Annotated in this window: 121 protein-coding genes and 2 pseudogenes (2 of these 123 only partly in view); 35 read left to right on the top strand and 88 right to left on the bottom strand. The window is 47.0% G+C overall.

Translation table 11 applies throughout. The features are described from left to right. Positions 1 to 529, top strand: partial view of a UV DNA damage repair endonuclease UvsE gene (gene uvsE / locus NYE50_RS19925; RefSeq protein WP_159353544.1) — the 3' portion only. It extends 434 nt beyond the left edge of the window; 529 of the gene's 963 nt are visible here — the last part of the coding sequence; its start codon lies off the left edge, out of view; the stop codon is at positions 527 to 529. A gap of 68 nt (positions 530 to 597) precedes the next feature. After that, positions 598 to 870 carry a hypothetical protein gene (locus NYE50_RS19930; protein ID WP_007407620.1) on the top strand — a complete coding sequence of 91 codons (273 nt, stop codon included), beginning with the start codon at positions 598 to 600 and terminating at the stop codon, positions 868 to 870. Positions 871 to 936: 66 nt separating this feature from the next. Here the strand turns inward: NYE50_RS19930 and NYE50_RS19935 are convergent, their stop codons facing one another. From NYE50_RS19935 to NYE50_RS19970, 8 genes are all read right to left on the bottom strand, one after another. Beyond that, positions 937 to 2664 carry an ABC transporter ATP-binding protein gene (locus tag NYE50_RS19935; protein WP_014419118.1) on the bottom strand — a complete coding sequence of 576 codons (1728 nt, stop codon included), beginning with the start codon at positions 2662 to 2664 and terminating at the stop codon, positions 937 to 939. 80 nt (positions 2665 to 2744) lie between these two features. Beyond that, positions 2745 to 4247: a cardiolipin synthase gene (gene cls, locus NYE50_RS19940; RefSeq protein WP_159353545.1), complete on the bottom strand. Its 1503-nt coding sequence runs from the start codon at positions 4245 to 4247 to the stop codon at positions 2745 to 2747. 95 nt (positions 4248 to 4342) lie between these two features. Next, complete coding sequence (locus NYE50_RS19945; protein WP_159353546.1) at positions 4343 to 4972, bottom strand: YitT family protein; 630 nt, start codon at positions 4970 to 4972, stop codon at positions 4343 to 4345. Positions 4973 to 5110: 138 nt separating this feature from the next. Beyond that, positions 5111 to 5782 (bottom strand): respiratory nitrate reductase subunit gamma, encoded by a 672-nt coding sequence (gene narI / locus NYE50_RS19950; RefSeq protein ID WP_021494797.1) that lies wholly within the window; start codon positions 5780 to 5782, stop codon positions 5111 to 5113. Beyond that, positions 5779 to 6336, bottom strand: a complete 558-nt coding sequence (narJ, locus tag NYE50_RS19955) for a nitrate reductase molybdenum cofactor assembly chaperone (protein ID WP_159353547.1) — start codon at positions 6334 to 6336, stop codon at positions 5779 to 5781. The genes narI and narJ overlap by 4 nt, the downstream gene beginning before the upstream one ends. A gap of 25 nt (positions 6337 to 6361) precedes the next feature. Further along, positions 6362 to 7825, bottom strand: coding sequence for a nitrate reductase subunit beta (gene narH / locus NYE50_RS19960; RefSeq protein WP_159353548.1), 1464 nt, complete (start codon positions 7823 to 7825; stop codon positions 6362 to 6364). Next, positions 7815 to 11501: a nitrate reductase subunit alpha gene (locus NYE50_RS19965; protein WP_159353549.1), complete on the bottom strand. Its 3687-nt coding sequence runs from the start codon at positions 11499 to 11501 to the stop codon at positions 7815 to 7817. The genes narH and NYE50_RS19965 overlap by 11 nt, the downstream gene beginning before the upstream one ends. Before the next feature lie 176 nt (positions 11502 to 11677). Next, positions 11678 to 12154 carry a Crp/Fnr family transcriptional regulator gene (locus NYE50_RS19970; RefSeq protein ID WP_159353550.1) on the bottom strand — a complete coding sequence of 159 codons (477 nt, stop codon included), beginning with the start codon at positions 12152 to 12154 and terminating at the stop codon, positions 11678 to 11680. Positions 12155 to 12296: 142 nt separating this feature from the next. Here NYE50_RS19970 and NYE50_RS19975 point away from each other — a divergent pair, with 142 nt between their 5' ends. Next, positions 12297 to 13016, top strand: a complete 720-nt coding sequence (locus NYE50_RS19975; protein WP_159353551.1) for a YwiC-like family protein — start codon at positions 12297 to 12299, stop codon at positions 13014 to 13016. A 30-nt stretch (positions 13017 to 13046) separates the two neighbouring features. Here NYE50_RS19975 and NYE50_RS19980 read toward each other — a convergent pair whose 3' ends face one another. From NYE50_RS19980 to NYE50_RS19995, 4 genes are all read right to left on the bottom strand, one after another. Beyond that, a complete protein-coding gene (locus NYE50_RS19980) occupies positions 13047 to 13763 on the bottom strand; it encodes a Crp/Fnr family transcriptional regulator (protein ID WP_007407631.1) in 717 nt (238 codons plus the stop codon). Positions 13764 to 13860: 97 nt separating this feature from the next. Then, complete coding sequence (gene narK, locus NYE50_RS19985; protein WP_159353553.1) at positions 13861 to 15051, bottom strand: nitrate transporter NarK; 1191 nt, start codon at positions 15049 to 15051, stop codon at positions 13861 to 13863. Positions 15052 to 15184: 133 nt separating this feature from the next. Beyond that, positions 15185 to 16855, bottom strand: a complete 1671-nt coding sequence (gene argS / locus NYE50_RS19990) for an arginine--tRNA ligase (protein WP_014419127.1) — start codon at positions 16853 to 16855, stop codon at positions 15185 to 15187. Beyond that, positions 16852 to 17280, bottom strand: coding sequence for a DUF1934 domain-containing protein (locus NYE50_RS19995; RefSeq protein ID WP_014419128.1), 429 nt, complete (start codon positions 17278 to 17280; stop codon positions 16852 to 16854). Before NYE50_RS19995 ends, argS begins: the two co-directional genes overlap by 4 nt. Positions 17281 to 17571: 291 nt before the next feature. Between NYE50_RS19995 and NYE50_RS20000 the strand changes: the two genes are divergently transcribed. Beyond that, the gene (locus NYE50_RS20000; protein ID WP_159353554.1) at positions 17572 to 18717 is read left to right on the top strand and encodes a response regulator aspartate phosphatase; all 1146 of its coding nucleotides are present in this window, start codon (positions 17572 to 17574) and stop codon (positions 18715 to 18717) included. After that, complete coding sequence (locus NYE50_RS20005) at positions 18701 to 18820, top strand: PhrC/PhrF family phosphatase-inhibitory pheromone (protein ID WP_129091332.1); 120 nt, start codon at positions 18701 to 18703, stop codon at positions 18818 to 18820. The genes NYE50_RS20000 and NYE50_RS20005 overlap by 17 nt, the downstream gene beginning before the upstream one ends. 122 nt (positions 18821 to 18942) lie before the next feature. Here NYE50_RS20005 and speB read toward each other — a convergent pair whose 3' ends face one another. Continuing rightward, positions 18943 to 19815, bottom strand: coding sequence for an agmatinase (speB, locus tag NYE50_RS20010; protein ID WP_007614448.1), 873 nt, complete (start codon positions 19813 to 19815; stop codon positions 18943 to 18945). 58 nt (positions 19816 to 19873) lie between these two features. After that, complete coding sequence (gene speE / locus NYE50_RS20015; RefSeq protein WP_003151052.1) at positions 19874 to 20704, bottom strand: spermidine synthase; 831 nt, start codon at positions 20702 to 20704, stop codon at positions 19874 to 19876. A gap of 199 nt (positions 20705 to 20903) precedes the next feature. Here speE and NYE50_RS20020 point away from each other — a divergent pair, with 199 nt between their 5' ends. Next, on the top strand, positions 20904 to 22976 hold the full coding sequence (locus NYE50_RS20020) for a transglycosylase domain-containing protein (RefSeq protein ID WP_022553937.1): 2073 nt from the start codon (positions 20904 to 20906) through the stop codon (positions 22974 to 22976). Positions 22977 to 23000: 24 nt separating this feature from the next. Here NYE50_RS20020 and NYE50_RS20025 read toward each other — a convergent pair whose 3' ends face one another. The 3 genes from NYE50_RS20025 to NYE50_RS20035 all read right to left on the bottom strand — a co-directional run bounded on the left by NYE50_RS20025 (position 23001) and on the right by NYE50_RS20035 (position 24766). Further along, positions 23001 to 23432 (bottom strand): hypothetical protein, encoded by a 432-nt coding sequence (locus NYE50_RS20025; RefSeq protein ID WP_022553938.1) that lies wholly within the window; start codon positions 23430 to 23432, stop codon positions 23001 to 23003. 143 nt (positions 23433 to 23575) lie between these two features. After that, positions 23576 to 24094, bottom strand: a complete 519-nt coding sequence (locus NYE50_RS20030) for a YwhD family protein (protein ID WP_021494785.1) — start codon at positions 24092 to 24094, stop codon at positions 23576 to 23578. 12 nt (positions 24095 to 24106) lie between these two features. Next, positions 24107 to 24766 (bottom strand): site-2 protease family protein, encoded by a 660-nt coding sequence (locus NYE50_RS20035; RefSeq protein ID WP_003151043.1) that lies wholly within the window; start codon positions 24764 to 24766, stop codon positions 24107 to 24109. Between the two features lie 105 nt (positions 24767 to 24871). On the opposite strand from NYE50_RS20035, the gene NYE50_RS20040 reads away from it, so the two are divergent. Further along, positions 24872 to 25060: a 2-hydroxymuconate tautomerase gene (locus NYE50_RS20040; protein ID WP_003151042.1), complete on the top strand. Its 189-nt coding sequence runs from the start codon at positions 24872 to 24874 to the stop codon at positions 25058 to 25060. 37 nt (positions 25061 to 25097) lie between these two features. Here NYE50_RS20040 and NYE50_RS20045 read toward each other — a convergent pair whose 3' ends face one another. Beyond that, positions 25098 to 25517 (bottom strand): MarR family winged helix-turn-helix transcriptional regulator, encoded by a 420-nt coding sequence (locus NYE50_RS20045; protein ID WP_007407650.1) that lies wholly within the window; start codon positions 25515 to 25517, stop codon positions 25098 to 25100. 368 nt (positions 25518 to 25885) lie between these two features. Here NYE50_RS20045 and NYE50_RS20050 point away from each other — a divergent pair, with 368 nt between their 5' ends. Next, complete coding sequence (locus NYE50_RS20050) at positions 25886 to 27280, top strand: amino acid permease (protein ID WP_050496158.1); 1395 nt, start codon at positions 25886 to 25888, stop codon at positions 27278 to 27280. Positions 27281 to 27344: 64 nt separating this feature from the next. Here the strand turns inward: NYE50_RS20050 and NYE50_RS20055 are convergent, their stop codons facing one another. The 3 genes from NYE50_RS20055 to NYE50_RS20065 all read right to left on the bottom strand — a co-directional run bounded on the left by NYE50_RS20055 (position 27345) and on the right by NYE50_RS20065 (position 29570). After that, positions 27345 to 27845, bottom strand: a complete 501-nt coding sequence (locus NYE50_RS20055; RefSeq protein ID WP_007407653.1) for a YwgA family protein — start codon at positions 27843 to 27845, stop codon at positions 27345 to 27347. Between the two features lie 39 nt (positions 27846 to 27884). Further along, positions 27885 to 29186: an HD domain-containing protein gene (locus NYE50_RS20060; protein WP_159353555.1), complete on the bottom strand. Its 1302-nt coding sequence runs from the start codon at positions 29184 to 29186 to the stop codon at positions 27885 to 27887. 159 nt (positions 29187 to 29345) lie between these two features. After that, positions 29346 to 29570: a DUF1450 domain-containing protein gene (locus tag NYE50_RS20065; protein ID WP_003151034.1), complete on the bottom strand. Its 225-nt coding sequence runs from the start codon at positions 29568 to 29570 to the stop codon at positions 29346 to 29348. A 202-nt stretch (positions 29571 to 29772) separates the two neighbouring features. On the opposite strand from NYE50_RS20065, the gene NYE50_RS20070 reads away from it, so the two are divergent. The 5 genes from NYE50_RS20070 (at position 29773) to NYE50_RS20090 (ending at position 33644) form a co-directional block, all read left to right on the top strand. Continuing rightward, a complete protein-coding gene (locus tag NYE50_RS20070) occupies positions 29773 to 30546 on the top strand; it encodes an RsfA family transcriptional regulator (RefSeq protein ID WP_159353556.1) in 774 nt (257 codons plus the stop codon). Between the two features lie 260 nt (positions 30547 to 30806). Further along, on the top strand, positions 30807 to 31121 hold the full coding sequence (locus NYE50_RS20075; RefSeq protein ID WP_026092292.1) for a PadR family transcriptional regulator: 315 nt from the start codon (positions 30807 to 30809) through the stop codon (positions 31119 to 31121). Beyond that, positions 31122 to 31676: an HAAS signaling domain-containing protein gene (locus NYE50_RS20080; protein WP_021494781.1), complete on the top strand. Its 555-nt coding sequence runs from the start codon at positions 31122 to 31124 to the stop codon at positions 31674 to 31676. Between the two features lie 97 nt (positions 31677 to 31773). Continuing rightward, positions 31774 to 32694: an ATP-binding cassette domain-containing protein gene (locus NYE50_RS20085; RefSeq protein ID WP_021494779.1), complete on the top strand. Its 921-nt coding sequence runs from the start codon at positions 31774 to 31776 to the stop codon at positions 32692 to 32694. After that, the gene (locus NYE50_RS20090) at positions 32691 to 33644 is read left to right on the top strand and encodes an ABC transporter permease (protein WP_025649389.1); all 954 of its coding nucleotides are present in this window, start codon (positions 32691 to 32693) and stop codon (positions 33642 to 33644) included. Before NYE50_RS20085 ends, NYE50_RS20090 begins: the two co-directional genes overlap by 4 nt. Here the strand turns inward: NYE50_RS20090 and NYE50_RS20095 are convergent. The 6 genes from NYE50_RS20095 to NYE50_RS20120 all read right to left on the bottom strand — a co-directional run bounded on the left by NYE50_RS20095 (position 33634) and on the right by NYE50_RS20120 (position 38338). Then, positions 33634 to 34470, bottom strand: a complete 837-nt coding sequence (locus tag NYE50_RS20095) for a hypothetical protein (protein ID WP_159353557.1) — start codon at positions 34468 to 34470, stop codon at positions 33634 to 33636. The two genes, NYE50_RS20090 and NYE50_RS20095, sit on opposite strands and share 11 nt — an antisense overlap. Then, entirely contained in the window at positions 34461 to 35258 is a 798-nt protein-coding gene (locus NYE50_RS20100; protein WP_159353558.1) for a hypothetical protein, read from the bottom strand. Before NYE50_RS20100 ends, NYE50_RS20095 begins: the two co-directional genes overlap by 10 nt. Continuing rightward, a complete protein-coding gene (locus tag NYE50_RS20105; RefSeq protein ID WP_224988331.1) occupies positions 35227 to 36150 on the bottom strand; it encodes a DUF6895 family protein in 924 nt (307 codons plus the stop codon). Before NYE50_RS20105 ends, NYE50_RS20100 begins: the two co-directional genes overlap by 32 nt. Before the next feature lie 46 nt (positions 36151 to 36196). Beyond that, positions 36197 to 36376: a hypothetical protein gene (locus tag NYE50_RS20110; protein WP_016937575.1), complete on the bottom strand. Its 180-nt coding sequence runs from the start codon at positions 36374 to 36376 to the stop codon at positions 36197 to 36199. 152 nt (positions 36377 to 36528) lie between these two features. Next, positions 36529 to 37392, bottom strand: coding sequence for a lipoate--protein ligase family protein (locus tag NYE50_RS20115; protein ID WP_159353559.1), 864 nt, complete (start codon positions 37390 to 37392; stop codon positions 36529 to 36531). A gap of 55 nt (positions 37393 to 37447) precedes the next feature. Further along, positions 37448 to 38338, bottom strand: a complete 891-nt coding sequence (locus NYE50_RS20120; RefSeq protein ID WP_016937573.1) for a LysR family transcriptional regulator — start codon at positions 38336 to 38338, stop codon at positions 37448 to 37450. Between the two features lie 115 nt (positions 38339 to 38453). On the opposite strand from NYE50_RS20120, the gene NYE50_RS20125 reads away from it, so the two are divergent. Further along, complete coding sequence (locus tag NYE50_RS20125; RefSeq protein WP_159353560.1) at positions 38454 to 39431, top strand: YeiH family protein; 978 nt, start codon at positions 38454 to 38456, stop codon at positions 39429 to 39431. 37 nt (positions 39432 to 39468) lie between these two features. Here NYE50_RS20125 and pta read toward each other — a convergent pair whose 3' ends face one another. Then, positions 39469 to 40440: a phosphate acetyltransferase gene (gene pta / locus NYE50_RS20130; RefSeq protein ID WP_003151012.1), complete on the bottom strand. Its 972-nt coding sequence runs from the start codon at positions 40438 to 40440 to the stop codon at positions 39469 to 39471. Positions 40441 to 40702: 262 nt separating this feature from the next. Between pta and hemQ the strand changes: the two genes are divergently transcribed. The 3 genes from hemQ to NYE50_RS20145 all read left to right on the top strand — a co-directional run bounded on the left by hemQ (position 40703) and on the right by NYE50_RS20145 (position 43612). Beyond that, positions 40703 to 41467: a hydrogen peroxide-dependent heme synthase gene (hemQ, locus tag NYE50_RS20135; protein WP_014419145.1), complete on the top strand. Its 765-nt coding sequence runs from the start codon at positions 40703 to 40705 to the stop codon at positions 41465 to 41467. Positions 41468 to 41636: 169 nt separating this feature from the next. Then, positions 41637 to 43205, top strand: coding sequence for an IS1182 family transposase (locus NYE50_RS20140; protein WP_340762868.1), 1569 nt, complete (start codon positions 41637 to 41639; stop codon positions 43203 to 43205). Positions 43206 to 43414: 209 nt separating this feature from the next. After that, entirely contained in the window at positions 43415 to 43612 is a 198-nt protein-coding gene (locus NYE50_RS20145; RefSeq protein ID WP_017418693.1) for a helix-turn-helix transcriptional regulator, read from the top strand. Between the two features lie 397 nt (positions 43613 to 44009). On the opposite strand, the gene NYE50_RS20150 is transcribed toward NYE50_RS20145, so the two are convergent. The 4 genes from NYE50_RS20150 to NYE50_RS20160 form a co-directional block, all read right to left on the bottom strand. Then, positions 44010 to 44204, bottom strand: coding sequence for a response regulator transcription factor (locus NYE50_RS20150; protein ID WP_017418691.1), 195 nt, complete (start codon positions 44202 to 44204; stop codon positions 44010 to 44012). A 151-nt stretch (positions 44205 to 44355) separates the two neighbouring features. Further along, a complete protein-coding gene (locus NYE50_RS20155) occupies positions 44356 to 45114 on the bottom strand; it encodes a hypothetical protein (RefSeq protein ID WP_098081862.1) in 759 nt (252 codons plus the stop codon). Positions 45115 to 45186: 72 nt separating this feature from the next. Continuing rightward, entirely contained in the window at positions 45187 to 45654 is a 468-nt protein-coding gene (locus tag NYE50_RS22020) for a MauE/DoxX family redox-associated membrane protein (protein ID WP_445661852.1), read from the bottom strand. After that, positions 45578 to 45988: a thioredoxin family protein gene (locus NYE50_RS20160; RefSeq protein ID WP_098081863.1), complete on the bottom strand. Its 411-nt coding sequence runs from the start codon at positions 45986 to 45988 to the stop codon at positions 45578 to 45580. The genes NYE50_RS22020 and NYE50_RS20160 overlap by 77 nt, the downstream gene beginning before the upstream one ends. Positions 45989 to 46268: 280 nt before the next feature. Between NYE50_RS20160 and NYE50_RS20165 the strand changes: the two genes are divergently transcribed. Beyond that, positions 46269 to 47048: an SDR family oxidoreductase gene (locus NYE50_RS20165; protein WP_063093971.1), complete on the top strand. Its 780-nt coding sequence runs from the start codon at positions 46269 to 46271 to the stop codon at positions 47046 to 47048. A gap of 16 nt (positions 47049 to 47064) precedes the next feature. Here NYE50_RS20165 and NYE50_RS20170 read toward each other — a convergent pair whose 3' ends face one another. From NYE50_RS20170 to NYE50_RS20200, 7 genes are all read right to left on the bottom strand, one after another. After that, entirely contained in the window at positions 47065 to 48264 is a 1200-nt protein-coding gene (locus NYE50_RS20170) for a pyridoxal phosphate-dependent aminotransferase (RefSeq protein WP_020957988.1), read from the bottom strand. A gap of 12 nt (positions 48265 to 48276) precedes the next feature. Further along, entirely contained in the window at positions 48277 to 49458 is a 1182-nt protein-coding gene (locus tag NYE50_RS20175; RefSeq protein ID WP_007407671.1) for an MFS transporter, read from the bottom strand. Further along, a complete protein-coding gene (locus NYE50_RS20180) occupies positions 49455 to 50873 on the bottom strand; it encodes an ATP-grasp domain-containing protein (protein WP_014419149.1) in 1419 nt (472 codons plus the stop codon). Before NYE50_RS20180 ends, NYE50_RS20175 begins: the two co-directional genes overlap by 4 nt. Positions 50874 to 50890: 17 nt before the next feature. After that, positions 50891 to 51652, bottom strand: coding sequence for a dihydroanticapsin 7-dehydrogenase (bacC, locus tag NYE50_RS20185; RefSeq protein WP_017418684.1), 762 nt, complete (start codon positions 51650 to 51652; stop codon positions 50891 to 50893). Further along, positions 51649 to 52359: a cupin domain-containing protein gene (locus NYE50_RS20190; protein WP_003151000.1), complete on the bottom strand. Its 711-nt coding sequence runs from the start codon at positions 52357 to 52359 to the stop codon at positions 51649 to 51651. Before NYE50_RS20190 ends, bacC begins: the two co-directional genes overlap by 4 nt. After that, positions 52349 to 52963 (bottom strand): bacilysin biosynthesis protein BacA, encoded by a 615-nt coding sequence (locus NYE50_RS20195; RefSeq protein WP_017418682.1) that lies wholly within the window; start codon positions 52961 to 52963, stop codon positions 52349 to 52351. The genes NYE50_RS20190 and NYE50_RS20195 overlap by 11 nt, the downstream gene beginning before the upstream one ends. Before the next feature lie 161 nt (positions 52964 to 53124). Next, entirely contained in the window at positions 53125 to 54363 is a 1239-nt protein-coding gene (locus tag NYE50_RS20200) for an MFS transporter (protein ID WP_159353562.1), read from the bottom strand. Positions 54364 to 54585: 222 nt separating this feature from the next. On the opposite strand from NYE50_RS20200, the gene NYE50_RS20205 reads away from it, so the two are divergent. After that, positions 54586 to 55788 (top strand): multidrug effflux MFS transporter, encoded by a 1203-nt coding sequence (locus NYE50_RS20205; protein ID WP_014419153.1) that lies wholly within the window; start codon positions 54586 to 54588, stop codon positions 55786 to 55788. Positions 55789 to 55820: 32 nt separating this feature from the next. Here NYE50_RS20205 and NYE50_RS20210 read toward each other — a convergent pair whose 3' ends face one another. From NYE50_RS20210 to NYE50_RS20285, 16 genes are all read right to left on the bottom strand, one after another. Continuing rightward, complete coding sequence (locus NYE50_RS20210) at positions 55821 to 57239, bottom strand: amino acid permease (protein WP_159353563.1); 1419 nt, start codon at positions 57237 to 57239, stop codon at positions 55821 to 55823. Positions 57240 to 57263: 24 nt separating this feature from the next. Next, positions 57264 to 58946: a M20 family metallopeptidase gene (locus NYE50_RS20215; protein ID WP_159353564.1), complete on the bottom strand. Its 1683-nt coding sequence runs from the start codon at positions 58944 to 58946 to the stop codon at positions 57264 to 57266. Positions 58947 to 59017: 71 nt separating this feature from the next. Continuing rightward, positions 59018 to 60565, bottom strand: coding sequence for an L-glutamate gamma-semialdehyde dehydrogenase (gene pruA / locus NYE50_RS20220; protein WP_022553947.1), 1548 nt, complete (start codon positions 60563 to 60565; stop codon positions 59018 to 59020). A 207-nt stretch (positions 60566 to 60772) separates the two neighbouring features. After that, entirely contained in the window at positions 60773 to 62059 is a 1287-nt protein-coding gene (locus NYE50_RS20225; RefSeq protein ID WP_014419156.1) for a Glu/Leu/Phe/Val family dehydrogenase, read from the bottom strand. 185 nt (positions 62060 to 62244) lie between these two features. Then, positions 62245 to 62706 (bottom strand): biofilm surface layer hydrophobin BslB, encoded by a 462-nt coding sequence (gene bslB, locus NYE50_RS20230; protein WP_060562400.1) that lies wholly within the window; start codon positions 62704 to 62706, stop codon positions 62245 to 62247. Positions 62707 to 62921: 215 nt separating this feature from the next. Further along, complete coding sequence (locus NYE50_RS20235; protein WP_172869794.1) at positions 62922 to 63377, bottom strand: dTDP-4-dehydrorhamnose 3,5-epimerase family protein; 456 nt, start codon at positions 63375 to 63377, stop codon at positions 62922 to 62924. Beyond that, on the bottom strand, positions 63374 to 64222 hold the full coding sequence (rfbD, locus tag NYE50_RS20240; protein ID WP_061860984.1) for a dTDP-4-dehydrorhamnose reductase: 849 nt from the start codon (positions 64220 to 64222) through the stop codon (positions 63374 to 63376). Before rfbD ends, NYE50_RS20235 begins: the two co-directional genes overlap by 4 nt. Positions 64223 to 64242: 20 nt before the next feature. Next, positions 64243 to 65190, bottom strand: coding sequence for a dTDP-glucose 4,6-dehydratase (gene rfbB, locus NYE50_RS20245; RefSeq protein ID WP_061860985.1), 948 nt, complete (start codon positions 65188 to 65190; stop codon positions 64243 to 64245). 2 nt (positions 65191 to 65192) lie between these two features. Further along, entirely contained in the window at positions 65193 to 65930 is a 738-nt protein-coding gene (locus tag NYE50_RS20250) for a sugar phosphate nucleotidyltransferase (RefSeq protein WP_003150981.1), read from the bottom strand. 27 nt (positions 65931 to 65957) lie between these two features. Further along, complete coding sequence (locus tag NYE50_RS20255; RefSeq protein ID WP_172869747.1) at positions 65958 to 66962, bottom strand: PseG/SpsG family protein; 1005 nt, start codon at positions 66960 to 66962, stop codon at positions 65958 to 65960. Between the two features lies 1 nt (position 66963). Further along, the gene (locus NYE50_RS20260; RefSeq protein WP_060963989.1) at positions 66964 to 67704 is read right to left on the bottom strand and encodes a cytidylyltransferase domain-containing protein; all 741 of its coding nucleotides are present in this window, start codon (positions 67702 to 67704) and stop codon (positions 66964 to 66966) included. Then, the gene (locus tag NYE50_RS20265; RefSeq protein WP_172869746.1) at positions 67697 to 68818 is read right to left on the bottom strand and encodes an N-acetylneuraminate synthase family protein; all 1122 of its coding nucleotides are present in this window, start codon (positions 68816 to 68818) and stop codon (positions 67697 to 67699) included. The genes NYE50_RS20260 and NYE50_RS20265 overlap by 8 nt, the downstream gene beginning before the upstream one ends. After that, positions 68818 to 69681 (bottom strand): GNAT family N-acetyltransferase, encoded by an 864-nt coding sequence (locus NYE50_RS20270; protein ID WP_172869744.1) that lies wholly within the window; start codon positions 69679 to 69681, stop codon positions 68818 to 68820. Before NYE50_RS20270 ends, NYE50_RS20265 begins: the two co-directional genes overlap by 1 nt. After that, positions 69682 to 70851 carry a DegT/DnrJ/EryC1/StrS family aminotransferase gene (locus NYE50_RS20275; protein ID WP_060963986.1) on the bottom strand — a complete coding sequence of 390 codons (1170 nt, stop codon included), beginning with the start codon at positions 70849 to 70851 and terminating at the stop codon, positions 69682 to 69684. A 21-nt stretch (positions 70852 to 70872) separates the two neighbouring features. Continuing rightward, positions 70873 to 72297 carry a capsular polysaccharide export protein, LipB/KpsS family gene (locus tag NYE50_RS20280; RefSeq protein WP_172869742.1) on the bottom strand — a complete coding sequence of 475 codons (1425 nt, stop codon included), beginning with the start codon at positions 72295 to 72297 and terminating at the stop codon, positions 70873 to 70875. Between the two features lie 4 nt (positions 72298 to 72301). After that, positions 72302 to 73072 (bottom strand): glycosyltransferase family 2 protein, encoded by a 771-nt coding sequence (locus NYE50_RS20285; RefSeq protein WP_146283959.1) that lies wholly within the window; start codon positions 73070 to 73072, stop codon positions 72302 to 72304. A gap of 280 nt (positions 73073 to 73352) precedes the next feature. Here NYE50_RS20285 and gerQ point away from each other — a divergent pair, with 280 nt between their 5' ends. Next, positions 73353 to 73898, top strand: a complete 546-nt coding sequence (gene gerQ / locus NYE50_RS20290; RefSeq protein WP_146283958.1) for a spore coat protein GerQ — start codon at positions 73353 to 73355, stop codon at positions 73896 to 73898. 46 nt (positions 73899 to 73944) lie between these two features. Here the strand turns inward: gerQ and NYE50_RS20295 are convergent, their stop codons facing one another. The 8 genes from NYE50_RS20295 to NYE50_RS20330 all read right to left on the bottom strand — a co-directional run bounded on the left by NYE50_RS20295 (position 73945) and on the right by NYE50_RS20330 (position 79326). After that, the gene (locus NYE50_RS20295; RefSeq protein ID WP_003150969.1) at positions 73945 to 74316 is read right to left on the bottom strand and encodes a DUF423 domain-containing protein; all 372 of its coding nucleotides are present in this window, start codon (positions 74314 to 74316) and stop codon (positions 73945 to 73947) included. 63 nt (positions 74317 to 74379) lie between these two features. After that, positions 74380 to 75699 (bottom strand): purine/pyrimidine permease, encoded by a 1320-nt coding sequence (locus NYE50_RS20300; protein WP_003150968.1) that lies wholly within the window; start codon positions 75697 to 75699, stop codon positions 74380 to 74382. Positions 75700 to 75717: 18 nt separating this feature from the next. Then, complete coding sequence (locus NYE50_RS20305) at positions 75718 to 76140, bottom strand: YwdI family protein (RefSeq protein ID WP_172869737.1); 423 nt, start codon at positions 76138 to 76140, stop codon at positions 75718 to 75720. Positions 76141 to 76198: 58 nt separating this feature from the next. Then, on the bottom strand, positions 76199 to 76882 hold the full coding sequence (locus NYE50_RS20310; RefSeq protein WP_173612936.1) for a uracil-DNA glycosylase: 684 nt from the start codon (positions 76880 to 76882) through the stop codon (positions 76199 to 76201). 14 nt (positions 76883 to 76896) lie between these two features. Further along, entirely contained in the window at positions 76897 to 77703 is an 807-nt protein-coding gene (locus NYE50_RS20315) for a glycosyltransferase family 2 protein (RefSeq protein WP_224988574.1), read from the bottom strand. Between the two features lie 84 nt (positions 77704 to 77787). Continuing rightward, positions 77788 to 78315 carry a hypothetical protein gene (locus NYE50_RS20320; RefSeq protein ID WP_017418661.1) on the bottom strand — a complete coding sequence of 176 codons (528 nt, stop codon included), beginning with the start codon at positions 78313 to 78315 and terminating at the stop codon, positions 77788 to 77790. A gap of 44 nt (positions 78316 to 78359) precedes the next feature. Next, on the bottom strand, positions 78360 to 78995 hold the full coding sequence (locus NYE50_RS20325; protein WP_021494753.1) for a permease prefix domain 1-containing protein: 636 nt from the start codon (positions 78993 to 78995) through the stop codon (positions 78360 to 78362). Continuing rightward, positions 78988 to 79326 (bottom strand): PadR family transcriptional regulator, encoded by a 339-nt coding sequence (locus tag NYE50_RS20330; protein WP_159353572.1) that lies wholly within the window; start codon positions 79324 to 79326, stop codon positions 78988 to 78990. Before NYE50_RS20330 ends, NYE50_RS20325 begins: the two co-directional genes overlap by 8 nt. A 149-nt stretch (positions 79327 to 79475) precedes the next feature. Between NYE50_RS20330 and NYE50_RS20335 the strand changes: the two genes are divergently transcribed. Next, positions 79476 to 80288 (top strand): bifunctional hydroxymethylpyrimidine kinase/phosphomethylpyrimidine kinase, encoded by an 813-nt coding sequence (locus tag NYE50_RS20335; RefSeq protein ID WP_021494752.1) that lies wholly within the window; start codon positions 79476 to 79478, stop codon positions 80286 to 80288. Positions 80289 to 80318: 30 nt separating this feature from the next. Here NYE50_RS20335 and NYE50_RS20340 read toward each other — a convergent pair whose 3' ends face one another. The 5 genes from NYE50_RS20340 to NYE50_RS20360 form a co-directional block, all read right to left on the bottom strand. Further along, on the bottom strand, positions 80319 to 80594 hold the full coding sequence (locus NYE50_RS20340; RefSeq protein ID WP_042635591.1) for a hypothetical protein: 276 nt from the start codon (positions 80592 to 80594) through the stop codon (positions 80319 to 80321). Between the two features lie 63 nt (positions 80595 to 80657). After that, the gene (locus NYE50_RS20345; RefSeq protein ID WP_159353573.1) at positions 80658 to 82097 is read right to left on the bottom strand and encodes a sucrose-6-phosphate hydrolase; all 1440 of its coding nucleotides are present in this window, start codon (positions 82095 to 82097) and stop codon (positions 80658 to 80660) included. Then, on the bottom strand, positions 82094 to 83476 hold the full coding sequence (locus NYE50_RS20350; RefSeq protein ID WP_007614557.1) for a sucrose-specific PTS transporter subunit IIBC: 1383 nt from the start codon (positions 83474 to 83476) through the stop codon (positions 82094 to 82096). Before NYE50_RS20350 ends, NYE50_RS20345 begins: the two co-directional genes overlap by 4 nt. Before the next feature lie 219 nt (positions 83477 to 83695). Then, complete coding sequence (locus NYE50_RS20355) at positions 83696 to 84526, bottom strand: PRD domain-containing protein (RefSeq protein WP_007407705.1); 831 nt, start codon at positions 84524 to 84526, stop codon at positions 83696 to 83698. Positions 84527 to 84549: 23 nt separating this feature from the next. Next, positions 84550 to 84864: a hypothetical protein gene (locus NYE50_RS20360; RefSeq protein WP_003150952.1), complete on the bottom strand. Its 315-nt coding sequence runs from the start codon at positions 84862 to 84864 to the stop codon at positions 84550 to 84552. 525 nt (positions 84865 to 85389) lie between these two features. Here NYE50_RS20360 and NYE50_RS20365 point away from each other — a divergent pair. Then, positions 85390 to 87801, top strand: coding sequence for a S8 family peptidase (locus NYE50_RS20365; protein ID WP_172869735.1), 2412 nt, complete (start codon positions 85390 to 85392; stop codon positions 87799 to 87801). Positions 87802 to 87842: 41 nt separating this feature from the next. Here the strand turns inward: NYE50_RS20365 and NYE50_RS20370 are convergent, their stop codons facing one another. From NYE50_RS20370 to NYE50_RS20380, 3 genes are all read right to left on the bottom strand, one after another. Next, positions 87843 to 88844 (bottom strand): LLM class flavin-dependent oxidoreductase, encoded by a 1002-nt coding sequence (locus NYE50_RS20370; protein WP_172869733.1) that lies wholly within the window; start codon positions 88842 to 88844, stop codon positions 87843 to 87845. Positions 88845 to 89005: 161 nt separating this feature from the next. Continuing rightward, on the bottom strand, positions 89006 to 89755 hold the full coding sequence (gene nfsA / locus NYE50_RS20375) for an oxygen-insensitive NADPH nitroreductase (RefSeq protein ID WP_007407708.1): 750 nt from the start codon (positions 89753 to 89755) through the stop codon (positions 89006 to 89008). A 102-nt stretch (positions 89756 to 89857) separates the two neighbouring features. Then, entirely contained in the window at positions 89858 to 91057 is a 1200-nt protein-coding gene (locus tag NYE50_RS20380; RefSeq protein ID WP_138093248.1) for an FtsW/RodA/SpoVE family cell cycle protein, read from the bottom strand. 233 nt (positions 91058 to 91290) lie between these two features. Between NYE50_RS20380 and NYE50_RS20385 the strand changes: the two genes are divergently transcribed. Beyond that, complete coding sequence (locus tag NYE50_RS20385; protein WP_039253392.1) at positions 91291 to 91668, top strand: hypothetical protein; 378 nt, start codon at positions 91291 to 91293, stop codon at positions 91666 to 91668. Between the two features lie 291 nt (positions 91669 to 91959). On the opposite strand, the gene NYE50_RS20390 is transcribed toward NYE50_RS20385, so the two are convergent. Then, the gene (locus NYE50_RS20390; RefSeq protein ID WP_159353575.1) at positions 91960 to 92430 is read right to left on the bottom strand and encodes a GNAT family N-acetyltransferase; all 471 of its coding nucleotides are present in this window, start codon (positions 92428 to 92430) and stop codon (positions 91960 to 91962) included. A 291-nt stretch (positions 92431 to 92721) separates the two neighbouring features. Here NYE50_RS20390 and ywcE point away from each other — a divergent pair, with 291 nt between their 5' ends. Then, on the top strand, positions 92722 to 92982 hold the full coding sequence (gene ywcE / locus NYE50_RS20395) for a spore morphogenesis/germination protein YwcE (protein ID WP_007614574.1): 261 nt from the start codon (positions 92722 to 92724) through the stop codon (positions 92980 to 92982). Positions 92983 to 93026: 44 nt separating this feature from the next. On the opposite strand, the gene qoxD is transcribed toward ywcE, so the two are convergent. The 4 genes from qoxD to qoxA are packed head-to-tail and all read right to left on the bottom strand — an operon-like array spanning position 93027 to position 96968. Further along, positions 93027 to 93395 carry a cytochrome aa3 quinol oxidase subunit IV gene (gene qoxD / locus NYE50_RS20400; RefSeq protein WP_014419185.1) on the bottom strand — a complete coding sequence of 123 codons (369 nt, stop codon included), beginning with the start codon at positions 93393 to 93395 and terminating at the stop codon, positions 93027 to 93029. Between the two features lies 1 nt (position 93396). Further along, a complete protein-coding gene (qoxC, locus tag NYE50_RS20405; RefSeq protein WP_003150930.1) occupies positions 93397 to 94011 on the bottom strand; it encodes a cytochrome aa3 quinol oxidase subunit III in 615 nt (204 codons plus the stop codon). Positions 94012 to 94025: 14 nt separating this feature from the next. Continuing rightward, positions 94026 to 95975 carry a cytochrome aa3 quinol oxidase subunit I gene (gene qoxB / locus NYE50_RS20410; RefSeq protein ID WP_014419186.1) on the bottom strand — a complete coding sequence of 650 codons (1950 nt, stop codon included), beginning with the start codon at positions 95973 to 95975 and terminating at the stop codon, positions 94026 to 94028. A 27-nt stretch (positions 95976 to 96002) separates the two neighbouring features. Further along, complete coding sequence (gene qoxA / locus NYE50_RS20415; protein WP_012118744.1) at positions 96003 to 96968, bottom strand: cytochrome aa3 quinol oxidase subunit II; 966 nt, start codon at positions 96966 to 96968, stop codon at positions 96003 to 96005. A gap of 502 nt (positions 96969 to 97470) precedes the next feature. Between qoxA and NYE50_RS20420 the strand changes: the two genes are divergently transcribed. Then, positions 97471 to 97716, top strand: a complete 246-nt coding sequence (locus NYE50_RS20420; RefSeq protein ID WP_003150926.1) for a GlsB/YeaQ/YmgE family stress response membrane protein — start codon at positions 97471 to 97473, stop codon at positions 97714 to 97716. A gap of 16 nt (positions 97717 to 97732) precedes the next feature. Here the strand turns inward: NYE50_RS20420 and galT are convergent, their stop codons facing one another. The 4 genes and pseudogenes from galT to NYE50_RS20440 form a co-directional block, all read right to left on the bottom strand. Beyond that, on the bottom strand, positions 97733 to 99232 hold the full coding sequence (gene galT, locus NYE50_RS20425) for a UDP-glucose--hexose-1-phosphate uridylyltransferase (RefSeq protein WP_159353576.1): 1500 nt from the start codon (positions 99230 to 99232) through the stop codon (positions 97733 to 97735). Further along, positions 99222 to 100404: pseudogene (locus NYE50_RS20430) on the bottom strand (galactokinase). Before NYE50_RS20430 ends, galT begins: the two are co-directional and overlap by 11 nt. Positions 100405 to 100455: 51 nt before the next feature. Then, the gene (locus NYE50_RS20435; RefSeq protein ID WP_032863872.1) at positions 100456 to 100842 is read right to left on the bottom strand and encodes a GtrA family protein; all 387 of its coding nucleotides are present in this window, start codon (positions 100840 to 100842) and stop codon (positions 100456 to 100458) included. A gap of 79 nt (positions 100843 to 100921) precedes the next feature. Continuing rightward, complete coding sequence (locus NYE50_RS20440) at positions 100922 to 101545, bottom strand: TetR/AcrR family transcriptional regulator (RefSeq protein ID WP_014419191.1); 624 nt, start codon at positions 101543 to 101545, stop codon at positions 100922 to 100924. Positions 101546 to 101880: 335 nt separating this feature from the next. Between NYE50_RS20440 and NYE50_RS20445 the strand changes: the two genes are divergently transcribed. The 3 genes from NYE50_RS20445 (at position 101881) to NYE50_RS20455 (ending at position 103613) form a co-directional block, all read left to right on the top strand. After that, positions 101881 to 102042: an anti-repressor SinI family protein gene (locus NYE50_RS20445; RefSeq protein ID WP_003150917.1), complete on the top strand. Its 162-nt coding sequence runs from the start codon at positions 101881 to 101883 to the stop codon at positions 102040 to 102042. Positions 102043 to 102258: 216 nt separating this feature from the next. Continuing rightward, complete coding sequence (locus NYE50_RS20450) at positions 102259 to 102939, top strand: class I SAM-dependent methyltransferase (RefSeq protein ID WP_159353577.1); 681 nt, start codon at positions 102259 to 102261, stop codon at positions 102937 to 102939. Beyond that, on the top strand, positions 102939 to 103613 hold the full coding sequence (locus tag NYE50_RS20455) for a glycosyltransferase family protein (RefSeq protein ID WP_159353578.1): 675 nt from the start codon (positions 102939 to 102941) through the stop codon (positions 103611 to 103613). Before NYE50_RS20450 ends, NYE50_RS20455 begins: the two co-directional genes overlap by 1 nt. 20 nt (positions 103614 to 103633) lie before the next feature. Here NYE50_RS20455 and NYE50_RS20460 read toward each other — a convergent pair whose 3' ends face one another. The 6 genes and pseudogenes from NYE50_RS20460 to cidR form a co-directional block, all read right to left on the bottom strand. Next, entirely contained in the window at positions 103634 to 104236 is a 603-nt protein-coding gene (locus NYE50_RS20460; RefSeq protein ID WP_014419194.1) for a DsbA family oxidoreductase, read from the bottom strand. Positions 104237 to 104321: 85 nt separating this feature from the next. Further along, positions 104322 to 105578 carry an iron uptake transporter deferrochelatase/peroxidase subunit gene (gene efeB, locus NYE50_RS20465; protein WP_159353579.1) on the bottom strand — a complete coding sequence of 419 codons (1257 nt, stop codon included), beginning with the start codon at positions 105576 to 105578 and terminating at the stop codon, positions 104322 to 104324. 18 nt (positions 105579 to 105596) lie between these two features. Further along, positions 105597 to 105916: pseudogene (locus tag NYE50_RS20470) on the bottom strand (Efem/EfeO family lipoprotein); the annotation flags it as partial. 76 nt (positions 105917 to 105992) lie between these two features. Further along, the gene (gene thiE, locus NYE50_RS20475; RefSeq protein ID WP_159353580.1) at positions 105993 to 106667 is read right to left on the bottom strand and encodes a thiamine phosphate synthase; all 675 of its coding nucleotides are present in this window, start codon (positions 106665 to 106667) and stop codon (positions 105993 to 105995) included. Then, positions 106664 to 107482 carry a hydroxyethylthiazole kinase gene (gene thiM / locus NYE50_RS20480; protein WP_021494736.1) on the bottom strand — a complete coding sequence of 273 codons (819 nt, stop codon included), beginning with the start codon at positions 107480 to 107482 and terminating at the stop codon, positions 106664 to 106666. Before thiM ends, thiE begins: the two co-directional genes overlap by 4 nt. Positions 107483 to 107484: 2 nt before the next feature. Then, on the bottom strand, positions 107485 to 108393 hold the full coding sequence (cidR, locus tag NYE50_RS20485) for a cidABC operon transcriptional activator CidR (protein ID WP_003150908.1): 909 nt from the start codon (positions 108391 to 108393) through the stop codon (positions 107485 to 107487). Positions 108394 to 108499: 106 nt separating this feature from the next. Here cidR and NYE50_RS20490 point away from each other — a divergent pair, with 106 nt between their 5' ends. The 5 genes from NYE50_RS20490 (at position 108500) to NYE50_RS20510 (ending at position 111677) form a co-directional block, all read left to right on the top strand. After that, positions 108500 to 108886: a CidA/LrgA family holin-like protein gene (locus NYE50_RS20490; RefSeq protein ID WP_007407725.1), complete on the top strand. Its 387-nt coding sequence runs from the start codon at positions 108500 to 108502 to the stop codon at positions 108884 to 108886. Further along, a complete protein-coding gene (locus tag NYE50_RS20495) occupies positions 108868 to 109548 on the top strand; it encodes a CidB/LrgB family autolysis modulator (protein ID WP_007407726.1) in 681 nt (226 codons plus the stop codon). Before NYE50_RS20490 ends, NYE50_RS20495 begins: the two co-directional genes overlap by 19 nt. 128 nt (positions 109549 to 109676) lie before the next feature. Continuing rightward, positions 109677 to 109871, top strand: coding sequence for a YwbE family protein (locus NYE50_RS20500; protein WP_003150901.1), 195 nt, complete (start codon positions 109677 to 109679; stop codon positions 109869 to 109871). Between the two features lie 155 nt (positions 109872 to 110026). Then, positions 110027 to 110788: a MerR family transcriptional regulator gene (locus tag NYE50_RS20505; RefSeq protein WP_012118755.1), complete on the top strand. Its 762-nt coding sequence runs from the start codon at positions 110027 to 110029 to the stop codon at positions 110786 to 110788. A 46-nt stretch (positions 110789 to 110834) separates the two neighbouring features. Then, positions 110835 to 111677, top strand: a complete 843-nt coding sequence (locus NYE50_RS20510; RefSeq protein WP_241158071.1) for a DUF2268 domain-containing protein — start codon at positions 110835 to 110837, stop codon at positions 111675 to 111677. An 82-nt stretch (positions 111678 to 111759) separates the two neighbouring features. Here NYE50_RS20510 and NYE50_RS20515 read toward each other — a convergent pair whose 3' ends face one another. After that, positions 111760 to 112947: a class I SAM-dependent rRNA methyltransferase gene (locus tag NYE50_RS20515; protein WP_159353581.1), complete on the bottom strand. Its 1188-nt coding sequence runs from the start codon at positions 112945 to 112947 to the stop codon at positions 111760 to 111762. 94 nt (positions 112948 to 113041) lie between these two features. Between NYE50_RS20515 and NYE50_RS20520 the strand changes: the two genes are divergently transcribed. Then, on the top strand, positions 113042 to 113425 hold the full coding sequence (locus NYE50_RS20520) for a VOC family protein (protein ID WP_012118757.1): 384 nt from the start codon (positions 113042 to 113044) through the stop codon (positions 113423 to 113425). A gap of 27 nt (positions 113426 to 113452) precedes the next feature. Here NYE50_RS20520 and celB read toward each other — a convergent pair whose 3' ends face one another. Beyond that, complete coding sequence (gene celB, locus NYE50_RS20525) at positions 113453 to 114787, bottom strand: PTS cellobiose transporter subunit IIC (RefSeq protein ID WP_007407728.1); 1335 nt, start codon at positions 114785 to 114787, stop codon at positions 113453 to 113455. Positions 114788 to 114948: 161 nt separating this feature from the next. On the opposite strand from celB, the gene NYE50_RS20530 reads away from it, so the two are divergent. Next, positions 114949 to 115343, top strand: partial view of a S8 family peptidase gene (locus NYE50_RS20530; RefSeq protein WP_159353582.1) — the beginning only. The gene runs 1351 nt beyond the window's last position; 395 of the gene's 1746 nt are visible here — the first part of the coding sequence; the start codon lies at positions 114949 to 114951; its stop codon lies off the right edge, out of view.

Consider the following 115343-nt stretch of genomic DNA (forward strand, 5'->3'; position numbering starts at 1 on the left):
GGACCGCTCCGTCATTAATATCCATGTCGGAGGCGCTTACGGTGACAAACAAAGCGCGCTTGACCGTTTCAGCATGAATCTGAAAGAACTCCCCGATGTCATCAAACAGCGGATGACTTTGGAAAACGATGATAAAACGTATACATCTGAAGAAACACTCAGTGTATGTGAACAAGAGGGCATTCCGTTTGTGTTTGATTATCATCATTTTTACGCCAATCCGGCCGATGACGCTGATTTAGATGACATTCTCCCGCGGATGATGAAAACGTGGCAGCGGATCGGCTTAAAGCCGAAGGTCCACCTCTCTTCGCCAAAATCAGAAGCAGCCGTACGCAGTCATGCGGACTATGTGGATGCGAATTTTATCCTGCCGGTGCTGGAGCGGTTCAGACAATGGGAGACGGACATCGACTTTATGATTGAGGCGAAAGAGAAAGACCGGGCGCTGCTCCGGCTCGTCGAAGAATTAAGCGCCATCCGCGGAGTCAAACGCCTGGCGGGCGGCGTGCTGAGGTGGAAAGCATAACCAGGTTTATCACCGGTTTATATGGGGAATTTCCGAAATAACAGATCATCAGACGGAGGAGAAAACATATGAAAAATATAACATCTTTGAAAATAGCCGCTAAGAAGTTCACTTTACGAAACATGCTTCAGCTTTATCAGCTTTGCCACACGGGAGGCCACGAGCTGTATATCTACTCTAAAAAAACGATGTGCAAAATCAAAGACATCATCGAACTGGAAACGTTCAGAATGGCGCATAAAGAACAAGAATATTTAATTGTAGTGGAAGGAAAGAAAGCGGTGCAGCTCATTGACCGTTTCAAACATATCATCGAACCTGCGCAAAAAGAAGCCCATTAAATACGGACTACATAAAAAAAGGATAGACAGGAGGCTGCTCGGCCCCTTTTGTCTATCCTTTTTCTTTTATTGATGTATCAGCTCGCCGAATTGCGCCTGATGAAGTCTCTGGTACATGCCGCCGGATTCCAGCAGTTCCTTATGATGACCTTGTTCAGCGATGCCTTCTTTCGTGACGACGACGATCCGGTCCGCATCCTTAATCGTAGCCAGCCGATGGGCGATCACAAGCGTTGTGCGTCCTTCAGACAGCTCTTGCAGCGATTTTTGAATGGCGGCTTCCGTTTCTGTATCGAGGGCTGATGTAGCCTCGTCTAAAATTAAGATCGACGGGTTTTTCAAAAACATTCTGGCGATGGAAAGCCGCTGCTTCTGCCCGCCTGACAGTTTCACGCCGCGCTCGCCGATCACCGTGTTTAAACCGTCGGGATACCCGTTTACCAAGTCCTCTAAATGCGCCTGGCGGACGGCCTGCCAGATTTCTTCCTCAGACGCATCGAGCCGCCCGTAAGCAATGTTTTCCCGCAATGTGCCGGAAAACAGAAAGACATCCTGCTGGACGACGCCGATTTGTCCGCGCAATGATGACAGCGTCATGTCCTTAATATCGATGCCGTCGATGGAAATCACGCCTTCAGACGGCTCATAAAAGCGCGGCAGCAGACTTGTCAGCGTTGATTTTCCCGCTCCCGAAGGCCCGACGAATGCGACTGTCTCCCCGGCATGAATGGACAAATTGATTCCCGACAGAACCGGACTGTTTTCTTCGTAACCGAACGACACCTGTTCATAGCGGATATTCCCTTTTAAACCGGACACATGTCTCGCGTTCGGGGCGTCCTTGATATCAGGCTCCGTTTTCAGTATCTCCATAAAGCTTTTAAAACCGGCAATGCCTCTCGGATACATCTCAATAATCGCATTGATTTTATCAATCGGACGGAACAGAACGTTCGTCAGCAGCACAAAAGCGACAAATTCCCCGTAAGATAGCGATCCGCGGATCACGAACCATGTCCCGCACAACAGGACGAACAGCGTGACGAATCTTGTCAGCATGTAACTGATCGAGCCGTTTTTCGCCATGATTTTATAAGACGTCAGCTTTGTTTTGCGGAAACGCTGATTGTTCACATCAAACCGCTGCGTTTCAAACGCTTCATTGCTGAAAGCCTGAACAAGACGGATGCCGCCGATATTGTTTTCAACCCTCGCGCTGAAGTCTCCGACGTCTTTGTTCAGTTTTGTAAACGCAGAGGTCATTTTTTTATTAAAATACAAAGCAAGCCAAATGACGACCGGCATAATGATAAAGGTCAACAGAGCGAGCTGCCAGTTAATGAACAGCATCACACCGAACGCGCCCAAAATCGTCATGATCGCGATAAACAGGTCTTCAGGCCCGTGGTGGGCGGTTTCTCCGATATACATCAAATCATTGGTGAGCTTGGACATTAAACTGCCCGTTTTGTTGTTATCGTAAAATTTGAACGAAAGCTTTTGCAGATGGTCAAAAAGCTTTTTCCGCATATCGGTTTCAATGTTAATGCCGAGCATATGGCCCCAATATGTCACAACATACTGAAGCGCCGAGCTGAGGGCGTACACCCCGAATAAAGCAGCGGAAGTCAAAATAATCAGACTCCAATCCCGCCCCGGGAGCAATGTATCGATAAAGTAATTGACAATCAGAGGAAAACTCAGCTCCATCAATCCGCCGGCGATGGCAGAAAAGAAGTCGAGAAAAAACAGCTTCTTGTACGGTTTATAATAAGAAAAAAATTGTCGCAGCACGATTCCGTCCTCCTTGTGCCTCGTTCTTAATGATAATATTTCTCAATTATACTATACACAAGGAGTTTTAAAAGCGTTTTTTATAAAACGCCGGAAAATAACCGTGCGAAGGATTCCTTCGTTCTTTCCCATAATGTGCGCTTATAGAAACGGACGGGGCTGATTTTTTCAGACTCCTTCATATCCTCCAGATAATGCGCTTCAAGATCTTTGACCGCCTCTTGATCTGTAAAAAAGACATTGACTTCAAAGTTCAGCTGAAAGCTTCTCATGTCCATATTCGCCGTCCCGACAGAGGCGAGGTTTCCGTCAGTGATGAGCACCTTTTGATGCATAAAGCCTTTTTGATAGGAATAGACTTCGATTCCTTCGCGAAGAAGCTCGGGGAAATACGATCTCGTCGCGTACTGGGTTAAAAATCCGTCATTGGTTTCCGGCACCATGACACGCACCCGGACGCCCCTGGCAGCAGCCTCCTTTAGCGCTGTGCGGATCGGCTCATTCGGCACGAAATAAGGCGTCGCGATCCATACAGACGATTCGGCCGCCGCTATCATGGCATAATACAGATCGCTCATCCGCTCCTTCATATCGGGGCCTGTCGGAACGACTTGATAGACGCCGCCGCTTTCTGCCGCAACCGGGCGGGTATATGCTTTCTGATCAATCAGCACCTCATCTGAAACGTATTCCCAATCAAGCATAAAAATGCTGTGAAGCGTCTGAACGATTTCTCCTTCGACTTTCATATGGGTGTCCCGCCAAAAGCCGACATCTTGGTCTTTGCCGATATACTCCTTGCCGACATTCAGCCCGCCGACAAAACCGACTTTCCCGTCAACGATGACGATCTTGCGGTGATTTCTGAAATTGAATTTTTGGTTGAAAAAACCGTATTTCAGCGGCAGAAACGGGACGATGTTCACGCCCGCGCGTTTCAGTTTTTTAATATCTTTTCCGGCCAGCTTCAGGCTGCCGGCCGCGTCGAACAAAAACCGCACTTCCACGCCTTGACGCGCCTTTTCCATCATGATGTCCATCATCTTGTGCCCGAGCATGTCTGATTTGAACATGTAATACTCAATATGTATAAATGACGCGGCCTCCCGGAGCGCCTCAAACAGCTCCGGAAATGTTTCATCCCCGTTTTTAAGCACCTTCAGCCTGCTTTTTGTATTGATATTCATATGGGACGCCTTGATTGAATATTGAAAGAAACGCTTCTGATTTCCTTTCAGCCCGGACAGATCGGGAGTTTGTTCCATATCAAATATCGTTCTCAGCTTTTCCCGGTTGTATGTCCGTTTCGACCTGAACAGCTTGCCTTTTTCATAAAGCTGGCCGGAAAAAAGGTAAAATAAGTACCCGGCGATCGGAAAAAACACAAGAATATGAATCCATAACAGCGTGTGCTGCGAGGTGCGGTTTTCAAGAATTAACGAATAGATGCTGAACAAAATAATGCTTGCATAGCAAAGCACCCCTCCGTTAAACTCAAGCCTGGAAACCGGAAAAAACCATATGACATATGCTCCGATAAGCATCATATATAAAAAGCAAAATTCCAGTCTCCTTTTCAGCATCCCGACTCTCTCCCATCTGATCCGATATCTCTGTATACCCTCTGTTTTCCGGCTTGTAAACATATGAAAAAGCCTCTCCGCACGAGCGGAAAGGCTTATGATGATACTTCTTGTGATTGGCCGGGTGAGATGTTCTGAAGCAATGCCCGATTGAGCGAGCAGCTGCCTTTGATTTTATTTTTGAAGATGCCGATGATCAGACCGGTGACCGCTATCGACATTAAGGAGAAGAGCCCTTTCAGCAACCCGACGGAAAAAATGCCGACCAGCACGACGCCAAAATCGAAGAGGAAATTAACGGCACCCGGATTCCATCCGCAGCGCTTTTGCAGAAATAAAGCGAGGATATTGGCGCCGCCGAGCGATGCCTGATGATAAAACATGAGCGACAGGCCGAACCCGATCAGCGCCCCGCCGCAAATCGCCCCGGCAAGCGGTGAAACAGAGACCGGCGGCAGCCAGTGATCCGCGCCTGTAAACAGAGTCAGCGCTGTGACTGCAAAAACGGTGGATAGAGTAAATTTGATTCCCATTCTGATGAGAGAAAATATATAAAACGGGATATTGATCAGAAAGAAGATCATCGCAAACGAGGAATGAAACAAGTATGACAGGCTTAGTGACAGTCCCGCTGTTCCGCCGGTTAATACATGAGAATGTCTGAGTGTCAGGACGCCGGCGCTTGTCATCAGACAGGCGGCTAAAATGAGGAAAATCCGCTTCATTCTTCACTCTCCTTTTGTTGCTGTTATTTCCAAATAAAACATAACAGGAATCCCGGCCGCCCAGCCATTACCTTGGCAGAAAATATCTTATGTTTTTATTTTTTCACCATAAAAAATCCCCCTCTTGCAGGGGGATTTTTACGTGCGTTTCCGATAGACAACATAGCTGCGGGTTAAATACTTGAGGGGCAGGCTGAACACGTGAACCAATCTTGTAAACGGCCAGAGGATAAAAACGACGTACCCTATGATGATATGACACTTAAACCATAGCGGGACACTCTCCATCAAAGAGGCGTCAGGCCTGAACAAAACGATTTCCCTGAACCACGGCCCGACTGTTGCCCTGTAATCAAATCCTTTCGAGTCAATGTTGAGGAACGTGGCCGCAACGCCCGACAGCATCATGAACAGCAGCAGAATAAGCGTCAGGATATCCGATGGCGAGCTAGTTTTGCGGATTCTTTTGTCAAACAGCCTTCTGTACGTCAGGATGACAAGTCCGGCACATGCAGCAATCCCCGCCGGCAGGCCTGCGCCGATCGCCATTTTGTGATACATATGCTCGGAAATGCCAAGGGAAGCATACACGCCTTCCGGGATCAGAATTCCCATGACATGTCCGCCGACAACGCATAGCAGTCCCCAGTGAAAAAGTGTGCTGCCCGCCGCGAGTTTTTTCTTTTCTAACAGCTCGCTTGATTTCGCCGTCCAGCCGAATTGGTCATGCTGGTAGCGGTAAATATGGCCGCCGATAAAGATCGTCAATACAATGTATGGCATCACGCCCCACAGAATCTGCCCGCTCATGCCTGAACAGCCCCTTCTTCAATGCTTTCACGTACGCCGATGTTTCCCAGTGCGGCCTGCAGCACGTGCAGCAGCTCAGCATAGATGCTGTCATTTTTTTCGAGGCGGGAAGCCAGCTCTCTCACATTGGACAGGTATTTTTCAAACACGCTTCTCGCTGCTTCAATTTCTGCAGCCGCAGCAAATTCCAGCATCAGTGGCAGATAATCAGGCAGCTCTTTCTCTGTCGGCAGGAAACCGGATTGCTCGTATGTGTTTTTTAAATGCAGCAATTCGATGCCGCGCTCTCTCTGCTCGCCTGAGTTAAAGTAGGTGACGTACATATTCGTTTTTTTCCCGAAATCGAACGTATACACATAGTGTTCAATCAGCGCTTCCGGAGAAAAGCCGGCTGCCGCCTCTAAAAAGTGCAGCAATTTCTCCCGGATTTGCTGATTGGTGATGTCATGGATAAGAGCCTTCCAATCGGGAATCTCGGCTCTCCACTCTTCATCCGGATAAGAGAGAAGAGTGGATAGAGCGGAGAACGTCATTTGCCGGTCTGTGGTGTTCATGTTATTACACCTCATTTATGAAAAATTAGAAACAAGAGCCCGGGCCGCCTGAAAATGATAAGCCGCAGCTCCCTTGTTCAGCATATAAATCTGACACTTCTTCTCGATGGCTGCTCGGGATCACAAAGCGGTCATCATATTTGGCGATCGCCAGCAGCCGATACATGTCTTCAATTTGCTGTTCTGTTAAGCCGACACTGGAGATCAGTTCCGGATCGATTGATTTATTCGTCTGCACCGCCCTCATATACTGGCGCATGACAGACATTTTCTTTAACGTTGACCGAATATGATCCGTATCACCGGCCGTTAATAACTGCGCCAAATAGTCAATCGGAATTCTCATTTGGTCGATAGCCGGAAAAATCGCTTCCGCCGTTTGCCGGCTGCCTTTTCCTTCAAAGAGATTCATAATCGGGCTGAGCGGCGGAATGTACCACACCATCGGCAGCGTGCGGTACTCAGGATGAAGCGGCAGCGCAATCTTCCAGTCAATGATCATTTTATAGATCGGCGATTGCTGCGCAGCCTCTATCCATTCAGCCGGGATGCCTTGTTCTTTTGCCAGTTTGGCAATCTCAGGATCATTCGGATCAAGAAAAACGTCCAGTTGGGAATGATAGAGATCCTTTTCGTTTTCAACGGAGGCCGCTTCCTCCACTTTGTCCGCGTCATACAGCATGACGCCGAGATAGCGGATTCTGCCGACACACGTTTCAGAGCAAATAGTCGGCAGTCCCGCCTCCAAACGCGGAAAGCAGAGTGTGCATTTTTCCGCTTTGTTCGTTTGCCAGTTAAAATAGACTTTTTTATAAGGACAGGATGAGACGCAATATCTCCATGACCGGCATGCGTTTTGATCCACAAGCACAATGCCGTCCTCCTCGCGTTTGTACATGGCGCCGGACGGGCAGGAGGACACGCACGCCGGATTGATGCAGTGCTCGCAAATACGCGGCAGATACATCATAAAGACCTCATCGAATTCTGTTTTGATCGATTCCTCCATCTTTTGCACGTTTGGATCTTCAAGACCCGTAATATGCCCGCCCGCGAGATCATCCTCCCAGTTCGGGCCCCATTCGATATTCATAAAATCCCCCGTTAAGGACGATTTCGGGCGCGCCACCGGCTGGTGTTTTTTCTGCGGGCTGTTTGTTAATGTTTCATAATCATAGTTCCAAGGTTCATAGTAGTCATCAATCGTCGGCTGGTTCGGGTTATAGAAAAGGCCTGCAAGCCGGTTTGTTTTCGGGCCTGATTTCAGCTCGAGCTTTCCTTTTTTCAACGTCCAGCCGCCTTTATATTTGTCCTGGTCCTCCCATTGCTTCGGGTAGCCGATGCCGGGCTTTGTTTCTACATTATTAAAATACATATATTCCGCACCGGAACGATTTGTCCACGTGTTTTTGCAGGTGACGCTGCACGTGTGGCAGCCGATGCATTTATCCAAATTCATGACCATCCCGATCTGCGCTTTAATCTTCAAGCCAATCGACCTCCTTCAGCTTGCGGATGACGACATTCAGATCGCGCTGATTCCCCGTCGGACCGTAATAATTAAAGCCGTAGCTGAGCTGTGCGTAGCCCCCGATCATCTGGGTCGGCTTGACGTGAATCCTTGTCGGGCTGTTATGGGTGCCTCCGCGGTTATTCGTCAGTTTTGTGCCGGGCACGTTGATGTGGCGGTCCTGGGCATGGTGCATAAACGCCATTCCTTTAGGAATCCGGTGAGACAAAACCGCTCTCGCCACGACAACGCCGTTTCGGTTGAAGCATTCAATCCAATCGTTGTCTTTGATATCCGTGTCCTTTGCGTCATCTTTATTCATCCACACGGTCGGCCCCCCGCGGAACAGCGTCAGCATCGGCAGAGAATCAAAATACATGCTGTGGACGGACCATTTATTATGCGGCGTCAAATAATTGAGGACGATTTCTTTGCCCTCTTGATCAGGCCGCTTGCTTAGGAACGGACGATGCTGGAGGATCGGTTTAAATGTCGCCATCGTTTCACCGAATTCCATCATCAGTTCATGATCGACATAATAGGATTGTCTGCCGGTCAGCGTCCGCCACGGAATTAATTTTTCCACATTCGTCGTAAACGGCGAATACCTGCGCCCTCCTTTTTCTGAACCGGTAAAGGCCGGAGAGGTGATGACCGTTTTCGGCTGGGCTGTAATTTGCTCGAACGTAAAGCATTCTTCCTCGCGCTCTTCCGCCAGGTCTTTCAGCTTCAGGTTTGTGATGTGTTCAAGCGATTCCCATGCTTTCACGGCGACTTTTCCATTTGAGGTGGACGACAGGGTTAAAATCGCTTCCGCCGCCTGCTTCGCTTCACTTATATTCGGGCATCCTTTGGCAACGCTGTTTGAATCGGTTTCTCCCAGTCTCTGTTTGAGTGATTCATATTCATCCGCAATCGACCAGCTCATCCCTTTTGTTCCGCTCGGTTTTAAAGCCGTATGAGGGCCGAGCGCGGTCATTTTATGAAAAATGTGTTTGTAATCCCGTTCAACGACTTGGATGTTCGGCATCGTTTTTCCCGGAATGGCTTCACATTCGCCCTTGCTCCAGTCATTGATTTTGCCGAACGGCTGGGCCAATTCCTGCATGGTGTCATGGAGGAGCGGCGTCGCAACCACTTCTTTCACCGGCTCCATCTCGACTTCTTCCGCCAGATCGGAAACGGCTTTTGACAGTGCCTTAAAAATATCCCAGTCTGACCTCGATTCCCACGGCGCCGAGATGGCCGGAGCGAAAGGATGAATGAACGGGTGCATATCCGTGCTGCTGAGATCGTGTTTTTCATACCATGTCGCCGCCGGCAGCACGATATCGGAATACAGCGCCGTACCCGCCATTCGAAAGTCGAGATTGATTAACAAGTCGAGCTTGCCTTCCGGCGCCTGCTCCCGCCATTTGATTTCTTCAGGGCGGATGCTGTCGCTGTCGTCATTCATCAAACCGTTTGTCGTCCCCAGCAGATGCTTGAGAAAATATTCATGCCCTTTCCCTGAGCTTGAGATCAGATTTGCCCGCCATACGAAGAGATTTCTTGGGAAATTCACTTCATTGTCAGGGTCTTCAATCGCGAATTTCAGTTTCTTCTCTTGAAGCCGTGAGGCCACGTACGCACCTACGTCTTCAGGTGTCGCCGCCCCCGCCTTCTCAGCTTCTTTGTACAGATCAATGCCGTTTTGATTGAATGTCGGGTAAGACGGAAGCCACCCTAATCGCGCCGCCAGCACATTGTAATCGGCGTGATGCTTGTAGCGGGATGACGCAGCAATCGGTGATGCCAAATCGCTGATCGGCTGGTCCTCATAACGCCACTGATCTGTTGCAAAGTAGAAAAATGAGGTGCCGTTTTGCAGTTTAGGCACGCCTTCCCAGTCCTTTGCGGTTGCAATCGTCTGCCACCCTTCAGCCGGACGGAGCTTTTCCTGCCCCACGTAATGGGCCCAGCCTCCGCCGTTTACGCCTTGGGCGCCTACGAGTAAAACAAGATTTAACACCGCACGGTAAATCGTGTCGGAGTTGAACCAGTGGTTGATGCCCGCCCCTACGATAATCATGGATCTGCCGTCTGTATCGATCGCATTTTGGGCAAACTCCCTGGCAATCTGTATAACGGCTTCTCTTTTAATTCCCGTGATCTGTTCCTGCCAGGCAGGTGTGAACGGACGGGGATCATCATAGGATGCGGCTGATTGTCCGCCGATGCTCCGGTTCACGCCGTAGTTGGCCAATATCAAGTCAAACACGGTCGTGACATACGTTTCTTCACCATTCAGGTCCAGTTTTTTAATAGGAAGATTCCGCTCAAGCACTTTGTTTCCGTCATTTGAAAAATACGGAATGCGCACTGAGCCGATTTCGTCCTCTATTCCGAGCACGGAGAGACGCGGTTCAATCGGTTCCCCGGTGTCTTCATCGATCATGTGCAGATTCCATTTCTGCTGCCCGTCCCAGCGGGAGCCCATTGTGCCTTGCGGTATGGCAAACGCACCTGTCTGTTCATTCCAGACCGCCGGCTTCCACTGATCATTTTTTGTCTGCCGCCCGATGTCTTTCGCATGCAGAAACCGCCCGGCTGTATACACGCCGTTCTCTTTTGACAGAGTGACGAAGAATGGAAAATCGGTGTATTGCTTCGCGTACTCAATAAAACGTTCAGTTTCTTGGTTCACGTAAAATTCCTGCAAAATGACGTGACCCATCGCCATCGCAAGCGCCCCGTCAGTCCCTTGGCGGATACTCAGCCAGTCATCTGCGAACTTTGAGGATTCCGCAAAATCCGGGCTGATTGAAATGACCTTGGCGCCTTTATAGCGGGCTTCCGCCAGAAAATGCGCATCAGGCGTTCTCGTTAACGGAACGTTGGAGCCCCATGTGATGATATAGCCTGAATTGTACCAATCACTGCTCTCCGGAACGTCCGTCTGGTCGCCCCAAATTTGCGGGGACGCCGGCGGAAGATCCGCATACCAGTCATAAAAACTGAGCATTGGGCCGCCGATTAACGACATGAATCGCGAGCCTGACGCATGGCTGATCATGGACATCGCCGGAATCGGAGAAAAACCGACATTCCGGTCAGGCCCGTATTTCATCACTGTATACAGCAGAGAGGCTGAAATCAGCTTCAGCACTTCCGGCCATTCCGCGCGGACAAAGCCGCCTTTCCCTCTTGCCTGTTTATAGGACTTCGCTTTTTCAGGATTTTCGACGATCGATTTCCAAGCATCCAGCGGATTTTGATGCGCCTGCAATGCTTCCCGCCACAAATTGATCAGCACACCGCGCACATATGGATATTTCACACGGAGCGGGCTGTAGATGTACCAAGAAAAACTGGCCCCCCGCGGGCAGCCTCTCGGTTCGAAATCAGGCATATCCGGGCCTGTTGATGGATAATTCAAGTTTTGTCCTTCCCACGTGACAATTCCGTTTTTCACATAAATATTCCAGCTGCAAGAACCCGTGCAGTTGACGCCGTGGGTGGAGCGAACGACTTTGTCGTACTGCCATCTGTTTCTGTATACATTCTCCCAATCACGATCTTCGCTTGTCGTTTGGCTATGATGATTTGAATGATGTTCGATAGGAGAAAAATAGTTTAATCTCCTGAGCAACGGACTCATTTTCTTTTTCTTCATGATCGTTCACTCCTTCCGAGTCAGGTGATGCTATGTACACTATAAACAGAGACGGCGCATCACCTTGTGAACTATGTCACACACTCTGCTTTTTTCACAAAACGTTCACACAGAGCAGCAGGAAGGATTTTCAAACGATATGGGGACGCCCGCGTCATCAAAAAAACCGGTTCTGTTTAAGAACCGGGTTCGGCGTTTTCATCCTGTGATGTATGCAGATACCGCAAAAACAACTGATAGGAACAGAAGACATTTTGCTGAAGCATCGCCAAAAAGTTCATTTGCAGCCGCGGATGGTAAGACATCATTTGCTTAAATACGGAATATGGAATATGAAGTACAAGAATATCCGGTGAGGCATTGACTGAGATAAAAGGCGATAAATAGAGCCCGCCTTTTTCATCAATCGGAAACACATCGCCTTTTTCCCACAGCGCAACGGTTTGCGACCCTTCAGGGAGCCTGCTGTCCGTAAAACGGATATTGCCTTTTAATACAATATAAACGGATTGTGAATGAAGAAAGGATGGAGATTGGTCAGATGAGCCGCGGATAAACGTCCCGTTTTTCAGCAAGGTTTCGACAATGGACAGAGGCACTTCATTAAACATAGAAAGTTGTTTCAGAAATAATAAATAGTCACACTGATTCATAGGAAAGCCTCCTGTGCTAAGGATAGCTTTAGTGTAGCCCGATTGAGGCCGCGCGGCAGTGATGTATTTCACAGCTTGTATGATAAAAGTCACTTATCAGGAGAGTGTCTGCATTTATAATGAAATAAAAAGGAGGGTTTCGATGAAGGCGATGATTCCGAAGCAGCACGGCGCATGGGCGATGCTGCTGATTCCATTTTTACTCGGCATGGTCAAGGGAGGCCCGGTTTTCTGGCATATTCCGCTCTTTTTGGGCTGGCTGTTCCTTTACTTGACGGTTTATCCCGTTTCTCTCGCTTTGAAAAAGAAACAGCTTCAGCCCTATCAAAAGTGGATATGGTATTACGGTTTTCCCGCCTGCTGCTTTTTGATCATTTCTGTCTTTCATAAGCCGCAGCTCGTCTGGATCGGCGTTTTTTTATTGCCGCTGTTTCTCATACATACGCATTATGCCCGCCGAAAAAACGAGCGGGCGCTCACGAATGATATTGCGGGTGTTCTGTTCTTTTGTTCAGGCGGGCTTGCGAGCTGCTGGCTGGGGACGGGGACCCTTGACGGCTGGGCTTGGTTTCTATTCTTACAATCCGCTTTATTTTTTATCGGGAGTTCTTTTTATGTGAAGTCGGTCATACGGGAGAGAAAAAACAGAACCTTTGCATACTGGTCATGGGGATATCACCTCTTGCTCCCCTTTTTATCGGCTCTTCTCGGGGCAGGCTGGGCGTTTCTCGCTTTTATCCCAAGCAGTCTGCGGGCCTGGTTTTTTCACGGAAGAGACTGGCCGGTGAAAACGATCGGCATTCTGGAAATCGTAAATGCCAGCTTCTTTTTCGCCGTCATGTGTATATGTATCACAAGCTGAAAAACAAGGACACCGGCTGCCCTTGTTTTTTCAGTCAATATTGCAGATCTCAAGCGGACAATTTTCACACTCGATCTCGCATCGTAAATAGTCCCGCTTGTGCAAAATAATTTTTCCGGTTTCGTCTATCGAAATAACCCCTTGTTTGCGGAGGTCTCCCAGCATGCGGTTGACGCTCTCCCTTGCCGCCGCGCAAAACTTAGCCAAATCCTGATTTGTCAGCACAATGTTAATCAGAATCCCGTCGCTTCGTTCCACCCCGTAGCTGTTTGATAAGCGGATAAGGGTGGAATAGAGCGCCCCCTTTTTGCCGTGAAGAAGCAGGTCCCTGATTTTGGACTGGATTTTTCGAAGATGGGTGCTCATCCATTTCATAAATTCAAACGTCAAAACACCGTTTTGGATCAATTCCTTTTCCAGCTTGTTTTTATTAATGACGAGCACCTCGCCATCCTCTAACACTTTCGCACTGAGCATATATCTCGGCTCATCTGTGAATAGCGTCAATTCCCCGACAATATCGTTTTTTTGGCAGATTCTAAGCGTCAGGTCTTTTCCGTCAGACGTCAGCTTGCCGATTTCAATGAGTCCTGATTGAATCAGATAAAGCTCTTTTGCATCCATTCCTTCTTGAAACAAATAAGTGTGTTTTTTCATTTTCCTTTTCGTACTGATCGATTCCAGCAATTCATGCAGTTCGCGGGAAAGAAGTTCTTTATCAGATTTTCGGACAGAGAGAATATTCATGAGCTCACCTCGAAGAAAGTCACGTTGCGTATGTATATTGTAACGTGACTTGATTTGCACTCACCCAGAAAAAACTAACAATCTTGTGAATGGATCATTATGAATTGAGGCTCTGACTGTTTCTCTCCGTATGTGTTTTCATTCTTTCCTGCCAATACATCCAGATCACAAGAACAAAGCTGGCTAACGCGACCTCTGAAAGCGCCATAAACCCGATCGCGTATTGGCCTGTTGCCTGAAATACACTTGCCAGAATCAGCGGAGGGAAAAAACCGCCCAGTCCGCCCATAGCAGACACAATACCGTTGGCAATCCCCGCTTGCTTCGAAAAGTAGAAAGGCACCAGTTTAAATACCGTCCCGTTTCCAATCCCTGAGCAGACTGCCACTGTCAGCGATCCAAACGCATAAAGGCCGATCGTCGGGGAGAATGACAGCATGACGCCTGACAGCGTAAGCCCTGCGAAAACGAACATCATAATGCGGAGCGGGCTCAGTTTATCTGCAAGAAACCCCCCCACAGGCCTGAGCAGTGTAGAGACCGCAATAAAGCCGGCCGTCCGCAAACCGGCGTCCGCAGGGCTCAGCCCAAAATGCTCAACCAAAAAATTCGGAAGATAGATGGTAAAGGCGACAAAGGCGCCGAACGTAATAAAATAAAACAGGCTCAACATCCACAGCACATGATTTCGGTAAACGGCTTTCATTTGTGTCTTTATGGAAACTTTGACTTTCTTCTCATGCCGGTCGCCGAACAAAACGTGCAGTAATGCGAAAACAGCCAGCAAAACAAGATACATCTGCACGGTTGCTTTCCATCCCGCGGCTTGAGCGATAACCGGCGCCGCAAAGGTAGTAACGGCGGTCCCGATGTTTCCGGCACCGTAAATCCCATTGACGACACCGTGCTTTTCTTTCGGATAATATTTCGGCAGGGACGTCACTCCGATGGAGAATACCGCTCCTCCGATCCCTAAGAAAAAGCCGCCCGCGATTAAATCAAATAAAGAATCCGCGATACTGATCCAAAATACAGGAAACAAAAGCAGGATGAAGCTGATCATAAACATCAGCCGCGCGCCATACCTGTTCGTTAAATATCCTAAAGGAATACGGAGAAGCGATCCGAGAATAACGGGAATCGCCGTCACCAATGAAATCTCGCCTTTGCTTAAATGAATATCTGATGTCATTTGAGAAATGAGCGATGAAATCAGCACCCACACCATAAACCCTGCCACTAAGCTTAATGACTGCAACGATAATTGAATATGTTGACGATTGATCATTCGGCTTGCCCCTTTCACTGATTCAATATCAGTCTTATCATACAAAAACTCAGTGTGCGGGATTGTGAATTACATCACACGCTTTATATACAAAAAAAGAACAAAGCCCGAAGACTTTGTCCTTTGATCATCATTACATTTTTTCCGGAGCGGATACGCCGATCAGCTGAAGCGCATTGTTCAGCGTAATTTGCGTCGCCTTCATTAAAGCGAGACGCGCGCGGCTCTTCTCTTTATTTTCCGGATCGATGACTTTCTCCGCATTGTAGAAGCTGTGCAGAGCGGAAGCCAGATCATAAATATAGTTTGTGACACGGTGAGGAATGCGTTTTTCCGCCGCTTCTGCCACTGCCTCAGGGAAGCCGCCGATCGTTTTCAGCAGGTCATATTCTTTTTCTGATTGAATATGGCTGAAATCAAGATCTGCCGCCGGTTTAAGTCCCTGCTCCTCCCCTTGGCGAAGCATGCTGCAAATACGTGCATGTGCGTATTGCGCATAATACACAGGGTTTTCGTTAGATGTGGATACGGCAAGATCCAAGTCAAAATCCATGTGCGTATCAGCACTGCGCATCGCGAAGAAATAACGCACGGCATCCAAGCCGACTTCTTCAATCAAGTCGCGCATCGTTACGGCTTTCCCCGTACGTTTGCTCATCTTCATTTTTTCGCCGTTTTTGTATAAATGAACGAGCTGAATGATCTCAACTTCCAATGTGCCTTTCTTGTAACCGAGCGCTTCAATTGCCGCTTTCATACGCGGAATATACCCGTGGTGATCCGCGCCCCATACATTGATGAGCTTGTCGAATCCGCGGTCAAGTTTGTCTTTATGGTATGCGATATCCGGCAGCAAATAAGTGTATGAACCGTCTTTTTTGATCAGCACACGGTCTTTATCGTCGCCGAACGTTGTGGAGCGGAACCATGTCGCGCCGTCCTCTTCGTATACATGGCCCTTTTCGCGAAGCGCCTCGAGCGCCTGATCAATTTTTCCGTTTTCGTACAGTGACGTTTCAGAATACCATACGTCAAACGGCACGCGGAAATTTTCCAGGTCGGAGCGAAGTTTATCAAGCTCGTACTTTAAGCCGTATTCACGGAAAAACGCCTGACGTTCGCTCTCCTCTTCATGTACGAAACGGTCGCCGAAATCTTCGGCAAGCTTTTTCCCGATGGCGATAATATCCTCGCCGCGGTAGCCGTCTTCCGGCATCGGTTTCTCGAGACCGAGCGCTTCAAAATAACGGACTTCAACGGAAAGCGCCAGGTTGTTAATCTGGTTGCCTGCATCATTAATATAGTATTCGCGGCTCACATCATAGCCCGCTTTAGAAAGCACGCTGCACAGCGCGTCACCTACCGCCGCGCCGCGCGCATGGCCTAAGTGAAGATCTCCCGTCGGGTTGGCTGATACGAATTCGACCTGAATCTTTTCGCCTTGCCCGATGTTTGTCTCTCCGTAATGTTCACCCGCTTCAAGCACGGACGGAATCAGTTTTGTTAAGTAGCTGTTGTTCATGTAAAAGTTGATAAAGCCGGGCCCCGCAATATCCATCTTTTCAATGGAAGCTTTGCCTTTATCAAATGACGCCACGATCTCCTCAGCGATTTGTCGCGGCGCTTTTTTTGCGATTCTCGCCAGCTGCATCGCCATGTTTGTGGAATAATCACCGTGTGTTTTTTCTTTCGGCGTTTCTAACAGTACGCTTGGAATCTGGCTTTCTTCCGCCAGGCCCGCTTTCAGAACGGCCGCTTTGATCTCTTCCTTCAGCACGTCCTTCATCTGTTCCGCAATATTCATGCCTTTGTTTCCTCCTTATATTGGATCGTCATGTTATGTACATGTTCTTGGTTTTCGCCTACAGTCATGTTATATGTCATTTTGACGGAGCCTTCCGAACCGCCGACATCAGCTTGTATGTTTTTTGTTTCCGTACGGAGCTCCATTTGTCCGAACGGCAGTTTATATTGAGTGAGTGTCGATGCCCCCGGAATGAACCGCTGTTTCATTTGGATGGCGCCCGATCTCATCACGAGAATCTCTTTTTCTGTGATCTTAACGACCGTTTTAATCTTGCCCAAATCATGCTCTTCGTGATAGGAAAGATACGTTTTGCCGTTTCTCACGTAATAGAATCCACTCGATGTAAATTCAACCGACTCTTCTTCTGAGCCGTTGTGTATGAATGATTGCACATGAATGGCTACTGGTGTCTCCTGTCTCATGCTGACACTTCCTTTTCATCATCCCGCTTAACCTGAATAGTATAAGTTTTCAAGGGAAAAAGTTCAACCGCTTCCTCCTATCTTACCATCTTTGCTGATTGGTTTTGAAGATAAACATGATTTTTAAGGAAAATGAAAAAACCGGAAATCCCGGTCTGCGGGATAAATGCGGTTCCTTCGGCGGACGGCTTTGTCAACGGGGAAAAGTTTGCGGTATTTTTGCGCTATCCTTCCGAATGAAAATGATAAAATATGTCATATACATAACGTGGAAGGGAGGGATTCGGAATAGTGGCGAGTGTTTTATCGTCTTCAGCGGTTGGAGAAAAAATCAACGAATGGTATATGTACATTCGAAGGTTCAGCATCCCGGACGCCGAGTACTTACGGAGAGAAATCAAAGAAGAACTTGCAGGCCTGGAAGATGATCAAGATCTACATCTGTACTATTCTCTCATGGAATTCCGCCACAATCTGATGCTCGAATACCTCGAACCGCTGGAATCGCAGCGGATAGAAGAACAGCCGAGACTATCGGAGCTGCTCGCGGATATTGATAAAAAGCAGGCCCGGCTGACCGGACGTCTTGATTATTATTTTAATTTTTTCCGGGGGATGTATGAGCTGGAATGCCGTGAATATCTTTCAGCGATTCAGTTTTTTAAGAAAGCTGAAAGCAAACTGACGTACGCTAAAGATCATATAGAAAAAGCTGAATTTTACTTTAAAATGTCAGAAGTCTATTATTATATGAAACAAACTTATGTATCGATGGATTATGCGCGGCAGGCTTATTTCATTTATAAAGATGAAAAAAAATACAATATTAGATTAACCCAGTGCCATTCTTTATTTGGGGCTAATTATCTTGATGTAAAGCAATACGATCACGCGATTTCCCACTTTCAAAAGGCATATACGTTGGCTGAATTAGAGCAGCAGCCGCAATTAATGGGGAGAACACTTTTTAACATCGCTTTATGCCATAATAATCAAAACAATAAAGTCGAGGCTATTCCCCATTTAAAAGAAGCAATAGCTGTTTTTGCAAAAGCTCAAATGAGTCATTCACTTCCGCAGCCCTACTTCTTACTTACTCAGATTTATTTTAAGTTAGAAAATATAGATAACGCGTACGATTATCATAAAAAAGGTATCTCAATATGTAAGGAAATAGATGATATAATTTACGAGGAAAAATTTAAATTTTTGGAATATTTGTATATGCCGGATCCAAGAGATACATTAATAAACGATTGTCTGCATTTTCTTGAAAGTAAATTGATGTATGCTGATATTGAGGAATTAGCCCTTGATGTAGCTAAATATTATTACACAAAAGAAGAGTATAAAAAAGCTTCTGTCTACTTTTTAAAAGTTGAAGAAGCCAGACAGCAGATCGAAGGAGGAGTGAATTTATATGAAATTGAAGTATAAATTGCTTATAGTCTGTTTTGCTGTGAGTACGATATTAGTATCAGCAGGGATAATGAATAGCTTAACTCCTCATTATCATGTTTCTGAACGCGCCATGATCTGAATTTATAATGAAAGATTTCATTTTAGGTTTGCGGGGACAATCCCCTCGAGTGTTTTAATTTTTATTACAAAAAACCCGGAACAAAGGCTGCTTCTGCCCTGTTATTCCGGGTTTTCTTCTTTCTATTTCACAAACCCAAGCAGCATTTCACGAATCATCTTGCTTGCCGTGTTTGCGGTTTGTTCTGAGTGGTCATAGACCGGCGCGACTTCTACGAGGTCGGCGCCTTTTACGTTGACTTCTGAGCGTGCGATTTCATGGATGGACGCGAGCAATTCTTTAGACGTGATGCCTCCTGCGTCAACCGTGCCCGTTCCCGGCGCATGAGCGGGGTCAAGCACGTCGATATCGATCGTGACATAAACAGGGCGTCCCGCAAGCTGCGGCAGCACTTTTTTCAGCGGCTCAAGCACTTCAAACTTAGAAATGTGCATGCCGTTTTCTTTCGCCCATTCAAATTCTTCCTTCATTCCGGAACGGATGCCGAATGAAAATACGTTTTGCGGCCCGATGAGCTCGGCCGCTTTGCGGATCGGAGTAGAGTGGGAAAGCGGTTCGCCTTCATAATCCGTGCGCAGGTCGGTGTGCGCGTCAAAATGAATGATGGCAAGGTCCGGAAATTTCTTATACATGGCTTTTATGACAGGCCATGATACAAGGTGCTCCCCTCCCATGCCGAGCGGGAACTTTCCTTTTTCTAAAATGCTGTCCACGTATTCTTCAATCATATCAAGGCTTCTTTGCGGATTGCCGAACGGAAGCGGAATGTCGCCGGCATCAAAGAAATTCAAATCAGCCAAGTCACGGTCGAGATACGGGCTGTATTCTTCAAGACCGATAGACACCTCGCGGATTCTCCCCGGGCCGAAACGCGAACCCGGACGGTAGCTGACCGTCCAATCCATCGGCATGCCGTAAAGGATGGCGTCCGCCTCTTTCCAGTCGGGGCGGCTTGCGATAAATACTTTTCCTGAATATGCTTCATCAAACCTCATGATAAAACCCTCGCTTTCCTGTAAAAAAGCGCAAGATTCGCTCCTGCGCCGTACGTTTTTATTTGATTAAGTCGCTCACAAATTTCGGAAGAACAAATGCCGCTTTGTGAAGCTCTTTCGTGTAATATTTCGTGTCGATGTCAAAGAAACGGCTGTCCTCCACTTCAAGCGGATCGTACTTTTTAGAACCGATCGTAAATGTCCACAGGCCGCTCGGGTACGTCGGGATATTAGCCGTATACAGACGGGTGATCGGGAAGATTTCTTTCACGTCACGCTGTACGTTTGTAATCAGTTCCGGTGTAAACCACGGGTTGTCCGTCTGCGCGACGAAGATGCCGTCTTCTTTTAACGCCTTGGAAATTCCGGCATAGAAGCCTTTTGAGAACAGATTGACGGCCGGTCCGACCGGTTCTGTTGAATCAACCATGATGACGTCATACTCATTCTCTGATTTCGCGATGTGCATGAAACCGTCATCGACTCTCACGTCGACGCGCGGATCATCAAGCTTGCCCGCAATGGACGGAAGGAATTTTTTAGAGTATTCAATGACCTTGCCGTCAATGTCGACAAGCGTCGCTTTTTTTACGCTTGGGTGCTTCAGAATCTCTCTGATGACACCGCCGTCTCCGCCGCCGACAACGAGGACGTTTTCCGGATTCGGGTGCGTAAATAACGGGACGTGCGCAACCATTTCATGATAGACGAATTCGTCTTTTTCAGAAGTCATGACCATTCCGTCTAAGAACAGCATGTTGCCGAACTCTTCTGTTTCCACCATTTCCAGATGCTGGAATTCTGTCTGTTCCGTATGTAATGTTTGTTTCACCTTTAATGTAATGCCGAAATTCTTCGTCTGCTTCTCCGTATACCAAAGCTCGCTCAATTGTCATCTCCCTTTCAAGGCTTATTTCATTTATTGTAAGCGTCTGTATCGCTTTTATTCCGGTTAAAATCTCATTTTCACCTAAGGAAAAAGTATAGAGGATGGAGGGGAAAAAGTAAAGAAGTGTCCGGTTTGATATGTTTAAAAAACCCCCTTTTTTCACATAATAATAGAATCATGAAAAAGGGGGTTCCCAAAAGTGGATAAAGCATCTGGAAAACAGCTCAGAATCACGTTCAAAATCATCCGCGCCTGCATCTTTCTGACACTGATCGGCGGAATGCTGGCCGGCGTCTGCTTCACATCCGTTCTTCTTGCAGCGAAATGGCAGGGGGCCCCCTCCGTCCGGGTTCCTCAGTCTACGATTCTTTATGCAAATGACGGCTCAAAGCTAGGTGAGACCGATTTCGGGGAAAAGCGCTACTGGGTCCGGTTAAAAGATATCAATCCGATAGCGGTGCAGGCCGCCATTGCGGTGGAGGATCAAAACTTTTACAATCACCACGGTTTTGATTACCGGCGGATGGCTGCCGCCGCGCTGGCTGACATAAAGGCAATGGCCAAGGTTCAGGGCGCAAGCACCATCACCCAGCAATACGCGAGAAATCTCTACCTTGAGCATGATAAGACATGGAAACGAAAATGGAACGAAGCATTTTACACGATCCGCCTTGAACAGAACTATTCTAAAAACGAGATTTTGGAAGGTTATGTAAATACGATATATTACGGCCACGGCGCATACGGAATTGAAGCCGCCTCGCGCCTGTATTTCGGCAAACACGCCAAAGATCTGAACGATGCGGAAGCCGTGCTTTTGGCGGGCATACCGAAAGGCCCGTCCGGCTATTCGCCATATGTCAGCGAAAAGAAGGCCAAACAGCGCCAGGAAACCATTCTCCGACTGATGATCGGCCAAAAAATGATCTCAAAAGAAAAGGCGGAGAGGCTTAAGAAAACGCCGCTTGCCTATCAGCCGCTGAAAAACAGAACCGCGGCGAAAACGGCGCCTTATTTTTACGATGATGCGATGAAAGAACTCGGGAAAAAGCTCGGCATGACGCGCGAACAGCTGGCAACGAGCGGATTGCGTGTTTATACGACGCTTGATAAGCGCATGCAGCGGATTGCGGAAAACACTGTGGCACATACGATCCGTACCGGCTCTGACATTCAGGTCGGCTTTTCCGCGATTGATCCGGCAACAGGGCGCGTGCTTGCGCTTCTCGGCGGACGTGACTACGAAAAAAGCCCGTTTGACCGGGCGACACAGGCGAAACGGCAGCCGGCTTCCACGATCAAGCCGCTTTTGTACTACAAAGCGATTCAAAGCGGCTTTACACCGGTCACGCTGATGAAAAGCGAAGCCACAGAGTTCCAGATTGACGACAACGGAGATACCTATTCTCCAAGCAATTACAACGGCTACTACGCCAATAAACCGATTACGCTGCTTCAGGCGCTTGCGTTATCAGACAACATTTATGCCGTGAAGACCCACCTCTTTCTCGGCATGAATAAGCTCGTGTCGGCGGCAAAGGAATTCGGCATCAGCGAACATTTAAAGCCCCTTCCGTCTCTGGCGCTCGGAACTGAACCCGTGCGCCCGATTGAGATGGTTAATGCCTACGCGATGCTCGCAAACGGGGGAAAACAAATCACCCCTTCCTTTATCACAAAAGTGACGGATACCGCCGGCAACGTCTTGTATGAACAGCCGCGCGGACATCAGCAGACGCTTGATAAAAAAGCCGCTTTTGTGACGGCGAGCATGATGACGGGCATGTTTGATCAGGATTTAAACGGCTATACTTCCGTCACGGGACGCACCATTTCTGACCGGCTGACCCGAACCTATGGCGGTAAATCAGGCACGACGAGCGCAGACAGCTGGATGATCGGCTTTAACCCGGCTCTTGCCGCCGGTGTATGGACAGGCTATGACAAAAGCAGCACGATTGATTCAGTAGAAGAAAAAAGCTATGCGAAGACGATTTGGGCGGACTTTATGGAGAAGGCGCTCGAAGGAGAACCGGAAATAGCGCTTAAACCGCCGAAGGGCGTGACGGGCGTCTATATCGACCCCGCTTCCGGCTACACTTCGGGACCCGGCTGCGCCGCAAAGCATTATACGTATTTCATCGCAGGCACTGAGCCCGCGGATGTATGCTACGGACCGGAACCGTCTAAAAAAGAAAAGGAACACGCCCCCGCCCGCAAAGAAGCTCCGCGCAAAAAATGGTGGGATAAGTGGCTCGGCAAAAAAGACTGAGCCCGGTGCATTGCGCGCCGGGCTTTAATCCGCGTCTTCCTCAAGCACCCATGAGAGCAAGAGTGAAAAGTCGAGATGGATAATAGGGTCAGGAAAACCCTTCGGTATAAAAAATGTTGTACTCGGCAATGAAAACGAAAAGCGGATGTCTCCCGCCCACTCGATATGAAACTTCGGCCAGCCTTCCCTAAGCCTGCCGACAATCGGATAGCTGCCCGCATAATGATGCAGGCCGTTTTCCTTTCCATGCTCCCCCAAGTCGTGACAGACAGCCGGACGAATCCCAAACTGCGTAAACAGCCTTGTTTTCTCGGCGGGAAGGAGATTCACCGCCTCGGAAAAGTTCCGGCAGCTCCCGCAATTGCAGGGATCAGGCCATGATTTTTCGTATTGTTTTCTCGTTTCCGCCGCATCTGCTTCAATGACCCAAGGCCCGATTTCAAAGACGGTGAACATGATGAAACCTCCGCGTAAACATGAAAAACCCCGAGTCTTGGTTCGGCTCGGGACTTTCCATGTCCTGATTCTGTATCAACAGTTTACTCAGTACAATTGCAAAATAGTGCAAATATTTATAAAGTTCACAAAAAGTTCACAAATTATTTTTCTTCCGGAAGCAGACCTGTTTTCAATTCATCGGATGAACGTTCCCAGAGCCCTTGGTCATGCTTCTGCAGAAATTCAGCAAGCACCTGCTTTGAGCTGGCGTCCATTTTATCCACGACAATGCAGCGCTTCATTGATTTATCCATTAAATTCACATGCTCCGGCAATGACTTATAGCCTCTGCGGATACTTCTGTCCACGGTCATTTCACAAGCCGTCACACCCGCGTAATAAGGGCCTTCTTCTTTTCTGTCGATGGTGACCCACACGAGCCAGTACGGTTTTCCGTTCGGCACTTCATCTTTGTTCGGCAGGAATTTGATGCCTTTTTCAACGACACTGCGGGCATGCATTGCGCCGATGTCAACGAAGGCTTCCTTCTCTTCCACATCGACAAATACCGGAGAAATATTGTCAAGGCTCAGCGCCCCGGCGCCAAAACCGCCATGTCCGTCGGTCGGATCACTTTTAATAATATTAAATCCGATTGTTTTCTTCTTTTTTTCTTCCATGAAAATACCCTCCTACAAAAGCGGTTGAAATATAATGGCAAATACCTTGAGAATCCAGTCTCTCCCCTCGCTTAACAGCGGCCACACGACATAGGAGCCGACCGGTGTCACAAACAGCACGAGAAACACGATAATCCCGTAGCTCTCAAACTGAGTCATTTTGGCGCGCACCCGCGGCGGCACGAGATCCTCAATAATCCGGTAGCCGTCAAGCGGAGGAAGCGGCAGCAGGTTGAATAAACACAGCGCGAGATTCAGCTGAATCCAAATAGAGAAAAAGCGGTCAAGCCCCATGCTGAATGCAGAAAGCAGCTCCATTCCGTAAGCATGCATCAACACTAGCAAAAAGAAACCGATAAAGGCAAGAAGCAGGTTGCTTACAGGCCCGGCGACGGAAACCAGCACTCCCGCCAGCCGCGGTCTTTTAAAGGCGCGGCGGTTCACCGGCACCGGACGGGCCCAGCCGAAACCCGCGACCAAAATTAGAATCGTTCCGAAAACATCAAGATGTTTAATCGGATTGAGCGTTAATCTGCCCTGTCTCGCCGCGGTATCGTCTCCGAACCGATACGCGACATACGCGTGCGCCAGTTCATGCATCGTAAATGCCACGATCAGCGTAATCACGACATAGGGCATAAGCTCCAGCGGATAATATAAAAATCTGTCCAAATGTAAAAATCCCCTTTTTTAAAAAATGCAAGATTGTCCTTCATTCAGTATACTATAAGTGACCTCTCTTCCAAAGAGAGGAAACGATAAAGGAGGATCAGCACCATGCCGCTCGTAACCGTTAAAATGCTTGAAGGCCGCACAGATGAACAAAAACGGAATCTGGTTGAAAAAGTGACAGAAGCCGTAAAAGAAACGACAGGCGCAGCCGAAGAAAAGATCATTGTCATGATTGAAGAAATGAGAAAGGATCATTACGCCGTCGCCGGCAAACGGATCAGCGATACGGAGTAATCCTTGATAACTGCCGGCGCTGCTATGTCAGGCCGGCTTATTTCATTACTTTTTCAACGAGGCTGAAAAAGGTGTTCTTTTCTTCCTCTGTCAATGCTTCGAACAGCTCGTCAATGAGCATCTGCCGGTTTTCAATCATTTGCATGGCCGCCATTTTTCCCGATTCGGAAAGCGTCATCCATACCGTGCGCCGGTCTTCGTTATTTCTCGACCTTTCCACGAAACCTTCTTTTTCTAAATGATTCAGAGCGGTTGTCGTGGCTGAAGGCGATAATGTGACTTCCTGCAATATATCTTTAATCGTGCACGTGCCGTGCCGGTAAATAATCCTGAGAATAAATCCTCTGATATTGTTTATACTCTTCGGAATTGTCGCCTCATCAAGCTTTTTCGTGCTCTTTAAATATTTCGTGAGCGCGTAATCCAGTACATTTGCTTGCAATATATCGTGCTCCATGCAGAAACTCCCCATTTCAAGATGCATCCATCATCATTTGATTGTTTTTTATTACATTTTACTGATACCTCGCGGGGAAAGTCAAAATTTCGGCCGGAAAGCCCGCAACTTTTATCCTGCCCTATACAGACTATTATCTCCTACTTTTTCACCCATCCCTTTTATGCAATGCTGGTTTTATAGACATGATTCAGGTAAAATCATTAAGGGTGACTGCGTTTGACAGAAAGGATAATCTGATCGGATGCGGCAGACAATATGACTGGAAAAGAAACGGAACAGACGGGGAAACAGAACACAGGATTGTCGATTACACAGAATGTGACACGGGTAAAAGCCAAAGAGTCCCTCTTGGCTTTTGCTTTTGGATGGAGGGATGCGTGTTGCGGAATATCCTACAAAAAAAAGACATCACCCAGCTGCTTGAACAAAGCAGAAACAGGCAGACTGCCAAAACGATGGGTGGATTTGATTTAACATTACTGGGCATCGGCGCCGTCATCGGGACGGGCGTCATGGTTCTTACAGGCATTACGGCCGCGAAAAACGCCGGACCTTCCGTAATCTTTTCTTTTATCATTGCAGCCGTTGTCTGCAGCCTTGCAGCATTATGTTACGCCGAAATCGCTTCTGTTCTCCCGGTTTACGGAAGCGCCTATATTTACTCTTATACCACCATGGGAGAAATTGTCGGCCATTTAATGGGCTGGACGCTCTTATCCGTTTATATGGTGACGGCGTCGGCGGTGGCAAGCGGCTGGTCCAGTTATTTTAATAATCTGTTAGCCGAAATCGGCATGCCTTTGCCGGACAGTCTGCTGCACGTGCCGAGCCAGGGGGGCATCGTCAACCTTCCTGCCATCATCATTACTCTATTAATTGCCGTCGTTCTGTCACGCGGCTCCAAGGAGAGCAAAACCTTTAATAATGTAATGGTTCTCGTAAAAATCGGAATTGTTTTGCTGTTTATCATCACAGGAAGCTTTTTTGTGAAGCCGGGCAATTGGCATCCTTTTATGCCTTTTGGAATCAAAGGCGTGATTACAGGGGCTTCTGCCGTCTTTTTTGCGTTTCTCGGGTTTGACGCGATTTCCGCTTCGGCTGAAGAAGTCAAAAAACCGCAGCGCAACCTGCCGATCGGTATTATCGGTTCACTGGTGATCTGTACATTGGTATACGTGATCGTCTGTCTCGTCATGACGGGTATGGTTCCGTATTCACAGCTTAATGTGCCGGAAGCCATGTCTTATGTGTTACAGACTGTCGGACAAAACGCGGTGGCGGGCGTTATCGCTGCCGGTGCGGTGATCGGACTGATGGCCGTCGTTCTCGCCCATACATATGCGGCGACCCGTATATCTTTTGCGATGGCAAGAGACGGAATGCTGCCGAAAGTCTTTACCATTGTCGGAAAGAAATCGGGAGCGCCGATCTTTAATACGTGGCTGATCGGACTGATCAGCGCCTGCATCGCGGGTTTTGTTGATCTGAAAGAGCTGTCAGATCTCTCAAACATCGGCGCGCTATTGACATTTGCCATGGTCAGTCTGTCCGTGCTGATTCTGCGCCGCACCCATAAGGATCTGCCGCGGGGATTTAAAGTGCCTTTTGTACCCGTACTGCCGATTTTGGCCATTATCTGCTGTTTGTTTTTAATGGTCAATCTGCCGCTGAAAACGTGGCTTTATTTTGCCGTCTGGCTGATCATCGGCGTCATCGTTTACTTTTTATATTCGTACAAGCACAGCAAATTGAGACAATAAACAAAACCAGGCCCGCTTTATCGCGGCCTGGTTTTTTCATCAAAAAAGACGAAAGCCATCGCCTTTAACAAATGTGTTTCAGCTCTTCTATGTAGTGAAGCGCCTCATCATATTCTTCATCCGTATATTTCTGTTTGCTTTTTATCGTAAACACTTTCTCTTTCTTTTCCTCAGCTTCAAGACCGTCAAAATACAAAATCGTAGACACCAGCTCCAGAAACCGGGATGAGCGGCTGTTGACGCTGTCGATGTACTTCTTCATATCCGGCATCGTAAGCTCCGCATGATGTAAAAACTCGGCTCCCGTCTCCGTCAGCGAGTACCGGTATTGAAAGTAGCCGCCCTTTTTTTCCTTCACCTCATCCAGAAACCCAAGATTGCACAGCTCTTCAATTCGAAGCGTCAGTTCTTCGGAATACGGGCCGTAAAAATGAAAATCATATTTTTCGTAGAAAGGATACTGCATTTTCTTCGCGATATAAATGATTTTCTGCAGCTTTTTCCGCCCGATGATTTCTCCAGAATCCGAGAACACCTTCATCAGTTTTGCATGTTCTTTCAACAAATTCCCGACATCTCCTTTTCCTTCTTTACCAAAATCCTTTTATGTCAGTCCCAGCAGCTGCCGGATTTTTAATTTTGCTTCAGGGTTTTCTGAATCGTCACAAATGAGGTCCTTCGGATAGTAGAGCTTATGGTCCGTCCGGCGTTTGCCCGAAATGGATTCGACAATGGCGGACTGCCTGGACAGCTCTTTGATCTGGCCGTTCTGCGTTAACAAGTGAATCGGCAGACGCTCCTCCTCTTCACCCGGCCGGTAAAAATCATACGGCAGATCCGATGAAGAATCGACCACTAAATAATAATTGGGATCAATTCCCGCCTCTTTAAACAGAGCGGTCAGTTCAAAATAAGCCGACATTTCCTCATTGGGGTTAAATTCGGCATATTGAAACAGCTGGCGGTTAATGAAGCGGCGGCACAAGTCGGACAGAATCGGGTCCTCTTCTTCCTCCCAAGCCTGGAAATAATATAAAATGATGGCTTCATCAAGCTTCAGATAATCCGCAAGCGTCAGCTTCCCTTCAAAAATGGAATAAAAATGAACGGGAGCATGCGTGAATATATACCCTTCTTCATGGAGCTGCTTCGCACGGTGGAGAATTTTCGTCAAAATGACTTCAGCGCTTCTCGTCACGGGATGAAAATACACCTGCCAGTACATTTGATAGCGGCTCATAATATAGTCTTCGACGGCGTGCATGCCGCTTTGCTTAATGACGATCTGGTCCTCTCGCGGACGCATCACCCTTAAAATCCGTTCCATATCAAAATGTCCGTAGCTGACGCCCGTATAGTATGCGTCCCGCTGAAGGTAATCCATCCTGTCGGCGTCAATCTGGCTCGAAATCAGGCTGACCACCTGTTTGTTTTTGTATGTTTTGGCAATGACTTCAGCAACATCCTGCGGAAATCCCGGTCCCGCCTTTCTGAGAACCTGATTCACCTCGGTGTCGCCGAGAATGATTTCCCTCGTATAGTCTTCATGATCCAGATGAAAAACCTTTTCAAAGGAATGCGAAAACGGCCCATGTCCCAAATCGTGCAAAAGCGCGGCGCTGAGACAGAGTTCGCGTTCATTGTCATCCCATTCAGGACGCCCTTTAAAAACATCATCAACCATTCGTCTGACAATCTCATAGACGCCGAGAGAATGGTTAAAACGGCTGTGTTCCGCGCCGTGAAACGTCAAATACGTCGTACCGAGCTGTTTGGTCCGGCGCAGCCGCTGAAATTCACGGGTGCCGATCAAATCCCAGATCAGCTTGTCCCGCACATGAACATAGCGGTGAACGGGATCTTTAAACACTTTTTCTTCTGATAATTTTCCGTTTGGATACGCCATCGTCATTCCCTCTTTTTTTTAGCCGTGATTCTATTATATCGGCTCTGTAATTTGAAAACATCCTTGAATTTGTCCGGCGTTTTGTTCCAGTTTTCCGTCATTGATTTTTTGAAGCAAAAAAGCCTGACCCATCGGGCGAGGCTGTCGTAAAATACACATTTACTTTTTGATCTTCTTTTTCACTTTCTCAATCAGCTCGTCCTCAGTCGGCGCCGACAGCGGGCGGTTGTTTACGAAAGCAAACGATTTTTTGCGTCCGGGCCCGCAATATGACTGACATCCGACCTCCACTTTTGCATCCGGGTCAGCTTCTTTCAAACGCGGCAGCAAAGTCTTAATATTGGTGGCCTGGCAATCATCACACACTCGGAATTCATTAGCCATGATGTACGCTTCCCTTCATTCAATGTTCCTCTATGTTAAATCTTAATTTTAAAAACGAAAAAAATCACATCACATCTCATTGTACAAGGATTCATCTTATCCTGCAAGGCTCTGCGTATCTCTCATTCTTTCAGCCAATTTGTATAAATATTTTCCAATCTGGACATTCTAATACCATCAAAGATATTGGGGGTTGAGAACATTGACAAAACAAAGACAGGACGCCTGGTCGGAGGAAAATGACCTGCTGCTTGCGGAAACCGTGCTCCGTCACGTTCGGGAAGGAAGCACGCAGCTGAACGCCTTTGAAGAGGTAGGCGATAAATTAAACAGAACGTCGGCAGCGTGCGGATTCAGGTGGAATGCCGTCGTCCGCCATCAATATGAAAAAGCGCTTCAGCTTGCCAAAAAACAGCGGAAACAGCGGATGCGCGCGCTCGGAAACGGCCAGCCCGCCAAGAAGAAACTATTATACCAGCCGCCTGCACCGGATGCGGACATCATGCAGGAAACCGCAGCCGAAGAGACGGTTCAAACGGAAGCGCCAAAAGAGGATCGGCAAGCCGTCATGTCCGGCGAACATATGCCTTATGTCGATGAAAGCTTCAAGGAAGAGTTAGCTAGTTTATCACATTTGCTGGCGCCTCAGCAGCCGAGCCAAAAGGCGGAGCTCACAATGGCAGACGTCATTCAATTTCTGCAGAGCTATGAAGGCAGCGGAAAGCAAACTTCCGCCCTGCAAATGGAAAATGACCGTTTAAAACGGGAAAACCAAGAACTTCAGTCTAAAACCGAGCAGCTGGAAGCGGCCGTCGAAAAGCTTGAAAAAGATCAAAAAACCATTCAGGAAGACTACGAAACCTTGGTGAAAATTATGAACAGAGCCAGAAAACTAGTTTTATTTGAAGACGATGAACTTGCCTCTCCGTCCTTTAAAATGGACCGGAACGGCAATTTAGAAAAAATGGCCGAATAACGGAAAAACCCCTTTCCTTGTCATGGAAAAAGGGGTTTTTGCCATTTGTCAATGACGCGAATCCTGATCTATATTAATGTAAACATTGTTCAGGAGGCCTTCTTTCCGCAAGGGCTGCGCATCTCGGTCCCCGCCCGCACATAAGCATAAAGATTCAATTCCTCATCCCAAATGGTTCTTGGGAATTATTGATCGATTAGCTACTGTGCAATACACTGTATAGAGAATACAATTATTAGATATGATGGGAATGATAGTAAATGAGTAGCCAATTACGAAAAGGAGCGTTGGAACTTTGTGTGTTGTCCCTGCTTCTTTATGAAGATTTATATGGTTATGAATTAATCAAGATCATAAGTGAAACGTTCCCTGTATCGGAGGGCACCATCTACCCCATATTACGAAGACTCACAAAAAATAACTGCCTAAAAACGTATACAGCAGCTTCCGATCAAGGCCCATCACGCAAATATTACAAAGTAACAGAAGAAGGCGCCTTTTATCATCAAACATTAAAATCGGAATGGCTTGACCTGTCCGAAAAAGTGAACAGCATCATTAAGGAGGGAAAATGAATGTGTAAAGACCAATATTTAAAACATCTCCGGCGGGAAATAAAAGATCTGCCGGAATTTGAGCAAAAAGAGATACTCGCCGATATCGGCGAAATATTCCAAATGGGCGGCGCTGAAGGAAAAAGCGATGAACAAATCGCCGGCAATTTAGGAAACCCCAAAACACTTGCGCGCGCCTTAAAAGCGGATATTTTCATCAGTGATGCCGAGGAGCAGAAAACATGGCGCTCCTTTTTCAAAGCATTCGGCCTGATGCTGGGTATGGGCATGTTCAACTTCATGTTTATGCTGACACCGTTTCTTTTTGCCTCTGTTGCGGTGTTAAGTTTGATGGCGATCGGCCTGATGCTGATGACCGGATCATTCTTTCTCCTTGTAAAAGTGCCGATTGTAACAGCCATTTTAAACGGATGTATGGTTCTTGGAGCGGGTATGGCGGTGTTTATGGCCGGATTTGATTCTTCGAAACTGATATTCCGCATCTTTTTGCGCTATTTCAAATGGAATGTCAGCGTTGTAAGGAGGGAAACCATTGAATCGAAAAATGTGGTATAGCATTGCTCTCATTTTAATCGCTGCCGGCCTGATCGGAAGCATGTTCTTCGGTTTTGACGGCTTTTACCCTAAATCATAAGGAAGGTGTGCAAATATCATGACTGAACCAGCCCTGATATTAAAAGATGTCTCTAAAACAATCAATCATACCCCTATTGTACAGTCAATTTCTTTCGATGTGAGAAAAGGCGAGATATTCGGCCTTTTAGGGCCGAACGGCTCAGGAAAAACCACTATTTTCAGAATGATCGTACAGCTTATTAAAAAAACAGAAGGAGCCATTTCATTCAGAGGCAGACCGGACAGCGACTTTGAATATTTTATGAGACATATCGGGGTTATCATTGAAGGCCCGGATATGTATCCGAATATGACCGCTTTGCAAAACCTGAAATATTTCACCAGACTGCGGAGCACCTCGCTGAAAACGGATGACCTTATGAATACCCTTGCAAAAGTCGGACTAGATCAGGCTGCCCGCAAAAAAGTGAAACATTTCTCATTAGGTATGAAACAGCGCTTGGGGCTCGCTTATTCTCTTCTTCACAATCCCGGATTATTAATTCTGGATGAACCGATGAACGGCCTCGATCCTAAAGGAATGAAAGAATTGCGCACCATTCTTTCCGATTTAGCGAAGCAAGGGGTTTCTATTTTATTATCAAGCCATTTATTGTCTGAAATGGAGGAAATTTGTGATAGGGTTGCCTATATTAAAAAGGGACGGATTTTAGGAATTGAAGACATGAAGAACAGACATGACCTTGGTCAGAAAAAGCTGTTTACCGTCACGGTCGATCATCCGGCAAGGGCGAAAGAAATATTAGAGCGGGAAGGTATTCTTCAAGTACAGCAAAAAGACAGCCGCGTCATTGAATTGGAAGCGGAAGAAGATACCATCCCGTATGTCATTAAATCTTTGGCAGAGAAAGAAATTCTGATTTCCCGCGTTTCTGCAAGAACTTTGTCATTGGAAGAGAAATACATGATGATTACAGATCAGGAGGACGCGGTATGAGCATATTTCATCTGGCGCAGAACGAATTCATAAAAATAACCCGAAAAAAAGGCACACTTTTATCTCTTTTTTTCCTGTTTCTCATCGTTTTGCTGGCCGGCCTTATTATGAATCATGAGTTAGATGCTTCCTCGGATAACAATTGGAAAGAACGGCTTCTCGCCGAAAAAAAGCAGGAAGAAATTGATAAACCGGCTGAAACGACAGGCGTTTATTATTCTGCTGATGTTAAGAATAAAGACTATTATTTGGAGCATAACATCAACCCTTATGAATGGAACGGCTGGAGGTTTTTCGGCACGGTTACTTCAAACGGGCTTGAGATTTTCGTAAGCTTAACCGCGATTTTAACCGTCAGCGGGGTTGTTTCTAAAGAGTTTGCCCTTGGGACGATTAAGTTTATCGCTACAAGCCCGAATCGAAGATGGCGGATTTTAACATCGAAATTTCTGGCCTCCCTTCTGTTTACCGGTATGATTTACTTATTTTACTGTGTGAGCTGTTTGCTGATCGGCGGCGTGTTATTCGGTTTTTCCAATGCTTCATATCCGCTCGTCTATACTCATTTAAATGACAGTCTGTATACCATCAGTTCAATCAAAGCATCCGGAATCATTCTGCTTTTGCGTTTCATATCAATTATAAGCATTGTCACCATTGCGTTCACTTTGTCAGTATTGTGCAAAAGCCAGGCGCTCTCCCTCTGCTTATCGATTTTACTGCTGTTTGCCGGCAGTATATTGGGCGGAACTGATTTGCTTGCCCAATATACGTGGTATAAATTTACGCTCTTTCCGCATTTAAACCTCGTTGCTTATGTAAATAAAAGCGCGGGTGATGCGATTTCAACGTTAAACATCCCCTATTCCGTGACGGTTATAGCGATCTACTTTCTTATTTGTTTATTGATTTCTTTTTCCGTCTTTCAAAAGAGAGACATTACAGCATAGACAGAGAGGCGGCGGCATAATGAGCGGACGGCAGGAAATACTGCCGGTCCAGCAATTTGCCGCTGACCGCCCCTTGGTCCATCGCTAATGGATTCAAATAACCGAAGCTCCCGCTGCTTCGCTGCTGAAAGCGTAGAAATTCCCGCCCTTCCCGTATAAAAAGCGCCTCATCGAATTGGAGAAATTTCATAATGGCTGTGTATTTTGCAACGGCGTCAATGTGATACTTTCTGCACTCGGCTAACATTAAACCTGAAAAAGCAAAGTCTGATGTTTTGTACCATTCCGTGAGAAAAGGCTGCAATTCTTTCATTTGCAAATAAGTGACGGCATAAAGGGCATCCGCCTGTTCTTCCTGGATGCCGCCCGGTGCCATGAGCAAATCGGCCTCACGTTTCATTACGGTTTCTAAGAACACGATCAGTTCTTCCGGAGTCATCGCCCCAAAATAAGCCCCTAACACCATGAGGATCATAGAGGAAGGCTCTGATTTCAGTTCCTCTTGTAAACCGCGGACCATTTGTTCAAGTCCGTTATGAAAAAAGATGCTTTTTGCGGCATCCATCCTGCGGTATATATGATACGCATACGCGAACAGGACCGGATGGCATTCGTGCGTTTTTTCTCCAAAATAACGGTCTAAGAATAGAATGACTTCTTCTGTATCCTTTCTTTTTTCAAAGTGATGACATGCCGCTAAACCGCAAAACAGGTGCATGAGATCATCTGCTTCCATTTCTTCCGGCTGCAGCTGAATGTTCTTCCAAAAACCCAGCAGCCATTCTTCTGTTTTTTTTATATTAAAATGTTCCTTTACTATCTGCATGTTCCACACTCCAGATTCAGAATCTCAATCGCCGGCAGAAGAGCCGGAGCACATTGAATGGATGGATTCTCGTTATGTATGTAATGAAGGGCTGCCTGACAGCCATAAAAAAAAGGATCGATACACGATTGGATCAATAACATAGTGCAAAGCTGTTTCATTTTTCGGCTGCTGAGACAAAACACAAGCCATTTTTGAATAGAAGCCTTCAAGCCGGGATGAAGCTGATGCTCCCCCTTATTCAAATGAAGAAGACAGTACTCAATAAACTCCAGCTCGTTTTCAGCTGTTCGTTTCCATGCGTCGCGGAGCAAAGGCTGAAACATCGAATTTTTGTAAAAACGGACTTTTTCCTGATCAAATGGCATTTCCAGTTCGTTCAGCAAACCGACTAATTCGGCGTATTTAAAATAAGGCCATTCTTTTTTTGTAAGATAGCCGTTTTGCAATCCATGACGTATGATCTGATCATCCGCTTGCAATCCCTGCTTCGCTTTATACGTTTTTGACGTTAAATAGATATGAATCAATTCATTGACTATGGCCGTATTACAGTGAAACAGATCCTCCCAGCATGACTTATCAACGAAGGCTGCCGCAATCCTTTCAATATGTTCTTTTAGAGCGGAAGTATGACTCGTCTTCCTGTAGTATTTGCAGAAGCCGGCAAACAGCTGAATGCTCTTCATATCCGGAAGCGATTGTTCAGCAAAAGATAATAAAAATTGGTCTGTCTCTTCAGCTAATCTGTTCAAGTTAATCGTTCCTTTCTGCTCTAAGACAGGCATGCGCGGCACCCGCGGCGACAAGTGTTGTATGGTAGCAGTGTTTAAACACATCTTCTCTTTGCTGTTCACCTTTCAAACCGGGTTTATGTTGATAGGTGATGCTCGGGATATTCCCTTCTTTCATTCGGCCCTGAAATATTTTATTCCAGGCTGCCTCATAGAGCGGTTTATGATTTTCTTTTTCCATGTCGATATGTAAAAAAGAGCTGCACATCAATAATTCACTGGTAATATCTAAATTCTCAAGACATATATAAATTCCGAGAAATTTCAGGACCTTTTCTTTTAAGGAGGGCAGATGATACTCTTGATCTGTAAGCGAAGAACATCCCATATCTGTTATATAAAAAATCGTATGAGTTATACTGTACGCATCATGGTCAGTCATATATGTATTTGGGATATTTTGACCGGCTGCCGTGTAGCAGTATAAATCAGAAAAATCCGTCATTTTCAAATTTACGCCTGCTCTGTGCAGACTGTACTTCAGATCCATTTTCCGAAAGGGAATTTTAGCAAGGCTTTCATCAAAACGAGACGCCGTGAATTTTTCCAGCTCCCATATCACTGAAGCCCGTGTCGGCTGATCAGTTAAGACAAGAAATTCACCTGCAATAGCCAATCCGGCAAGGCCGTCCGGATCAAAATGAATAAATTCTTCAAGCTGATCATTACGGAGCCTTTCTGTAATAAACTCCGTTAAAACAGCAACTTCCTTATCATCTGCCTGATTTCTGATCAGGTAATTGGTAAGAAAAATAAGCTCTATAAATGTTTTAAGCCGCCATCTGAAATCGTTCGCTACTTTATGATTCATATCAAAATAATGGATATTCTCAACAATCCATGACAGTGCTCCCCGCTTAATTTCTCTTATATACTCTTGTGTCAAACTCTCACCGCCTTTTCTAAGATGCGTAGGTTCCAAACGATTGAATCTAATTCTGAACGGCTAAATCATTGAAATTCAAATTCGGGTTTTGATTGTCTTCTTGGCTCGGTACTACAAGCACCCATCCGCTCCAAGCAAAGCTATTGCCTGATTGCTCAGCATCTCCGGCTAACAAATGTGTCGGGATCGTGATTCTTTTTTCCTCTTTTATTTTTTTAAAATTCATATCTCCATCTCCTCTAGTTTATAGAATTATTTGGAACCTACAACAATATATTAATCAAATAAGGGATAAATTGTAAACTAGTTTTAGAATAACGATTCTTTTTTCACTATAACTAATTAGTATATAATTACTAAAAATAAAAAAGCCCGGACCTAGTCCAAGCTTTCCTGCGTACCGAACACCTTCTCATTCCGTTCCAGCATTCGGATCAGATTTTTTTCAAATGCCATTTCTTCTTCCGGCGATAATCCGGCTGCATACAGGCGGCCGCTGCGTTCCTTCAGTTCGGTTAAAAGCGACAGCATTAAGTCCTGCACGGTAATGTCCGTTTGCAGCAATTCGCTTAATGAAGCCATCGTTTCAGGCCGGATGTCGGGGTACACACCTTTTGTGTCATTGCTTTTGTCTTTTAAAGCGGCTTGATAGAAACGTCTGATCAGATCGGCGCGTTCGCTTCCGCTTTTATCGGCGCAGAGGTAAATCTGAACCGCGGTTCCGCCCCGCAGGCGTCTTTGTGAGATTCCCGCGAATTTCCGCCCGCCGATGCTGAGATCATAGCTGCCCGGACAATACGATCCTTTAATTTCATATGCTTCAATTTCAGCATTGTACGGACGCAGCATCCGCCGCACAAGCTCCGTCATCGCCTCGTAGCCTCTGTCGATGTCGATGCCTTTTTTCTCATCTTCAAAAATAAGCGAGATATTCAGTACGCCTTCATCGAGAACGACCGCGAGGCCTCCTGAATTGCGGACAATCACACGATAGCCTTCGTCCTCCAGCAATTTCACGCCGTCCTCTAAAAACGGCAGGCGTGTGTCCTGAATGCCGAGCACGATCGTCTGGTGGTGCACCCAAGAGCGTGCTGTCGCAGGCGATTCCCCTTTGCCTACGGAGGCGCACAGCGTATCATCCATTGCGAATGACTGCTTCGCATCAAAATAAGGACCGAGGCTGGATTGGTCAATGATTCTCCAGCTCGGCTGCATCAATAAATCAATCGGTTGCTTTCCCATCTATATTAAATCCCTTTCGTCATAGGCTTTCCATGCATTTATTATATCATTCCGCTTAAGATGATTGAAATTGACTTTTCAAAAGAGCGATGAAGATTTCTTTGTTTTTTGTGTTCTCCATAATGGAAGATTGAATGATAGACAGTTTCCGCTTTAAGGAAAATCCTTTGATCTGAAGCACGGAAATGCTGCCGTGAAGCAGATCCTTTTGCAGTACGCTTTTTGACAGAACGGAAAGACCCATTCCGCTGATCACAGCTTCCTTGACGCCCTGGTTGCTGCTGATCGTCATCATGGATTTCGGCCGCAGTCCGTTTGAATGCAGGACATGATCCAAATACTCCCTTGTCCCCGAACCTTTCTCCCTCGTCACCCACGCTTGATTTTGCAAGTCGGTGACCGGGATGTTTTTTCTGCCTGCGAGCGGGTGTCCGTTAGGTGCGGCAATGCATAATTCATCCTCCATGAACGGCTGAATGTCGAGCTCGTTTTTCCCCGTATGTCCTTCTATTAATCCGATATCGGCTTGAAGCATCCGAACCGCTTCGCTGACCTCCTCCGTGTTCCCGATCATGACGTCAAGGTTCAGTTCGGGATACTCGTCATGAAGCTTTGCGAGAAGCGGCGGCAGAATATATTCGCCGATGGTAAAGCTCGCGGCGATTTTGAGCTTCCCTTTGACATAATGATGATGGGCGTAAATTTCGGTTTTCGCCTGCTCGTACAAGAAGACCATTTGCTTCGCGCGCTGATAGAGAATGTCCCCCGTCGGCGTAGTCGTAAAGTGCTTCGGGGAGCGGTTCAGCAAGGCGGTTTGGAATTCTTTCTCCAGATTTTTAATGTGAAGGCTGACGCTCGGCTGAGAAATCATCAGCTTCTGCGCCGCTTTTGTAAAGTTTTTTTCTTCGACGACTGCAATGAATGTTTTCAGTTCCCCATAATACAAAAAGCATCGCCCCTTATCATTATTTTTCCTGATTGTTTAGATCATATAAATATATTTTACTAATGATTAAGACCGCAGTAAAGTGAAGTTATCAACCTAATGGGAAGTGACGGAGATGAAGATGGTAAAGGGTGTTTCAGTTACCGCAGGAATTGCGTTTGCGGCTTTCTATGCCAGCCGCCTGCCGTTTTTAAATTTGCTCGGCATGCTTGTCCTCGCGATGCTGATCGGAATGGTCTGGCGCGCCGTTTTCGGACAGCAGGCGGCATTCGAGCCGGGGATTGGATTCTCAAGCAAATACTTGCTGAAAGCCGGTATTATCCTGCTTGGCATGAGACTGAACTTGACGGATATCTATCATGCCGGCTGGCACGTATTTGCAATTGCCGTCTGCTGTATGATGGTTGCGGGTGCCGTCGTATACGGACTGTCCCGGCTGTTCCGCATTGATCAGACACTCAGCATGTTAACAGCCTGCGGCACTGCGATCTGCGGGGCGGCTGCCATTGCCGCGATCGCGCCGCAAATCAGGTCAAACGAAAATGCGACAGCCATCAGTGCAGCCGCCGTTTCGTTATTAGGAACCGTTTTTACAGTTGTATATTCTCTTTCTTATCATGTATTGGGCTTTTCTCCTGCTGCTTACGGCGCCTTTTGCGGGGCAACGCTTCATGAGGTGGCGCATGCGGCAGCAGCCGGAAGCGCCGGAGGAAAAGCAGCCGTCGAGATGGCGGTGATCGTCAAGCTGACGCGGGTCGCGCTGCTCGTCCCGGTTGCATTCATGCTTGGAATGCGGGCGCGCCGCGGCGGGAAATCAGAGACGGGCTCTGCTGCTTCACTGCCGATCCCTTGGTTTATCTTCGGATTTCTCGGAATGAGCGCCATCCACACATCAGGCATCATTTCCGCCGCGCATTCCGCGTTTCTTGTTCAAGTGTCCTATGTTTTAATCGGCATGGCAATGGCCGGTCTCGGTTTGAACGTTCATATATCGGCGTTTCGTCATAATGGCTGGCGGGCGCTCGCGGCAGGCTTGATCGGCTCTCTCTGTTTATCGCTGTTCGGCTGGGCCGCAGTGGCTTTCTTTCTATAAAAAAAGCCGGCCTTCTTAAAAGGCCGGCATTAGCGGATTACAGCGCTTGAGCAGCCGTAATTAACGCAAGATTGTAGACGTCTTCCGCATTACATCCTCTGGAAAGATCGTTTACAGGCATATTCAATCCTTGCAGAATCGGTCCGACCGCTTCAAAGCCGCCTAAGCGCTGAGCGATTTTGTAGCCGATGTTTCCTGCTTCAAGGCTTGGGAATACAAATACATTCGCGTCTCCTTTAATGTCGGAGTCCGGCGCTTTTTTCTCCGCGACAGACGGCACAAATGCAGCGTCGAATTGGAATTCGCCGTCCAGCGTAAGCTCAGGCGCTTTTTCCTTCGCAATTTTCACGGCTTCAGCCACTTTGTCCGTCTCATCTGATTTCGCCGATCCTTTTGTAGAGAAGCTGAGCATGGCAACGCGCGGGTCAATGTCAAACATTTGAGCCGTATTGGCGCTTTCAATGGCAATTTCGGCAAGGTCCTGGCTGTCAGGGGCAATGTTGATCGCGCAATCAGCGAATACATATTGCTCGTCACCGCGGGCCATGATGAAGACGCCTGATGTTTTTTTCACGCCTTCTTTTGTTTTAATGATTTGAAGTGCAGGGCGCACCGTATCGGCTGTAGAATGTGCAGCTCCGCTGACAAGTCCGTCTGCGAGACCTTTGTACACAAGCATCGTGCCGAAATAGTTTTCGTCCAGCAAAGCTTTGCGGGCCTGTTCTTCCGTCGCTTTGCCTTTGCGGCGTTCTACGAAAGCCTGAACGAGTTCTTCCATGCCTTCATATGTATGCGGGTCAAAAATGTCCACGCCGTCAAGCGTAAGGTTTAATTCTTTCGCTTTTGCTTGAATGTCTTCTTTATTGCCGACTACGATCGGCTTTAATACCTTGTTGCCCGCCAAGTTGTTGACCGCAACCAGGATACGTTCGTCCAACCCTTCAGGAAATACGATTTTCACATCTTTTCCTGCGACTTTTTCTTGTACTTTTGTAAATAAATCTGCCACGATATACCCTCCTCTATGTTGACAAAAAACGCTTACTTTTACAGCATACTCTTCTTCCAGCTAAATTCAAATAACCAACTTCCATTATAGCGCTTTCAAAAAGAAATCTTATTTTTCTAACTAATTTAATTGACGGTTTGTTTCACGGCTTAGTTTCTGACACAAGGCTTCGGATTATTCAAGGTTTCTCCACAGCCGAAACGGTTAAACTGTGATATAGTGAAGGCATCAATGTAATGAAAAGATATAGGAGTGAAGATACATGAGTGAGCAGCAAAAAACGAACGAAGCCGCCCAAACGCTTGACGGCTGGTACGCGCTTCACGATTTCCGCACAATAGACTGGACGTCATGGAAGATGTTATCCAGCGATGAGCGCCTGTCGATTATTCACGAATTTACGGGACTGCTTGAAAAATGGGGCGTCGCCCAAAAAGAAGGCAAAGGCTCGCAAACCATCTACAGCATCGTCGGACAGAAAGCTGATTTTATGCTGATGATTCTTCGCCCGACAATGGAAGAGCTGAACGAAATCGAGCTTGAATTTAACAAATCAAAGCTTGCTGAATTTACAATCCCGGCTTATTCTTACGTGTCCGTGGTTGAGCTGAGCAACTACCTGGCAAGCGGAGAGGGCGATCCGTATGAAAATCCGCATGTCCGCGCCCGCCTGTATCCTGAGCTGCCTGAAGCGAAATACGTCTGCTTCTATCCGATGGATAAAAGAAGAAGCGGCAATGACAACTGGTACATGCTTTCTATGGATGAACGCAGAAATCTGATGAGAAGCCACGGCTTGATCGGACGGAGCTATGCCGGCAAAGTCAAACAGATTATCACGGGATCTGTCGGTTTTGACGATTACGAATGGGGCGTCACGCTCTTCAGCGATGATGTGCTTCAGTTCAAAAAACTTGTTTACGAAATGCGCTTTGATGAAGTCAGCGCGCGCTACGGCGAATTCGGTTCATTTTTTGTCGGAAACCGCTTGTCTCTCGACACGCTTCCGAAGTTTTTGCACGTGTAATAAGTTGTTAAAGGGGCTGGGACAAAACCCACCTCTAAGACGAAAAAAACGGTGAAATTTTACGACGAGTAAACTTTCACCGTTTTTGATTATTTTACAATAAAAAATAAGGACAACTTCTGATAAAATTAAGTTACCATACAAAATCTAATCAGAAAGAAGTGTCCTTATGTTTAAAGATTATACCATGAATCAAATCGTTTTGCCTTTAGATTTAGAAGTAAAGTTACAAAATAATGATATTGCCTACCATGTCCATCATTTAGTGGAAAGTATCCCTCAAGAAGCGTTTGAACCATTTCTTCGAAATGAAGGTTGTCCTGCCTATCATCCACGCATGATGCTTAAAATTATTCTATGTGCCTACACTCAATCTGTCTTTTCAGGGCGTAAAATAGAGGCCCTATTAAAAGACAGTATCCGTATGATGTGGTTAGCTCAAGGGTATGAACCAAGCTACCGTACAATTAACCGATTTCGTGTTCAACCAGTAGTGAAAGATTTAATCCGTCAATGTTTCATCCAATTTCGCTGCCAATTGATTGAAGAAAAACTGATCGATCAAGAAGCGATATTTATCGATGGTACAAAGATTGAAGCGAATGCGAATAAATTTACGTTTGTCTGGAAGAAAGCGATTGAGAAATTTCATCAGCGTTTAATTGATAAGTCAAACCAGTTGTACAATGAGTTGCTTGAGAACGAAATCATACCCCAAATGGAACGGGAAAGTGATGAACAGCTATCATTTGGAGAGCTCACTCAAATGGTTCAAAAAGTAGACGAAGTAGTGACCGAATATGATAAACAAATAGAAGCATCTTCAGACGTTACGGAACGAAAAGCCTTACGAAGGGAACGAAAATACCCGAAACAAGTGCGTAAACAGTTGATTGATTTTATCCTAAGAAAACGGAAGTACCAACAGGATCTTAAAATCTTTGGACCACGTAATAGCTATTCTAAAACAGATCTAGATGCGACATTTATGCGAATGAAAGATGATTATATGAAAAACGGGCAATTGAAAGCTGGTTACAATGTACAAATCGCAACGGAAGGTCAATATGCGCTTGCTTATAGTCTATTTCCAAACCCAACAGATACACGTACGTTAATTCCATTTTTAGATGAGATCGAGCAACATTATTTCGAGTTACCGAAACATATAGTTGCAGATGCAGGTTATGGTAGTGAACAAAACTTTAGTGATATTCTCTCAAACAGAAACCGAGAAGCACTGATAACATATAACATGTTTTTGAAGGAACAAAAGAAAAAGTACAAACAAAATACATTTAATCCTGATAACTGGGTATATGATCAAGAAACCGATACATATACGTGCCCTAATCAGAAACGTTTAGAATTTCAATATCATTCTGTCCGAACGGACGCTACAGGTTTCCAAAGGAGTTTCAAAGTCTACGAGTGCGAAGACTGTTCAGGATGCCCATTCCGTTCATCATGTACCAAGGCAAAAGAAGGAAACAATCGAAAACTAATGGTGAACAAAAAATGGGAACAGCAAAAAGAATATGTGAGAGCGAAGCTTTCAGAAGAGAAAACGAGTGCCATCTATCGAAAACGTAAAACCGATGTGGAACCAGTTTTTGGATTCTTGAAGGCTAATTTGCGTTTCACTCGATTTTCTGTACGAGGAAAATCGAAGGTAGCAAACGAAATGGGTCTCGCATTAATGGCAGTGAATTTAAGAAAATTCACTGCCAACTTCTAAGGTAATAGAAGAATTTATACATAAAAATAAAGAAAGATGAATTTGAGTACCCCCAAATTCACCTTTCTCATTATTTGAAGCTAGTTTTGTCCCAGCCACTTTTTTCAAAAAACTATTGACAAAATATTGAACCTGATGTAAAGTTTACTTTACGTAAAGCGAACTTTACTTACTGAGCAATTGTTGTATCGAAATGAGGTGAAATATGAGTGAAAAATCGGTTAAAAGAAATTAGACAGAGGCATTCTTATTCACAGGAAACGTTAGCCTTGAAATTAAAAGTGTCCAGACAAACCATCATTTCAATTGAGAATGGGAAATATAATCCCTCCCTGCCCTTAGCTTTGAAAATAGCAAAGATTTTCAAGGAAAGTGTAGAGAATATATTTTTGTTAGAGGAGGAATAGAAATGAAGAAGAACTTTTTTTTAATATCTTTTGTTTTTTTCATTATCGTCTCGGGAGCTTTTATAGCACTATCAATATTTACGCAAACAAAATTACCTTCAATAACTTTTCCCATCTTAACTCTTTCAATAATAAGCTTTGTTCTATGGGCTACCTTCCCATCATTACCATTAAAAAGAGATGAACGAGGAAAGTTTATAATACAGAAGAGCTTAGCCTATACTTTTATGCTAACCTTAATTTATCTTTTCATTTTCTTGACAATATTTTATTTTAATTTAATCAACCTAGACAAAGAACAGATTTTACTCTTATTTTCCTCGTTAGTTATAAGTACAGCATTTATATCGATCCTCATTCTAAATAAGAAATACTAACAATTAATACTGAAAGTTAGTTAAATTAATTCTTTTTTGAAAGCTTTTACTATTATTCCAACTCGAGAACGTACATTTAACTTTTTACGTATTTTTGCTATATGATATTCAATAGCTCTTTGAGAATAACCTAATTGTTCAGCTATTTCTATATTGGATTTTTCTTTAGCTATTAGATCAATGATTTCACTCTCTGTTTTCGTTATATTGTTCACCTTTGAAAACCCCTTTAAAACAAAATCTTTGGAACCACGCTACCATACATTAGGTCCCTTTATTTATAATTTAAAAACGATTGACTGAGCCCAATATTTACTTGATCTTTATAAAAAATTAGCAGGGGATTGCCCTGCTAATTTTACAAATTTAAAATTTACTTTTACATCGTCCATAACAAACTCCTATTACAGAACCAGTTGCAACATCAGCTGCCAACAGACAAGCATAGCAACCAGCACCAGCAGTGCTAGCACAAGCAACACCACATAGTGTGGCTAATGCAGCGATTGCCCACGAAGCAACCCCTTGTCCCGATAAACAAGAATTAAAGCAGTTCCACCATTGCTTAAACCCCTGAGAAGACATGTTTTTTGTTAAATCAACTTTTTCACCATTGTCTTTAATAACAAAACCTGATTCAACTTCTCCAGATTTATTAATTTCAGCATTATAAATGAGTTTTTTATTTTTAATCACCTTTGAAGCAACTTTCCCAGATTTCTCCCTTACACCAAATAAAGAGTAGTCTTCTATAATTTTACCATTTTCATCTAGTATAACGATAAAATTGCTATCTTTTTCGACGTTTTCTCCTTTTAAAGGATAATATGCATAATAAAGCGTTTTATTTCCATAATTATCAACTTTCATCATATGTCTTTTGCTGTTATCAAACTTTATGTTTTTGCTGTACTTCTTCATCAACGCCAGTTTTTCATCTTTTTTTCCCCAATCTTTAATCCAGTCATCAATTTTTAATGTTTCAGATTTGGATGCTCTACTTAATTTTTCATCTCCTGGCTCATAATCCGCTGATGCAAAATTAGGCAATATACACGAAATTGCCAATAAGATTGATAAAGTCAACAGTAGGTAGTGCTTTGCATCCCAAATTTTTTTAATCATATGATCTCTCCCTTTCCTTTTTTTGTAATCATAATATAAAAAAATTGCGGTTAACCGAAAATATTTATATATTCAATATTTCCTTAAGATTAAGTACAAAGAACTTGCGATCAAAAACAAAACCTCTCTGAAAATCGTTGAATAACCAATAGTTTCTGCGTTTCCATTACCAAAACAACCACAACCATACGGAAAATATCTACCGAAATTAGCTATTAACAGAATAAGAAATATTGTGATTAACAGTTTATAAAATATTACAAAAAAATATCGAAATCGTTTCACCCAGATCAAAAACGCAATCATTATTTCAATAATGGGGACTGCAAACCCTACTATTAGATACATTGACTCGGGTATGTATTGATAATATTGTAGTGAAAATATAAAACTATATACGTCAAATAATTTCATAAAACCAGAATACAGCATTATTACTGATATGATTGCTACGGATACATGCTCAACTTTCCGAATTAAAAAAGTTTTTATATTTATTCTTAGTCTGTTCCCCTTCAATTCTATTAGTTTCCCTTCCATTTTTATAAACGACTAATGTCGGTGTTTGATTTATCTTATAACTTTCCCAAGATTTTTGATCACCTTCGATGTTTAATATAAGGAATTTTCCGTTTATTCTCTCTCCCATCGGAATAAGATATGGTGAAACCCTTTTACAATGAAGACAATTTATTTGATAATAGTATACAAATACGTGATTTTGATCTTTTATTGCATTTCTCACTTCATTTGTAGTAGCCTGCCCAGCATATAAATTATCTTTTTTTTGATAGATATTTGATGCAACTGCTATCAATGAACAAAATATTATAAGGATTGATATTACAATAATTATGCGCTCCTTTTTTTTCATTAAAACTAACCTCCTTTTTAATTTTTTATTCTCTTTCCCGGTTTGTTTTTTGAATATTTTATATGCTAACGTAAGGATTCTTTTTATAAAAGGGTATTTTTTACCATTTCATATATTATTTCAAAATTGATTCTATACTGATTAATGAAATTTTTATTTCAACTAAGGTTAAGTTCACTTATTATTTTTTCTTTGCCAGAATTTAAATAAAATTTGCTATTTTTATCATTTTTTTTTACGATGTAAAGGAGATTCCATTTTGGTAAAGGGGTGCAGACAGTTGTCAAAACGAACCGCGTTTATTATGGGAGCCAGTCAGGGGATCGGCAAAGCGATCGCTCTGAAACTGGCGGACAATGGCTTTCATACCGTCATTAATTCACGAGTTCCCGAAAATATCGAATCGGTAAAAGAAGAGATCCTCGCCAAACATCCGGATGCGGGCGTCACCGTTCTGGCCGGGAATATGTCGGACCAGAAGACAAGAGCCGGCATTTTTGAAGAGATCAGATCACAATGCGGACGGCTTGATGTATTGATCAACAACATTCCGGGCGGCTCGCCGGATACCTTTGAAACCTGCGATATAGAGGATATGACAAATACCTTTACGAATAAAACAATCGCTTATATCGACTCTATGAAAACGGCCGCAGCAATCATGAAACAGCACGAATTCGGCAGAATCATTAATATCGTCGGAAACCTATGGAAAGAACCCGGCGCCAATATGTTTACCAACAGCATGATGAACGCCGCTCTAATTAATGCCAGCAAAAACATCGCCATTCAGCTTGCGCCTTTTCACATTACTGTCAACTGTCTGAATCCCGGATTTATCGCCACAGACCGTTATCACCAATTCGTCAAGAATGTCATGAAGCAAAACGGCATTTCTAAAGCGGAAGCGGAAGAACGGATTGCCTCAGGCGTCCCGATGAAGCGTGTCGGAACTGCGGAAGAAACCGCGGCGCTGGCTGCCTTTCTTGCCTCTGAAGAAGCCTCCTATATTACCGGGCAGCAAGTGTCAGCCGACGGCGGCAGCATGAAAAGCATATAATAAAAACATCCCGCTCTCAGCGGGATGTTTCTTGTAATGAAGGAAAGGACAAACCGAGCTTTTGAATCCGCAGCACGAATTCCCTCAAATCGCCCTGCTTGGCCACCATTGATATTCTGACATAACGCTTTCCGCCGCTGCCGAAAATCTCGCCGGGCGTCACGACAACATGGGCATGCTCCAGCAGATAGTCAGAAAACTGGTGTGAAGACTCGAATTCATTCGGAATTTCAGCCCATACATAAAAAGTCCCTTTCGGTTTTTCAATGCTCCAGCCTAATTCCTTTTCACATAACGCCGTGAAAAAGTCAATCCGTTCTTTATATGTGCGCTTCAGACGCTCCGTATGCTCAGGACTTCCTGACAGCGCCGCCGCTGCCGCCTGCTGAAGACCGCCGAACATGCCGACGAAGACGTGATCCTGAAACTCATTGACCGCCTGAATGATTTTCTCATTCCCCACGGCAAATGCCATTCTCCAGCCTGCCATATTGAAGGTTTTCGAAAATGAATAAAGCTCCGCGCCGACCGTTTTCGCTTCTTTCGCCTGAAGAAAGCTGGCCGGGTTCTGATCAAATTCGAACGCGCCGTATGCAAAATCGTGAATAAGGTGGATGTCATGTTTTTTTGCAAACGCTGCCGCTTTTTCATAAAACGCCTGATCCGCAGTCGCGCCCGTCGGGTTATTCGGGTAATTCAAAAACATCAGCTTGGCTTTTTTCAGGACGGCGGGATCAATCCGCTCAAAATCCGGCAGATAGCCGTTTTCCGGATGAAGCGGCATCTCATGCAGCTCCGCTCTGGCCATTGTAATGCCCGATAAATACTCAGGGTAGCCGGGGTTCGGGACTAAGGCGATATCGCCGGGATTCAGCAGGCATTGCGTCAAAACGTACAAACCAGCTTTCCCTCCGCCGAACAGCGCGACTTCTGTCTCCGGATTGACCGATACCCCGTACTCTCTCTCATAAAATTCCGCGATGGCTTCTTTCAGAAACGGATAGCCTCTGAACGGGCCGTATCCGTGATACGAAGGATTCAGCGCAGCCTCCCGCAATGTTTCAACGATATGCGGCGGTGTGGGGAGATCGGGATTCCCCTGCCCGAGATTAATGATCTGGGCTCCCGTTTTCTCCATCTCTTTTACCTTTTGAAAAACGAGCGAAAATTCCTGTTTCGGAAGTGTCTTGATGACGTCGGACGGTATGATTTCCATCTGAAAGGCTCCTTATAAATGAATTTGCTCTGATTCGTTATTCCGTTCTGAAAAGGATTTATTGACCAGTTTTGTATGCAGAAACAGCCCGCTGACCAAAAGGACGATAAACGCCATGATGACTGCCGCGTCTACAATGTTGATCAGCATGGAACCGACGGCGATGCACAATCCGATGGAGGCCTCCGCCACCGAAAAAATCCGGCCCTGAATCTGGTTCGCCGCGTTCTCCTGAACTTTGACCTTCGCCAGCACCTCACCGTATTCCATTGCGATAAAGAAAAGAATGGCGGCAATGACTGACACAGCGAAAATCGGGGTAAACAAAAACAGCGCAAGCGAAACGATCGATAACACTGTAAAATACATCAGCCCTTTATTATTGTTAAAGCCCCATTTGCTGACAAGAGCGGCGCCGATAAAGCCGCCGAAGCCGATGCAGAACGTCAGGATGAAATTGCCGATTTCCCCGTCGCCTAAAAAGCGGCTGACAATCGGGAAATAGCTGTAGACGACACCCCACAAAAGCGCCATCGTAATCATCGTGAACATGGCGTTTAACACAAAAGCATTTGTTTTGATTTCCTTCAGGCCTTCTTTAAACGACTGAAAAGCTTCTCTCACGTTTTCTGACTGAATCGGCACGTATTGAAGCTTAATGCGGCTGATGAAAAACGCGGAGACAAGATAGGTCACCCCGTTAAACGCGACGGCAAGCTCCACAGAACCGCCTAACAGAAAAAGTCCGCCGGCTGCAGCGCCGACAATAATCGAAATCGTCGTGGCTTTTGCAAACAAAGTGTTGATATTTTTAATATCCGCTTCTAAAGACGACATGACCGCGAGACGCGCCGGGTTAAAAAACACGCCGCTTCCGTAAGAAACAAACAGCAGCGCCAGAAAAAGCAGCGGATATTCGCCTTTCGGGAGAAATGTCAGCCCCAAAAAGATGACGCCTCTGATCACATCCGTCCACAGCATGATTTTCACCCTGTCGAGCCGGTCCACGAGCACGCCTAAAAACGGCTGAAACACCATCGGGATACTGCGGACCGCGATGACGCCGGACGTCACCCAGTAGTCGTGATAGTATGTAGACAAAATGAGCAGGGCCGGGAGAACGCAATAGTCTCCCATAAACGAAAGCGCCTGCCCGAAAAGCAAATACTTAGAGTTCGGTTTCAGCTGTTTCATACCGGTAACGCATACTTTGCAGTCAGCTTCGCCTGCTGCTGAATTTGTTTGATTGATTCGGCCACGTCACCCGAATTGCTTCCTTTCAGCTCGAACGCCGCAATGCTGTTGAACGCTTCGAACAGCCGCAGATCCACGGATGTACCCGCCTCGGCCGCCGAGAAAGAAACGATTTCGGTGTCTCCCTTTAAGACGCCGTCGGGAATGTCAATGCTTTCAATGACGAAATCGACAGCCGTCTCAGGCAGCTGGCCGTTCTCTTTGAAATGCTGAGGATACAAGTGGCAGTCGGCGACATAGCATGGCTCCTGCTCCAATAATCCTTTCGGCAGATCGGCTTCTTTTCCGAAACAGAGAACATCCAATAACAGCTGCGCCATATCGACGCCGAAGACCTTTTTAATATTCGGAATCATGTTCCAGCCCGCAAATCGTGCCGCTGATTCAATCAGTCCGGCTTCCCGGTTTTTCATTAATTTAATCTCTGTATGTGTTGCGCAGTTTTCGAGGCCTAGTCCTTCATTCGCCTTTTTGGCTGCTTCGACGATTTTCCGCTTCGCGTCATCATCCAGGATGGACGGCGTAATATGCGATGTCTCCGTGAATCCGATTTGCGGTGTTTTATCATGAATCGCGACAGGGAAGTATTCCCCGTCGGCCATGATGCCTTCTATACTGATATAGTCGGAATAACCGCTTGTTTCGTACCAGTCGTCATACTCGCCCTGCAAAAATTCTTCCGCGATAAACGGCGCTTCAAACGTGACCGCTTTCGGTACGTTGATCGACTTCAGGTATTCATTGACTCTGTTAAATTCGGCTTCTGCCGTTTCCATCTCTTTGATAAGCGTCACGCCGATGGAGCTCGCCAGATATGTAGGCTTCAGAATGAGCGGCGTTCCGATTTCCTGAAGCGCGGCGCGGAAATCTTCCAGCGTCGTCACCCGTTTGTTTTTGATGGATTTGACGCCGGCCCGGTTGAAGGCGGCTCTCATTTTGTTTTTATCTCTGGCATTTTCAGCGGCCTGTACGCCCGCTCCCCGCAGGCCGAGACGTTCACACGCTTTTGCCATCGGAGCGATAAACAGTTCATTGTTGGTCGTAATGGCATCAACCGCGAACATGCCGGCCACCTTGACGATTTCTTCGACTACTTCTTCCTCAGGTTTGTCATGATCTTCATGAGCCCAGTAAATCGAATCGGGATGCTCAAAATCAGCCAGACTCTTAAAATAGTCTTTATCTTTAATGACCGCGACCGAGTATTTTTCAATCAAAGCTGCATGAGAGGCTGTAATTGCAAAAGGCCTTGGAATAAAGCTGACCAGGTTATATTTTTCAGCAGCGCTTTTATAAAACATGTGCGGCGGGCAGCCTCCAAGATCAGCAATGACCAATACTGTTTTTCTCTCCATATGTAAACACTCCTTCTCTATTGTGCGGTGTATCCACCGTCTGCGGTGATCGCGCTTCCGGTCATATAGCTTGATAAATCCGACGCGAGAAACAGCATGACGTTCGCTATTTCTTCAGGCTTGCCGAGTCTCAGCAGCGGATTGACTTTCGCTTTTTCTTTTTTGATTTCTTCAAGCGTGCCTTCGTTGTTTTCAAGGAACGACTTTTCATTCAAAGGTGTGTCAATGATTCCCGGGCACACGCAATTGACGCGGATGTTGTGTTTGGCGTAATCGACGGCCATCGAACGCGTCAGCTGCAATACGCCGCCTTTAGAGGCGTTATATGCGGGAATGTCGGGCCATGCAACGACTCCTCCGACGGAGCACGTGTTAATGATATTGCCCTTGCCGCTTTTGAGCATATACTTGAGCGCGTGCTTGCTCATAAGAAACATGCCCGTCAGATTGACATTAAGCACCTTGTTCCAATCGCTCAGCTCCATCTCATGAATCGGCGCGACAATTTCGATGCCGGCGTTATTGATTAACACATCCAATCCGCCGAACTTGTCAACCGCTGACCGGATGGCGTTTTGACATGCCGGTTCATCTGTAATATCCGTCCGGACAAAGTGCAGCCTGTCATTGTTTTCTTTCCGGATCATCGCTTCTCCCTGCGCCTCATCAATATCCGCGACGACCACATTCGCCTGCTGATTCAGAAACGCCTGAACCGCGGCATAACCGATGCCTGATGCGCCCCCTGTGATGAGGACGGTTTTATCCGTCAGGTTCATGACTCTTTCGCCTCTAATTTTTTCGCTTTTGCTCTGTTATAGCGCGGAGGGAAAAAGATATTGACTGATTTTGAATCTTTTTCAAATCTGTTGATGGCGCCGTGATCTTCTCTCGGATCGCAGAAATAAGCTGTGCCGAATGTCATATCCACTTTGCAGCCTTCAATGGTCATATCATAGCCGCCGCCGATGCAGATGCCGATCTGTTCATTGCGGTGTTTATGGAACGGCATTTCTCCTCCGTTGCCCGGAATGTTGGCAAGCATGATTTCCACCCAGTCTTCCACGAAGAACGTGACTTCCATCCCAGGCAATAAGTCTCTCGTTTTAAAAATATTCAAAAAATAGTCCTCGGGGCTTGTGTAGGTTTCACCGGCTTTCAGGCGTTTAATATCAATGGCGATCACTTCTTGATCCGTCTCATTTCTTGCGCCGTGAGGCACGTTAGGAGGCGCGATATAGGCTGATTCCAGCGCGGTCATCTTTCTTGTGACATCTCCGACAGTCATGGACAGCTCGCCGGAAACGACAAGGCCGATTTGGACTTCCTTATGCTGATGCGGTTCCACGTTTGTATGCGGCGGAACGTAAGAAAGCAGAACTTCCGTATCGCCTCTGACAGACGAATATTGTCTTACTCCGTTATCCCATTCTATTAATTTAGGCGTCGGGAAATAAAGTTCCTGCAAATCTTGTTCAGTTTTCATCATGAATCTCTCCTTTTCCGAATAATGACCAGCTCATGGGAATGCTTTTAAATGTTTTGACAAAGTGAAGGCCGTACTTTTGTCTGGCCAGCTCATTTGTCAGCGCGATGTCGGACAAACCATCCTTCACTCTTTTCGCGGCTGCGCTCGTTGAGTTCACCAGATCAAACGTGACATCTTTACGGGTAAAATACTTAATCAAATTGATAGGAGACGGGTGGGATACGATGACAGCCTTATCAAGCATGTCATCCGTATATTCAAAACCGGGCCGGACAGCCAGGCCGTACATCGGGGTGTCGCACCTGAAAATTTGCAGAAGCTGCAGATCCGGTCTCATGTAGAAGTGCTTAATGCCGTCATACGCGTGAGGCACAATTGTGTATTCCAGCGGACTTTGAAGCGTTTTTTCAATGCACGATTCAAATGTATCATGCAGTGATAATTTACTGTTCACCCCTTGGAGAAGGGTAAAATTGGTGATGAAGTTTTTTGCTGCGTACTCACTGCTTGTCCCTTCAGGACCGAGCGTGTTGATCGTAATCAGTTTAGATATTGAATAAGCCTTGCTTTTTGTTTGAATGCTATTATCCAATATAATCATGAGCACCAACCAATCTGTTAAATTTTAAGTAAATATTATCCATAGACGTTCAAGCTGTCAATATTATTTGAAAATATTGATAATTATTCCTATATATTAAAAAACACCTTAAGATATAAGGTGTTAAAAATTAACATTTACAAAATTATAGAAACTTTATTTTACCGATACAATGATTGGTCGGCCTGATGCTCATATTTCCCATACCTTCTGTATGCGAAAACGCTGAGGACAAAACCGATGAGGGTGACGGCCGCACAGATAAATCCGACAGCTGCATATCCGTATCCGACATAGACCGGACCCATGACAGCAGAACCCAAGGTGACGGCCAAATTGGACGCCAGGCTGTAAAATGCCATGATTTTGCCCCGGCGGCTCTGTGAGCAATCACTTAAAATGGTGCTGAGCAAGGTCACCGTCAGGCTTTGCATCAATCCCCAGACGAATAACCCGATGACCAAAAACGGCATTGATGACGGCGCATAGGCGAGACAGGAAAGCCATATGCTGATCACGGCCAATGCCGCGATCAAAGAGCGCATTTTCCCCGACTTATCTGCGATTTTTCCGGTGAACACGCTCATGGAAAAACCGATTCCGTACACCATGATCAGCAGCCCTGAAGCTGTATTTCCCCCTGGGAGCATGCGGTGAAGATAGGTGCCGAGAAATGAATACATGCCGTAAAAACCGATCATGTTGCAAAAAGTGATTGTGAGGTATACAGGGACACGGGGCACCTTCAGCGCATCCCGGAAAGTGCCTGCCTGCCGTCCGTTTTCCTCTTCTGTTTTATCCCCATCCGCCGTACTGCGGCGCGCCTCAATGAAAATGAGCGAAGCAACGAGGACAGACATGAGGGCGAAAATCCAAAACGTCCACCGCCAATTCAAAACACCGCCGATAAAAGAGCCGATCGGAACGCCGAAAATCAAAGCGAGCGACCAGCTTGACACGATCAGACCCATCACCTTGCCGCGGTACGCATAAGGCACACGGTCGCCGACCACCGCATATGCTGTCGGCACAAACGCACCCGCCGCAAGCCCGGAAAGCGCCCTGCCCAGAAAGAAGAAAAAGAGATTGTGCGCCAGCGCGCAGATCACCGTGCCGGCCGTAAATATAAGCAGCCCCGCCATCAGGCTGAGCTCCCGGGAATATTTATCTCCCAGCGGAACGAGAAGCGGCGCGCCGATAAAAATCATCACTCCGTAAATACTGATGGAAAGCGCCAGCACACTGACATCCGAGCTGAAAGCCCGCGCTAAATCCGGAAGCAGCGGAGAAATCACCAGCTCTTCAGAACCGGCGGCAAATACGCCTAATGTCAAAGCAAGCGCGAGACAGATCGGAAATCGGCGTTTCGTTTCGATGTGATCGGTTTGTTTGCTGTTCATGCTCTTTGAACACCTCTTCCGTAAAACTTTTCTACCTTTTGTTGTTTTATAGTTTAGCATCCTTATGTTTCATTTTACATTTCACATGAAAACCAATTCTGATTTTTTATTTACATTCAGATTTTAAATAAAATATTTAGTTTATATTCAACAAATAATATAAAATACGCCGTCCGGTTATGCTATAGTGATAGAATCATTTGTTAAGGTGGGGGTCATGGAATGAATAACGCTGATTCAAAGGCCGCCCGCGCAGGCCTCGGCATGGTACTGATTCTCGGGACGCTCGCTTCATTCGGGCCGCTTTCGCTCGATATGTATCTGCCCGCTTTGCCTGAAGTGGCGGCCGATCTTCATACGACAGCGTCACTTGCGCAGCTGAGCCTGACGTTTTGTCTTTTGGGGCTGGCGGTCGGGCAGATCGTTGTCGGGCCGCTCAGTGATATGATCGGGCGCCGGAAGCCGCTGATTCTGTCATTGCTGCTTTATACGCTGTCTTCTTTATTATGCGCCTTCAGCCCTTCTGTTTCGTTTTTAATTGTCATGAGGTTTATTCAAGGATTCACCGGGGCGGCCGGAATCGTCATCGCACGGGCTTCCGCACGCGATATGTATTCCGGAAAAGAATTGACGGCTTTTTTCTCATTACTGATGCTCGTCAATGGGGCGGCGCCGATTTTAGCGCCGATTACAGGGGGATTTATCCTTCAGTTCGCCGGCTGGAAAATCGTATTTATCGTGCTGGCAGTGATCGGCTGTATCATTTCTGCCGCCGTGCTTACGGCGTTGCCTGAATCACTCCCGCCGGAAAAGCGGACAAGCGGCGGACTCCGGGAGACGCTGATGACGTTTCGCGGCCTGCTTGGCGACCGGATGTTTATGGGATTTGCGCTCAGCCAGGCATTTGTGATGACCGGCATGTTCGCATACATTGCCGGGTCGCCGTTTGTACTGCAAAACATCTACGGCGTATCAGCGCAAATGTTCAGCCTGCTGTTCGCCGTAAACGGTGCGGGAATCATATGCGCCACCCAAATCACCGGACGGATGGCTAAAACACATGATGAACGGAAGCTGTTTGTCTCCGGGCTGTTGATCGCCGTCATCGGAAGCATCGCTTTGCTTTTATCACTTGCGTTTGGTTTAGGCCTGACGGCGGTCTGCATTTCTTTATTCATCATTGTTTCTTCTGTCGGGATCGTCACGACGACGGGATTTTCTTTGGCTATGCAGAAACAGGAGAAAGGCGCGGGAAGCGCTGCGGCTCTTCTCGGACTCCTGCCCTTTATCGGGGGTGCGGCTGCCGCTCCCCTTGTCGGTATTGCCGGAGAAGAAAATGCCTGGCCGATGGCCGTCAGCATTTTCGGTTTTGAGTTCTGTGCCGTTCTATCCTATGTGCTGTCGGCCAAACGGAAAACAAAGTAAAGCCCGCCGCTTTAAGCGAAGGGCTTTTTTTCTTATCCGGCAGCGCCTTTTTCCGAAGAAGCCGGCTCACGCTTCAGGCGTTTTTTGATACCGAAGTGATAATACGCGTAACAGATGATCATCAGCGGGACGCCGCAGTACAGACCGATACGCTGGTCGGGGATAAAAATGAGACTGATTAAGATAAGACCGTAAACCGAAAATCCGAGAATCGGCACGATCGGATAAAGAGGCGTTTTAAACGCCAGGTCTTTCAGATTTCCTCCTTCAGCGAGAAAGCGTCTCCGGAAAACGAATTGTGAAGCGCAGATTGACATCCACGCGACGACGGTAATCATACCGGAGATGGAAATGAGCCACACATACACCGTTTCAGCCGCGAATACACTTGTCAGCAGGGATAAACCGGAGATGGCGATGGTGATGGAAAGAGCTTTCAGAGGCACGCCTTTTTTCGTCAGTTTCGTTAAGGAAGCGGGGCCCATCTTAGTTTTTGACAGGGACCACATCATTCTGGACGAAGCGTACAGCCCGGAATTCGCCACCGACAGCATGGCGGTCAGAATGACGAAGTTCATGATGTCAGCCGCATAGGATACGCCGATTTTATCCAGCACAGCGACAAACGGGCTTTCGATGACCCCTGCCGTTTGGTACGGCAAAATGGACACGAGAACAAACATCGCCAGCACGAAGAAAAACAGCGTCCGCCATATGACGTTTCGGATTGAGCGGGGAAGCGTCTTTTCCGGATTTTCGCTTTCTCCCGAGGCGATTCCGACCAGTTCGGTTCCTTGGAATGAAAAATTCACCATGACAAGCGTAAACAGCACGGCCTGAGCACCGTTCGGGAAAAGCCCTTTGTCCGTCGTAAAGTTTGACAGATACGGCGCCGTCTGCCCGCCGTTAAAACCGACAAAGCCGAATACGGCAGCACAGCCGAGAATAATAAATAATACAATAGCCATAACCTTGACGCTGGAAAACCAAAATTCCATTTCCGCAAAACTCCGCGCCGACAGCGCATTAATGGAGAAAATGACGACACCGAATACAAGGCACCACACCCAAATCGGAACGGCCGGAAACCACCGCTGCATTAAAATCCCCGCCGACGTCAGTTCAAGCCCCACTGTATTGGCCCAGCTGAATGCGTACATCCACCCGATCGTAAAACCAGTAGACGGCCCGAGAAACTTTGCCGCATACGCCTGAAATGACCCTGCGACCGGCATGGCGACTGCAAGCTCCCCCAAACAAAGCATCACCAGATACATTAAAAATCCGCCGATCACATAAGCCAATATCGCGCCGATCGGTCCCGCTTCACTGATCGTAAAACCGGAGCCCATAAACAGCCCCGTCCCGATCACGCCGCCGAGGGCGATCATAAACAAATGCCGGCCCTTCATCGTGCGCTGCAATTCAGTTTGATTGGTATCTCCCTGCATATACATCCCCCTTATTCCGTTATGTCAGCCATTTGTGCGTATGTCTAATCGGCAGCTGTGCAAAAGGTGCATTGTCGTCTGCTGAATGAGTTCCGGCAGCACATGGAATGTGTACGGCTTGTACACGCGTTCCGTCCATTTATGGCCGTCCTTTCCGTATACCCCTATATTGACCGACGGAATATTCAATTCCCTGATTTCTTTAAAAGGAATCGTCCCGATGACATCCCAGCCCGGAAAATTATCTGTAAAGGCGGAGACCTCCTCGTCTGTTTCATGCAGCGATAAAAAGCTTCCGTCCGCTAAATAAGGGAAAAACTTTTTAAAGGCGAATGTTTCTCCGGTTGACGCCGCTGTTTTATCGACCGCTTCTTGAATGACATGCTGCAAAAGCCGGTCCCGTGTGCTTTCTTCCTTCAGATAATTGTGCGGAAGGTAAGGCGGCGCATAGAAAATAATGACTTTAGCTCCCTGCTCAGGATCGAGTTTTTGCAGTTCCTCGACGGCTTTAAAGCATCTCATCCGCAGTTCAAGATGTTCATATGTTTTAAATGCCTGCCCGATACATTGTGCAGGGTCTATCCCGCGGCTTTTCAGCCTTTTCAGGTAATCTTCCAGACTGTACACTTGAACGTTCCATGACATCTCTTTTTTCGGCAGGCTCGTTCTCTCACAGTATTCGTCGTAATAATCAGATAATTTTTGTTCTGTCTCTTTGCAGGCTTCGTCAGCCACCGCAGTCAGCTGATCCATGACTTCTTTGGCGGTTTTCTCGTAAATAAAATAATTAAAATAGACATAGCTGCTGACGGCGGTCTGCACGTTATACGCTTCCTTGTTGTCACGCAGGTAGAGGCAGGTCGGCGGAAGCACAAGCTCTCCCTCAATGTTTTCCGCCATATGAATATTGTTGTGAATTCTTCTGGTGATTTCTGACGCGATCAAATTCGGGTCGATGCCGGACAGCGTATCTCCGACATGCACCTCCCGCCCGTAAATCGCAAAGCAAGGCAAAAGCTTCCCTGCCGCGCCCGTGTAGATGTACCTTGTCGTGTCACCTTCATACAGCGGGGTGATAAAATCGTTATTAATCGCTGCTAAATAACGAAGCTGCTTTTCTTGTTTCAGCCGTTTTAATTCAGAAATGCTCGTTAAAATGCCGGAATGCTGGCTTTCTTCATCCGGGTTTGCCATGAACAGAATATGGCCCGGCAGCTGATCGCGCCGCTCAGAAAAGTGAAGCAGATTGGCGAGATGAACGGCAATACCGCTTTGCATATCAACCGAACCCCTTCCGAACATCCACTCGCCTGAGCGGGCGTCCCGCTGCACATCCCGATCAAATTCATAGTTTGAGAAATACTCCGCGAGACGGTCGGAATCAAAAGCGATATCTTTTAAAGGGCCGAAATCCTCGATGCCGACCGTATCAAGATGAGCGTGATAAATGACCGTATTCAGGCTGTCGCCGTTTCCCTCAATAAATGCGAAAATATTTTTGCGGCCGTAAGGGTCCTCAGGAATCGCCTGCTCCCACACATGTGACGGGTTCTCCTGAAAGTAGGGAAAGCTCTTGATCATATCTTTGATATAGTCGGCTTTTTTTCCTTCTCCCAATGTGCCGTTGATGCTGTTTAACGCTACCAGTGATTTCGTAATGGCTTCTATTTTCTCCTCCGGAAGCATTTTGCTGAGCTGCTGATACATGTTCCATCCTCCTTACCCTAATATAGAGAAAATAGCGCGACTCTCTTTTTCATCGCGCTATTTCCGAAAGATTAATAGGCTTCAGACGTTGTTTTTGCCTGCATATGAAGAATCAGATAGTCAGGTCCTCCGGCTTTTGAATCGGTTCCTGACATATTGAAGCCGCCGAACGGCTGGTATCCGACAATCGCTCCCGTACATCCGCGGTTGAAGTATAGATTCCCGACGTGAAAATCTTCGCGGGCGCGTTCAATGTGCGCGCGGGTTTTCGATAACAGAGCGCCCGTCAGTCCGTAATCGGTATTATTGGCAATCTCAAGCATATGGTCGAAATCACGGGCTTTTGAGATCGCGACGACCGGCCCGAAAATTTCCTCCTGCATCAGGCGGGCGTTTTCATCAACATCCGCAAAAATGGTCGGCTGAATAAAGTATCCTTTTGAATCATCACCTTCGCCTCCCGTCAGGAGTTTTCCTTCTGTTTTGCCGATTTCGATATACCTCATGACTTTATTATAAGATGCTTCGTGGATGACTGGCCCCATGTATGTATCAAAATCTTCCGGACTTCCGACGGTGAGTGATTTTGTTAAAGCGACGGCTTTTTCAACAACTTCATCATAGACGTCCTGATGAATGACCGCACGCGAACCGGCTGAACATTTTTGGCCTGAGAATCCGAAGGCGGAATACACGATTGAGGAAGCGGCAAGATCAAGATCAGCATCTCTGTCTACAAGCACCGTATCTTTCCCTCCCATTTCGGCAATGACCCGTTTCAGCCACTTTTGGCCCGGCTGTACTTTTGCGGCGCGTTCATAGATGCGGCATCCGACCGCGCGGGAGCCTGTAAACGACACAAATCTCGTCTTCGGATGCTCAACCAGATAGTCGCCGATTTCTCCTCCGTCGCCCGGTATGAATTGGAGCACGCCGTCCGGCAGGCCCGCTTCTTTCATCACTTCAACAAATTTCGCCGCCACGACAGGCGCCGCATCCGCCGGTTTCAGCAGTATCGTGTTGCCTGTTACGATGGCTGCCGCCGCCGTTCCCGCCATGATCGCAAGCGGGAAGTTGAATGGAGAAATGACGATTCCCACCCCAAGCGGCTCATAGTGATACTGATTAAATTCTCCGTCACGGCTCTTTACAGGGGAACCGTCTTTCAGTTTCAGCATCTGACGGGCATAATACTCTAAAAAGTCGATCGCTTCCGCCGTATCAGCATCCGCTTCCTTCCACGGTTTTCCGGCTTCTTTCACTAGATACGCGGAGAATTCGTGCTTTCTTCTGCGGATGATCGCCGCCGCTTTAAACAGCACATTCGCGCGGTGTTCCGGCCGTACTTTTTTCCATGTTTGAAATGCCTGCAGCGCAGCCAGCATGGCCTTTTCCGCAAGTTCTTTTCCGGCTGCCGATACAGAACCGATCACTTCTTTTTTATCTGCCGGATTGACGGAAATGATCTTTTTATCCGTTTCAATCGCTTCACCGTTGATGATAAGCGGATAATGCTTGCCGAGCTGTGAATTCACATAAGCCAGCGCTTCCTGAAACGATTGTTTATTTGTCTCTTCCTGAAAATTTGTAAATGGTTCGTGTGCGTATGAAACTGTCATTAGAATTCCTCCCCGTATTTTGTAATGTGTGCTCACGCTTTATGAAGATGCAAGAAGCATACCAGCATAGCAATTTGTGATAAAAATAAGAAAATCTTTGCCGAAAGCGGACGAAGCTTGTCCGAATCTGTCAGCTGCAATCTGAAAACGCAAAGAAATTTTGCGATCTACTATATAACTGACGCAAAATCTCTTTGCGGGTAACACTTATACCCAGCCGCGGAACCGGGCCGCTTCAGCCGACTTTCTGATGCCCGTCATATAGGCGGCCAAACGCATATCGACTTTGTGGGTATGCGCTGTCTGATAAATGGATTCAAACGAATTCACCATGACGCTGCGCAGTTTTCCGGCGACTTCCTCCTCAGACCAGTAAAAGCCTTGATTATTTTGCACCCATTCAAAATAAGACACCGTCACGCCGCCGGCGCTTGCCAAAATATCCGGCACGAGAAGCACGCCTCTTTCATTCAGGATTTTCGTGGCGTCTATCGTTGTCGGCCCGTTCGCCGCCTCCACAATGATTGAGGCTTTAATGTGATGGGCGTTTTCAGCCGTAATCTGATTGGAGATTGCGGCAGGCACGAGAATATCACAGTCCTTTTCCAGCAGCTCCCGGTTCGTTATGACATCCGAGAAGAGATTCGTCACCGTGCCGAAGCTGTCCCGCTTATCCAGCAGGTAATCAATGTCAAGGCCGTCAGGGTCATACAAAGCGCCGTGGGCGTCTGAGATGCCGATCACCTTGGCGCCGGCGTCATGCATAAATTTAGCGAGAAAGCTCCCCGCATTTCCGAACCCCTGAATGATGATCCGCGCATTTTCCAATGGAATCCCTTTTTTCTTAACGGCTTCCTCAATACAAATCGTGACGCCTTGCGCGGTCGCTGTCTCCCGCCCCTGTGAACCGCCGAGAACGATCGGTTTGCCCGTAATGAATCCCGGTGAATCAAATTCTCTCAGGCGGCTGTATTCGTCCATCATCCATGCCATAATCTGCGAGTTAGTATATACGTCGGGAGCCGGAATATCCTTTGTCGGACCGACGATCTGGCTGATCGCGCGCACATATCCGCGGCTCAGCCGTTCCAACTCTCCGAATGACATCGTCCGCGGATCACAGATGATGCCGCCTTTTCCGCCCCCGTAAGGAAGATTTGTGATGCCGCATTTTAAAGTCATCCAGACCGAAAGCGCCTTAACCTCTTCTTCACTGACTTCCGGATGAAACCGCACGCCTCCTTTTGTCGGGCCGACTGCGTCATTATGCTGTGAGCGGTAGCCCGTGAAAACCTGTACTGAGCCATTGTCCATTTTGACGGGGATGCGGACGGTCAAAAGCCGCATCGGCTCTTTCATCAATTCATACATATTGTCAGGGTACCCCAGTTTGCGCAGGGCCTCTTTTATGATCGATTGTGTTGACAAGAACAAATTAAGAACTTCTTTTTCTTCATCTTTCTGATTGCTTTTAGAAAGCGGGTTGGCTGACATGTTTTATCACCTCATCGTATTTTACGTGTAAGCTTCAATTACCGGCAGAACAAAATGTAAGCGCTTTTACACCAAAACCCATCAATCCCTTTCACATTGTCGTTACGCCCCTTTTTATATGCAAGATTCATGCCAGGTTTTTGTGTGTAAAAAAAGAGGCTGTTGTCAGCCTCTTTCATCCCCGATTAACGCGGGTCAATAACCAGCTTTGTTTCGGCATAAAGACTGCCGGCCCCCAAACCGTTTACGTAATCGCCTTTAATTGTATACGCGCCCGCGCGCGGAAGGTTTTTACGCACTAGGACGAGATTGTATTCAGACGCGCCCAATAAGTCAAGGGTAAGCGGAAGTCTGACCGTTTTTCCGTAGTTGAGAATTTGCGTTTCTTTCAGTGTTCTTCCGTTTACAGAGTCCCTCACAGTGGCGTTGAACCCGTCAGGAAATTGAAATTCAACGGCGCCGACGGCAAGCAGCGCATTCGGCTTGTATGTGACTTCAATATCAGACGTCGCGTATTCTTTCGTACTATTGACGGTTTTCGCTTCAATAACGGCAGATTGGGCGTTCGCATGAAAAGATGGCAAGAACACAGATGAAAATACCGCAGCACTGATGAGAAAGGCCGAAAATAATTTTCTTTTTAACATCATGAATTCCTCCAGATCATATGGGATTCAGAGCGTCCTCTGCCGGAAAAGCGTGTCTGATGGTTCCATTCGCGAATTGGGTTTCTCTTTTCCTGAGAATAATCTACCACCTTTATCCATGGAAGTAAATTATTTTTTGGAATATTCAATCATTTATTTTTCACGAGATGAATCAGCACAAAAAACGAAGACATCCGCTGTCTTCGTCTTGTGCGCTACCGGTGAGCCGTCTGCCAGTCAAATCCGATGGTGTCATCATTCCACGGGACTCTTTTTTCGTCAGGCTGATCCGGATTGTAGGACATTGTCGTGAAATAAATAATGGTCAGCGGGGTTTCGCCCAGCACTCTGTACCCGTGTGCGACGCCTTTGGGAATGAGAAGGAGCATCGGATTGTCTTCTCCCATGTAGTAGACATCCGTTTCTCCCTTGGTTGCCGACTCTTCGCGAAGGTCATGGAGCACGACCTGGGCGTGGCCCGTCGGGAAAAACCACAGGTCATCCTGTTTCTCATGATAGTGAAATGCTTTAATGACGCCGGGATAGCTTTTGGACCAGGAAGCCTGCCCGAAATGCTCTAAGAGATGTTCATCGTCACGGACGAGTTCTGAGAAAAAACCCCGGTCATCGCTGTGTTTGATCAGCTTTTTGATTTTTACGCCTTCGATCACTTGCACTGTCCCTCCCTTTGTAAATAATCCTGCAGCGCTTCCCGCCAATGCCTCATGCCGAGCCCCTGCCGTTCAATCGACTCAAGACTCAACACCGAATAAGCGGGGCGCGGCGTCTCATTTCCGTATTCCTCCGTCGTGACGGGCAGCACGGCGGCGGTTCTGCCGCTTTCTTCAAAAATAGCCTTGGCAAATTCATACCAGCTGCACACTCCGCTGTTTGCGGCGTGGTATAAGCCCGGCGGCCTGTCAAACAGACCGATCACCGTTTCGGCTAAATCCTTTGTGTACGTCGGCGCTCCGACTTGGTCGCTGACAACACGCACCTGATCATGTGTATCCGCAAGCTTCAGCATCGTATTGACAAAGTTGTGCCCGCCGCTGCCGTACACCCACGATGTTCTGATAATGGTGTGGTTTTTTCCCGTTAACCGGATCAGTTCTTCGCCGAGTTTTTTGCTTTTTCCGTAAATCGTGCCCGGATCTGCGGGATCGTCGGTCTGGTATGGCCGTGTTCCTTTGCCGCTGAAGACGTAATCGGTGCTGATGTGAATGAATTTCGCGCCGGTGTTTTCAGCCTCAAGCGCGGCATAATAAGCGCCGATTCCGTTTATTAAATACGCTTTGTCGAGCTCCGTTTCACATTTGTCAACGGAGGTGTATGCCGCCGTATTGACGACGATATCCGGCTTGTAATGGCTGAACGAGTGCCGCACCGAACGCTGGTCGGATATGTTCATCATCGCTTTTGTCAAGGCGATCACTTCATACCCTTCCCGCTTCAGCTGGCGGCATAACTCCCGCCCCAGCTGGCCGGCCGCTCCGGTTACTAATACCTTCGTCAATCGGATCCCCTTCTTTCCGATTAGTCTTGGCTGTCTGTATACCAGCGAATGGTTCTTCTCATTCCTTCTTCAAATGTGACGTCCTGCCGCCATCCCAGCTCATTTTTCAGCTTTGAAGCATTGATGGCGTAACGGCGGTCATGCCCTTTTCTGTCTTCGACATGAGCAAACCGTTCCTCAACACCGAGCTCCTTCATGATAAATGACGCAAGCTCTTTATTCGTCCGTTCATTTCCGCCGCCGATATTGTAAATGTCACCGAGTGTTCCTTTTTCCAGCACAAGCTTAATGGCGCGGCAATGATCTTCGGCAAACAGCCAGTCTCTGATCTGCATCCCGTCGCCGTACAGCGGAACCGGCGTGCCGTTTACGGCATGCCTGATAATGGTCGGAATCATTTTCTCGTGATGCTGGTACGGCCCGTAATTGTTGCTGCATCTTGTAATGATGGCTGGAAGCTTATGAGTTTTCACATAAGACATGACGAGCAGGTCTGAGCTTGCCTTGCTGGCGGAATACGGATTGTTCGGAGAAAGCGGCGTCGTCTCTGTAAAAGCGGGATCATCCGGCGCCAAATCTCCGTACACCTCATCTGTGGAAATGTGAATCAGCCTGCCGGCTTTTCCCTGCAACACCGCGTCCGCCAGTCGGTATGTGCCCATCACATTTGTTGTGATGAACGGCTCTGCCTGATTTATGCTTCTGTCCACATGGGATTCAGCCGCAAAATGAATGACAGCGTCATACATGTGGGAAAAGACTTTGTCAATGTCCTCTTTTTTAGAAATGTCACCTTTGATAAAACGGAAACGGCCGTTCTTTTTTAAGGCTTCTATTTCAAGCGGCCTGCTTGCATACGTGAGATTATCCAGGACGGTAATCTGCGCGTCCGTTTCTTTCAGCATCATCTTTGTGAAGGTAAGGCCGATAAATCCGGCGCCGCCTGTAATTAAATATGATTTTGGCATGATTAATGCTCCTGTCCTTTCTGTAATGCCTGATGCGCCAGGCTTCCGGCGAGGTAAAGCGATTCATGCGTGCCCGCATCCACCCACCAGCCCGTTAACACATCATACGTCAGCTCACTGTGTTCAATGTATAAATTATTGACATCCGTAATTTCCAGTTCGCCGCGTTTTGAAGGAGAAATTTGTTCAATATAAGAAAACACTTCTGCGTCGTACATGTAGATCCCTGTGACGCATAGTCTGGTCGGCGGCTGCTCCGGCTTTTCAATGATCGACTTGATCCGTTTGTTTTCCTCATCAATCTCGGCGATGCCGAAGCGCTCCGGATCGTCAACTTCTTTCAGCAGCACTTTCGCTCCTTTTCCCTGCTTTGCGAAACGCTCCGTATAAGGTTTTAATGAATCTTCAAAAATATTATCTCCCAAAAGCAGAACGAACGGGTCGCGCCCGGTAAACCGCTTTGCGTATGATAAACCGTCGGAAATGCCGGATGCGGCTGGCTGAACCTGATATGTGATTGAGACGCCGAGTTCTTCTCCGGTTTCGAGAAGTTTATGAAATTGCGGAATATATTCTTTTTGCGTAATCAGCAAGATATCCGTAATCCCCGCTTCTTCCAGCTTCATGATCGACCAGTAAATCATCGGATATGGACCGACAGGGAGTAAATGCTTATTGACCGCTTTTGTCAGCGGCATAAGGCGTGAGCCGGTGCCTCCGGCTAAGATAACACCTTTCACATGAACACTTCCTTACGTGTGGTTTTATCACAAATCATAAAGAATCGCCGCCGCCCGTTTGATGCCCCTGCCGTCAACCAGCGGCTTTCCGTTTTGATGAAGTCCGGTCCGCATCGGATAATCAGCGGCCATGTCAGACATATGCCGTGCGAGAACGTCCGCTGATATGCAGTCACCAAGGCCGAGATGAACGGCGGCCCCCCGTGCGGCGAATTTTTCCGCCGTCTCAGTTTGATGCTCCACTTGAGAAAGTACGATGCAGGGCACACCTGTACAAATGGTCTCATATAAAGTGATCCCGCCGGACACGACGGCCATATCAGCCCTCGAAAGAAGCGCGGCCATGTCATTTGTCTGCCTTACCATCTCGGCATAAGGCATTTGTGTAAGATGCGCGCACACGTCATCAGCATGAGGCGCGGCGCCGCCCATGACGATGATCACTCGTTTTCGCTGAATGCCGGGGATACGGCGGCATGCTTCCATCACTTTAAAGACAAGCTTCTTCGGGTCGCTTCCTCCTAATGAAACCAATATGGTCCGGCATTCTTTTCTCAGCTGATAAAGCTGCTTTGCTTTTTCAAAACCCGGATGAAGAATGATATATTCCGGGCCTTCATATACCGCGGCGCTGCCCATTTGAACCGTCCGGCTTTTCAGCCCTCCGTAAATGCCGTTTATAACGGCATCGCATAAATGAATGACATGTTCCCGTTTTTCTTCAAATAAGACGATGCGCGCCGATGAATGCTTTTTGATTTCCTCCAACCAGTCACACGGCATATCGAGCAGATCGAATATGAGAAGGTCAGGAGCCTGCCTGTTTATTTCCCGGACAATAAATTCCTTCTGTCCCTTGTCAGGCTTGATGATCACTTCCCATTGATCAGAAGACAGATAAGAAAAAGCCTCTTTATTTGTGTAGAACGTTATTGAGCAATTGTTCTTAATGGCACCGGCAAGCAGCTTCATCCGCACCGCGTGCCCCATGCCGATGTCACGGCCCCCGTCGGCGAAAATCAAAACCCGCATGCTAATCAGCCTCTTTTTGCCGGATCATTTGATTAATGGCCCTGAGCTCCGGATCACGATTCAGCAGATGGATCAATTCTTTTGCCGGAATATCAGGACGCGAGCCCGCTTTTACGTACAGCTCGCGGGCCAGCCTGTAGTCCTCTTCGGTATCGACGGTCATCCGCAAGTGGGGAGCCCGGAGTTCCTGCGGGGGCTCAGGAAAGAGGAGCCGGTACTTCTCAGGAGATTCTCTTATTAAAAGCGTGACATGTTCCTGATATTTGTCCGCCAGCGTTTTGTCGGTATTGATCTCCGTTAAAAGGCGCGCGTTTACCGCCTCGCCGCCGATGCCGAGCGGTGTACCGCAAATATACGTGTAGTCTGCGTGCTGGTCTAAATGCGATTGAATCAGAAAATCAAGCAGCGAAGAGTCGACAAACGGGTTATCCCCCGTCAGTCTGACTGCGATGTCCGGTTTAACTTGTTCGATGACTTGTGCAAACCGGTCAAGCACGCGCTGCTCGCTGCCGCGGTGCACACGGTAGTTCTTGCTGAGGCAGTGCGCAGACAGAATGTCGTCGGTCTTGCTGTCAGACGAGGCGACGATCAGATTATCCCGCGATTGATCATAATACGCGCTTTGCCGAACCCTTTTGACAATCATATCGAGGATCGTATACCCGCCGATCGGTTTCAGCACTTTGCCGGGAAGACGCCCGCTTCCCATCCGCGCCTGAATGATAAACAAAATGTCAGTCATCATATGGGCTGCCTTTCGTCAAAAGGTCATCCCAAGTGATACCCGTGTCGGCAGGGATATCCCTGACCGCACGCGCGCCGTCAGTTAAAAGCTCAAAATATCTCGGGTGAAGCCCCTGCGGTTTTTGGCCGGGACGAAGGACGGCAAGGTTTTCCGCCGTAAAACATTCGCCTTTTTGAATCGGCGCTGTTGAAAAAATGCCTCTGTAAGCGAACCTTCTGATATCCCCTTCAATCGGTGTCGTGGTTTTATGGGAGCTTCCCGATAGCACTTCCGGCACCGAAGCGTGATGCCCCTGCCGCAGCTCCGCTTCAACTGAGCGGATCGCCGCAACCATTTGTTTTAATTCATCCGGATTGAGGGCGAAGGAGTGATCGGCACCGGGCAGGTTTTTATCGATCGTAAAATGCTTTTCAATCAGTTTCGCTCCGAGCCTGACCGCCGCGCACGGCACATCATACGGATGGGCGCTGTGATCGGAGAAACCGATCACTGCATCCGGGAATGCGGCGGCAAGCATGGGGATGACGCTCAGATTGCTGTATTCAGGCGGCGCGGGATATTTCGCCACACAATGCATAATCGCAATTTCTGTGTTCCCCTCGCCGGTAATGATTTGATAAGCCTCCTGAATATCTGAAATATCAGCGCCCGCGGTGGAAAAGATAATCGGGGTCTTCAGCCCAGCGACATATTTCAATAACGGCAGATGATTCAGCTCGTAGGAGGCGATTTTAAAGGCTGAAGGGGAAGTCGCATACAGTAAGTCGGCAGAGCCTTCGTCACAGACCGTGCTTAAGAACAGCACGCCTTTTTTCTCACAATATTCAAGCAGCGGTTCGATCCACTCAGCGGGCATTTCCATTGATTGCACCAAAGAAAAAATAGAGACGTTTTTTCCCGCAGCGGTTTTGTACAAGCCGGGGTCTTTCTGATACATTTTGTCAGCCTGAAACATTTGGAACTTGACCGCGTCCGCGCCGGCCTCACTGGCCGCATCTATCAATTCAAACGCCTGGCTCAGTTTTCCGTCATGATTAATTCCGGCTTCGGCGATGATGAATACGGGCGAACCTTCGCCGATTGACTTCGTTCCGATTTGGCATGATGCCATCAGTCCGCCTCCTTCCCGGGCCACACATGATAGTAGTAATAGGACGCATCCGCTTTAAATCCCATTCTTTCATACAGGCGGATGGCTCTTACATTGTGGAGCTGCGTTCCCGCTGATACAGTCTTATGCTGAAAGCGCAATGATTGTTCAATCACGTGCGCCGCTAAATGGAATCCCGCTCCTTTTCCTTCAAAGCCCGGCTTTACCGCCATCAGATCAAGGACGAATTCATCGCCTTTAGACAGCCCCTGAACAAAGCCCACAGTCTCTCCCTTATATGTGGCGGCGAATTGTAACGAAGCTCTGCCTTCCGCATTATTCCGCGCCCACTCTTCAAACAGGCGGTTTGCACTTTCATAGCTGAGATGGGGGTCTTGATAATACCTGCTTTTTGTAAAGGCGTCGCGGGCCAGCCGGCTGATCGCTTCCGTGTCGCCGGGTCCGGCTTCTGTAATCTCAAATGGCGGCGTGCTGTTATATACACGCACCGGACTGACGAGCTTGAGAAGACTCCCTACAAAATAAGCGTTCGGAAGCTGCTGAACGACCTGCATCGCGCCGATATCTTCAGCCGGTATTTTAATAAATATAAAATCAGTGCCTGCCGCCCGCCTTGCCGCGTAAAATTCCTGAAACAGCCTTTTGAGCTGTCCGGCGCTGTTTGCGGCTGCAAGCTTCACATTGATGATATTTTTTCGAAACAATTGACTTTCCCACGAAGAGTTTTCATATAAAATCACGCCTTGAAGGCTGTTTTCTTCCAATAAACAGAGCGACGATTCATAGGCTTCCGGCTGAATGCCCTTCTGATGCAGGAAGGCATGAATCATGTCCTGCGCAAGATTTTCCCTCAGTCTGTACACCTAATCAGCCCCTTTGACGATATCCGTAACGGCTGCAATGACGTATTCAACGTCGTCATCTGTCATTGACGGATAAAGAGGGAGTGACACGGTGCGGTGATAATACGCGGCCGCGGCCGGAAAGTCAGTTTCCTTATACCCGTACGTTTTTTGATAATACGGATGGAACGGAACCGGAATAAAATGAACACTTGTGCCGATATGATATTGGTCTTTTAAAGCGGAAATCAGATCGTTCCGGCTGACCCCGGCCTCCTGCTCCTCTATTTGAAGAACATACAGATGCCATGCATGCCGCCCGTCATCACTGACATGCGGGATGGTCAGCCCTTTCATGTGTCTGAAGGCGTCCTGGTAGCGGCTCGCAATGTCGGCTCTTCTTTGCTGCATGCTGTCAATCCGTTTCAGCTGATGAAGCCCAAGCGCTGCCTGAAGATCAAACATATTCATTTTATAGCCGGGCGTTTCGACCTCATAGTACCAGCTTCCGTTTGAAGAATAGCGGTTCCACGCGCCTTTGCTCATGCCGTGAAGGCTGAGCACCCTGATCTGATCGGCAAGCCCGTCATTGTCCGTCGTCAGCATGCCGCCTTCACCGGTTGCCAGGTTTTTTGTCGCGTAGAAGCTGAATGCCGTCGCATCGCCGATTGATCCGATCATTTTCTGTTTATACGTGGTATACACGGCATGTGCGGCATCCTCTAAGACAAATAACTGATGCTTTTCGGCAATGGCCAGAATCTGATCCATATCACACGACTGGCCGGCGAAATGAACGGGTACAATCGCCTTTGTCCGCGGGGTGACGGCCGCCTCAATTTTTTCAGGGTCCGCATTCAGCGTAAGCGGATCGATGTCAACAAACACCGGAACGGCGCCTGTGTGCACGATTGTATTGGCTGTTGAACTGAACGTCACGGCAGACGTGATGACCTCGTCACCGGGACCGATCCCTTTCGCTTTCAGGGCCAAAAACAAAGCGGCGGTACATGAGTTCAGCGCGATCGCGTGCTTTGCCCCCGTCCAGGCGGCAAAGGCTTTTTCAAACGCCTCTACTTTCGGTCCCTTTGAAAGCCAGCCCGATTCAAGCGTATCAATAACCTCCTGAATTTCGTCCTTCCCGATCATGGGCAATGAATAGGGAAGAAAAGCTGATCTTTTTTGCACCATTTTTTTGCGCTCCTATCTTTTTTATGAAGGGTCAACCCGTCTGAAGCTGACTCCGGTTTTTTCCTGAAGCACTTGGCATAAAGCGGCAAGCGAATCCTGAACCGGGTAGTTCGCGGCGACAAAAGCACGGCGCGCCTGTTCCGCTTTTTGATATGCTGCGGGGCTTTCGCATATCCGGATTAATTCCTGAGCGAGTGCCTGCGGGTCCTCAAAGACAAATTCTCCAAGTGAATGATAATAAGGGTATCGGCGGGTTCCCGCTGATTTTCCGATCAGCACGGGCTTTTGAAACAGCATCGCTTCAAGACCGACCGTTGATGTCTGTGTCACCGCAGCGTCAGCATACGGGAGAATATCATACAGCTCCATCTCTTTTTTGATGATTTTGCCTGCTTTATATTTCCGCAGCACCTGATTGTAAGCATCCAGCTTGTTTTTGCCGATTTCCCACGGATGCGGTTTAATAATGAGCTGCATGTTCTTTTGGCCGGCAAGCTCTTCAAGCACTCCCGTATAAAATTCATCAGAAAACGGCTGCGTGGCGATCAGCACCGTCCGCTGTGACGGGAGAAAAGAAAGTTTGCGGTAAAACGTGTCCCGATCTATCGGCTCTCTTGAGAAAATCTCGTCGAAACGGGGATGCCCCGTGACGATGATTTGTTCATCCCTGCAGCCTTTTGCTTTATACCACTCCGCTTCATAAGCCCCGAATACAGCCTGATAGTCCGTAAATACGGGCAGAAACGCTTCATCTCCCATGAGCGCTCCGTGCTGCAGACAGATGCTGACGGCGTTTTTTTTCGCGGACATCAGCGCCAGCACACGGCTGTAAATATCCTCCGTCGTGCCGACTACAACGGCGGAAATCTTCTCGGCCGTAAACAAAATATCAACGGCGTCAATCGCTTCAATAAATAACGGGATGTCTTTATACAAACGTTCCTGAAATTCTCTGTTTCCAAAAGCGGGATGGCTGTGAAGCTCTTTCAAAATGGAATGGGCTTTTTCAATATAAGGGACGGGGTTCCCTTTTTGTCCCATTTCCGTCAGCTCCAATTTGCAGATAACGGGCAGCCCATGATGGTCAGGCAGACTCCACCTGGCCAGTACCGCTGTTTTTGCCGGATCAAACTGCCGGTAATTTCCCTCGGTGAACCGAAGATGATCGAAATGCAGAATGACTTTTCCGTTTACCGGTTTCTCATCTGTTTTCTTAATGTTTTGCCTTTTTTGATCATAATAAGGCTGAATACCGGCTTCAGGAATATGCTGATCCGCCGGACCGAAAAGCTCTGGGTTCTGCTCCATGCTCTCCCGAAGCGCCGGACTGATATATTGATAAAAATTACTGATCAATGCGAGCGGGATGTCTTTGTAGCGAAGTGACTGAAAAAGGTCAATATACTGCCGGTACAGCACCCAATAGTTCGCTAAGTATGCCGACAAGCCCTCACCCCTTTCCAAGCTTTTTTAATGATTCCCTCAGCTCCCGGCACGTGGTCTGCTGCGGAAGGCTGTTCACAAACTCGTTTTTCTCCGCCGCGAAAAGCTGATAATGGATGGATTGATCGGTAATATAATTGATATCAAGCTCCTCAGAAATCGGGTAAAACGGATAAAAATGATTCACTCTCCAGAAGAAACGGGCGTCACCGATCCGGTAAAACGTTGGGCTTTCATCCCAATAGGAACCGAATGCCGCTTTGACCTGTTCCAGCACGGAAAACCGGTGCATGACCGAACAATGGTCAATGGCGCACGGCGCGTTCCACACGATCCGTTCGGCGGGCCTGGCCGTCTCCTTCACCGTCTCTTTCCGCTGATTCAGATGATAGGTTTTGGAACTTGAATACACGACGGCTTTTTCCGGGTCTTCATCAAGCTCTTTCACCATTTTCTCAAGCCGTTCCGGCACATACGTGTTGTCGTCGGTCGCATACGTCACGTACTCGCCCTCCGCCATTTCTATTGCCTGATTAATCAAAGCGGCGTAGCGTGTTTTTTCCGTTCTTTCTTTGACGCCCGATACATCGCTTTGATAAAACCGGACGCGGTCATCCGTGAGAAAAGGACGTATTTCCGCCAATGTCTCTTCATTTGAGTTGTCATCCATAATGAACAGTTCAAAGTCCGTAAACGTCTGAGACAGAATACTTTTAATAGAGCGGGCCACATAGTCACTTTTGTTATAGCTCGTCATGATCACTGACACTTTAGGCAACTCGTCACCCCCTTTTCGCACCTGAAACTACCGCTATCATATGTTCCTTATGCGGAAGATGCGCTAGGAATACAGACTATTATGTGAAAAGTCAGCATTGCGCGCACAAAAAAAGCCGGCTCTGATGTCCGGAAACATTGGATCGTATTTTCTTTTTTCGCATAAATCTTTCTTTGGGCTCATATGGTGGAATAGATAAAAACAGCAGCCGCTCTGTCGGCTGTCTGATACTTGTCAGGAGGTTTCAGCATCAAGAGGTTTTCATCAAAGGAGGAACAATATGAAACCGAAAAAGAATCAATATCAGCAAATGCAGGGGATGGGGATGGGAATGGATATGCAAGGATTCCAGCCGCAGCACGGGCCTAATCCTTATCCGCAGCCTCAGGGCCAAGGATCACAAATGATGCCGATGCAGCAGCAAATGACAATGCCGATGCAGCAAGGCCAGCAGGGCTTCGGCGGGGGGTTCCCCGGCCAGCCGCAGCAGCAGGGCGGCGGCAGCTTTCAAATCCCGTCAGGTCCATCATCGTCACAAAACGTTCCCGGCATGCTGCCGATTGAAGAGTCATACATTGAAAATATTCTGCGGTTGAACCGGGGCAAAACGGCGACGATTTATATGACATTTGAAAACAGCAAAGAATGGAATTCAAAGATTTTCCGCGGTGTGATTGAGGCGGCGGGACGTGACCATATCATCATCAGCGATCCGAAAACGGGCACCCGCTATCTGCTTCTGACCATTTACCTTGATTACATCACATTTGATGAGGAAATCGCTTATACTTATCCGTACTCCATGTCTTCTTATTCTCCGAGATAAATCAAAAAGCCAATCGCTCACTTGACAGAGGATTGGCTTTTTTTCTTTATAAATATTTGACGGCCGCGACGATAATCATAATCCAAGAGATGATAAACGCCACGCCGCCGAGCGGTGTAATCGCGCCGAGAATGGAAATCTGCGTCACGCTCAATACGTACAGGCTTCCTGAAAACAGAACGATGCCCGCAAACATCAGCCAGCCCGCGACAGAAACACTGCCTGCGCCAGAAAGCTTTTCGGCCAAAAACGCGACAGCCAGAAGACCGAGCGCGTGATACATATGATATTGCACGCCTGTGTGCCACACCTGCAAATATTTATCGGGGATTTTCCCTTCAAGCCCATGCGCGCCGAAAGCGCCCAGCGCCACGGCCAATAAAGCGTTAATCGCACCAAGAATAATAAACACTTTCATCTATTTTTCTCCCGCCTTTTCGTTAAAGTTTCCAATTCAATCATAACCCAACATCGGCAAAATTCAACGTCCGTCATCCGATGACACGAGATTGTCGGATTTTTTCTTTTTGATAAGCTGGATTCGGTCAATCGCTATCGCCAGCAGCGTCCCGAGCACAAGGCCGTTGCTTAAGAGCGAAATCAGGATCGGATGCATCCCTGATAACGCGCTCTCCGGTACAAACATTACGCCGACCCCCGTGAGGAGCGCCAGACCGATAATGGAGCGGATTCGTTTTTGCTCCGCTTTCTCATAAGAGTCAAACTCTGTAAAGGCAAGACCCGCCATCGTGGAGAAAACGACGAAGTTTACCGCAAAGCCGACCGGTGAGGGCAGACTCGCAAACGCATTCATAAATAGCGGGATCATACTGATGATCATGACAAATACACTTCCCAAAAGAAACGGCTTTTTCGAAGGAAGCTTCGTCGTCTCAATAAAACCGGCCGCCCCTGAAATCGGCACAGGCGCAATGCCCCCTGACAGCCCGCTCAAAAGGTGGCTGATCGAAGCCGCAAACCCTGCCGGACGCTCACGCCGTTTCCCAACGGTGCCGCCGAATTTTTTCACCGCCGCTTCTACAACCCGGATGCTCGCGAGCATGTTGACAATCAAAAGCACGGTAATGAAGAGTGACGTAATGATCAAGCCGCTGTCAAACACGGGTTTTCCAAACGGAAAAAGAACCGGCAGCTGAATCACGCGATCCGGTATCTGAATCGGTTTGGCAGCGCCGAAGACGGCGAATAAGATCCATCCGCCGGCAAGCGAAAGGAGAATCGCATACTGTCTTAAGAACGTAACATTCGATCGGGACATGATGAACATCGCCGCCGTCACAACCATGGCGAGCCCGAATACAAGGCCGTCGACGCTGTTTTTTAAATAGCCGATGCCCAAAAGGCCTTTCACAATCGGCTGACTCAGCTGCATGACCAACAGCAGCAGATACACACCGGTCACAACCGGCGTAAACAGCACGGCCAGCCGTTCAATCACTTTAAAAAGGCTGAACAAAAAGAAAAAGACAGCGCTTAATAACAGCGCCCCCTGCAGCGCCCGCAGCGTCTCGCCGAATGTCGCAAATACCGTGCCCGTCAGTCCGCCGTAAATCGTGTATACGCCCCACCATAAGCCTGCCGGGCTTTCATTAATCGGCAGACGATGTCCCTGGAGACATTGGATGACCGCAGCGACGCCAAGCACAAAAAATGTGCTCTGAATCAATGCGGCAGAATCGGCATGGTTCAAGTGAAATGATTGTGCGATGGCGACAGGAACTACAATCGCAGCCGCAATCATAAATGCCGTCCATTGCAAACCCCCGAGTATCAGTTTCAAGTCAATCAACCTCTCCTGTTAAAAATCGAAAATGGAATCCCCGTTTCCGTCTTCCTCATGTTCGTCTTTCGCTTTTTTCTGATATTGGTTCAGCCCGGCGCTGCCCATCATTTTTTCAAGCAGCAGCGGGTCTGTCGAAGGAGACGCGGAAGTTTTCGGTGCCGCTTTCGGAATCGGATTCTGCACAGGCGCTGGAGCGGTGTGCGTCTGAGTGCCGAGCACGACATCACACAGAGAGCGGATGGCGGCCGCGTGCATTTTGACCTCCTCGGTGCGGGTCGCCGTTTTCGCCTGCCTCAGTTCTTCTTCCATCTTCTGAATCAAAGCAGAAATATGTATGTTCATGAGTAAATCCTCCAGCAGTAATTTGTCTTCTTCCTGCATTTTATCAAATTTCTGAGCGAATCGCAGAATTGAGTTTGTTATTTTTTCTGACGGCATACCGCCCGGAACATCAAAAAAGACGCTTCCGCCGGGCGGAAGCGCCTCAAAAAACCGTTTATTGCGGCAGGTCGGGGATGCACCAATCGATCGGCTGCTCCCCCATTTTTTCAAGGGCGGCGTTTGTACGGGAAAACGGTCTGCTTCCGAAAAAACCGTTCCTTGCCGAAAACGGGCTCGGATGAGTCGATTCAATAATAATGTGTTTCGATGTGTCAATGCGCTCTTTTTTCATCTGCGCGTGACGCCCCCACAGGATAAAGACAATCGGCTTCTCTCTTTCATTCACCACATCAATGATGCGGTCAGTGAGCCGCTCCCACCCCTTGCCTTTATGGGAATTGGCCTGACCGCGGCGAACCGTAAGCACTGTGTTTAACAAAAGCACTCCCTGCTTCGCCCAGCTGACGAGCGATCCGTGGTTCGGTACGGAGCAGCCGATATCGTCCTGAAGCTCTATGAAAATATTTTTCAAAGACGGCGGCTGTCTGACCCCGGGCTGAACGGAAAAACTAAGCCCGTGCGCCTGTCCTGGGCCATGATACGGGTCCTGTCCGAGAATGACCGCTTTTACATCCTCATAGGGCGTATAATGCAAGGCGTTAAAAATATCATGGCTGTCAGGATAAATCGTTTGGCTGCTGTATTCTTGTTTCAGCATCTGTCTCAGCTCTTGATAATACGGTTTGTCAAATTCATCTTTCAGCTGATTCCACCAGCTGTCTTTTAAAAGCTGTTTCAAACTGTCCGTCCCCCTTATGAACTGTGCAGTCTTGAATGGACGGGCTTTCCGTCCCACACAATGTCAGTCGGCGCCTCCCGCCTCTTCATGTCCGGCTCTTCAAGAAGAACCGCGAAGTTTTTCGTCGGGAGCTCCCCAAGCCCGTGCTTTTCGCTTAACCGGTCTAAGTACCGCTTCCGTTTGCCGCCGAGATCCGCGGACTGATTGCCGCCTCCCTCAAAAAACGCATATATGACGCTTGCGCAAGGCACACGCTTCACACAGTGCTGTTTCGCGGCGCGCAAATAAAAATCCCAGTCCCAATAATTATGGACATCCGGATCAAAATACCCTAACGTGTCATGCAAAGAACGTCTGTACATGCTGCCTGACGGAACGTACGTGGAAAACACCCGCATATCCGCATAATCCGCCGTATAGGCGAACGGCTTTCGTGACACCGGGTATCTCGTGCCGCCCCGTTCTTCAAATGACACAATTTCCGCGTCAGAATGGACAAAATCCGCATCAGCAAGTGCAGCCGCCATTCTTTCCAAATGGCCCGGCGTAATGAAATCATCATCATCGCACAGCATGATACAATCACCCGACGCTTTTTTCACACCTGCGTTCCGCGCTTCCACATGTCCGGCATTCTGTTCTAAATCAATAATCTGAATCGGCAGATCGCTGTACAGCTGCTTCGCTTGTTCGACCGATTCCCCGGCATCATTTACGATGATGACTTCATAAGGCTTTATGGTCTGCATGGAAATCGACTCCAGCAGCTCACACAAAGCCGGAATCCGGTTATACGTGACTATAACAATTGATATATTCATGACCCGCTCCTTCTGCTTTTTCTCATGTTCTATTAAAACATAAAGCGGCGGAGAGATCAGGGGGGATTTTTGATTTCGGCCCATTCAGAAACAAATCCAGGTCATGCCCGCCAGCAAAACGAGAATGATCAGAAGGTCTCCCCAAACAGTGCATACCGCCTTGGCATTAAGTCTGCCCGCCTCCATGGCGTTCCAAAGTTTTGATTGATAAACAGGCACCAACACCATCGCATAGCATGTGCACAAGCAGACAAAAGCCGGCGGGACAAGCGCACATCCATCCTCATGCCAATCATGAATCAGTTCCGGTATACTCACCCCGCTGTCAATGTACAAGTATAATATACCCGCCAGCGGAATGAGCGAACTGATCTGCAGCTCGAAAAGTTTCACCTTCCACTCACGCGCAAACGAAACGGCCCAAATCCATCCCAGCGCATAAAACAATAGAAGAAGCAAAATACTGAAAACAACAAAAATAGCGTCTTGCATCCCATTCAGAACCATAATAAAAAGACTCACAACGGGCAATGCAAGAACCAAGCCGCAGACGGTAAATACGGTAACGGTTATTTGGGCGCACGCGCCGTACATCCACGAACCTAATCTCATTTTAACACCTCTATATAGATTCCCTATGTATATAGTGAAAAAGATCAGGCAAGCCTCTGCCTGCCTGCGTAAAAACCTATTTTGCCGCAAAACGGAAAACATACCGTCACAACGGCGCATACTGCCGCAAAACTCGGTGTGACCGCCGAAGGAAACAGCCCAGCCGGAACCAGATTGAACAAAAAGACAAACATAAAACATAGATTCGGCACCATTGAAGCCCATACCGTCCGCTCAGCAAGCTTTTTGCCGCCAGCCCCGAACTCCTTGCCAGCTTGATAGCCGATTTGGAACCAATACAGCACATAACCGATCATAATCAGCCATACTGACACGGAAATTCCTTTCCACAGCGCGTCAACAGCGGGATGAATCCTCCACGCGTGCATCATCGTAATCATCGCCCCCATCACAAAAAGACCGCAGTTGCAGAACAGATAAAAGAACATAAAAGTCCGCGCGGGCACCGCCGAAGCTTTTTGAAAAGCAGAGATAATCTCAGACGGAGTCCCCACTTCCCGCAGAATAAGCGCCATCGCTTCGCTTTCGGTTTTGCCTTTTTCCAGATGATCACATATGGCATGATGAATATGGCTTTCGATTTCTTTTAATAATTCACGGCTTCCGGCCTTGCCTTCCAGCCCTTTTCTGATTTCCTGCACATAAAGGTCTTTATCCATTCTGCCCGCCCCGCTTCAGCATCCGGTCCATCAGAGCAGAGAACAGATTCCATTCCTTCGTCCGTTCGGCTAGAATGTTTTTTCCTTCATCGGTGATCTGGTAATATTTTCGGTCCGGCCCTTTGGTCTGCTTTTCCCAGTAAGAAGAAATATAGCTTTGGCGTTCAAGCTTATGAAGCGATGGGTACAGCGTGCCTTCCTTCATTTGCAGTTCATTCCCGCTTCTTTTCTCCATTTCTTTCACTAGTTCATACCCGTACATGGGCCGTTCATTCAGCAGCGTCAGCACCAGAATGACCGTGCTTCCCTTTACAAGCTCCCTGTTGAGCATTTATTTTCTCACCCTTACCTAGTAATCTTATGTAGGTATTGTACGCACATCCCCCGCGGCTGTCAAATCGTTCCTCCAAGCCTTCCGTATTGTGATCGGGAGAAAATCTAACTATAATGAGATATAAAACACTGATGGAGGCCATTGATATGTCAATGCACAAAGCACTTACTATTGCCGGTTCTGATTCCAGCGGCGGCGCGGGAATTCAGGCCGATTTAAAAACATTTCAAGAAAAAAACGTATACGGAATGACGGCTTTGACCGTGATCGTAGCGATGGACCCGGAGAACAGCTGGGATCATCAAGTATTTCCGATCGATGCCGATACGATTCGCGCACAGCTGGCGACGATTGTTGACGGAATCGGCGCAGACGCCATGAAAACGGGAATGCTCCCTACCGTGGAGATCATAGAGCTTGCGGCGAAAACGATTAAAGAAAAACAGCTGAAGAATGTCGTTATCGATCCTGTCATGGTCTGCAAAGGAGCGAACGAAGTGCTGTATCCGGAGCATGCCGAAGCGCTTCGCACCCAATTGGCGCCTCTGGCAACCGTCATCACGCCAAACCTGTTTGAAGCAAGCCAGCTTAGCGGTATGGATGAATTAAAAACGGTGGAAGACATGAAAGAAGCGGCCAAGAAAATTCACGAACTCGGCGCGAAATATGTATTGATTACAGGCGGAGGCAAATTGAAACATGAAAAAGCGATCGACGTGCTGTATGACGGAGAAACCGCGGAAGTATTAGAAAGCGAAATGATTGATACACCTTACACGCACGGAGCCGGATGCACATTCTCCGCCGCCGTGACGGCAGAACTGGCCAAAGGCGCTGAAGTGAAGGAAGCCATCTATGCGGCAAAAGAATTTATCACCGCGGCAATCAAAGAATCCTTCCCGCTGAACCAATACATCGGACCGACTAAACATTCGGCGATGCGTCTTAGCGGAAAATAAAATAAATATCCCCCTCATTACCCGAGGGGATTATTTCATTTTTTTCGCGGATGACCGCAAAAACATCTCAATAGACTGCACAAACAGCGCATATTCCTTCATCTGTTCATATGTATGCATCAGCCGATCACTCCATTCATTGTGCGGCTCAGCTCTCTTGAGCATGCGATTCAGCTGAAGCAATACTTCTTTATATTCTTCCCGCTTATCTTCCACTTGCTCTGCGGCTTTGACAAGTAAACATTTCGGCGTCATCTTCTGATTTTTCAAAACTGAGAAAACAACTCCTTTTATTCCTGGAATCATTGGCTTTCGTTTGAAGAATAGCACAGATGGCATAGGTTTCACATAAGAAAAAAGAACGATTTTCTACAAAAGTGTCCAAATTGAGCCATTTATTTCCGTTTTTCCTGCCGAAGTGACGGTTACGTCATCATTTCCCGGGAAAGGAAAATATCTGGCGCTGAATACCTCTTCTCCATCATTCAAAAACAATTCAATCGAGGATGCATCAAGAAAGAGCTGCACGGAATGCACCTCGCTGATGGCGCAGCTTCTCTTTTCTTTTTCTTCTCCGCTGAAAGCGGTGCGCTCCAGCACAGCCAGCCCCTCTTCCTGATGAAATATAAACCGGGCCGCCCCCCGAATTGAGATTTCAAAACCGGATTCGCAAGTGATGTCCTCCAGCAGCACTTCAGCCCGGGACGCATCTTTCACCGGGAGGCTTACAGACGAGCAATTCAATTGAAGACGGTGCTTTTGTTCATCCGTGCGGCGCGATTTCATTTCCGGAAGCGGACGCTGTATGATTCTGCCGTTGGACAGTGACAGCTGTCTTGGCATTGTTAAGCAGTGAATCCAGTGATACGCATGTGTCGGATGTTTGTCCTCATGCTGATCCGGAACGCCCATCCACGCGAACAGAATTCTCCGTCCCTTATCATCTTCCAGCGTCTGCGCCGCGTAAAAATCAAATCCTCTGTCAAGCTCCGTAAATTCACCGTGCTTAAATTCTGGCGGCTCTGTATGAAACCTGCCGAGGAAATAGCCCGCCTGGTGGCTGTTATGATATTTTATCCCGTCGGCTTCAAGCCCCTGCGGACATACGAGCAGCACGTCGGTTCCGTCAAGGGAAAACAGGTCGGGACATTCCCACATATAGCCGAATGACCCGAGACCGCCGGAGTCCGCCCCCGCAATCGCACCGAGAAACGTCCAATCCGTCAAGTTCTCTGATGTGAACAACACAGCGCTTCCGGTGAGCTTTTCTGTCTGCGCGCCAAGCACCATGTAATACGCTCCGTCTTTCTTCCAAACCTTCGGATCACGGAAATGAGCGGTATAGCCTGCCGGGAGACGCGCGACAACTCCTTTTTTTTCAAATACGATCCCGTCTTCGGATACGGCGAGGCATTGATACGTTTCCCGATTGCCTTCTCCGTCACGGACATTGCCTGTGTACATCAGGCAGAGCCGCCCGTCTTTTTCGATGGCGCTTCCGGAATAACAGCCGTTTTTGTCATACCACTCACCCGGTGCAAGCGCGATTTCTTCCTCTTTCCACTCAACGAAATCCTTCGTCGTCACATGCGCCCAAAATTTCGCGCCGTGCCCCGTATGAAATGGCTGCCATTGAAAAAACAAGTGATATACGCCGTTCCATTGGATCACGCCGTTCGGATCATTTAAAAGCCCGACCGGCGGCATAATATGATAGTTCTGGCGGTATGGATCTGACGCGGCTGTTTCTCCCCGCTTCTTTTTCGCTTCCTCAGCCTGCAGGCGCAGTTCTTGATCCGGTGTCCTCATTTGACGGCCTCCTTTTCTTTAGCTCCCATAATGTAAGCGGCAATAAACGCCGAGACAGAGGCGATGCCCATTCCGATCAGATAGTTTATAAGATTTCCTAAACCGAGCGGAGCCGTGATGGCAATCATCGGAATTCCGGTCAGACCGTAGGCATTGGCGGCGACACCGGTCACCACGACATAGGCTCCTCCCAGCGCTCCGCCGATCATTCCCGCGATAAACGGCTTGCGGTATCTTAGGTTCACACCGAAAATGACTGGTTCGGTTACACCGAGAAAAGCAGAAAATGCGGCCGGCAGAGCGATTTCTTTCATTTTCGCTTTTTTCGTCAGGAAAAATACAGCCAGTCCCGCCGCGCCCTGAGCGACATTCGCCATCGACCAGATAGGAAGGATATAGTTTCTGCCCAAATCAGCGATGAGGCCGGCCTCAATCGCATGAAAGCTGTGATGCACACCGGTAAGCACAATAAGCGGATAAAGACCGCCGAAAAGCAGTCCGGCAACAATGCCCGCATGATCATACACATATGTCAGCGAGACGGTAATGCCTGATCCGATCGCCCTGCCAAGCGGACCGATTGCGATAAAGGTGATAAATCCTGTGACAATCACCGTGACAAAGGGCGTGACCAATAAATCGAATGCGTGAGGCACAATTTTTCTCGTGCCCTTTTCCACTTTGCTCATAATGTAAACGGCTAACAGTACGGGGATGACCGTCCCTTGGTAGCCGAGCAGCGCAATGTCGAAGCCGAAGAGCTGCATAAAATCAGGCGATGCATCCGCAAGCCCCCACGGATTCAAAAGCGCCGGATGGATCATAATCCCCCCGAGCACGGCACCGAGATAGGCATTACCGCCAAATTCCTTCGCCGCGCTGAACCCGATGAATACGGGCAGAAAGATAAACGCCGCGCTTGAAAACATGTCTAAAAGCTTAAACAGCGACGATTGTTCAGACACCCAGTGAAAAGCCTTCATCATGCCGAGCAGCCCCATTAAAAGTCCGCTTGCCACGATAGCCGGAATGATGGGAACGAATATGTTAGACAGTGTCTTCGCAAATCTTGCGGCCGGATTCAGCTTTTTTTTCGCTGCGTCCTGATGTGTCTCACGATCCTCCCGCCCCAAATCGGCTTCTTTTGAAAAAGCGTCATACACTTTATTCACGAGGCCGGTGCCGAATATAATCTGATATTGCCCCGAGCTGCTGAAAGCCCCTTTTACGCCTTCTATTTCTTCAATGCCGGCCTGGCTGATCTTCTGTTCATCTTGAATGACGAGCCTGAGCCGCGTCGCGCAATGTGTCGCGCTGATGATATTTGATTCCCCTCCGATATGTTTGATAAGCTGTTTTGCCGTTTCTTGATAATTCATGATGTATCCCCCTTTCTAAAATCAAAAAAGACCTAAAATTCGCCAACGAAAAAGGTCAGCATAATCCCTTTTTCATGTACGCAAATTTTAGGTCTTGCCTGCATTACCAGTCACAATCCCGCCGGATTCAGTTTTTTTAATGCGCTTTCATTCTATTTCATGATAGCGCTTTCGTCAATATGTTTTCAAAAAAAAAGTCTGTTTCTCGAAACAGACGCGTTATTCCGGGTTTTTTTGCAGACGCTGGACATGCAGCGTGATATAGCCGGCCTCGGATTCCGGCAGTTCCAAATCATATTCAGTTTTTAAAAACGCCGCCAGTTCAAGCGCACACCGATAAGCAAACGGATACTTTTTTTGGATGAAATAAAGCATCTCCTCGTCCATGGAATGGAGTGCTTCATTTGAGTCCAACCGGCTGACCGCATACCGTAAGTGCGTGACGAGGCGCTGATAGGAAATACTGTCTTCATCCACCTTCTGTTCGAAAAAGGATTCGATCTTTTCGATCATTTCTTTGATCATGGTTGTATGCTTCATCGCCGAATACATGCTTTTGGCATCCGCCTTGGCAGTGTGGATATGAAGCGCGATATACCCCGCCTCATCATCAGGCAATGATATACCGAGGGTTTGTTTCACGTGTTCAACCGCCCAGCGGCCGATCTCATATTCTTTTTTATAGAGCGCCTTAATTTCATGAAGCAATCGGTTATGCACCTGAAGGCCGTTTTGAATCCTTTCGATCGCAAAGGATAAATGGTCCGCCAGCGCAATGTGGATGTGATCGCTCAAAGGTGCCGCAAGCTCTCCCTCCGCATGGCTGATGATATCTTCAGCCGCCTCTATATGCTCTTCGGGAAGCGTTTCTAACACTTGTTTGAACTTTTCATTTTCGTCGTGCACGACAAATATTTTTTCAATTTTATGTTTTTGAATCACATCATTTTTTCTCTTTTGAAAAGCGATTCCGGGACCCATTACGATCTTTTCCCGTCCGTCTTCTTTTATTAACGCCGCATTGTTATTTAATACTTTGTCTATTCTCAAGAGGTTCGCTCCCGTTCATATGTTTAGTGGGATTGTACCCTCTTTTTCATATGATGTAAAGGTGCCGGACCCGCGCGCTCCCGTTTCGGCAATTCTTTGCGGACAGGCATCCATCGGTTTTTATCCAGCCTGCCGCGGGCCGATTTCGTTTCATCGGTCAAATCCGCCGATCGGACACGGCTCACAAACGAAAAAGCCCCAGCCGTCCGCTTCGCTTTCTTATGATAAGCCGCTTGGTTTCCGTACACGGCGGCTAATGGATATCTTCCGTTACCCGGCGCCATCCAGTTCATCAGAAAGACCATCCACACCCGTAAAGATACTAGCAAACGTTTCATTGCAAATCATCCCTCCGCTTCTTTTTGACAGACAGCTTGTTCGCAGGCCTGTTTTTCTCTCCGCTTTAACGGAAAAGGCGGCCGATCCTTCTCCGCTAAAAACTAGCGGGTCTAGCAACCCTATGACTCTATGATAGACGCGGCCGGGCGAATTGTTTGTCACAATATGAGTGAAAAAACAAACTAGTTTTCAGAAGTTTTGTTGAAAGCTGATGGAAATGACCTGAAAAATGGAAAAGCCGATAAAAAAAGTTATACACACCTTATCCCTTGGTTAAGCACAGCTTAAACACAGGGTATATCCACATATCCACAAACTCGATCTATATTTTGTATAGGAACACTAGTTCCCAACAATATATATACACAAATTTATTCAGTTATACACAGGATTCTGTGTATAACTCCCTCCTTATTCACAGACCAATTTCCATAAATGAGTCATATGTCACAAGGATTATTTTGAATTTTCAAGAAATATATACTAGATTTCTAATTTAGATAAAGAAAAAGGGGGAAACACGATTGAAAAAAGGAATCATCCGTTATCTGCTTCCGGCTTTTGTCTTATCCTTTACCTTATCCACAAGTTCACAGGCTGCGCCGGCTTCAAAACCGCAAACTCCTGATCTTGAGAAGGCTGAGGTGTTCGGTGACATTGATATGACCACCGGCAAACAAACGACAGTCATTGTGGAGCTGAAGGAAAAGTCACTGGCGGAAGCAAAGGAACTCGGCAAAGCACAGACAAAAAGCAAGCTGAAAAGCGAACGCGCAAAAGTGAAAAAGAAAGCGCTCAAAACCATTAAACACGGAAAAATTAACAGGGAATATGAGCAAGTGTTTTCCGGCTTCTCCATGAAACTCCCGGCAAATGAAATCCCCAAACTGCTGAGTGATCAGGATGTCAAAGCGGTTTATCCGAATGTCACCTATCATACCGATCAGCTCAAAGATAAAGACATCACCCTATCTAAGGATGCCGTGTCTCCGCAGATGGATGACAGCGCGCCTTATATAGGGGCAAATGACGCGTGGAAGCTCGGCTATACGGGTAAAGGGGTCAAGGTTGCCATTATTGACACCGGTGTCGAATATAAACACCCTGACTTAAAGAAAAATTTCGGACAATATAAAGGATACGATTTTGTGGATAACGACTACGATCCTGAAGAAACGCCGTCCGGTGATCCGAGAGGCGCGTCGACTGACCACGGAACCCATGTCGCGGGCACGGTAGCGGCAAACGGAACGATTAAAGGCGTCGCGCCGGATGCTACACTCCTTGCCTATCGTGTGCTCGGTCCGGGCGGAAGCGGAACAACGGAGAACGTCATCGCCGGCATCGAACGCGCCGTACAGGACGGAGCAGATGTCATGAACCTTTCTCTCGGTAATTCTGTGAATAACCCAGACTGGGCGACAAGCACGGCGCTTGACTGGGCGATGTCAGAAGGCATCACGGCCGTTACATCAAACGGAAACAGCGGGCCGAACAATTGGACCGTCGGCTCTCCGGGAACGTCCAGAGAAGCCATCTCCGTCGGAGCGACCCAGCGGCCGCTGAACGAGTACGCCGTCTCCTTCGGTTCCTATTCCTCAGCGAAAGTAATGGGCTACAACAAAGAAGATGACATAAAAGCACTGAATAAAAAAGAAACAGAGCTCATAGAGGCGGGTATCGGCGAGCAAAAGGATTTTGAAGGCAAAGATCTGAAAGGAAAAGTAGCGGTCGTCAAACGGGGCAGCATCGCCTTTGTGGATAAAGCAGACAACGCCAAAAAAGCGGGCGCGATCGGTATGGTTGTGTATAACAATGCCCCGGGAGAAATTGAAGCCAACGTACCGGGCATGTCCGTGCCGACGATTAAGCTTTCATCAGAAGACGGCGAAAAACTCGTCAGCCAATTAAAAGCGGGCGGCACAAAAGCGACTTTCAATTTATCCGTGGCTAAATCGCTCACTGAACAAATGGCAGACTTTTCGTCACGCGGCCCGGTTATGGACACGTGGATGATTAAACCTGACGTCTCCGCTCCCGGCGTAAACATCGTCAGCACCATTCCGACCCATGATCCGGCCGACCCGTACGGCTACGGATCGAAGCAGGGAACGAGCATGGCTTCCCCGCATGTAGCCGGCGCAGCTGCCGTTATCAAGCAGGCCAAACCGAAATGGAGCCCGGAACAAATAAAAGCCGCTCTCATGAACACGGCGGAAACCTTAACGGACGCGGACGGTGACGTATACCCGCATAATGCGCAAGGCGCCGGAAGCATCAGAATCATGAAGGCGATCAAAGCAGACTCCCTTGTCGCCCCGGGAAGTTATTCTTACAGAACGTTTATGAAAGACAAAGGCAATGAAACGAAAAAAGAAACCTTTACGATTGAAAATCAATCGTCCATCAGAAAATCATATCAGCTCGAGTACTCTTTCAACGGCACGGGCATTACCGTTTCGGGCACAGACCGGGTCGTGATCCCCGCTCATCAAACCGGAAAGGTCAATGCGAAAGTAAAGGTCAATGCCAAAAAAGTAAAGGCAGGCACCTATGAGGGAACCGTCACAGTGCGTGAAGGCGGAAAAACAGTCGCAAAAGTGCCGACGCTGCTGATTGTAAAAGAGCCGGACTATCCGCGCGTGACGTCAATCGACGTGCAGGACGGCACAACGCAGGGAACCTACCAAATTGAAACCTATCTTCCGGCGGGAGCCGAAGAGCTCGCCTTCCTTGTATATGACAGCAATCTTGACTTTGTCGGCCAAGCCGGCATCTACAAAAAGCAGGATAAAGGCTATCAATATTTCGACTGGAACGGCAAAGTCAATGGTGACACCGCACTGCCGGCAGGAGAATATTATATGCTGGCCTATGCCGCGAACAAAGGGAAATCAAGCCAGGTGCTGACTGAAAAACCTTTTATCATTGAATAACCGAACAACCCTGCTGGAGCATCAGCAGGGTTTCTTTCTGATCATTCGGCAAAAGCTTCACGAAGCAGCCGGTATGACTGAAGTTTATCTTCAAAGTGATGAGTAATGGTCACAGCCATTACTTCTTCCGTTCCGTATGCTTTACTGAGAGCCAGAATCTGTTCTTTCACCTGCGGCTTCGTTCCGATGATCATTCGATTCCGATTATCGGCAATTCGTCTTTGTTCATACGGTGTATACGTATTTCCGAGGACGGTTTCGTAAGACGGTACGCCGTGAAGCGGAATCCCCTGTTCACCCGCAAGCAGCGTATAATCCATGACGGCCGCGAGTTCCTCCGCTTTCTCCTCCGTGTCCGCGCACAGCACAAACACCGCCACGGCCGTTTTTGGTTCTTTTCCTAATGCGGAAGGTTTAAATCTGCGCTTATATTGTGCTGTCGTGCTTTCTCCGCCTTCTCCATTAATAAAGTGAGCAAACATATAGCCTGCTCCCATTTCTGCGCTCAGAAGCGCGCTTTCCCCCGAAGAACCGAGAAGCCAGACTTCCGGCGCCGTCTTAATAAGGGGTGATGCGGTCAGATTCGGAAAACGGTGATTGTCGTCGGCTGCATCATGCAAATACATCGCCAGCTCACGAAGCTGCTGCGGATATTGATCAGCGTTACGCTTCCCGCCGTCATTCAGCGCCCATGATGCGATCGGCATTCCGCCCGGTGCTCTCCCTAATCCGAGATCGATTCTGCCCGGCGTCAACCCTTCAAGCACGCGGAAATTCTCCGCCACCTTATATGCGCTGTAATGCGGAAGCATGACACCGCCCGAGCCTACACGAATCTCATTCGTTTTCGCCGCAATATGGCTGATCAGCACTTCAGGGCTTGAACCCGCCAACCGCTCTGAAAAATGATGCTCTGACACCCAAAACCTCTTATATCCGAGCTTTTCCGCCTCCTGCGCCAGTCTTACTGTATTCTGCAGCGCGCTTTCCGCGGAACTCCCTTCTGATACAGGAGATTGATCTAATATGCTTAATGAAATCATCACTGTCACCTCATCAACATCGTACCACTGCTAAGCCGTTTTTTCTTTCTGTATGCTTATAAGCATCCCTGATGATAAACATTTATATACCTTGTTCCATTTTGTCGAAATATGTTACACGTGAAACATAAAAACCTCTCCCGGTCAGGAGAGGTTTTTTCTTAATTCTTTTGAAAACCTTTATCTTTTACATATTGATTTAAATAGGTTCTCGGTTTTTGTTTCATGAACTGCAGGATTTGATCAGACCACGTTTCAACCCGCTTGCCGTTTGTCCGTTTATCATAATAAGCGGAAATGGTTTCATCATATTCCTTCATATAACTGCGGAAGTGTTCTTCATTCGTATCGTACGTGTTTTCATGATATACGGCTTGTTTCGGCAGGCGCGGCTTTTGACCGGACGGATGAGCGGGATGACCGACTACCAAGCCGAACAGCGGCAGCACATGGTCAGGTGTACCAAGCACTTCTGTCACCTGATCAAGTTCATTTCGAATGCCTCCGATATAACAAATGCCAAGTCCCATTGATTCCGCGGCAACACTTACGTTTTGTGCGGCAAGTGCGGCATCAATGACGCTGACCATAAACATTTCCGTATTCTCAAGAAGCTCGGTAATGTTTTCGCCTTTTTCCTCAGCAAGTTTTTTATGGCGGTACAAATCAGCGCAGAACACAAACAAGTGCCCGTTATTTTCGACGTAAGGCTGGTTTCCGGCCAGTGCCGCCAGCTTCCGCTTTTTCTCTTTATCGGTTACACCGATGATGGAGTAAGCCTGCACGTAACTGGACGTTGACGCCGCCTGGGCGCTTTTCACTAATGTATCTATCTCTTCTGCTGTCAGAAGCTCGTCAGTAAATGATCGGATCGATCGATGATTAAGTATAGTTTCGATGGTATTGTTCATATAAAAGCCTCCTTCTTTATATATCATATCCGAAAGGGAATCATGTCAAAAGCGAAATGCTCTAAACAAAAAAAGACAGCCCGAAAAACGAGCCGTCTCATATTAAGAATTGAACAAGTAGCTTTTATATTTCGTCAGCTGCACACTTGCGTTATATACGATCCCGAAGCCAATTAGAGTGGATAGCACAGAGCTTCCTCCATAACTAATAAATAATAACGGTATTCCTGTAACAGGCATTATCCCAATGTTCATTCCAATATTTTGAAATGCATGGATAACAATAAGAGCAGTAAAACCTACACAAAAAAATGAACCAAATCTATTAAATGAATACAGTCGTTCAATTAATACTACCAACCTGTAAATTAAGAAGAAAAACATTATAACTACAAATGCACATCCTATAAAGCCAAAAGATTCTCCAATTACTGAAAATATAAAATCAGTGCTACTTTCAGGGACGTATACTTTAAGATTTGAAATACCATTACCTACAATCCCACCTGAACCAATAGCCATAATACCTTGTGTAACCTGCCAAGCATCGTCACTATTTGTCTGAGTTTGACTTGAGTCAGATATCCATGAAGTAACCCTCTTAATTTGATATTCCTGTATACCAAGCGATTTCGCTTGATCTGGAAAGTTAATCATTAATAATAAAACTAGGGATATGAGGACTGCGCCTGTTCCTCCAATTAGAAGAAGTAACTTCCAATTTACCCCAGACATGAATACCATAACAAAAACAATAAACATACATATCCCTGCTGTACCTGCATCTTGTAAAAGAATAAGACCCACTGGAATCGCAGAGACACCCGCTATTTTTAACAGAAGATTAACATCGTCTCTAGTCGATCTAGTTTGTTTAGGGTCAGCTTTTGATATAACAGAAGCAAGCATCATAATTAATCCGATTTTCATAAATTCAGAGGGTTGCAGTGTTCCAATTCCCGGTAAAACAAACCAACTTTTTGCTCCATTTTTGTAAGGGGCAAAGTCATGACCACCTATTTGCTCTGGACTTATTTTCAATATAATAAGTGACAGGATCCCGAAAATAAAAAAATACAAACTCAACTTTTCTAATTGTTCTATATCAAAGTATAACAAACCAATTATAATTAAAAGTCCAATAAAATAGAAGACAGCTTGTTTCAAAGCAAAAGGTTCATTATATTGTTGAAATTGTTGAGAAGCAAATACATTTACAACACTGATGACAAAAAAACTAATATATATAAATATTAAATCTCCTTGGTAAAAGGGACTCTGTTTATTTTTGTGCCTACCCATATTATCCCGCCTCATAAATTCTTTCTTAATTATCTTAGATGACATTTGTTTTTTAGACAACCATATGACGAATAAAAAGAATGTTTGGTTTCACAATAACTAGATCAATCTTTTGAAGTTATATACAATCCTTTCAAATTTTGTTTATTCAAACTTTTTTTTCTATATATATTGACTAATAAATCCATTTTTCTTATAATAACAACTGTTCAAATATTAAAGGAGGTTTTTATATGAAAAAGTACTTAGTTTTAATGTCTGTGGTACTTATGTTATCAATCGGTACAGTAGCACTAGCAAAAGGAAGCGCTTCTTACAGCGGTGATTTTGGAACTTCTGTTACAATGGGCAAATCAGTTTCAGCTAAAAGTAAGGTTTCAGTTAATCATACGCAATCTAAAGTAGGTAATCGTAGTGTTGAAATTTGGCTGCAAAAAAAAGGATGGTTAGGTTTTAGTAACACTAAAAGTAAGATTATCACTGGAAATACTTCTGGTCAAAAATTCTCTTTTTCAGGTTTAAGTAGTGGAACATACAAACTAGAGTTTAACAATCGTAGTAAAGCAAAATCACCACAAATCCATGTTAGTGGATCTATCTCTGGAAACTAATATATGTTAGTAAGAAAGGTCTTAGTTCACGTTACTGTGCTATTTAGCTGTCTCTGCATATCTTTTATAATTATGTATAATATATTAGATGATTTATTGCTTCCTATCTTTCATGGCAATTTAATTTTTTATCTTGCTTGCAGATTTTTACTAGCAATATTTCTTTATTCCGTATTCTTCATTATTATAACTGGAATGAGAGCCAAAAATAAACAAGATGGAAACTAAGACGCTTATCATTTACATGACCTAATAAAAACCAACCAGTTTTAATTCTGGTTGGTTTTTTCATTATAACATTTCCCTATATATCTTCTTAAACATAAACAAGCTGTTCGGGTCCTCTTTATAATGTGCAAACGAATCACAATATTGAAACCCGGCTTTTTCATACAGGCGTCTGGCGGGGAGAAAAGCCTCCATAGAACCGGTTTCTAAGCTGATCCGCTGATAGCCCCGCCGCCTTGCTTCTTCAAGCATATGGCGGAGGATCCGGTTGGCTGCGCCTTTTCTGACATGATGCGGAGAGGTTTTCATTGATTTGATCTCACCGTGCCGGCTGTTTAGCTCCTTTAAGGCACCGCAGCCGAGCAGGATGCCGTTTTCCCTCGCACTCCAAAACGTAACGTCAGGCTGACGCAGCCGGTCCGCATTGAGCGCATGTATACTTTCCGGAGGAGAATACATGGTCATGCTCTTCAGATGATCCTGCAAAAGCGCAATGACATCCGGCGCTGTGACATCTTCTTTCCTTACGTCCACTTCAAACCACCCTTGCTGTGCATGTTTCTTTGACCATAGCAAAGGTTCACAGCCTGCGCCATTCCATTGTCCGGAAATGTGACAGGGTATTTGGCCTTTCCGGTTTCTTGTACCTATCCAAAAATGAGGCAATAGTTGCAATACATTTCTCGAAAAAGCGGTATCAAAAATTGGAAAACATGGTATAATAATTGTAACAAAATGTTCAAAAAACGACCACAAAACAGACACATTTTATTCTCTGTATTTCATTTTGGAAACGCTCCCATAAAATGAAAGGAGACACGTAAGATGGACATGTTTTTTGCTTATTTACTGGTCGCAAGCGCAACACCCCTCTTTATCTGGCTGGATAACAAAAAAGTCGCTCTTTCGGCCATACCGCCAATTATTCTCATGTGGGTTTTCTTCTACTTTTACGCAACCAGCAGCCTATCCCCTCTCGGCCACACACTCATGATCATCCTGTTTGCCGCCAACGTCATCGTTGCCCATATCGCCGCCTTTATCATTTACGGCCTTCCGCGCCTGCGCCGGAGAAGAAGCCAATAAAGGCACAAAAAAACCCTCTTCGCATAAACGAAGAGGGTTTCTTTTTATTCCTGATGTTCGGAATGTTGCTTCGCACCGCCAGGAGGGTTTCCATCCATATGGTCACCGTGATGGTAGTGCGCCGCAAAGATCCAGATGGAACCAAGGATGATAACAATCGCCCCGAAAAATCCGAAGAGCGTGTTTCCGACTTGAATTCCGCCGTTTTCACTTTCTGTCATGTGCATGAACATGAGAAGCTGAAGACCGGCTTGGATAAATGCGAATCCGAAAATGATCCAGAGTTTTGCTGATGGGCTTAATTCCGTATATACCGCAACCCAAAGGGCCAGCAGGGTCAGAATAATAGACAACGCAAAACCTACGATATGCTTCCACGGAAAGTGGCTGTGTTCAGCAGATTTGTTTGCCATATTATAGTCCCCCCAATCCGATGAGATAGACGCCTGTAAAGATGAAGATCCAAACAACGTCTAAGAAGTGCCAGTATAAACTTGAGATAAAGATTTTTGAAGACGTCTGCGGCGTTAATCCGCGTTTCTTCAATTGCAGTAAGATGCCGGCAATCCAGAAGATACCGATCGTTACGTGCGTTCCGTGCGTTCCCAGAAGGACGAAGAATCCAGACCAGAAAGCACTTGTACCGAGAGATGCTCCTTCATGTACATAGTGGATGAACTCGTTAAGCTCACATCCGACAAAGCCCGCGCCGAGAAGAAGCGTAATGATCGTCCAAATGACGACGCCTTTTAAACTTCCGCGACGCATTTCATGAACAGCGATCCCGCAGGTGAAACTGCTGATCAGAAGCAGGAATGTCATGATCATGACAAGCTTCACTTCAAATAATTCAGCCGGTAAGACTCCTCCTGCTGTTCTTCTTTGAAGAACGAAGAAGGTTGCAAATAGTGTTGAGAACAACACAATCTCTGCCCCTAAAAAGATCCAAAACCCGAGAATATTGAGTCTGCCGGTTTCAGATTGATATTCCATAGGCGCGTTAGAATTGCCGTGTTCTGCATGTTCCATAAATCACGCCTCCTTTATTCGGAAATCTTTCTTTCCGTCTCTTTTATTTCTTCAACAGGTATATAGTAGCCATTGTCATATTCAAATGAACGAAGCACCATGCAAAGCAGAATGCCGATCAAGCCGACAATGCCCATCCAGAACCATTCAAATACAAGTCCGAAGCCTGCAATACCGAACGCCACTGACATAATAAGCGGTCTTCCGGAGTTGTGCGGCATATGGATTTTCTTGAACTTGCTTTCCGGATGAATATCCGTTTTGTCTTCTTTCAATTGCAGGTACGCATCTTGAGATTTCACTTCAGGAAGCACCGCAAAGTTGTAATGCGGCGGAATCGCAGATGAAGTCGCCCACTCAAGCGTACGTCCCACGCCCCATGAATCTCCGCTGATCTCGCGAGTAGAGTAGCGGAAGCTGTAGTAGATGTTGTAGCAAAGGATTAAGAATCCGACACCCATCATGAAGGCTCCGACAGTTGAAATAAAGTTCAATGCAGTCCATCCGTCATTCGGTCCGTAAGTGTAAATACGGCGAGGCATACCTTGCAGCCCCAAGAAGTATTGAGGGAAGAAACATACATTAAATCCGATCATAAAGATCCAGAAGAACCATTTTCCGATTCTTTCGTTCAGCTTGTGGCCGAACATTTTCGGATACCAGAAAATAAATCCTGCGAAACATGCAAATACCGTACCCGCGATCAGCACATAGTGGAAGTGAGATACGAGGAAGTACGTATTATGGTATTGATAATCCGCTGCAGCCATCGCAAGCATAACCCCTGTTACCCCGCCGATAACGAAGTTCGGGATGAACGCAAGCGCCCACAGCATCGGTGTTGTAAAACTGATTCGGCCTTTATACATCGTAAAGAGCCAGTTAAAGATTTTAACCCCGGTCGGAACCGAAATCGCCATCGTTGTAATCGAGAAGAAAGAGTTAACAGACGCACTGTTCCCCATTGTGAAGAAGTGGTGAGTCCATACAAGGAAACTCAGGACGGAAATGGCGATAATTGAGCCGACCATCGCTTTGTAACCGAATAACTGCTTTCTTGCAAACGCTGAAATAATTTCAGAGAAAATACCGAATGCCGGTAAGATAACGATATATACTTCAGGGTGTCCCCAAATCCAGAACAAGTTAGCCCAAAGCATCGGCATACCGCCGGCTTCCAGCGTGAAAAAGTGAGCGCCGAACAAACGGTCAAATGATAACAGCGCCAATGCCACTGTCAAAACAGGGAAGGCGAATACGATAATAACCATTGTAATCAGCGTCGTCCATGTGAACATCGGCATACGCATCAGCGTCATGCCTTTCGTACGCATTTTCAGGATCGTCACCATAAAGTTGATACCCGTCATCAGCGTACCGATACCGGCAATCTGAAGACCGAGCAGGTAGAAGTTCTCACCAGGCCCGGGACTCATGTCGTTGCTTGCCAGCGGCATGTAACTCGTCCAGCCTGCGTTCGGAGAACCTCCGATAACGAAAGAAATATTGAAAAGCATCGCACCTACGAAGAACGTCCAGAAACTCAGGTTGTTCAAGTAAGGGAATGCTACGTCGCGCGCACCGATCTGCAAAGGTACGACAACGTTGATCAGACCGATTAAAAACGGCATCGCCATGAAGATAATCATGATCGTACCGTGAGTCGTAAAGATCTCATTATAGTGGTTTGAGTCTAAAAAACTGTTATTAGGAAGCGCTAACTGGGCGCGCATCATCAAGCCGTCGACCCCGCCGCGGAACAGCATGATAACAGCAGAGATAATGTACATGATTCCAAGTTTCTTATGGTCTACAGACGTCAGCCATTCAGACCAGAGCCACTTCCACTTTTTGAAGTATGTGAGTACAACGATGATAGCGATAGTGGAAAGCGCAATGGAAACTTGTGCGCCCAGAATTAATGGGTCACCTGTTACAAAAAATTCATCCCATCTCAATTTCATTCGGGCTTCCTCCTTTCTTGTTCAATTTCAATCTTGTTTATCGTCGGATACTTTAAATTCGTTTTTCTTTACATTTTCCCACGGATCTGTTTTAGAGTGCGGTGATACGGCTTTGTAGCCAAGGCGTTTGCGCGCCTCCATCGCATATTCGGCATCTTGGCCGTGGTCAACGTATTTTAAGTGTGTAGAAGAGAACGTTAATTTTCCGACATTCTCCGGAAGCATCAGTTCGTCATACTTCTCTTTCGTCAGCTTTGGAGAATCGCTTTGGGCTTTTTTCACCCAGCTGTTAAAGTCTTTTTGCGTAACAGCTTTTACGTTGAATTTCTGGTCGGCAAAGTGTTCGCCGGTGAAGTTCGCGTTGCGGCCTTCATATGTTCCCACTTTGTCAGCCTGTAAGTATTGATCCATCAGCATTCCCGCCATCGCGTATTTTTGTCCCCCAAGCTGAGGAATCCATAGCGATGCCATTGAATCGGCTGAAGAAATTTTAAATAAAACCGGACGGTCTACAGGAATGTTCAGGTAGTTAACCGTCTCAATATCCTGCTCTGGGTAGCTGAATACCCATTTCCAGTCTACCGAAGTAGCATAAACAACAAGAGGCTCTTTATCCTTTGTCGCTTCAGGCGCTTTTTCTAACGAATATATCGTCTGTACGGTAGGCACAGAAAGTGCAATAACAATTAAAATTGGGATCACTGTCCAGACTACTTCTAAGAACGTGTTGCCGTGCATCTCGGGCTTGTAATTTCCGCTGTCTTTGCCTTTGCGGTCGCGGTATTTTACTAAAATGATTGTAAATAGTACGAATACGACGCCGACAATGAACAGCATAAATCCGATTGACAAGAGAATCAGATCTTTCTGCTGGTCTGCAACAGGTCCTTTCGGATCTAAAACGGAAATGTCGCTGCATCCGCCCAGTACGAAAACAACAGCCAACATCGCTAATAAAAGTAACGGTTTAAATGCTCTGAACAAGAAGATCACCATCCTTCCTATTGATGTAGTGAATCTGAAATGTACTTTCTCAAAATCTTTTCTCTATCTACCTTGTTATGCTATCAAAATCTGCCCTTATTAGCTTTATTTTTTTCTAAAGTTCATCTTTTTTTCGACCTAATGTCACAAAATCGTCAAAAAATGCATGAACTTTTTCCACTTGCGCAAATCAAACATAAAAAGTTTTAGATCATTTAGCATATATAGAGAAAAAAGATAGTGAGAACGAATAATACCAAATAAAGGTTTACCATAATAAAAAACGCTGGTCAACAAAAAAATTCATTTTGTTAAACATTCTACAAAAGAAATATTTTTTCCTTTGCTCACACCTTTTCACACGGTTTCCATTTTAACGCAACGCATTGTGAAAAAAAAGACCGGAACGCGCCTTGATATGTTCATTATAAAAAACGAATTCATATGTTTAATATGGACAAAACGAAGGAAACATATAGGCATAAATAATAAAAAATAGGAAGTGATATTTATGGGTTTTATCGTATCTCTGATTGTCGCTATTATTATCGGCTGGATCGGAAGTTTATTTGTAAAAGGCAGTATGCCCGGGGGAATCATCGGGTCAATGATCGCCGGTCTGATCGGCGCATGGATCGGGCACGGACTGCTCGGCACATGGGGTCCTCACCTTGCCGGCTTTGCCATCATTCCGGCAATCATCGGAGCTGCGATCGTGGTATTCTTATTCAGCCTGATCGCCAGAAGCAGAGGATAAAAAAAAGCCTCGTCCCTTATGGGATGGGGCTTTTTTCCGGTAGAGCGCCCAAATGGCGGATAAACCGCCGGAAAGCCGCTCTGCCTTCTTCTGTCTGTTTAAAGACGCCGGCATGCTCCAGTATCCGCGCAAAGGCATGGCCGATTTCCTCTTTCAGAATCTGTTCCGCGTTTTCTTTCGTTATCTTCCGCTTATGCAGCACACTGAGCGCCCAATCTTTATGCTTTGCTGCAGAAGGGTCTGCCGTTAAGGCCGCTTCCGGGTCCGGTGAGCACAGCGCTTCAGCCGTGTATTTCATTTCTTGTTCAAGGCGGCCCGGCAGAATCGCAAGCCCCATTACCTCAATCAGTCCGATATTTTCTTTTTTCAGGTGATGAACTTCCTGATGGGGATGAAAAATTCCCAGCGGATGCTCATCAGAGGTGCGGTTATTTCTGAGGACGAGATCTAATTCGAATAAACCGTTTCTCCGCCGGGCAATCGGCGTAATTGTATTGTGCGGTGTTTCTCCTGAAAAGGCGAGGAGATCAGCCGCCTCATCGGAATAACCGCGCCACGCCCGCAGGATGGCATCCGCCGCGCCGGAAAGCTCAGACGCGCTCCCGCTTTGCAGGCGGATGACCGACATCGGCCACTTCACAATTCCCAACATCGTTTTCGGATAGTCAGGCAGCCTGTACCGGCTTTCTGTCTCCGCCCGCGCCATCGGGAATTCATAATTGCCCCCCTGAAAATGGTCGTGGCTTAAAATACTGCCGCCGACAATCGGCAAGTCAGCATTGGAACCGAGAAAATAATGAGGATACTGGCTGACGAACGACAGCAGCCGGTCAAACGTTTTTTTGCTGATCTTCATCGGTTCGTGCCGGTCTTTCAAAACGATGCAATGCTCCCGGTAATACACATACGGAGAAAATTGCAGAAACCACTGCTCATCGCCAAGAATTACCGGAATGACACGAAGGTTTTGACGCGCCGGGTGATCCGGTCTCCCCTCGTACCCGACATTTTCTTTACAAAGAACACATCTCGGATAATCGGATTGAGGCTGCTCTTTGGCAGCGGCAATTGCTTTCGGATCTTTTTCCGGTTTTGAAAGATTGATCGTGATGTCCAGCTTTCCGTAAGCCGTCTCAGCCGTCCACCCGACATTCCGCTGTATTCTGTCCGAACGGATATAATACATATCCTCTGAAAATCGGTAAAACGCCTTTGTCGCCTGCTCCGGCCCGTGCACCGCCTTTGTTTCTTCAAAACGACGGACAATCTCGGACGGCTGCGGGGCAAAGCAGCCCATGATCTTCGCGCTCAGCAGGTCGCGATAGGTGTCTGTATCGGCTGCAATCCGGCCCGTTTCTGCCGCCGATTCATTTTCTTTCTGTTCTGAAACCTCCGGATGGGTGATATGCAAAGCTTCATATAAACGGTTTCTTGTATATTCAATATCAAGATAGGAAATCAGCTCTTTTTGCAATCCGTACTGGATTAAACGTTCCACGTGCCGCTCAATTGCCATCGTCATCCCCCTTTAGTTCTCTCGCTCCGGCTCCGACATCCGCCGTGTAAAAGTCAGCTTTTCTCCCTGTCTTCTCCTCATAGCGGGCCCCTGCCGTTTCAATAAAATCCGAAACCGCATCGTCCTTGACGATACTGACCGTACAGCCGCCGAAACCGGCTCCCGTCATCCTTGATCCGATCACCCCGCCGTGGCGCCAGGCCGCTTCAGCCAGTGTATCCAGCTCATGACTCGTCACTTCGTAGTCATCGCGTAAAGAGAGATGCGAATCCCTCATTAATTCACCGATATGATGAAGCTGATTGTTACTGAACATGTCGGCGGCCTCTATTGTGCGGTGATTTTCATAGACGGCGTGTTTCGCCCGGCGTCTGTTCACTTCATTCTGAATCAGCTCCGCATGGGCGTCAAAAGCGGAAGGGGCCAGCTCTCCCAGTGATTGAACGGAAATATGCTTCTGAAGATCACAAAGCGCCTCCCCGCACTCCTTGAGCCTCGTATTATAGCCTGAGTCTGCAAGCGTTCGTTTTTTATTGGTATTTGCAATAACGATCGACAGTCCCGACAGCCCGAGTTTTGTATATTCAAAGCTGAGCGTCCCGCAATTCAGCAGAATCGCATGATGTTTCTTTCCCATTCCGATGGCGAATTGATCCATTATTCCGCAGCTGACGCCGATAAAGGAATTTTCCGCCGTCTGAGCGAGCTTCACCAAGTCGAGCATATCCGCCTCAAGCTCATAGCATTCCTTGAGAATGACCGCCGTGACAAGTTCAATGGAAGCCGAAGATGACAGCCCCGCGCCGTTCGGGATGTTTCCCCAGAACACAATATCGAAGCCGTGCGGAAGGGAAAAACCGCTGCCGAGACATTCCGCCATGACCCCTTTCGGATAGTTGGCACCCGTCCTCTTTTTGATAGCGGATATCATCGAGACTGCATTCCTTTATGCCCGCTTCCTTAAAATGATGAGAGTACATTCTGACGAGCCTGTCCCCTCTCTCCCGGACAGCTGCATATGTACCGATCGTCAGCGCGCACGGAAAGACGTGGCCCCCGTTATAATCCGTATGCTCTCCGATGAGATTCACTCTGCCGGGCGCAAAGAAAATGCGCAGGTCCTCCGATTCCCCGAATACATCAGCAAACGCTTTCTTTATTTTGTGCTTCATACGCATCCCCTTTCACCATTACACTTTCCCCCGGGGCGCGGAAAGAAACCGTTATGACACGCCCTCTTCTTTTGCTTTTCTGAAGACAATCCACTTGCTGGCCGCATAGTTGACGACTACGATAATGACGTTATCGGCGATTTTCGCCAACGTTTCGTTCATATAAAATTGACTGACCAGAAGAATCATCATGGCGAGATCGATGGCGAGAGACAATACCCGCACGCTGAAAAAGGCCGTCAATTCTTTCATCAGACTCCGCATCCCCGCGGTCTTTTGCTGAAATACATACAGTTTATTCGTGACATATGCAAATAGAACGGACAGAACCCAAGCAGCGACAGTCGCCGCCTTGTAATCCATCTCAAATGCCGACGTCAGAATGTAAAAACTGACGATATTCACGATGGTCGTGAATATCCCCATAATGATATACATCATAATTTCTCTGTAACGCATGGCAGTTCCTCGCTTTCTGAAAGACTTTTCTAAACCTTTTGTCAAATCAAGAAGAACGTTACCCTGATTTTCTGCCGCTGACAAAAACATAGAGCGCGTCAAACATGCTGCGGAAAGTAACCGGCCTTCCCAGCACATTGGATTGCTTAATCATCCCGTCGATGAGCGCGCACATCATTTTAGCGGTATGCTCGGTATCTATATGGTCTTCTATTAAATTTCTCGATTTGAGCCAATTTATGTACATGGTGCTTTCTTCTATCCATAACTTATAAAGACGGATATAAGCTTCATATTCACTGACGACTTTGTAAGTAGGCATATGAACGGCAAAAGACACAACATTCCAGGCAGGCTTGCTGTTTACAAACCGCATCAACAGGCTGGCCGCGCTTGCCGCAGCTTCACAAAGCGTCAACGGCCGCGCTGTTTGCTTTTCTAATTCGTCGAGATAGCCGGTGATGATCCTTTTTTTAATCTGACGCCTGTCTAATAAATGCTTCAGAAAATCTTCCTTGCTTTCAAAATGAACGTAAAACGCGCCTTTGCTGAAACCCGCCGCTTTACTGATGTCATCGATTGAGACTGAATCGTAAGCTCTTTCAATCAGGAGATGAAGGCCTGCGTCAATAAAACTTTCAAATGTTTCTTCTCTCTTAATTTGAAATTTGTTTTTTTTCATTTTTTACCCCAGCTGTTTGATCATTCACTTTATCTTACACCGAATCATTCTTTTGCGGTATTTTTTATGCAAAAAGAATATGCTAGTCGACGCTTTGAGGGTAAATGTTAATAGGTCATATGATTTATTTTTATTTGCATACTATCCAGTCAGTATTTATTTGTTTATTATTATACGTAAGAATTCTTGAAGGATTTTGGTTATTTCAGTCATTTTCTTAGGGAATAGGTAGGTGAATTCATCTTCAATTTGGGATTACCGGCCAACTATGTGTGATATTTGTTATACATTGGCTGCTGTAGCTGGGCAAATCAATTTTTCAATTGGAGGTTCTTATGAAAACTCATGTAATGAAAGATATAGATCAAGATTGGCAATTGTTAATTCAAGAGGCTAGAATCATGGGTTTGCACATTGACGATGTGAGGCGCTTCTTAAATACTGAAAAAGCGGTGAAGAAAAAAACACCAATGAAAAACACCATCCGCCAGCGGTAAGATTACAGGCGGATCCTTTTACTATATGACCTGCCACAGTCCGCCCGCACCCGAGTTTTCAAAGAAACAGCCGCAATAAGAGGGGAATCAGAGAACAAACCGTATACCGGACAACCATTCCCGTCCGCATTCCGCAATTGAACAGCCAAACATGGTGATATGAGATCCCCCCGCTGCATATCTTGTGTATATGCCCATTTATGAGGTGATACACAGATGGATACGAATCCCTATTATGATGAAAAACAACAGAACTACTACGAAGGCCTGAATCCTTATTTATTGAACAAAATAAACGAAAACTGGCGGACAGTGCTTGATGTCGGCTGCGGCACAGGCAATTTAGGAGCGGCGATCGAAGACCGCGGAATAACGGTTTACGGCATTGAAGCGTATCCCGAAGCCGCAAAAAAGGCGGAAAGCAAATTGAGCCACGTGCTTTGCGGCGACATTGAATCCGCCATTCTTCCGTACGAATCAGAACAATTCGACTGCATGCTGTTCGGAGACGTTCTTGAGCATCTTATCGATCCGTGGTCCGTGCTGAAAAAGCTTCGTCCTTATGTAAAAAAAGACGGCACGGTGCTTGCATGCATACCGAATGTCGGCCACATCTCAGTGGTGCTGGAGCTTTTAGCCGGCAAATGGACTTACAGTGACGCCGGATTAATGGATCAGACCCACCTGCGTTTTTTTACCCGTGAAGAGACGCTTTCATTATTTAAAGCCGCCGGCTATGAGGTGAAACGCATTGAGGCGATCCGCGTTGATCACCCCTCTTACCACAAAGCCATCGCAGCATTGCACGAAGTATGCGTACAGCTTGGCATAAGGCATGACTTTATGACAGAAGCATCGGCGTATCAATATGTGATTGAGGCCGAGAGGAGCATGTAATGGATTCACATTCATTTCTGTTTGTCGTCTGTGTGAATGACGAGCCGCTCTACTCCCGGTGCAAGAGCCATATCATGCAGCTTACCGTCCCCCCTTCATACTCCGTTGATATCATGCCGATATACGATTCAGCAAGCATGTCCTCGTCCTACAACAAAGCGCTGAGACACCCCTCCAAATATAAAATTTATCTGCATCAGGATACCTTTATCATTCATCAGCATTTCCTTCATGACATGCTTCATATCTTTCAATCTCATCAGGAGCTCGGCCTTCTCGGTGTCGCCGGCTGCAAAACCCTGCCGCCGAACGGCATTTGGTGGGAAAGCGGAGATAGGATGGGAAAAGTGATTGAATACCGGGGGAATGCTTATCACCCGCTGGACTTTGAGCACGGCGATGAAGACGGCCTGTTTACGCCCGCTGACGCCATTGACGGCTTGTTAATGGCGGCTCAATATGACGTGGAGTGGCGGGAGGATTTGTTTCGCGGCTTTCATTTTTACGACACATCACAGTCGCTTGAATTTCAAAAACACGGCTATCAAGTCGGCGTCGCCTGCCAGAAAGACCCTTGGTGCCTTCATTTTTGCGGCGACTCATTTGACGCCGCGGCATATGAAGCGGACAGACAAACATTTGTCAAACACTATATGGCAAAGCCCTCTCGCTGATCGAGAGGGCTTTTTTCGGGTTAACGTTTATTCAGTTCCCGCTCAATGATTTGTTCAAAGGTTTCCTTTCCCGCCGCGCCAGGGATTCTCTCATCGCCGATGATAAACGTCGGCACTGCCGTAATGCCGGCTTCTTCATAAGCATGGCGGAGCGCTTCCTGCTGTACGTGTCTGTACGCTCTTGTCTCAAGCGCCTCTTTGAAGGCAGCGCCGTCAAGTCCGGCTTCTTCCGCAAGCTTTGTCAGCACGCCAACGTCACCGATATTTTGTTCTTCCTGAAAGAACGCCTGAAAAACGCGTGTATGGTATTCGCTTCCTTTCCCATGTTCCTTTGCGAAATGAAAGCCTTCAAATGCCAAATCCGTGTAAGGATGCGGTGACACGCGGGGGAACGTGATGTCAACGCCTAACGACTGCGCCATCGGCTCAATGGAGTTTTTCCACATCTGCCGCTTGGCGGGATCATTCACCGGATCAAGTTTCGGCGAGGGGCTCGGACGCAATTCAAACGGCATCCATTCCACCTGTACGTCCTTGTCCTTGATTGCTTCTTCAAACGCCGCTTTGCCGACAAAGCAAAACGGACATACATAATCAGAATATACTTTAATCTGCAGTGTCATTGTAAGTCTCCTTTCCTATTCATTTTAAGATGTAACACATATAGTTACAAGTGTTTTTTTAAAAACACCCTCCATATGGAAGGTGTCACGATTCCAGCAGCCTTTGGGCGATATATTCTCCTTTTTTACAGCCGCCGGGACAGGCGAATAAGGAAGAGCCGATCGTTTGTGTGTATTCATTCAGCGCATCCTTTGCCGCCAAAGCCTTCAGCATCGGGACAAATTGGCGGTCCGGGTCTTTTTGAAAGCAGATAAACAGCAGGCCTGCGTCAACATAGCCCGTCTTCGGATCAATTCCGTCCGTATAGGAAAATGCCCGGCGCAGAATCTGTCTGCCGGTTGATTTTGCCACGCTGACATGCGAGTCGGCGGGAATTTGATTCAGCTTCACGGGATCGGTTTCCTTTTTTTGTCCGAAAGGCGCGCCCGAGCTTTTCACCCGCCCGAACGTGTCCTCTTGTTCCTTCAAGGATGAACGGTCCCATATATCTAAAAACATCTTAATTTTCCTAAACGCCATGTACGTGCCGCCCGTCATCCAGTCCGGCTCCCCTGATTGAACCCAAACGATCGAATTCATCATGTTTTCATCCTTCGTGCTTTGGTTGACGGTGCCGTCTTTGAATCCGAAGAGGTTGCGCGGTGTTTCTCCGTTTTTCCCGCCGCTTAAGAAACCTTTATTGAGGAAGCGGACTTCGCACACGCCGGATGCCAGTTTCATCAGGTTTCGCACCGCGTGAAACGCCGTTTGTTCATTATCCGCGCAGACCTGTATGACGATATCACCGCCGCCTTGTTTCTTATCGAGCTTGTCGTTAGGCATCGGCGGAATATCGGCGAGGTGCTTCGGTTTTTTATCCTTCAGTCCGAAGCGGTCTTTCCCGTCTTTCTCGAAAAACCCGGGGCCGAAGCCGAAGGTAACGGTCAAATTCGCCGGTGCCAGATCCTGCGACTCCCCGGTATCCTGCGGAGGCATATCTTTATTTTTCTGTTCGCCTGACGGGACGGCGCCTGAAGTCAGCAGCTGCGTCAGGCTTGTCCAATGTTTGAAAAGGGAGATGACATCGGCTTTGTCGCTTGACATGACATCAAGCGCCGCAAAATACACATACGTCTGATGCGCCGTTGTGATTCCTGCTTGGTGCTTTCCGTAAAAAGGAACGATTTGATCACGATCCCTTTTTTCATCATTCTTCTTTGAAGCGGTGGCCGCCGGTTTGAAGAGCGGCGCGAGTCCTCCGAGGCCGCTCGCTCCGACAGCAACGGCGGCGCCCGCGACGGCGCCCCACTTCAGGACATCCCGTCTGTGGATCTGTTTTTCCTTGTTATGTTCATCACTCATGCTGTGTCTTAACTCCTTTTAAAGCACATCGGCAATCTTCGACATGGTTTCAGAAAGGGCCGTCAGCTTCGTGCTTATCTCTCTGATTTGATCTGTACTTAATGTATCACAGGACGTATACGATTGATCGCACGTTTTGTATTTCGACATCAAAACTTCAAATTCGCTGAATTCCGCATTAAGTTTTTCCGTGACCTCGAAATGATCTCTCACTGCGCGCTTTTCACTGTTTTATAGAGGGCTTTTAAGCCTTCGGCGCCGGTGGTGATTGGTTCAGGCGTCACTTTAAGAGAAGCGATAGAGCCGTCAAACGCTTCGGTCGATATTGCAAGCTGATTGCCCTGTTCTTGACATACGGCTTATATTCTCCAAGGTCCGTCACTGCCTTTTTGCGCACACAAGAAAAGGGCCGCCCTATCGGGACAGCCCTGCTTTGGAGTGCTGAATTTCCTCTGAAAACTTGCGCGCCGCCGCTTTTGGATCTTCGGCTTGGCTGATGGCGCTGATCATGCTGACGCCGTCTGCACCCGCTTCAATGACGGGCGCCGCGTTGTCAGCCGTAATGCCGCCGATTCCTACAATCGGAATGGTGATGCCCTGACGCCGCACCTCTTCAATCAATGTAACGCCCTGCACAGCTTCAGCATCTTTTTTTGTTTCGGTCGGATAGACCGGGCCCATTCCGACGTAATCGGCTCCGGCTTCTTCCGCCCGCTTCACCTCGGAGACGTTATGTGCTGACACACCGAGAATCATATCGCCGATTGCCGCTCTCGTTTCTTCGGCGTCTGCGTCATCCTGTCCGATATGCACTCCGTCCGCCTCAAGGCGCAAGGCCAATTCGACATCATCATTAATGATGAAAGGAATCCCGGCCTGCCTGCAGACATCCTGCACCCGCTTCGCGAACAGGACACGTTCCTCCCCTGTTAAAGAACCGCTCCCCTTTTCCCGAAATTGAAAAAGCGTAGCGCCGCCCTCAATGGCTTTTTCCACCACGGAAACGGGGTCTGCGCTTGTATTGTTTGATCCCATAATAAAATATACCGATAACATATCCTTCATCATTTCCCGAGAAATACGCGTCATTTTTCTGTCACCCTTTCAATTGCGGCAAGCTCGGCCGCTTCTTGTTCTGAGATGCTTGCCAGCTTGTTTAAAAGCTCAATCTGGAAGCTGCCCGGCCCCTTATGGGAGGTGTCCAAAGCGGCAAGCTGAGCAGCGCTTCCGTATACAGAAACGGCTGAAACGGCCGCTTGCAGAACGTCCTGCCCCGCTGCGCAGAAGGCTCCGATTACAGACGTCAGCAGGCATCCCGCCCCCGTCACCTTCGTCAGCAGTTTATCACCGTTATGTACGGCGTATGTGCCGGTGCCGTCGGAGATGACGTCGGTTTTTCCGGTAATCGCAATGACCGTCTTCAGCCCGCTTGCAGCCGTCTTAGCGAGCTGAACCACATCTCCTCCGGCTTCCCCCGCATCCACGCCTTTTATCTTCCAATCAGGGGCGCCGGCAATATTGGCGATTTCCGCGGCATTTCCGCGAATGACGGACAAGCGGACCTCCTGTATGATCTTGCGGGCTGATGCCGTCCGAAACGGCGTGGCGCCGGCGCCTACCGGATCAAAAATGACCGGAACGCCGTTTTCATTGGCCGATTTTCCGGCTGCGATCATAGCTTCAACCGACGCCGAACTAAGGGTGCCTATATTCAGGACGAGCGCTCCTGCGATTTTCGCCATGTCGGCTGCCTCCTCAATTGCATAAGCCATAACGGGCGATGCGCCGAGCGCGAGCAGTCCGTTAGCGGTGAAGTTCGTGACGACATTATTGGTGATACTGTGAACGAGCGGGTTTTGATCCCGCACTTTACTCAAGTGTTGAGCTGCGGTTTGTGCGTCCATGCTTAATCATCCTTTTTTCTCTTTTTCGGATTCCATAAATACGATTTCGTATGCTCCAGCCAGGCTCTGGCGGCAAAGGACATATAGCGGTCTTTCCGCCAAATGATGGCTAAATGCCACGGAATGACCGGATGAACGAGCGGAATGGTTCTGACTTTGTCAGGATCAAGACCGCGGCAGATTCTTTCCGGCAAGAGGCCGATGCCGAGATTGGCCGATACCATTTCGCTGATAAAGTCCCACTGTGACGTTTCATAAATGACGTGCGGCCTGAATCCGGCTTTCACGCATTCCGTCATAATTCGATTATGAAGGACAAAATCCTCCCTGAAAAATATGAACGGCTCTTCTTTCAATTCGTGAAGACTGCATTCTTTCTCGTCAGCGAGCCGATGTGACGGATGGACGACGAGCATAAGGGTTTCCTTGACGATTGTGAACGTATGAAAAATTTCTTCATTCGCGGGAAGCACGACGACCCCGATATCAAGCGAGCCGTCCTCCACCCCTTGCTGCACTTTAATAGAGCCGTCCTCAACAAGCTGAAACGTCACATCGGGATATGTGACGCGGAAGTCACCGAGCACTCTCGGGAAAAAGCCGGACCCGATCATCGGCGGAAGACCGATGCGGACGTGCCCTTTCTTCACTTCCATAATATCATTCAGCTCTGACGTCAGGTTTTGGAATGACTTTGTGATTTCCTGCGCCTGCACATACATGCTCTGCCCGGCGTCAGTCAGTTCAACTTGCCGGCCATTGCGGTAAAACAGCTTAATGCCGAGCTCCGTCTCCAGGTTTTTAATCATTTTTGAGATTGTCGGCTGTGAAACATACAGCGACTGTGAAGCCTTCGTAAAGCTTTTCAAACGGGCCACTTCCAAGAAATACGTTAAGTGCCGGATATCCATTACATTTCATCCTTTCTATAGACAAAAGGAATACACATTATTCTTTATATGTATTTTACCTATAGCAAAACCTTCTGTACAATATAAATATAAGGGAGGCATCATTATGAAAAAATTGCTGCTTACCGTTATTCAAATCGCTCTGCTGTTTATATTTGCGCGTCTGATCAATTGGGTCACGGCGGCTCTTCATATAAATATTCCCGGCAGTATAATCGGGATTGTGATTCTTTTCACATTATTGCATTTCAAGATTATCAAACTTGAATGGATTGAGCTTGGCGCAGCATGGCTCCTCGGTGAGCTGCTGCTGTTTTTCATCCCGTCTGCCGTCGGAGTGATTGAATACGGAGATATTATGTCTAAATTCGGCGTAAGCATTTTACTTGTCGTCGTCATCAGCACATTTGTCGTGATGGTTTCAACAGGTACGCTTACACAGCTGATAGCAAAAAGAAAGGAGAAAAAACAAACGTGTTCATCGGAATCATAAGTTTATTCTTAACTGTCTTAGTATATTTGGGCGCGAAAAAACTCTACACTCGTTTTCCGCGGGTGTATACGTCGCCGCTTCTGATTACGCCCGCTGTTTTGGTCGTACTGCTGCTTCTTGTCAATGTCCCGTATCAGACATACAATCTCGGCGGCGGACTGCTGACCGATATGCTTCAGCCGGCAACAGTGGCGTTCGCCATCCCGCTTTATAAATATTTCCCGATTTTAAAGAAATACGCCGTGGAAATTATTTTGAACGTAGCGGTCGGTTCATGTATCGCCATTCTGTCAACGGCCTTTATCGCGAAATGGTTCCATCTCGGCAGCAGCTTAGTCGACAGTCTCGTGCCGCGATCCGTGACGACGCCGATTGCCATGAACGTTTCAGAAATGATCGGCGGGATGCCGGCCGTTACAGCGGTTTTCGTCATTTTAACAGCTTTATTGGGAACGATCATCGGGCCGATGGTCATCCGCTATTTCCGCATTGATAACGAAATTGCCCGGGGCGTGCTGCTCGGAACTAGCGCGCACGGAGCGGGAACATCTAAAGCATTTGAGCTCAGCTCCGTATCAGGAACGATCTCAAGCGTGTCCATGATTCTCGCCGCAATTATGACGCTGTGCGCGGCCCCGATTTTGCTTTCGTTTATGTCATAAAAGACTGCTCCTTGCAGAGCGGTCTTTTTTTATTTGCCACGCAGATTGATTTGTCTGTCCTTCATAAAATGACGAAAACACGATATGATAAGATATGAAGTGAAAAGACTGAAGAACGGATGTGTCATATGAACGGCCAGCAGCGAAGCAGCATCAGAAAAGGACTTGAAGTCGATATCGTCCTGAAAGCCGATCAGCGTTCAGGAAAGCTGACAAGAGGAATCGTGAAAGATATTTTGACGAACTCAAGCTTCCACCCGCGCGGCATTAAGGTCCGCCTTGAAGACGGACGAATCGGCCGGGTGCAGCACATTATTGAATAGAAAAAAGCCGGAGCTTCACGCCCGGCTTTTTTTCTTTAATTTCAGCAATGAAATCCTCATATGTTCTCCCTTTATATACAAAAAATTTTAAACCAACTATTGACTCTTACGTTGCGTAATACTTTAGAGTAGCCATTAAGGAGGCGGCAAACGTGATGGGTATGAAAGTAAAAGAAGTAGCTGAACTGATTGGAGTAAGCATACGTACTCTCCATCATTACGATCAAATCGGATTATTGACTCCTCAGGAAACGACCGATTCCGGTTATCGGCTTTATTCTGAAGAGAATCTTGAACAGCTGCAGCAGATACTATTTTTCAAGGAGCTCGATTTCTCCTTAAAAGAGATTAAAGAAATCATTAATAGTCCTTCATTTAACCGAAGGGAGGCATTAATTTTACAAAAGAAAATGTTGATTGAGAAACGGAATAGAGTCGATAAAATGATTGAAACCATCGATAAATCAATCAAACATTTGATGGGAGAGATTTGCATGACGAACAAAGAGCGGTTTGAGGGAATGAACTTCAATCATAATCTTTATGAACAAGAAGCTCGCAAACGGTGGGGTGATCAACCTGTCGATAAGGTAAATATTAGATTGAAAAACATGACTGATGGTGAGCAAAAAGATTTATCTGATAAGTGGACTGCAATGTTCAATAAATTTGCACTCCTTATTAACCAATCTCCCAAGTCCCCAGACGTACAAACAGCTATCAAAGAGTGGTTTGATTTTCTCAATGAAAATTTTGGTGAATATTCTTTTGATGCCTTTTACGGATTAGGTCAACTCTATATTGAAGATAAACGCTTCACTAAGAACATCGATCAGTATGGTGAAGGGTTGGCGAAGCTCATGAGTGATGCCATTACAATTTATATAGATCATCAAAAAAAGGGTGGTACCCATTAAAATCATTATCGAGGATACAATTGGGCAATACGAAACGTTATTTTCAATGATTGAAAATAGAGAAGATTATTATCGGTATTCAATGATGAAACCTTTTGAAGATATGTGGAAAAAGATGAATGTTCCCTTAAAGGCAAAGCAACCTAACGGATATGATGTAATCATGGCTGCAAATATGCTGGGCTATCTGAGCATATTTGATACGGAAACCGGAAGAAAAGCATTAGAGAATTTAAAAGAAATTCAAGCTCTTCAAATTGCATATGGCACTTTAACTCATTGTGTAGAATTTATCAAACAAAACCGCTTAAAAATAAATGCTGATGAAATAAGGTTTGGGATGTATCTGGCCAATCAAAAAAAGCTTGAGTTACATAGAGGGTATTGTGGATTCGGAGGAATTCCGGGATTTATTCAAGTTTCAATATTCCCCAATTCTTATAACATACCGAGACTGCCTGCTGTAATCGCACATGAATTTCATCATAATATTCGTTTTTCGTATTTCAATTGGGATTATGGGAACGTAACGGTTGGTGATTACTTAATTATAGAGGGGTTGGCAGAATCGTTTGCCAAAGAACTTTACGGAGAAGCTCTGTTAGGTCCTTGGGTTACTTCTTTTGAAAAAGAAGACTTAGAATACTCAAAAGAAATCATCAAAGACTCGTTAAATAAGAAAGGGTTTGCTGAGGTCAGCAGTTACATGTTTGGTGACACCTTTGCAGCCGAACAAGGTTATCAGCCTGTCGGCTTATCACCGTTTGCAGGTTATGCGGTTGGCTACCAAGCGGTGCAATCCTTCATGAAAGCCAACAATGTGGGGATTAGTGAGACCACTTTACTTAGCACAGATGAGATACTAAGTAATAGCGGGTTGTTTCTTTAAGATATGAAGATTATTTTATCCCGTATTAACGCGATGAAAGAGGGTTTTCTTTTCCCCTCTTTCCACGCTATAAATGGTCATTCTATTTTTTCCGCAAGAAAACAACCTTCAAATAGTTCCCTTCTTTAAACGCGGGAATCGTTTTGAAATCTTCCGGAAGCGTGTATTCTTCCAAAATGTCGTAATGCTCATTTGTTTCTTTAAAGGCGGTCTCTATAAAGCCTTTAAATTTCTTCATATTGAAGGCGCTGCTGTTTGTCGAAGCGACGATGATGCCGTTTTTTGCGGTGATGGCGATCGTTTCCTTCAGCAGATTTTTATAATCTTTCGCCGCGCTGAACGTCCGTTTTTTTGTGCGGGCGAAAGAAGGCGGATCAAGGATGATGAGGTCAAACTCCAGCCCTTTTTTTGCCGCATAGCCGAAGTATTTGAAAACATCCATGACCTTAATGTCATGCGCCTCATAATCAATTCCGTTGGCGCTGAACTGTTCAATCGTTTTTGCGAGACTGCGGTTGGCGACATCGACGCTGGTCGTTTTCTCAGCTCTGCCAAGCGCCGCCGCAACGGAAAATGCCCCCGTATAAGAGAACGTATTCAGCACCCGTCTGCCGTTTGCATACTTGTCCCGAATCGCTTTGCGCACATGACGCTGGTCTAAGAAAATGCCCGTCATCGCCCCGTCGTTTAAATCCACCGCGTACCGTATGCCGTTTTCTTGAACAATGACCGGAAAATCTCCTCTTTCGCCTTTGACAAAATCGTCGTCTTCCACGTATTGCCCGGCAGTATCGAATCGTTTCTTTTCATAGATCGCTTTATAAGAAAGCTCCAGTCCGTCAATCGCCTCAATCATGCTGTCCTTATAAGCGTAAATGCCTTTACTGTACCATTGAATCAGCAGATAACCATCATAAAAGTCAATCGTGACGCCGCCGATGCCGTCGCCCTCACCGTTGAACAGCCGGAACGCCGTCGTGTCGGGCGCCTTAAACAGATGGGCTCTTGCTTCAGCCGCTTTTTTCAGCTTGTCCAGAAAGAAACGTCCGTCGATCCGTTCATCTCTCGCGCGTGACAGCACCCAGCCGACTCCTTTATTCTGCAAACCGTAATAGCCTTTTCCGATAAACTCACCCTTCTCGGATGTCACATCAAAAAGATCGCCCTCTGTTAAATGAGCAGAGCTTCCGGACAGAGCGTCTTTTTCAATCAGGGGGAATCCTTTTTTCAGCTTTCCGGCAAATGTATCTTTCACTGTAAGTAGCTTCATTGTGCATTCCTCTTTCGTTTTGCTTTCTCTTATCGTACCATAAAACATGATCAACACCGCATTGTCCCGAAAAATTCAAAACAGGGGGAAAACCATGACAGCCAAAAGAATCGACCATACAGGCATTATGGTCAAAGATATTGAAACATCCATCGCCTTTTATCAAGACGTTCTCGGTATGCAGTTAAAGGATCGTATCACTCATACGAACGGCATTATTGAACTTGCCTTTCTCGGCTTTCAGGAAGGGCCTGAGACAGAAATTGAGCTGATCCAGGGCTACAGCAGCGAGCTTCCCGCAGAAGGAAAAGTTCACCACTTCGCTTTATTAACTGAAGATATCGCGGCGGAGTTCACGCATGCGAAGCGTCAGGGCGCCGTATTTATCGATGAAGAAATCACGACGCTTCCGAACGGGTACCGCTACTTTTACATTGAAGGACCTGACGGCGAATGGATCGAATTTTTCCAGCGTTAAAAAAACGGGCGAAAGCGCCCGTTTTTTTTATGTTTCTTCAGTGACGTTTTGTTCCGCCGCCCGTTCCTCTCTCCATTTTTGAAGATCCCAAATTCGGAAAAACGGATAATAGATGATAAATGTAATCAGGAGATTGATCAGCTGCATGACCGAACCGGAGATTTTCCCGCCCGTCGCCAAATAACCGGAAATCAGCGGCGGCATCGTCCACGGCACGGCGATTCCCGCCGGTTTTGCCACCATCCCCGTGCTCATCCCGATGTACGTCGCCGTAATGGTCAAGAGCGGCGCAATGATAAAGGGCACGATTAACAGCGGATTCATGACGAGCGGCATCCCGAAAATAATCGGTTCGTTAATGTTAAAAATCGCGGGCCCGATGCCGAGACGGCCGAGCTGTTTCATCTGTTTGCTTCTGGAGCGCACAAGCATGGTCAGCACAAGGGCAAGCGTCGCTCCGCTTCCGCCGACATTAATCCATATTTGAAAGAACTGTGTCGTAAAAATGCTCGGCAGCGCTTCTCCCGCCTGAAAAGCCAAACGGTTGGCGTCCATCGCCCCGTACCAGATCGGCGACATGACGCCGCCGATAATGGACGCGCCGTGTATGCCGCACGACCAAAGCAGCATTTGCACGAATTCGGCGATAAGACTTCCGCCGAGACTCCCGCCCAAAATAGACAGCGGGGTGCCCAGCAGATCGCCTACCACATTGTGGAGGCTTTTAAAAGGAGTTATTTCAATAAACAGACGGGCCAGCCATACAAGCGTAATAATAATGAAACCGGGGATGAGCGCAACAAACGATTTGCTGACCGCAGGCGGCACTCCGTCAGGCATTTTAATGACGATATTTCTTTGTATGATAAACCGGTACACTTCCGTAGACAGCATTGCAATGATCATCGCGACAAACAGACCTTTGCTTCCGAGCAGCGAAATCGGAATGCCGCCTCCCACCATAATCTCTGTTGCCGAGCCGTCAGGAATAAACGGAATCTGATACGGCGTCGCCAATAAAAAGGCGGCAAGGGCAATGGCTCCCGACGACAGGGCATCCACCTCATAGCTTTCCGCAAGCCGGTAGGCAATCCCAAAGGCGGCGACAAGCGCCATAATATCAAAGGACGCATTCACGGGATACCCGAGCTTTTCAACCCAATTTTCACCGAAAAGACCAGCCATAAAATCGGCATAACCGGGAATCGGAAGACTCGTCAGAATCAGAAAAACCGATCCGATGATGATAAGCGGCATAGTCAAAATAATGCCGTCCCGCAAAGCTCTTAAGTGCCTTTGGCCGGCGACTTTTCCGGCGACAGGCATGATTTTTTCTTCCATGACCCGATTGAACGTACTCATTTATCAAAAACCCCCTTTTTGAGTTCATTGCGCAGATGTCTTAAAGCATTTTCTCCATCATATTTTGGAAACGCTTACATTTGCATACAGAAATTTTCCTTATCCCTCAGGAAAAAAAGAATTCCGCACTGCCGATATATAAAGAAAAAGGGGGAATCACAATGTATCACACCCTGAAACCGATAATGGCCGCGGCCTTGTGCGCCGGCCTGTTCTCCGCCGCGGCGCCCGCGCACGCCGAGCCGCACGACCGGGACGTTATCGTGGTGTACAAAAATCAAAACGGCAAGGAATCCGCCATAGACAGCGGAGCGGATGTGGAACAGACCTATCAGCATCTCCCGGCAGTCGCCGTGTCTGCCGATTCACAAACGGTGAAAGACCTGAAACAGGACCCTGACATCTTATATGTAGAAGACAATGTATCTTTTCAGGCAGCAGGCGGTTCTGATATCCGCCCGTTAACAGCGGCCCAAAGCAGCAGTTACACGCTGCCGCAATGGGATATAGAACCGACTCAGGTCAAGCAGGCGTGGAAAGAAGGCTTGACGGGAAA

Source organism: Bacillus sp. EU55 (assembly GCF_038005925.1).
In the GTDB taxonomy this organism is placed as follows: Bacteria; Bacillota; Bacilli; order Bacillales; family Bacillaceae; genus Bacillus; species Bacillus velezensis.

Excerpts from the sequence above, each read along its gene's own strand:
- NYE50_RS19930 (WP_007407620.1), top strand. The coding sequence starts at position 598 with ATGAAAAATATAACATCTTTGAAAATAGCCGCTAAGAAGTTCACTTTA.
- cls (WP_159353545.1), bottom strand. The coding sequence starts at position 4,247 with ATGCTGAAAAGGAGACTGGAATTTTGCTTTTTATATATGATGCTTATC.
- NYE50_RS19945 (WP_159353546.1), bottom strand. The coding sequence starts at position 4,972 with ATGAAGCGGATTTTCCTCATTTTAGCCGCCTGTCTGATGACAAGCGCC.
- narI (WP_021494797.1), bottom strand. The coding sequence starts at position 5,782 with ATGAGCGGGCAGATTCTGTGGGGCGTGATGCCATACATTGTATTGACG.
- narJ (WP_159353547.1), bottom strand. The coding sequence starts at position 6,336 with ATGAACACCACAGACCGGCAAATGACGTTCTCCGCTCTATCCACTCTT.
- NYE50_RS19965 (WP_159353549.1), bottom strand. The coding sequence starts at position 11,501 with ATGAAGAAAAAGAAAATGAGTCCGTTGCTCAGGAGATTAAACTATTTT.
- NYE50_RS19970 (WP_159353550.1), bottom strand. The coding sequence starts at position 12,154 with ATGAATCAGTGTGACTATTTATTATTTCTGAAACAACTTTCTATGTTT.
- NYE50_RS19975 (WP_159353551.1), top strand. The coding sequence starts at position 12,297 with ATGAAGGCGATGATTCCGAAGCAGCACGGCGCATGGGCGATGCTGCTG.
- NYE50_RS19980 (WP_007407631.1), bottom strand. The coding sequence starts at position 13,763 with ATGAATATTCTCTCTGTCCGAAAATCTGATAAAGAACTTCTTTCCCGC.
- narK (WP_159353553.1), bottom strand. The coding sequence starts at position 15,051 with ATGATCAATCGTCAACATATTCAATTATCGTTGCAGTCATTAAGCTTA.
- argS (WP_014419127.1), bottom strand. The coding sequence starts at position 16,855 with ATGAATATTGCGGAACAGATGAAGGACGTGCTGAAGGAAGAGATCAAA.
- NYE50_RS19995 (WP_014419128.1), bottom strand. The coding sequence starts at position 17,280 with ATGAGACAGGAGACACCAGTAGCCATTCATGTGCAATCATTCATACAC.
- NYE50_RS20005 (WP_129091332.1), top strand. The coding sequence starts at position 18,701 with ATGAAATTGAAGTATAAATTGCTTATAGTCTGTTTTGCTGTGAGTACG.
- speB (WP_007614448.1), bottom strand. The coding sequence starts at position 19,815 with ATGAGGTTTGATGAAGCATATTCAGGAAAAGTATTTATCGCAAGCCGC.
- NYE50_RS20025 (WP_022553938.1), bottom strand. The coding sequence starts at position 23,432 with ATGTTCACCGTCTTTGAAATCGGGCCTTGGGTCATTGAAGCAGATGCG.
- NYE50_RS20030 (WP_021494785.1), bottom strand. The coding sequence starts at position 24,094 with ATGGAAGAAAAAAAGAAGAAAACAATCGGATTTAATATTATTAAAAGT.
- NYE50_RS20040 (WP_003151042.1), top strand. The coding sequence starts at position 24,872 with ATGCCGCTCGTAACCGTTAAAATGCTTGAAGGCCGCACAGATGAACAA.
- NYE50_RS20045 (WP_007407650.1), bottom strand. The coding sequence starts at position 25,517 with ATGGAGCACGATATATTGCAAGCAAATGTACTGGATTACGCGCTCACG.
- NYE50_RS20050 (WP_050496158.1), top strand. The coding sequence starts at position 25,886 with ATGGAGGGATGCGTGTTGCGGAATATCCTACAAAAAAAAGACATCACC.
- NYE50_RS20060 (WP_159353555.1), bottom strand. The coding sequence starts at position 29,186 with ATGGCGTATCCAAACGGAAAATTATCAGAAGAAAAAGTGTTTAAAGAT.
- NYE50_RS20065 (WP_003151034.1), bottom strand. The coding sequence starts at position 29,570 with ATGGCTAATGAATTCCGAGTGTGTGATGATTGCCAGGCCACCAATATT.
- NYE50_RS20075 (WP_026092292.1), top strand. The coding sequence starts at position 30,807 with ATGAGTAGCCAATTACGAAAAGGAGCGTTGGAACTTTGTGTGTTGTCC.
- NYE50_RS20080 (WP_021494781.1), top strand. The coding sequence starts at position 31,122 with ATGTGTAAAGACCAATATTTAAAACATCTCCGGCGGGAAATAAAAGAT.
- NYE50_RS20085 (WP_021494779.1), top strand. The coding sequence starts at position 31,774 with ATGACTGAACCAGCCCTGATATTAAAAGATGTCTCTAAAACAATCAAT.
- NYE50_RS20090 (WP_025649389.1), top strand. The coding sequence starts at position 32,691 with ATGAGCATATTTCATCTGGCGCAGAACGAATTCATAAAAATAACCCGA.
- NYE50_RS20095 (WP_159353557.1), bottom strand. The coding sequence starts at position 34,470 with ATGCAGATAGTAAAGGAACATTTTAATATAAAAAAAACAGAAGAATGG.
- NYE50_RS20100 (WP_159353558.1), bottom strand. The coding sequence starts at position 35,258 with ATGCCTGTCTTAGAGCAGAAAGGAACGATTAACTTGAACAGATTAGCT.
- NYE50_RS20110 (WP_016937575.1), bottom strand. The coding sequence starts at position 36,376 with ATGAATTTTAAAAAAATAAAAGAGGAAAAAAGAATCACGATCCCGACA.
- NYE50_RS20115 (WP_159353559.1), bottom strand. The coding sequence starts at position 37,392 with ATGGGAAAGCAACCGATTGATTTATTGATGCAGCCGAGCTGGAGAATC.
- NYE50_RS20125 (WP_159353560.1), top strand. The coding sequence starts at position 38,454 with ATGAAGATGGTAAAGGGTGTTTCAGTTACCGCAGGAATTGCGTTTGCG.
- hemQ (WP_014419145.1), top strand. The coding sequence starts at position 40,703 with ATGAGTGAGCAGCAAAAAACGAACGAAGCCGCCCAAACGCTTGACGGC.
- NYE50_RS20140 (WP_340762868.1), top strand. The coding sequence starts at position 41,637 with ATGTTTAAAGATTATACCATGAATCAAATCGTTTTGCCTTTAGATTTA.
- NYE50_RS20155 (WP_098081862.1), bottom strand. The coding sequence starts at position 45,114 with ATGATTAAAAAAATTTGGGATGCAAAGCACTACCTACTGTTGACTTTA.
- NYE50_RS22020 (WP_445661852.1), bottom strand. The coding sequence starts at position 45,654 with ATGGAAGGGAAACTAATAGAATTGAAGGGGAACAGACTAAGAATAAAT.
- NYE50_RS20160 (WP_098081863.1), bottom strand. The coding sequence starts at position 45,988 with ATGAAAAAAAAGGAGCGCATAATTATTGTAATATCAATCCTTATAATA.
- NYE50_RS20170 (WP_020957988.1), bottom strand. The coding sequence starts at position 48,264 with ATGGAAATCATACCGTCCGACGTCATCAAGACACTTCCGAAACAGGAA.
- NYE50_RS20175 (WP_007407671.1), bottom strand. The coding sequence starts at position 49,458 with ATGAAACAGCTGAAACCGAACTCTAAGTATTTGCTTTTCGGGCAGGCG.
- NYE50_RS20180 (WP_014419149.1), bottom strand. The coding sequence starts at position 50,873 with ATGGAGAGAAAAACAGTATTGGTCATTGCTGATCTTGGAGGCTGCCCG.
- bacC (WP_017418684.1), bottom strand. The coding sequence starts at position 51,652 with ATGAACCTGACGGATAAAACCGTCCTCATCACAGGGGGCGCATCAGGC.
- NYE50_RS20190 (WP_003151000.1), bottom strand. The coding sequence starts at position 52,359 with ATGAAAACTGAACAAGATTTGCAGGAACTTTATTTCCCGACGCCTAAA.
- NYE50_RS20195 (WP_017418682.1), bottom strand. The coding sequence starts at position 52,963 with ATGATTATATTGGATAATAGCATTCAAACAAAAAGCAAGGCTTATTCA.
- NYE50_RS20200 (WP_159353562.1), bottom strand. The coding sequence starts at position 54,363 with ATGAACAGCAAACAAACCGATCACATCGAAACGAAACGCCGATTTCCG.
- NYE50_RS20205 (WP_014419153.1), top strand. The coding sequence starts at position 54,586 with ATGAATAACGCTGATTCAAAGGCCGCCCGCGCAGGCCTCGGCATGGTA.
- NYE50_RS20210 (WP_159353563.1), bottom strand. The coding sequence starts at position 57,239 with ATGCAGGGAGATACCAATCAAACTGAATTGCAGCGCACGATGAAGGGC.
- NYE50_RS20215 (WP_159353564.1), bottom strand. The coding sequence starts at position 58,946 with ATGTATCAGCAGCTCAGCAAAATGCTTCCGGAGGAGAAAATAGAAGCC.
- pruA (WP_022553947.1), bottom strand. The coding sequence starts at position 60,565 with ATGACAGTTTCATACGCACACGAACCATTTACAAATTTTCAGGAAGAG.
- NYE50_RS20225 (WP_014419156.1), bottom strand. The coding sequence starts at position 62,059 with ATGTCAGCCAACCCGCTTTCTAAAAGCAATCAGAAAGATGAAGAAAAA.
- bslB (WP_060562400.1), bottom strand. The coding sequence starts at position 62,706 with ATGTTAAAAAGAAAATTATTTTCGGCCTTTCTCATCAGTGCTGCGGTA.
- rfbB (WP_061860985.1), bottom strand. The coding sequence starts at position 65,190 with ATGCCAAAATCATATTTAATTACAGGCGGCGCCGGATTTATCGGCCTT.
- NYE50_RS20255 (WP_172869747.1), bottom strand. The coding sequence starts at position 66,962 with ATGCGGGTTTTGATTTTCGCCGACGGGGGCCGTGACATCGGCATGGGG.
- NYE50_RS20260 (WP_060963989.1), bottom strand. The coding sequence starts at position 67,704 with ATGACTGACATTTTGTTTATCATTCAGGCGCGGATGGGAAGCGGGCGT.
- NYE50_RS20265 (WP_172869746.1), bottom strand. The coding sequence starts at position 68,818 with ATGGCATCATGCCAAATCGGAACGAAGTCAATCGGCGAAGGTTCGCCC.
- NYE50_RS20275 (WP_060963986.1), bottom strand. The coding sequence starts at position 70,851 with ATGGTGCAAAAAAGATCAGCTTTTCTTCCCTATTCATTGCCCATGATC.
- gerQ (WP_146283958.1), top strand. The coding sequence starts at position 73,353 with ATGAAACCGAAAAAGAATCAATATCAGCAAATGCAGGGGATGGGGATG.
- NYE50_RS20295 (WP_003150969.1), bottom strand. The coding sequence starts at position 74,316 with ATGAAAGTGTTTATTATTCTTGGTGCGATTAACGCTTTATTGGCCGTG.
- NYE50_RS20305 (WP_172869737.1), bottom strand. The coding sequence starts at position 76,140 with ATGCCGTCAGAAAAAATAACAAACTCAATTCTGCGATTCGCTCAGAAA.
- NYE50_RS20315 (WP_224988574.1), bottom strand. The coding sequence starts at position 77,703 with ATGAATATATCAATTGTTATAGTCACGTATAACCGGATTCCGGCTTTG.
- NYE50_RS20320 (WP_017418661.1), bottom strand. The coding sequence starts at position 78,315 with ATGAGATTAGGTTCGTGGATGTACGGCGCGTGCGCCCAAATAACCGTT.
- NYE50_RS20325 (WP_021494753.1), bottom strand. The coding sequence starts at position 78,995 with ATGGATAAAGACCTTTATGTGCAGGAAATCAGAAAAGGGCTGGAAGGC.
- NYE50_RS20330 (WP_159353572.1), bottom strand. The coding sequence starts at position 79,326 with ATGCTCAACAGGGAGCTTGTAAAGGGAAGCACGGTCATTCTGGTGCTG.
- NYE50_RS20335 (WP_021494752.1), top strand. The coding sequence starts at position 79,476 with ATGTCAATGCACAAAGCACTTACTATTGCCGGTTCTGATTCCAGCGGC.
- NYE50_RS20340 (WP_042635591.1), bottom strand. The coding sequence starts at position 80,594 with ATGATTCCAGGAATAAAAGGAGTTGTTTTCTCAGTTTTGAAAAATCAG.
- NYE50_RS20345 (WP_159353573.1), bottom strand. The coding sequence starts at position 82,097 with ATGAGGACACCGGATCAAGAACTGCGCCTGCAGGCTGAGGAAGCGAAA.
- NYE50_RS20350 (WP_007614557.1), bottom strand. The coding sequence starts at position 83,476 with ATGAATTATCAAGAAACGGCAAAACAGCTTATCAAACATATCGGAGGG.
- NYE50_RS20360 (WP_003150952.1), bottom strand. The coding sequence starts at position 84,864 with ATGAAACGTTTGCTAGTATCTTTACGGGTGTGGATGGTCTTTCTGATG.
- NYE50_RS20370 (WP_172869733.1), bottom strand. The coding sequence starts at position 88,844 with ATGATTTCATTAAGCATATTAGATCAATCTCCTGTATCAGAAGGGAGT.
- nfsA (WP_007407708.1), bottom strand. The coding sequence starts at position 89,755 with ATGAACAATACCATCGAAACTATACTTAATCATCGATCGATCCGATCA.
- NYE50_RS20380 (WP_138093248.1), bottom strand. The coding sequence starts at position 91,057 with ATGGGTAGGCACAAAAATAAACAGAGTCCCTTTTACCAAGGAGATTTA.
- NYE50_RS20385 (WP_039253392.1), top strand. The coding sequence starts at position 91,291 with ATGAAAAAGTACTTAGTTTTAATGTCTGTGGTACTTATGTTATCAATC.
- ywcE (WP_007614574.1), top strand. The coding sequence starts at position 92,722 with ATGGACATGTTTTTTGCTTATTTACTGGTCGCAAGCGCAACACCCCTC.
- qoxD (WP_014419185.1), bottom strand. The coding sequence starts at position 93,395 with ATGGCAAACAAATCTGCTGAACACAGCCACTTTCCGTGGAAGCATATC.
- qoxC (WP_003150930.1), bottom strand. The coding sequence starts at position 94,011 with ATGGAACATGCAGAACACGGCAATTCTAACGCGCCTATGGAATATCAA.
- qoxB (WP_014419186.1), bottom strand. The coding sequence starts at position 95,975 with ATGAAATTGAGATGGGATGAATTTTTTGTAACAGGTGACCCATTAATT.
- NYE50_RS20420 (WP_003150926.1), top strand. The coding sequence starts at position 97,471 with ATGGGTTTTATCGTATCTCTGATTGTCGCTATTATTATCGGCTGGATC.
- galT (WP_159353576.1), bottom strand. The coding sequence starts at position 99,232 with ATGGCAATTGAGCGGCACGTGGAACGTTTAATCCAGTACGGATTGCAA.
- NYE50_RS20435 (WP_032863872.1), bottom strand. The coding sequence starts at position 100,842 with ATGTATATCATTATGGGGATATTCACGACCATCGTGAATATCGTCAGT.
- NYE50_RS20440 (WP_014419191.1), bottom strand. The coding sequence starts at position 101,545 with ATGAAAAAAAACAAATTTCAAATTAAGAGAGAAGAAACATTTGAAAGT.
- NYE50_RS20445 (WP_003150917.1), top strand. The coding sequence starts at position 101,881 with ATGAAAACTCATGTAATGAAAGATATAGATCAAGATTGGCAATTGTTA.
- NYE50_RS20450 (WP_159353577.1), top strand. The coding sequence starts at position 102,259 with ATGGATACGAATCCCTATTATGATGAAAAACAACAGAACTACTACGAA.
- NYE50_RS20455 (WP_159353578.1), top strand. The coding sequence starts at position 102,939 with ATGGATTCACATTCATTTCTGTTTGTCGTCTGTGTGAATGACGAGCCG.
- NYE50_RS20460 (WP_014419194.1), bottom strand. The coding sequence starts at position 104,236 with ATGACACTGCAGATTAAAGTATATTCTGATTATGTATGTCCGTTTTGC.
- efeB (WP_159353579.1), bottom strand. The coding sequence starts at position 105,578 with ATGAGTGATGAACATAACAAGGAAAAACAGATCCACAGACGGGATGTC.
- thiE (WP_159353580.1), bottom strand. The coding sequence starts at position 106,667 with ATGACGCGTATTTCTCGGGAAATGATGAAGGATATGTTATCGGTATAT.
- thiM (WP_021494736.1), bottom strand. The coding sequence starts at position 107,482 with ATGGACGCACAAACCGCAGCTCAACACTTGAGTAAAGTGCGGGATCAA.
- cidR (WP_003150908.1), bottom strand. The coding sequence starts at position 108,393 with ATGGATATCCGGCACTTAACGTATTTCTTGGAAGTGGCCCGTTTGAAA.
- NYE50_RS20490 (WP_007407725.1), top strand. The coding sequence starts at position 108,500 with ATGAAAAAATTGCTGCTTACCGTTATTCAAATCGCTCTGCTGTTTATA.
- NYE50_RS20500 (WP_003150901.1), top strand. The coding sequence starts at position 109,677 with ATGAACGGCCAGCAGCGAAGCAGCATCAGAAAAGGACTTGAAGTCGAT.
- NYE50_RS20505 (WP_012118755.1), top strand. The coding sequence starts at position 110,027 with ATGGGTATGAAAGTAAAAGAAGTAGCTGAACTGATTGGAGTAAGCATA.
- NYE50_RS20510 (WP_241158071.1), top strand. The coding sequence starts at position 110,835 with ATGATTGAAAATAGAGAAGATTATTATCGGTATTCAATGATGAAACCT.
- NYE50_RS20515 (WP_159353581.1), bottom strand. The coding sequence starts at position 112,947 with ATGAAGCTACTTACAGTGAAAGATACATTTGCCGGAAAGCTGAAAAAA.
- NYE50_RS20520 (WP_012118757.1), top strand. The coding sequence starts at position 113,042 with ATGACAGCCAAAAGAATCGACCATACAGGCATTATGGTCAAAGATATT.
- celB (WP_007407728.1), bottom strand. The coding sequence starts at position 114,787 with ATGAGTACGTTCAATCGGGTCATGGAAGAAAAAATCATGCCTGTCGCC.